Genomic DNA, 94,581 nt, shown 5'->3' on the forward strand with positions numbered 1-94,581 from the left:
CTAGGGCCTGTTTAGAAAGTGGTCTTGGCGACGGCTCGGAGCCAGATGTCGATCACGGCGACTTCGACGGTGGCTTGGTAGCGCACAGCGAGCTTGTCCTAGCGGGTCGCGACCGCCCGGTGCTGTTTCAGCAGGTTGATGCCGCATTCCACGGAGTGGCGGAGCCGGTAGGTGTCCGGGCAGAACGCCGGCGGGCGCCCTCCGGCCGAGCCCTTGGCCTTGCGGTTGGCCTGCTGATCGACCTTCACCGGGATGGTGGCCGTGATTCCGCGACGTCGCAGATAGGCCCGGTTGACCCTGGATGAGTAGGCCTTGTCGCCCAGAACCCGGTCCGGGCGGGTGCGCGGCCGCCCCCGCCCGGACCGGGCCACCCGGATGCGTTCCAGCACCGGCCGAAACTGCGGGCTGTCGCCGCGCTGACCTGCGGTGATCACCACCGACATCGGCTTGCGGCCCTGCTCGCACGCCAGATGGATCTTGGTGGTGCGGCCACCGCGTGAGCGCCCCAGGCCATGATCGGGCGGTTCGTCTCCCGGCGGCTCGACCTGCCCGCCGACGTCACGGCGGGCACCCGCGGCGTGCTGATGGGCCCGGTTGACGGTCGAGTCCACCGACACGCTCCAGGCGACCAGCCCGGCGGCGTCGGCGAAGGCCATCAGCTTCGCCCACACCAGCGGCCAGACCCCCGCGCGCTGGAAACGGCGGAACAGGTGGTAGACCGACTGCCAGTGCCCGTACCGCTCGGGCACGTCACGCCAGGGCGCACCAGCCCGGGTCCGCCACCGCACGCCGTCCACCAGCCTCCGCCGCGTCCATTTCGGTGGCCGGCCACGCCGCCCGGCACGCGGCAGCAGCGGCTCCAAAGTCCGCCACTGCCGGTCCGTCAGGTCTTTACGGGCTCCGATCGCTACGCTGGCCACGAGGTCTCCGGTGGTGATGGTCTTCTTGGTCGTTGATCCATCTACCGGAGACCTCACTCATCTCCGCTCACCGACACGCCCGCCGAGCAGACGAAGATCGACTTTCTAAACACCGCCTAGCGCGGGGTCAGGCCGCACGCGGAACCTGCTCGGACTCGGCGTCGCGGACGGTCATCAGGTAGAGGCGCCGGTCCAGCAGCCGGTCGACGTCCTGCCGCGCCGCCGCCTTGAGCCGCGGGGTGAGCCCGGAGCGGGGCCCGGCGTGGTCCCAGCGCTCGGCGATGTGCCGGTCGACGCTGGCGATGTCCGGGCACGGGAACCGGTAGCCGGGCAGCACGCTGGCGACGGTGTCGATGGGATCGGGGGCGTCGGATGCGTACAACATGGGCCACACCTGTGGGAGCGAGGAGGCAGGGGAGCGGCGCTGGTCCACTTGACAGAAAATGCTACGGCGCCGTTCCGGCTCGGAAATGCGCAGGTGAGGAGGGTCACCGTTCGATTCACGCCGCGGGGAGCGCGTCGTGACGGACGCGTGGCGCCGGTCCAGGAGCAGCTCGTGCGGCCCCGTCCGGCCACCCGATCGACACCTCGCGGGCACGAGCAGCTCGGGCGGGCACCGTCGTGCCGCGCAGCACGGGCACGAGCCCCGCGCCCCGCAGGCCGTGCCCTGCGGAGCCCGCTCGACCCCGGCGGAGTCGAAGCCGTGGCAGCCGATGAGGCGGGTCGCCTCGTCGCGGCGCGCACCGACACCGGGAGACCCTCGACGCGCTGGTCGAACTGCGGCGGACCCGCCGCGGCGAGCGCCTATCCCGTCACCGTGACGGGAACGCCCGCCGGCACGGCGCGCAGCCGGTGGACGCGCACCTCCCGCGCGCCGCGCGACGACCGGGCGCTCGATCCGGCCCTGCGGCAGCACCGGCCCGCCCGCCACCGGCGGAGGGGAGCTGCGGCTGGTGCCACGAGGCCACCCGGTCCGGTCCGCTGCCGATCGGGTGGATCCGCACGTGGCGGGAGACGTGGTTGTCGGCGACGCCCGCGCACGGCGGTGGGCCCGGTGCGGGTGGAGCAGGCGAACCTGGGCGTGGGGCGGGTCGGGTTCGCCGCCGTCGGCGTCCCACGGGTTCAGGTGGCCGCGGTCGTGCACGCGCACCGGGCCATCCACGGCCGGTGGTCTGCACCGGCCGGCCCACCGCGGGATGACGATCGTGCGGTCCGGCCCGGCCGGCGGCGGCGGTTCCTCGACCGCCGTTCACAGCGGCGCCGTCGCGGGCAGCAGCGGCCCGACGAAGCCCTTGCTCGCCCGGTACGGCGACGCGGGGCCGGAGTAGCTCTGCAGGGTCGCCCCGTGCGGCCCGTGCCAGCCGCGGGAGATCAGATCGTCGATGAGCGCGCCGCGGTCGAGGAGGCAGCGCAGGCCCGCCGACGGGATCCGCCGGGTCCGGCCGGGCCGCAGCGGCGTCCACCCGACGACCTGCCCAGCGCGACGGCCGACAGCGCCGCGGTCCGGTGGGCCGGCGAGCGGCCCTGGTAGAGCGGGGAGCCTTGCGTCGAACGTGGCGGCGAACGAGCCGAGGGACTCCTCCAGACGCGGTCGGAGCCGCGCCGGCGGTTCCTCGTCGCCGCGCAGGTGCGCCACCGGCACCGGGTAGGGGTGCGCGGCCCAGCCGACGTGGTGGTCGAAGGCGCGGCCGTCCTCCTCGAGGAGGGCGGCCACGGTCATCGGGAACGGGTACCGGTTGTCGGGCGCGGGCTCGTGGCGCAGGGCGCCCCGCCACCACGCCTCGAGGCGGTCCCGCTCGCCGTCGGCGAGCAGGCCCACGTCGGCGCCGCGCGGCGAGCAGCCCGAGCGCCACCGACGCCGACTCGACCATCGGCTGCCCGCCCGGCCCGTGCGCCGATGGGCGGCCACCGTCGGGCCCGGCGGCCCCGGCCCGCTCACCAGCTCGAAGTCGTCGGCGGGATCGGGGCCCGTTCCAGAATGGTCACGCGGTGATCGGCAGCAGCTCGCGGCGCACCGGGTGGGCGAACGGCTCCCCGGCCGCCCACCGCCGCACCTCGTCGGCGGCGGCGTCGGCGAGCCTGCGCAGCTCGTTGCCCGTGGACCCGGCGATGTGCGGGGTGAGCACCACCCCGTCGCAGTCCCACAGCGGGGAGTCGGGCGGGAGCGGCTCCGGCGTGGTCACGTCGAGCACGGCCCGCAGCCGCCCGGACAGCAGCTCGCGCTCCAGCGCGGCGTGGTCGACGAGGCCGCCCCGCGCGGTGTTGATCAGGGTCGCGCGGTCGGGCATCAGGCCGAGCAGCCGGGCGTCGACCATGCCCCGGGTGCTGTCCAGGAGCGGCGCGTGCAGCGACACCACGCGGGAGCGGGCGAACAGCTCGTCGAGCCCCACCGGCTCGGCGCCGAGCGCGCGCACCTCGTCGTCGGGCACGTACGGGTCGTGCAGGAGCACCTCGAGGTCGAACGGCCGCAGCAGGTCGGCCGTGCGCCGCCCGACGAGCGACGCGCCGAGCAGCCCGACCGTGGCGCCGTAGTTGCCCGCGTCGGGATGCAGGGCGTTCCAGTCGAGCTGCGCCCGCGCCGCGCGGAACTCCCGCGCGATGTCGGGCACCCGCTTGCCCGCGAGCAGGATCATCGCCACGGCGTATTCGGCGACCGGGACGGCGTTGGCCGCCGCCGCCGAGCTGACGGCGATGCCGCGGTCCCAGCAGGCCTCGGTGACGTGCTGGCGCACCGTGCCCGCGGTGTGGACGACCGCCCGCAGCCGGGGTGCCGCGGCCAGCACGTCCGCGGTGATCGGGGGACAGCCCCAGCCGGTGATCAGCAGCTCGACGTCGGCGAGGTCGGCGCCGGCGAAGTCGTCGAGCACCACCTCGGGGTCGATGTCGACGGCGGCGGCGATGCGGGCGACGGCGGCCGGGTGCAGCAGCTCGCGGGCGGTGGACACGGCCATGGCGAAGGCGGCGCGGACCATCACTCCACGGTCCCCGCCGTGAGGCCGCAACGCCAGTACCGCTGCAACAGCAGGAAGGCCACGACGGGCGGGACGAGGGCGAACAGCGAGCCGATCACGACGCGCGGGTGGTACTCGGGGAAGCCCTCGTCCACCCGGTCGGTGAAGGTCGAGCGCGACGTCGTCGAGGGCGATCGCGGGCCGGGCGTCGTACTCGGGCGTGGCGACGCGGACGACCTGCTCGGCCCGGGCGAGCGCCTCGACGTCGGGGCGCAGCAATCGGGGAGACGCCGAACTCCGGCGAGGTCCGCCACCGGCGCGGACCCGCGGGACCGCGAGGATCCGCTCCCGGCGGGCGGACGGCCTGCTCACGAGCGGGGACGCCACCTCCGCCGCGCGGGGGCCCGCGTCAGGCCACGAGCTCCAGCCGGCCCGCGGTCGTGATCACGGCCGGGACGCGCTCGCCCACGGCGCAGTCGACGGCCGGCGCGATCAGGCCCGCCCGCACCAGCCGGTGGACGGCGCTCTGGTCGCAGCAGAAGCGGCCGTCGAGGTAGAGGTCGGGCTCCGAGCCCCACACGAGCTCGGCGCGTCCGCGCTCCACGGCGCGGAGGATGGCCCGGTCACGAACGCTCAGCTCGACATCGGCGACGAGCTCCATCGCGATCCCCCCAATTCCAACAGGTGAGACCAGGGTGGGGGAATCGTGGATCGCGCGGCCACAGAATTGAGGAACATCTGAGGTTGGCGAACGGCGGGTCTCGGGGAGTTCACCCGGTCGGGTGTGGCCGGTGCACCAGCAGCGGCACGAGCTGCTCATCGGCGGTGAGCGAGCCGTGCTGGCCCGGCATCCGCGACAGCACCCGCTCCGCGCGGGAGCGGATCACGGCCGTTCCCCCGCGCGCGGCGACCACGACGTCGCCGATGCGGTCGCGGGCGTGCGGGGCCACCGGCAGCCCGAACCAGCCGTCGGCCACCGCCTGCTCCCCCGGCACCACCCAGGCGCCGTCGCCCAGCACCTCGGTCCACGTGGCGAGCACGTCGTCGAGCGCGCCGGGGTGGACGTGGAGGTGGCGGGCCCGCGGGTCACCGGCCGCCGCGTCCACGCCGGCGGAGAGCGCCTCGTCGGTGTCGACGTCGTGACGGCGGTCGACCGCGACCATGCCGTGGTCGCCGGTGATGGCGAGCAGCGCGTCCGCCGGCAGCCGGTCGGCGACGATCTGGGCGAGCCGGTCGACCTGGGCGAGCTGCAGCCGCCACGGCAGCGACCCCGGGCCGTGCACGTGGCCGAGCAGGTCGAGGTCGCGGTGGTAGGCGTAGCAGAGCTGCCGCCCCGGGCCCGCGGTCGCGGCGAGCACGCCCGCGGCCAGGTCGCCCATCGCGTACGTGCCCTGGTAGCGGCCGCCCCGCAGCGTGGCCCTGGTCAGCCCGGAGCCGTCGAACTCCGACAGGGAGACCACGGTGACGCCGACCCCGTCGGCGGCGGCGCGCTCCAGCGCCGTGGGGACCGGCTGGACCTCCTCGGGGACGAGGCGTTCGCGCAGGTCGTCGCGGCCACCCTGGGCGGTCCAGCGCAGGGTGTCGAGCAGCTGCCCGTCCGCGCGCAGCACGATGCCGAGCAGGCCGTGCGCGCCCGGCGGCACGCCGGTGCCCAGCGACGCGAGGCTGATCGACGTGCTGGACGGGAACCCCACCGTGAGCGGCCCGAGGTCGGGCAGGCTCGCGAGGAAGGGCGCGTCCGCGGCGTGGCGGCGCAGCAGCTCGCTGCCGAGCCCGTCGACGAGCAGCAGCGCTGCCGCCCGCGCCGGCGGTACGGCGAGCGCGGGCGCCGGCCCTGGCACGCCGAGCGCGGCGAGCAGCGCGGGCAGCACCTCCGCGAGCGAGCGACGTCCGTACTCGGGCAGCAGCGGCTCGACCACGCCCCCAGCTTCCCAGCCGGACGCCCCACGGTCTCCCCCTCCACGAGCCGCCCCCGCTGTCGGCGAGTCGCGCTCTGCGTGTCGGCGAGTCGCGGTCTGGGTGCGCGCGAGTCGGGCTCTGGGTACGGGCGGCCAGGCGGGTGATCGCCGCTTAGGCTCGCGACCGTGGACGACCGGCTGCCGGACGGAATGCGGATCGTGCTCGACCGGCACGCGATGGTGACCGACGACGGCACCGCCCTCTTCGGCGGCGCCCCACCGCGGATGCTGCGCCTGACCCCGGCCGCGGCGGCCCGCATCGAGGACGGCGCGCTCGAGGTCCGCGACGCCCTCTCGGCGAAGCTCGCCCGCAGGCTGCTCGACGCGGGCATCGCGCACCCGGTGGCCGAGCCCGCGTCCGCGATCCCGCCCGCGTCGGACGTCACCGTCGTCGTGCCGGTGAAGGACCGCGTCGACGGGCTCGCCCGGCTGCTCGCCGCGCTCCCCGCCGGCCTCGGCGCCACGATCGTCGTCGACGACGGTTCCGCGGACGCGGCCGCGATCCGCGCGGTCGCCGAGCGGGCGGGCGCGCGGCTGCTGCGCCACGAGGTGGCGAAGGGCCCGGCGGCGGCCCGCAACGCGGGGCTCGCGGCGGCCCGCACCCCGCTCGTCGCGTTCCTCGACTCCGACGTGGTGCCGCAGCCCGGCTGGCTGGAGCCGCTGCTCGCCCGGTTCGCCGACCCGGCGGTGGCGCTGGTGGCGCCGCGGGTCGTCGCGCTGGGCGGCGACGGCTGGCTGGGCGGGTACGAGTCGGTGCGCTCGTCGCTGGACCAGGGGCCCGACCCCGCGCTCGTGGTCCCGAAGAGCCGCGTGGCCTACGTGCCGAGCGCGGCGCTCGTGGTGCGCCGGGACGCCGTCGGGGCGGGCTTCGACGAGCGCATGCACGTCGCGGAGGACGTCGACCTGGTGCTGCGGCTGCACGAGGCCGGCCTGCGCCTGCGCTACGAGCCCGCCTCCCGCGTGGCGCACGAGCACCGCACGAACCCCCGCGACTGGTGGCTGCGCAAGGCGTTCTACGGCACCGGCGCGGCACCCCTGTCGCTGCGCCACCCCGGCCAGGTGCCGCCGATGGTGCTCAACACGTGGTCGGCGGCGGTGTCGCTGCTGCTGCTGCGCGGCCGTCCGTGGTCGGTGGTCGCGGCGCTGGCGGTGCTGGCGGGCGCCACCGAGCAGCTCGCGCGCAAGCTCCCGGTCCGCGAGCCGCGCCGCACCGCGGCCCGGCTCATCGGGCTCGGCGCCCTCGGCACCGTGCAGCAGACCGCGGACGCCGTCACCCGCCACTACTGGCCGATCGCGCTGGCCGCGGCGCTGGTCTCGCGCCGCGCCCGCCGCACCGTCGCGCTGATCGCACTGGCCGAGGGCGTGGTCGACTGGTGGCGCAAGCGCGACGCCCCCGGCCGGCCCGGCCTGCTCGGCTACCTGGTCGCCCGCAGGCTCGACGACCTCGCCTACGGCGGCGGCCTCTGGTGGGGCGCGATCCGGCACCGCACGGTGGCGCCGCTGCGCCCGGTCGGCACCGGGCCGGACCGTTCACCCGACGCCTGACCCCCGTCGGGTGATCTTCACCGCCGTCCGGACAGGTGAACCTCGCCACGAGCGACTTCCGCAGACGCGGAGCCCATCGTTTGATTTCTCCGAAGTTGCGGTCCTGTTGCTGATCCGAGTCGGGTGGGTCGTCCCAACACAGCGGAGCAAGGACCAACGGCCTTGCGTGGCCGGATGATCGGCGGTCTGATTGTGGGCGCCGCCACAACGACGTGTGCGGCACCCGGGCGTGGCTCGGCTGCGTCCGGTGCGTCCAGTGCCGCTCTGGGGGAGCGGCACCGCGCTCGTGGTGAGGAGAGGTCACATGGCACAGGTTCGGGTCACCGTCGACGGCGTGGAGTACGTCGACGACGTCGAACCCCGCATGCTGTTGGTGTACTACCTGAGGGAGCGCCTGGGGAAGACCGGAACGGTCATCGGCTGTGACACCAGCAACTGTGGTGCCTGCACGGTGCACCTGAACGGGCAGAGCGTGAAGTCCTGTTCCGTGCTCGCGGTGCAGGCGGACGGCGCCGAGATCACGACCATCGAGGGGCTCGCCAGGGACGGCGAGCTGCACCCGGTGCAGAAGGCGTTCAACGAGTGCCACGCGCTGCAGTGCGGCTACTGCACGCCGGGCATGATCATGCAGGCGGTCGACCTGCTGGCCGACAACCCGGACCCGGACGAGCAGGCCGTGCGCGAGGGTCTCGAGGGCAACCTGTGCCGCTGCACCGGCTACCAGAACATCGTCCGGGCCGTGCAGAGCGCGGCGCGCGCGATGAAGCCCGGCGCCACGGCGCCGGTCGACACGCCCACCCCGGTCGCTGGAGGCCAGTGACATGACGACGACCGCCGAACCCACCACGCACGGCGAGATCGGCCGCCCACGCGTCCGCAAGGAGGACGAGCGCCTGATCACCGGCCGCTCGCGCTACACCGACTCGATCACCCCGGCCGGCACGCTGTACATCTCCGTGGTCCGCTCGACGTTCGCGCACGCGCGGATCAACGGGATCGACACGTCGGCCGCGAAGCAGGCGCCCGGCGTCGTCGGCGTCTACACCGCCGCCGACCTGGGTGTGGAGAGCATCGGCCTGCCCTGCGCCTGGCCGATCACCCCCGATCAGAAGGCGCCCCAGCGGCCGCTCCTGGCCAGCAGCACCGTGCACTTCGCCGGTGAGGGCGTCGCCGTCGTGGTCGCCCGCTCCGCGGGCGAGGCCCGCGACGCCGCCGACCTGGTCGACGTCGACTACGAGCCGCTCGAGCCGGTGCTCGACATGGAGGCCGCGCTCGCCGAGGGCGCCACGCTCGTCCACCCCGACCTCGGCACCAACGCGAGCGCCACCTGGGTGTTCGACTCCGGCGAGGCCGGCACCGGCGGCAGCGTCGCCGATGCGATCGCCGCCGCGGAGTCCGACCCCGACTCCGTCGTCGTGCGCCGCAGGTTCCGCCAGCAGCGGCTCATCCCGGCGTTCATGGAGCCGCGCTCCGTGGTCGTGGATCCGACCGGTGAGCAGATCACCTTCTACTCGGCCACCCAGATCCCGCACATCCTGCGCACGATGACGTCGGTGGTCCTGGGCGTGCCCGAGAGCAAGCTGCGGGTCATCGCCCCCGACGTGGGCGGCGGCTTCGGCGGCAAGATCGGCGTGATCCCCGAGGAGATGCTCTGCGTCGTGCTGGCGCAGAAGCTCGGCAAGCCGATCAAGTGGACCGAGACGCGCTCGGAGTCGATGCTCGCCGCGCACCACGGGCGCGACCAGATCCAGGACATCACGATCACCGCCAAGAAGGACGGCACGATCACCGGCCTGGACGTCAAGCTGCTCGCCGACATGGGCGCCTACCTCGGCCTGGTCGGGCCGGGCGTGCCGATCCTCGGCGCGTTCATGTTCAACGCGATCTACAAGATCCCCGCCTACCGGTTCGCCTGCACCAACGTCTTCACCACGAAGACGCTCACCGACGCCTACCGCGGGGCGGGCCGGCCCGAGGCCACGTTCGCCATCGAGCGGATCATGGACGAGCTCGCCGTCGAGCTCGGGCGCGACCCGCTGGAGCTGCGCGAGCAGAACTGGATCAAGCACGACGAGTTCCCGTACACCACGGTCGCCGGGCTGACTTACGACTCCGGCAACTACGAGCAGGCCACGCAGCAGGCGATGGAGCTGTTCGACTACGCGGGCCTGCGCCGCGAGCAGGAGGAGCGTCGTCGCTCCGGCGACCCCGTGCAGCTGGGCATCGGCATCTCGACGTTCACCGAGATGTGCGGGCTCGCGCCGTCGCGGGTGCTCGGCTCGCTGTCCTACGGAGCGGGCGGCTGGGAGGCCGCGAGCATCCGGATGCTCGCCACCGGCAAGGTCGAGGTGATCACCGGCGCCTCGCCGCACGGACAGGGGCACGAGACGGCGTTCAGCCAGATCGTCGCCGACCAGCTGGGCGTCCCGTTCGAAGACGTCGAGATCCTGCACGGCGACACCCAGATCGCGCCCAAGGGCCTCGACACCTACGGGTCGCGCTCGCTCGCCGTGGGCGGCATCGCGATCGTCAACGCGGCGCAGAAGGTGATCGCCAAGGCCAAGAAGCTCGCGGCGCACATGTTGGAGGCCGACGAGAACGACATCGAGTTCTCCAACGGCACGTTCTCGGTGCGCGGCACCGACAAGGGCAAGTCCATCCAGGAGATCGCGTTCGCCGCCTTCATGGCGCACGACCTGCCGGAGGGGATGGAGCCCTCGCTCGACGCCGACGCCGTGTACGACCCGGAGAACTTCTCCTTCCCGCACGGCACCCACCTCGCCGCGATCGAGGTCGACACCGAGACCGGGCGCGTCCGGCTGCGCAAGTACGTGTGCGTCGACGACGTCGGCAACGTGATCAACCCGCTGATCGTCGAGGGCCAGGTGCACGGCGGGCTCGCGCAGGGCATCGCGCAGGCGCTGTTCGAGGAGGCCAACTACGACGAGCAGGGCACGCTGGTCAACGCCACGTTCGTCGACTACACGCTGCCCTCGCCCGCCGACCTGCCCAGCTTCGACACCCGCGTGGTGAGCACGCCGGCCACCTCCAACCCGCTCGGGGTGAAGGGCGTCGGGGAGGCGGGCACCATCGCCTCCACCCCGGCGATCGTCAACGGTGTGATCGACGCGGTGCGCCACCTCGGCGTCACCGACATCGAGATGCCGTGCACGCCGCAGCGCGTGTGGCGCGCCATCCAGGAGGCGAAGGGCCGCTCCACGCAGGAGACCCCCGTCGACACCCATTCGCCGGGCGCGGGCCTCGGCTCGATCGACCCGAACAACCCCCAGGGAGAGGTCCAGTGATCCCCGCCAAGTTCGACTACGTCAAGCCGTCGTCGGTCGAAGAGGCAGTCCAGGCCCTGCAGCAGGGCGGCGACGACGCCAAGATCATCGCAGGTGGGCAGAGCCTGCTGCCGGTGCTGCGGCTGCGGCTCGCCGCGCCGAGCCTGCTGGTGGACCTCGGCGGCATCGCCGAGCTGCGCGGGATCCGCGACGAGGGCGACCGCGTCGTGGTCGGCGCGATGACGACGTACTACGACATCATCCGCGACGAGGCCGTGCAGCAGCACGTCGCGCTGCTCGGGCAGGCCACCGAGACGGTCGCCGACAGCCAGGTGCGCCACCGCGGCACGCTGGGCGGGTCGCTCGCCCACGCCGACCCGGCCGGTGACCTGGGGGCCGTCGCGCTCGCCCTCGACGCGGAGATGGACATCGTCGGGCCGTCCGGGCGCCGCACGGTGCCCGCGTCGGAGTTCTTCGTCGACTACTTCACCACCGCGCTCGGCGAGGGCGACATCCTCACGGCGATCCGGTTCCCGAAATACACGGGCTGGGGCAGCCACTACGAGAAGTTCAACCGCACCGCGCAGGCCTGGTCGATGGTCGCGATCGCGGCCGCCGTCCGGGTCGAGGGCGGCACCATCGCCGAGGCGAGGGTCGGGCTCACGAACATGGGCGCGACGCCGATCCGCGCGCGAGGTGTGGAAGAGGCCCTCGTGGGGCAACCCGCAACCGCCGAGGCGGTGCGGGCGGCAGCCGAACGGGTCACCGAGGGCACCGCCGCGCCGAGTGACGCCGATGCCGCTGCGGACTACCGTGAACACCTGGCCAAGGTGCTCACGGGCCGCGCGGTGCTGGCGGCCGCAGGCTGACGCTCGTCCCGCAGGACGCCTGCTTCGGTCATCCGGGGCAGGCGTCCTGCGGCTTTGTGGAGGAGACTTACTGATGCAGCTGGAGAACAAGTTCACGATCGACGCGCCGATCGAGAAGGCGTGGGAGGCGCTGAACACACCGGAGACGGTGGCTCCCTGCTTCCCCGGCGCCACCCTGCAGGAGTACGAGGGCGACTCGTTCACCGGCACCGTCAAGGTGAAGCTCGGGCCGATCTCGCTCACGTACAAGGGGAAGGGCACCTACGTCGAGCGCGACGACGCGAACCACAGGGTCGTCATCGAGGCCAGCGGCCGCGACGCCCGCGGCAACGGCACCGCGAGCGCCACCGTGACCGGCACGATGGTGGCCGACGGGCCGAACCGGACGGCCGTCACGATGGTCACCGACATGACCATCACGGGCCGGCCCGCCCAGTTCGGCCGCGGCGTCATCTCCGACGTCGCCGACAAGATCATCGGCCAGTTCTCGGCGTGTGTGGCCAGCAAGCTCGCGCCGGAGGCCGAGGAGCCCGCGGCGAAGGAGGAGGCGCCCGCTCCGGCTGCGTCCACGCCCTCGTCGGCACCGAGCGGTACGGGGGACTCGGCGCCGTCGGCCGCGGCCGGCTCGGTCGTCGCGCCCGCCGCGACCGGCACCACGAGCGGCAGCACCAACGGCAGCGGGTCGGCGGAGGCGGCGAAGGGGCCCGTGCTCGCCTCGAAGCCCGCGACCAGCAGCGGCCCGCTGCGCAGCGAGGTCGACGCGATCGACCTGCTCGACACCGCCGGTGCGCCGGTGATGAAGCGCATCGCCCCGGTGGCGGCGGGCGCCCTGCTCCTGCTGATCATCTTCCTGATCCGCCGCAGCCGCCGCGGCTGACGACGACACCACGGCTCCCCCGTCGGCACCCGCCGGCGGGGGAGCCGATCTTTTGGTCAGGACAGGCCGGAGACGCGCAGCGTGATGTTCAGCCGGCCGGCCGAGAGGCCGGTGTCGGGCACGTCGACGTCGGGGAGCAGCTTCGGCACGCCGTGGTAGGCGAGGCGGCTCTCGTCGCCGAACACCACCAGGTCGCCGGAGCGCAGCTCCACGTCGGTCCACGGCCGCCCGCGGTCGCCGGTGTTGCCGAACCGGAACACGCACGCCGCCCCGATGCTGAACGACACCACCGGGTCGGGCGCCCGCTCGTCGCCGTCGCGGTGCATCCCCATCCGCGCGTCCGGCCCGTAGTGGTTGATCAACGCGATGTCCGGGCGGTAGCCGCGGGCGCGCTCGGGGTCGCCGTAGGCGTCGGCCAGCGCCTCCCGGCCGAGCTCGCCGAGCCACTCCGGGAACGGGAGCACCGGGGACCCGTCCTGGTCGTCGCGGGTGCGCGAATAGCGGTACGGGTACCAGTGCCAGCCGAGGCACACGCTGCGCACGGTCATCCGGCCGCCGGTCGGCAGCACGGCCGCGCGCATCCCCGGGCCCTCGCGCGCCCATTCCCGGCAGGCCCGCACGAGGGCCCGCTGGCGGTCGAGGTCGAGCCAGTCCGGGACGTGCACGGCGCCGGGGGCGAGGACGCGGCGCTCCCGGGGGACCAGCTCGAGCGGCATCACCCGGCCCCGATCCGACCGTTGTCGATGCAGGTGCGCGACCGCGGACGCCGCTCCTTCGACGTGCTCTCGGAGCGGTCCACGAGCATCAGCTCGATGCCGGCCTCCGGTACGGGGTCCGCCGGCCAGCGCGACCGCGTGCCGCGGCCCGTGGTGGGCACGGCGGCGTCGAACTCCTCCTCGGTGGAGTCGAGCACGAGCGGTGGGTCGCAGCGTTCACCGCGGTACTCGGCGAGCCGGAGGCGGCCGCGGGCGTCGGGGTCGGCGAACACGGCTCGGTCCTCCCGCTCGATCGCCTCGACCAACCGGTCGAGATGGGACTCGGGCACGGGTGCATCGTGCCCGATCGGCGCGTCACCGCGCGTTGTGGAAGATGATCCCCAGCACGTACCGGCTGCCGCTGCGCACGGTGCTCACGCCGTGCCGCACCTGCACGCGGTGGAACCCGCGGGAGCCGCGCCGGGGCCGGTGGTGCACCGGGAACACCACGGCCTCGCCCTGCCGCGGGCGCAGCACGGTCGGGCGCGACTGCCGGCGCGGCCGCTGCTCGACGAACACGCTCTCCCCGCCGGTGAAGTCCTCGTCGGGGCGGCTCAGCATCACGAGGAACTGCAGCGGGAACGCCAGCTCCCCGTAGACGTCCTGGTGCAGGCAGTTGTAGCCGCCCGGCCCGTAGCGGAGCAGGAGCGGGGTGGGGCGGTGCTGCCCCGCCGCGGCGCACTCGGCCAGCAGCGCGTCGAGCTCGGTCGGGAACGTGCGTTCGCCCAGCCTTTCGGCCCAGGTGTTCGCGATGCGCGCGAGCGGCGGGTACAGCTGCTCGCGCAGCTGCTGCACGAGTGGCGGGAGGGGGTCGGCGAAGTAGCGGTAGCTGCCCTCGCCGAACGCGTGGCGCGCCATCACCACGGTGCTGCGGAACCGCTCGTCCTCGTCGAACATCGCGATCACCTCCGCACACTGCTCGGGGGTGAGCAGCGGCCCGGTGCTCGCGACGCCGTCGGTGTCGAGGCGCTCCTGCAGTGCGGGGACGTCCAGTCGGTCCAGCACGGCGGTCATGGCTCCAGCCTCGCGCGCGTGGCGCCCTCCCGCTGGCGGGATTCGGCCGCGGGCCCGCGACCCGGAGTGCACCGATGGCGAACGGGACTGCACGCGGGGGCAATGCCCGTCGCCGTCACCGGCCATAGCGTGGTGGCCGACGAGCCGAGGGGGATGTGCGGTGAGCGTCGTCGCGAGGATTTCCACCGTCCTGGGCCTGGTGGCCGTGCTCGGCGTGGTCCCGATGACGCCTGCAGCCGTCCCACCGGGAGGCGGGACGGCTGCAGCGGCGACGGTCGAGGACGAGGGCTGGGCCAGGACCCGGGTCGTCGACCGCGGTCCGATCAGGAAGTGCTACCGGGAGTTCTGCGAGGCCCTGGTGTGGCTGCGTCCCGGCACCGGATTGGAGTGGAACAAGTTCGCCATCAACCCGGAGGGCAACCGCTGGTACTTCGTCCGCACGTCCTTCGGGGCGGACGGGTGGATGTACTGCGGGAACCTCAGCGCGAGCTGCTAGTCGGTCAGTGCGCGGCGGCGAACAGGCGCCTGCCGACCAGGGCGAGGATCGCCAGCAGCGCCACCGCGAACCCGATCAGCGCGGTCTGCACCGACACCAGCTGCACGGCCAGCCCGAGCCCCAGCACCGGCACGGTCAGCCCGACGTAGCCGGCCAGGAACAGCCCGGCGAGCGCCTCGCTGCGCGCCTCGGGCGTGCAGACCGACAGCACGATGCCCATGGCCGTCTTGAAGCCGGCGCCCGCGCCCGCACCCGCGACCACGCCGCCGACGAGGAACAGCGCGAGGCTCGGCAGCTGCACCGCGACCGCCACGAGCACGATCCCGGCCACCAGCGCCCCGAGGCCGAAGCGGAGCTGGTGGCGCAGCGGGGCGCGGGACACCACGATCTGGGCGATCGCCGCGGCGGCGAACACCGCGAACGACGCCACCCCGGCCAGCGCGTGCGAATCCTGGTGCAGCACACCGGCCAGGAACGCGGGCGCGAGCGAGGTGAACAGGCCGAACACCGCGAACTGCACCAGCGCCGCCGCGGCGGCCGCGAAGTAGCGGGCGCGGTCCGCGTGCGGCACCGAGACCCGCTGCGGCCGGTACGCCACGCGCCACGGCTCCACCGTCTCCGGCACCAGCGTCAACGCGAGCGCCGCGACCAGCATGAGGACCTCGAACACCAGGTACGGCAGGTGCAGCGGGGCGCCCGCGTACTGCGCCAGCAGGCCGGCGACGAGCGGGCCGAGCCCGATGCCGCCGAGGTTGGCCGCCGTGGCGACGACGTCCGCCCGCGTGCGGGCGGCGCCCGGCCGCGCGGCCATGTGCAGCTCCGCGAGGTGCGCCGTCGCCGTCGCCGTGAGCATCCCGATGCTGATGCCCGACACGAACCGCGCGACGAGCAGCGCGGGCAGCGACGTCCACTCGAGGAAGATCGTCGCCGCGAGGACGTTGACCAGCACCGCGGGAACCAGCATCCGGCGGCGCCCGACCCAGTCGGAGACGTGCCCCGCGAGGAACAGGCTCGCGAGCACACCGACCGCGTACGTGGCGAAGACGACCGTGACGGTGAACGGGCCGAAGCCTTGCTCGGCCTGGTAGAGGACGTAGAGCGGGGCGGGCGCGGCCGAGAACGCCATCGTCACCGCGAACGTGAACGCGACGATCCAGAAGCCGCGGTCGTGCGAGCGCGAGCCGTCGGTCGCGACGGCCGGTGGGCTCATCGTGGCGGAGGTGGTCACCGGGGTTCCTCTCGATCTCGTTGGTGTCCGGCATCCACTCTCCGTGCTGCGATCAATCACGTCCAACGAATGTTTATGCACGTTGCTATCTCTGATGTAGATTGATTGAGTGGAGCTGCGCCAACTCGCCTACTTCGTCGCCGTCGCCGAGGAGCTGAGCTTCACGAAGGCCGCCCGGCGCCTGCGCGTCGTGCAGTCCGGGGTCTCCACCGCGATCCGCGCGCTGGAGCGGGAGGTGGGCGCGCCGCTGTTCGTCCGCGACAGCAGGCACGTCCGCCTGTCCGACGCGGGCGCGGCGATGCTGCCCAACGCCCGCGCCGCCCTCGAGGCCGCCCGCGCCGCGCACGACGCGGTGCAGGCGCACCACGGCGAACTGCACGGCTCGGTCGTGGTGGGGAGCATGCTGAGCACGCCGGGGGTCGACGTGGCCGGCGTGCTCGGGCGGTTCCACCGCGCCCACCCGGCCGTGCGGGTCCGCGTCCAGCACTCGACGATGGGTTCGCGCGGACACGTCCACGCGCTGCTCGACGGCACCGTGGACCTGGCTCTCGTCGCGTTCGCCCGTCGCCCGCCGGCCGGGCTCGTCACGGAGACGTTGGCGACGGAGCCGCTGCGGCTCGTGTGCGGCCCGGACCACCGGCTCGCGGGGGCCGACGGGGTGCGCCTCGAGGACCTCACCGACGAGCACTTCGCCGAGTTCCCCGAGGGCTGGGGCACGCGCGACATCGTCGACCTCGCCTTCGACCGGAGGGGGCTCAGCAGGCGGGTGTCGCTGGAGGTCACCGACTACGCCACCGCGGCGGCGCTGATCCGGCAGGGCCATGTGCTCGCGTTCCTCCCCGAGAGCGCCTTCGACGAGGACTCCGGCCTGGTCGTGGTGCCGGTCGAGGGGGACCAACCGACGTGGAGCGTCACGCTCGCCACGTCGGCGACCCGCCCGCTGCCGCGGCCCGCGCTGGTGCTGATGTCGGAGCTGCGGCGGGCGGTGCATGATCGCGAAGCGGCCCCTTGACCAGCGCGCGGACGGGCGGGCGCGATGATGGCTCCATGCTCCCCGGACCCCGCAACTGCTTGACCGACGTCCCCGGCCTGCGGGTCGGCCACGCCTCGATCGAGGGGCCCGGCGCCCTCAGCGGCACGACGGTGGTGCTCGCCCCCGACGGCGGCGCGGTGGCGGGCGCGGACGTGCGGGGCGCGGCGCCCGGGACGCGCGAGACCGACCTCCTGCACCCGGGCGCGACCGTCCAGCGCGTGCACGCCGTCGTCCTCTCCGGCGGCAGCGCCTACGGGCTCGCGGCCGCGGGCGGCGTGATGGCCCGGCTGGAGGAGGCGGGGGTCGGGTTCCCCGTGCCGGGCGGCGTCGTGCCGATCGTGCCGGGCGCCGTCGTGTTCGACCTCGGCCGCGGCGGCGCGTTCACCGCCCGGCCGGACGCGGCCACCGGCGCCGCGGCCTACGACGCGGCGAGCGACGGGCCGGTCCCGCAGGGCGTGGTCGGCGCCGGCACGGGCGCCGTGGCCGGCGGGCTCAAGGGCGGCGTGGGCACGGCCAGCGCGGTGCTCGACGACGGTGCCACCGTGGCCGCGCTCGCGGTCGCGAACGCGGCCGGCTCCCCGGTCGACCCGGCCACGGGCGAGCTGCTCGGGGCGCGGGCCGGCCTGCCCGGCGAGTTCCCGCGCTTCGAGGTCGGGCCCGCCGCGCTGGAGGAGCTGCGCTCCGCACCGCTCGCGCCCGCGCTCGGCGTCGCGACCACGCTCGCGGTCGTCGCCACCGACGTCACGCTCGACAAGGCCGGGTGCGGCCGGCTCGCGACGATGGGCCACGACGGGCTGGCCCGCGCGATCTCGCCCGCCCACACCGCGACCGACGGCGACGCGGTCTTCGCGCTGTCCACCACGGCCCGGCCCGCCCCGGACCTGCGCGGGCTCGTCGCGCTGCACGCCGCGGCCGCCGACGTCGTCAGCCGGGCGATCGCGCACGCGCTCCTCGCGGCCGAGACGGTGCGGACGCCCGCCCGCACGTGGCGCAGCTACCGCGACGTGGTCGGGGCCGCGGGCTGACCCGTCAGGCGACTCGGCTCAGGTACCGGTCCAGGCTGCGCATCACGTGGCTGCGCCAGCCACCGCCCATGATCGAGCGGGACAGCTGCTGGATCGGGTCGTCCGGGTCGAACCCGCTGTGCTCGAGGAACAGCCGCGTCCCGCGGCCCTCGGGCTCGAGCGTCCACGTCACCGTCGAGTTCAGCCCGTCGGGCCGCTCGGCGTCGGTCCAGGTGTAGCGCAGCAGCCGCTCCGGCTCCACGGCCAGCACCTCCCCCGCGACCACGCCGCTGAAGCGGGTGGCCTCCAGCGGTTTCGCGCGGAAGGTGAAGCGGTGGCCGACGACGGGCGCGAAGTCGGTGGGCATGAACCACACGGCGAGCAGCTCGGGGTCGACGAGCGCCCGCCAGACCCGGGGCGGTGGGTGGGCGAGGAACTGGTCGACGTGGATGGTGGTGAGGTCGGTGCCGGTCATGGGTGGGCATCCCGGTCGGCGTCGAGGAGCTCGCCGAGCGCGCGGATCTTGTCCCGCCAGAACCGCTCGTAGGGCAGCAGCCACTCCTGCAGGTCGCGCAGCGGGCCGGGCTCGACGGCGTAGAGGCGCTGCCTGCCCTGCCGCGTCTCGCTGACCAGGCCGGCCTCCCGGAGCACCTTGAGGTGTTCCGACACGCTCGGGCGGGTCATGTCGAACCGGTCGGCGATGTCCTGGACCGGGCGCGGCCCCTCCAGCAGCAGGTCGAGCACGTCGCGCCGGGTGGGGTTGGCCAGCGCGGAGAACACCCGGTCGGCGGGCGAGGACTTGGGACGCTGCGGCATCGCCGCACACTTCATCATCACGGCCGCGGCGGGGGCAACCGGGTCACCGGGCCGCGGTCAGCACGAAGCCGTTGCCGTCCGGGTCGGCGAACGTCGCCTGCCTGCCCCACGGCATCTCCGTCGGGCCGTCCACGGCCACCCCGGCCGCGACGAGCGCCGCGCAGTCGGCGTCGAGGTCGTCGGACTCGAGGATGATCCCGTCCCCCGCACCCGGACTCGTCCCGGGGAACGGCCGGTGCAGCACGACCGCGGTGCCGCCCTTCGGCGGGACGACCTCGAGCCACCGGTTCTCACCGACGGCCTGGTCGGTGCGCACGTCGAAGCCGAGCCGGTCGACGTAGAAGGCCTTGGCCCGCTCCTGGTCGGACACGAACAGGGTCATCGTCCGGATCTGGGTGATCGCCATGTGGCGACAATAGGTAGGAAATCTCCTACTAGTCAAGGGTAGGAAGTTTCCTACCTGTCATCCGCCTGCGAACGGGGGCAGGACGTCGAGCGTGGCGCCCGCCGGGACGGTCGCGGAGTGGTCGCGCACGGCGACCTCGTCGAGCAGGTAGCTGCAGCGGTCGAGCACCCTGGACAGCTCGGCGCCGTGCCGCTCCCTGATGGCCGCGATCGCGTCGGCCACCGTGGCGCCCTCCGGCAGCTCGAGCGGCTCGGTCTCGACGCCGGCCGCCGCGCGCGCGGCGGCGAAGTAGCGGATCGTGACGGTTGCGGTGGTCGTGCCCATCTCACCCGCCGATCGCGCTCATCGGGCGATCGGGTTGCAGGAAGCCCGGGTCGTCGATCCCGTGCCCGGCCGCCTTGCCCCACATCGCGTACCGCCAGGTGTCGGCGATCTCCTCGTCCGAGGCGCCGCCGCGCACCAGCGCGCGCAGGTCGGTCTCGGTGCGGGCGAACAGGCACGACCGGACCTGGCCGTCGGCGGTGAGCCGGGTGCGGTCGCAGCTGCCGCAGAACGGGCGGGTGACCGAGGCGATCACGCCGACCACGGCGGGCCCGCCGTCCACCAGCCAGCGCTCGGCGGGCGCCCCGCCGCGTTCGGCGGGGTCAGGGGTGAGCGTGAAGGCCTCCTGCAGCCGCTCCATCACCTCGCCCGCGGTGATCATCTCCGACCGCTGCCAGCCGTGCTGGGCGTCGAGCGGCATCTGCTCGATGAAGCGCAGCTCGTAGCCGTGTTCGAGGGCGAACCGCAGGAGCGGGACGGCCTCGTCGTCGTTCACGCCGCGCAGCAGCACGGTGTTGATCTTGATGGGGTCGAGACCGGCCGCGCGCGCGGCGGCGAGGCCGTCCAGCACGTCGTCGAGCCGGTCGCGGCGCGTGATCGTGGCGAACCGGTCCGGCCGCAGCGTGTCCAGCGAGACGTTGAGCCGGTTCACGCCCGCCGCGGCGAGCGCCTCGGCCCGGCGGGCGAGGCCGATGCCGTTGGTGGTGAGCGAGATGTCCGGGCGCGGCTCCAGCTCGGCCGACGCGGCGATGATGTTCTCCAGCCCGCGCCGCAGCAGCGGCTCGCCGCCGGTGAACCGCAGCTCGTGGACGCCGAGGTCGCGCACCGCGATCGTGATGAGGCGGACCAGCTCCTCGTCGGTGAGCTGCTCGTCGCGCGGCATCCAGTCCAGCCCCTCGGCCGGCATGCAGTAGGTGCAGCGCAGGTTGCAGCGGTCGGTGAGGGAGATCCGCAGGTCGGTGGCGACGCGACCGAACGTGTCGATGAGCCGCGGGTCGGCGGGGCGCGCCGGATCGCGGGGGGTCGAACCCCGCACCGCCGGGAATCCGAGCTCGGTTGCCGTCACACCACGAGCGTAATAGCCCGGAACGGGGCGTGTCGGCACCGTTGATCACGGGGCGGTTCGGCTTCCGCATCTGCGCGGGGAAGTGTCGAAGGGCGCCGCAGATGCTGATCGTCGGGCTGTCCGAAAAGATGGGTGGATCACACCCGGAGCGCGCGACTCGCCCGCACCGAGAGCGCGACTCGCCGGGCCCCCGCGAGTCGCGCTCTGGATGCCCGCGAGTCGCGGTCTCGCTGTGCGCGAGTCGCGCTCCGGGTGTGGGCCTCACTCGTGGCGGGCCAGCTCCTGGCGGGCGACCGTGCGCAGGTGGACCTCGTCGGGCCCGTCGGCGAAGCGCAGGGCGCGGGCCCAGACGTAGAACGAGGCCAGCGGGAAGTCGTCGCTCATCGCCGCGCCGCCGTGCACCTGCATGGCCCGGTCGATCACCGTGCAGGCCATGCGGGGGCAGAGCGCCTTGATCGCGGCGATCTCGGTGGCGGCGCCCTTGGAGCCGTACCGGTCGATGAGCCACGCCGTCTTGAGCACGAGCAGCCGGGCCTGCTCGACCTCGATCCGCGAGAGCGCGATCTGCTCGCGCACCACGCCCTGGTCGGCGAGCGGGCGCCCGAACGCGGTGCGGGAGCGGGCGCGGCGGACCATGAGGTCGATCGCGCGCTCGGCCATCCCGATCAGCCGCATGCAGTGGTGGATGCGCCCCGGACCGAGGCGGGCCTGGGCGATCGCGAACCCGCCGCCCTCCTCGCCGAGCAGGTTCTCCACCGGCACGCGCACGTCGTGGAACTCCAGCTCGGAGTGCCCGTGCTGGTCCTGGTAGCCGAACGTGGGCAGGTGCCGCTTGATCTCCAAGCCCGGGGTGTCGCGCGGCACCAGCACCATCGACTGCTGGCGGTGCCTGGGCGCGTCCGGGTCGGTCTTGCCCATGACGATGAAGATCTTGCAGCGCGGGTCGGCGCTGCCGGAGATCCACCACTTGCGCCCGGTGATCACGTACTCGTCGCCCTCACGGCGGATGCGGGTCTGGATGTTCGTCGCGTCCGACGAGGCGACGTCGGGCTCGGTCATGGCGAACGCCGAGCGGATCTCACCCTCGAGCAGGGGCTCCAGCCACCGCTGCTTCTGCTCGGGCGTGCCGAACAGCTGCAGGGTCTCCATGTTGCCGGTGTCCGGGGCCTGGCAGTTGATGGCCTCCGGCGCGATCGTCGGCGACCAGCCGGAGACCTCGGCGATGGGGGCGTACTCGACGTTGGACAGCCCGGAGACGCTCGGCAGGAACAGGTTCCACAACCCGCGGGCGCGGGCCTCCTTCTTCAGCTCCTCGACCACCGGCGGCAGGTCCCACTCCTGCGGGGTGCCCCGGCGCTCGGCGCGGAACGCCTCGTACTCGGCCTCGGCGGGGATGATCCTCTCGTCGAGGAACTCGCGCATCCGCCTCGTGTAGTCGGCAGCCACGGTGCTGGGTTCGAAGTCCACGACCAGAACCCAACCACAGACGACCCGTCCTGGCTGAAGTCGCATCCGCGGACCTATTGTCGGGTTCGTGCCGCAATTCAGGATCGCCGAGGCCGCCCGGCTGCTCGGCGTCAGTGATGACACCGTGCGCCGCTGGGTCGACGCGGGGGCGCTGCCCGTGCAGGTCGACGCGTCGAACCGCAAGGTGATCGACGGTGCCGCGCTCGCCGCGTTCGCCCGCGACCACGCGGCCGCGCCGCCCGACCCGTCCGACGTGCGCAGCTCGGCGCGCAACCGGCTGGTCGGCCTGGTCACGTCGGTGGTGGCGGACCGGGTGATGGCGCAGGTCGAGATGCAGTGCGGGCCGCACCGGATCGTCTCGCTGATGTCGAGCGAGGCGGTCAGGGAGATGGGCCTCGAGCCCGGCGCGCTCGCGGTCGCGGTGATCAAGTCGACCACGGTGGTCGTCGAGACCCCGGGGGCGAGCTCGTGAGGTGGGCGGCCGCGGCGGTGGCAGCGCTGCTGCTCGCGGCCTGCTCCGGCGCGGGCGGCGGTGGTGCCGCCGCGGGGCAACCCGAGCCGCGGACGCTCACGGTCTTCGCCGCCGCGTCGCTCACGGAGGCGTTCGGCGAGCTCGAGACCCGGTTCGAGGAGGTCCACCCGGGCGTCGACGTCGTGTTCGGCTTCGGCGCGTCCTCCGACCTCGCCCAGCAGGTCGTCCACGGCGCCCCGGCCGAGGTGCTCGCCACCGCCGACCCCGCCACGATGCGGACCGTCGCGGACGCCGGGCTCGTCGACGGGGAGCCGGTGGTGTTCGCCACGAACGTCCTGCAGATCGCCACCCCGTCCGGCAACCCCGCCGGCATCGCGTCCTTCGCCGACCTCGCCCGTCCCGGCCTGCAGGTCGTCGTCTGCGCCCCCCAGGTGCCGTGCGGGGCGGCCGCCGAGCGGGTGGAACGGGCCACCGGCGTGGCGCTGGACCCGGTGAGCGAGGAGCCGGACGTCGAGTCGGTGCTCGGCAAGGTCGTCACCCGCGACGCCGACGCCGGCCTGGTCTACGCCAGCGACGTGCGCGCCGCCGGGGACGACGTGGCGGGCATCGCGTTCTGCGAGGCGGACCTGGCCCGCACCGAGTACCCGATCGCGGTGATCGCCGACGTGCCCGACGCCGACCTCGCCCGCGCGTTCCGGTCGCTCGTCACCGGGCCCTCGGGGCGGGCGGTGCTCGGTTCGGCGGGCTTCGGGCGCCCGTGACCCGGCAGGCGGCCCCCCGCACCGACGACCACGACACGGGCGTCGGCCTGCCGCGGCTGCTCTGGGTGCCGGCGGCGCTCGCGTTCGCGCTGATCGCGCTGCCGGTCGTCGGCCTCGCGGTGCGCGCGGACTGGCCGCGCCTGCCCGAGCTGCTGCTCAGCGAGTCGGCGCTCGACGCGCTGCGCCTGTCGCTGCTCACGGCCGCGATCTCGACGACGCTGTGCGTCCTGTTCGGGGGCCCGCTCGCGGTGGTGCTCGCGCGGGGCCGGGTGCGCGGCCTGCGGGTGCTGCGCTCGGTGGTGCTGCTGCCGCTGGTGCTGCCGCCGGTGGTCGGCGGCCTCGCGCTGCTGTTCCTGCTGGGACGCACCGGGTTCGTCGGGCGTTCGCTCTACCTCGCGTTCGGGATCACCGTGCCGTTCACGACGGCGGCCGTGGTGCTGGCGCAGACGTTCGTGGCGATGCCGTTCCTGGTGGTCAGCCTCGAGGGGACGCTGCGCACCGCGGGGCGGCGCTACGAGGCGGTCGCGGCCACGCTCGGCGCCGCGCCCTGGCTCGCCTTCCGCCGCGTCACGGTGCCGCTGGTGCTGCCGGGCCTGGCGTCGGGGGCGGTGCTGGCGTTCGCCCGGTGCCTCGGCGAGTTCGGCGCCACGATCGCGTTCGCGGGCAGCCTGCAGGGCACCACCCGCACGCTTCCACTGCTGGTCTACCTGGAGCGCGAGAGCGACGTGGACGCGGCGGTGGCGCTGTCGCTGCTGCTCGTCGTGGTCGCGGTCGTGGTGATCGCGGTCGCCCGCCCCCGCACCGTGGAGGGCCTGCGGTGACCGCGCTCGACGCGCACGTCGTCGTCCGGCGCCCGGCGTTCACCCTCGACGTGGAACTCCAGGCGGCGTCGGGCGAGGTGCTCGCCGTGCTCGGGCCGAACGGGGCGGGCAAATCGACGCTGCTCGGGGTGCTGGCCGGGCTGGTGCGCCCGGACGAGGGCCACGTCCGGCTCGGGGACACCACCGTCGCCGACCCGGCCGCCGGGCTGCACGTGCCCCCGCACCGGCGCGGGGTCGGGCTGCTCGCGCAGGAGCCGCTGCTGTTCCCGCACCTTTCCGCGCTGGGCAACGTCGCGTTCGGCCCGCGGGCCGCGGGCGTGCCCCGGCGGGAGGCCGAGCGGCGGGCGCGGGAGCTGCTCGCCGCCGTGGACGCCGCCGAGCTCGCCGACCGCCGCCCGGCCCGGATGTCGGGCGGGCAGCAGCAGCGGGTCGCCCTCGCCCGCGCGCTCGCACCCGGACCGGACCTGCTGCTGCTCGACGAGCCGCTCGCCGCGCTGGACGTCGACGCCGCCCCCGCCATGCGCTCGCTGCTGCGCCGCGTGGTGCGCGCGGCCGGCCAGACCGCGGTGCTGGTCACCCACTCCGCCCTCGACGCGCTCGTGCTGTCGGATCGGGTCGTCGTGCTCACCGCGGGCCGGGTCGTCGAGGAGGGACCCACCCGGGAGGTGCTCGCCCGCCCGCGCAGCCCGTTCACCGCGCGGATCGCGGGTCTCGACCTCGTGCCCGGCACCGCGTGCCCCGAGGGCCTGCTGGCCCCCGACGGCACCGTCGTCGCGGGCCGGGACGGCGGCCTCGCCGAGGGTGAGCCCGCGGTCGCGGTGTTCCCGCCCTCGGCCGTCGCGGTGTTCGCGGAGCGGCCGCACGGCAGCCCGCGCAACGTGGTGCCGGTGCGGGTGGCCGCGGTCGAGCCGCACGGGGACGTCGTGCGGCTGCGGGCCGCCGCGGTGCCCGACGGGCCGCCGTGGGCGGAGGGCCTCGCCGCCGACGTCACCCCGGCCGCCGTGGCCGAGCTGGGCGCCGAGCCCGGTGCGCGGGTGTGGTTCGCGGTGAAGGCGACCGAGGTGGCCATCCACGCGGCCGGGGTCGGGGCACCGGAGGCGGACTCCACCCGCTCGTGAGCGGGGACGGGCACCGCCTGCACCCGTACCCCACACCGGGGGCGCCGGAACGCTCCGTCACCCCATCGGTGCTCATCCGTCACACCAGCCACGATCGTGTCTCTGTTCCCACCCGTACCAGGACCGTAGCGTCGCTGATCGTGACGCGGTCCCTCCTGCGCATCGGCGCCCCCGTGGCGCTCGTGCTGCAGCTGGCTGTCGCGGTCGTCCTGCCCGGCACCGCGCACGCCGGCGAGGACCTCGGCGAGCCCGTGCCGTACGTGGTGCACGCCCGTTCGGCCGCCGACGCGAACGCCGCCGCGGCCGCGGTCGGGGTGCGGCCGACCCGGGCGTTCGGGCACGCCTTCGCCGGCTTCGCGGCGCCGATGAACCGCGCCCAGGTCGCCCGGCTGAAGGCGCGGGACGGGGTGCTGGGGGTGGAGGAGGACCGGCGCGTGGTCCCGCTCGACCCCGGCCGCAGGCGGGAGATGGCCGAGGGCCTGCAGCCCGACCCGCCGAACTGGGGCCTCGACCGCATCGACCAGCGCACGCTGCCGCTCGACCACCGGTACACGACGAACGCGACGGGCGAGGGCGTCACGATCTACGTGCTGGACACCGGCGTCGACGTGACCCACCCGCAGTTCGAGGGGCGGGCCGCCTGGGCGCTGAACACCGTGGACACCGACGACCGCGACTGCGACGGGCACGGCACCGTCGTCGCGGGCATCGCCGCGTCCCGCGACTTCGGCGTGGCGAAGAAGGCGCAGGTCCGGGCGGTCAAGGTGCTCGACTGCAACGGCGCGGGGACGCTGTCGTCGCTGCTGGCGGGCGTCGACCACGTCGCCACCACCGCGCAGGGGCCCTCGGTCGCGGTCATGTCGTGGAGCTACGGGCCGTCGGAGGTGCTGCTCTCCGCGGTGGCGGGGCTCGTCGACAAGGGGGTGTTCGTCGCGTCGTCGGCGGGCAACTCCGGCGCCGACGACTGCACGGTGGCGCCCCGCGCGTTCCCCGGCGTGCTCGTCGTCGCCAACTCCACGATCGACGACCAGCGCGCCACCAGCTCGTCCACCGGCCCCTGCGTGGACCTCTACGCGCCCGGCACGCACATCCGCTCGACGGTGCCGGGCGGCGGGGTCGCCTCCTACACGGGCACGTCGATGGCCGCGCCGCACGCGGCCGGCGTGGCGGCGCTCTACAAGCAGACCTTCGGCGACGCGCCGAGCGCCGCGGTCGAGAAGTGGATCATCGACAACGCGACGCCCGGCGTCGTCCGCGGCGGCGGGATCGGCGGCACGCCCAACCGGCTGCTCAACACCGGCGGGTTGTGAGCGGCGCCCGCGATCAGGCCGGCTCGAGCACCTCGAAGCCCGCGTACGGGACGAGCGCCTCCGGCAGGCGTACCGAGCCGTCGGCCTGCTGGCCCTGCTCGAGCACCGCGACGAGCGTGCGCCCGATCGGCAGCCCGGAGCCGTTCAGGGTGGCGGCGAAGCCCCGCTTGCCGTCCTTCGACTTCGTGCGGATGCCGGCGCGGCGGGCCTGGAACGTGCCGAAGTCCGACACCGAGCTGATCTCCCGGTAGGCGTTCTGGCCCGGCAGCCACACCTCGATGTCGTAGGTGAACTCCGCCGAGAACCCGATGTCGCCCGCGGCGAGCTTCACCACGCGGTAGGCCAGGCCGAGGCCCTGCATCGCCGCCTCGGCGTGCCCGAGCAGCACCTCCAGCTCCTCGCGGGAGCGCTCGGCGTCGACGATGCGCACGAGCTCGACCTTGGAGAACTCGTGCAGCCGGATCAGCCCGCGCGTGTCCTTGCCGTACGAGCCCGCCTCGGAGCGGAAGCAGGGCGTGTGGGCGGTGTAGGCCAGCGGCAGCTGCTCGAGGTCGAGCGTCTCCTTCGCGTGCAGGTTGGTGAGCGGCACCTCGGCGGTGGGGATGAGGAAGAGCTCGCGGTCGCCGACGCCGGTCTTGAACAGATCCTGCTCGAACTTCGGCAGCTGGCCGGTTCCCGTCATCGTGACGCGGTTGACGAGCGTGGGCACCGAGAACTCGGTGTAGCCGTGCTGTGCGGTGTGCAGGTCGAGCAGGTAGCGGGCGATCGCCCGCTCCAGGGCGGCGCCCTTGCCGCGCAGCACCGCGAACCGGGGCCCGGACAGCTTCGTGGCCCGCGGCAGGTCGAGGATGCCGAGCCGCTCGCCGAGGTCGACGTGGTCGAGCGGGGTGAAGTCGAACTCCGGGCGCTCGCCCCAGCGGCGCACCTCCTCGGCGTCCTCGTCGCTCGCGCCGTCGGGCAGCTCGTCGGCGGGCAGGTTGGGGATGCCGAGCAGGAGCTCCTGCAGCTCGGCCTCCGCCGCCCGGTGCTCCTCCTCGGCGGCCGACACGACCGCCTTGAGCTCCCGGGCCCGGGCGACCAGCGCCTCGCGCTCCTCGGGCGCGGCGCCCTTCACGGCGTTCGCGACCCGCTTCGACTCGGCCCGCGCCTCGTCGCCGCGCTGGATGGCGGAGTTGCGGGCGGCCAGCAGCTTCTCCAGGGACGCCGTGTCCAGCGTGTAGCCCCGCCGGGCGAGCTTGCGGACGGCGTCGGTGGCAGGGTCGAGAAGCACCCGCGGATCGTGCATCTTCCGAGGGTATCGGCACCCCGCGACGGGGTTTCCTCCCCATCCGGAGGTGGCGGTCGTCCGCTGGGCGTCGCAGGATGAGCGCGCGATACCTGCCGCCGATGATGTCGAAAGGACCGATCGCCGTGTCAGCTGCCGCTGCGCCCGCCCTTCCGTCGTACGCCTCCGGGACGTCCGACGTCCCGCTGCTCGGCGACACCATCGGGGACAACTTCGACCGCATGGCGGCCGCCCAGCCGGACGCCGAGGCCATGGTCGACGTGCCGAGCGGGAGGCGCTGGACCTACGGGCGGATGCGCGAGGACGTCGACACGCTCGCGCTCGGCCTGCACGCGGCCGGGGTGGCGAAGGGCGACCGGATCGGCATCTGGGCGCCGAACCTCCCCGAGTGGACCCTCGTGCAGTACGCCACGGCCAAGCTCGGGGCGATCCTGGTCAACATCAACCCGGCCTACCGCACCCACGAGCTCGAGTACGTGCTCAACCAGGCCGGGATCTCGATGCTCATCGCCACGCCGAGCTTCAAGACCTCCGACTACGAGGCGATGATCAAACAGGTCCGGCCGAACTGCCCCGCGCTGCGGCAGGTGATCCTCATCGGCCGCCCCAACTGGGACGAGCTCGTGGAGGACGGCCGCCGCGGCGACCGGGCCGAGCTCGCGCGGCTGCAGGCGGCGCTCTCGCCCGACGACCCGATCAACATCCAGTACACGTCCGGGACCACGGGGTTCCCGAAGGGCGCCACGCTGTCCCACCACAACATCCTCAACAACGGCTACTTCGTGGGACGGCTGTGCGGCTACACGCCGCAGGACCGGGTGTGCATCCCGGTGCCCTTCTACCACTGCTTCGGCATGGTGATGGGCAACCTCGGCGCCACCACCAACGGCTCGACCATGGTGATCCCCGGCCCCGGCTTCGACCCGAAGGCCACGCTGAAGGCCGTCGCCCAGGAGCGCTGCACCTCGCTCTACGGGGTGCCGACGATGTTCATCGCGGAGCTGAACGACCCCGACTTCGACTCCTTCGACCTCTCGTCGCTGCGCACCGGCATCATGGCCGGCTCGCCCTGCCCGGTGGAGGTGATGAAGCAGGTCGTGGACCGGATGGGGATGACCGAGGTGACGATCTGCTACGGCATGACCGAGACGTCACCGGTCTCCACCCAGACCCGGGCCGACGACTCGCTCGAGCGGCGCGTGTCCACGGTCGGGCGGGTGCACCCGCACGTCGAGGTGAAGATCATCGACCCGGAGACCGGCCTGACCGTGCCCCGCGGGACGCCCGGGGAGCTGTGCACCCGCGGCTACTCGGTGATGCTCGGCTACTGGGAGCAGCCGGACAAGACGGCCGAGGTGATCGACAAGGCCCGCTGGATGCACACCGGCGACCTGGGCGTGATGGACGACGAGGGCTACGTCAACATCACCGGCCGGATCAAGGACATGGTGATCCGGGGCGGGGAGAACATCTACCCGCGCGAGATCGAGGAGTTCCTCTACACGCACCCGGACATCGTCGACGCGCAGGTCGTCGGGGTGCCCGACGAGCGCTACGGCGAGGAGCTGTGCGCGTGGGTGACGCTGCGCGAGGGCGCGCCGGAGCTCACGGCCGAGGCGCTGCGCGAGTTCGCCACCGGCAAGCTCGCCCACTACAAGATCCCGAAGTACGTGCTGGTGGTCGACTCGTTCCCGATGACGGTCACCGGCAAGGTGCGGAAGGTGGAGATGCGCCAGAAGAGCATCGAGATGCTCGACCTGCAGGAGGCGGCGAGGATCCGCAACGCCTGAGCGGGGGCTGGACCAGCGCCTTCCGGTGTACCGCGCCGACGGAGGGCGGGGTGCGGGCAGCGTGCCGGTGGTGCGGATGCGACTGGTGAGAATTGGACGGGTGCGCGCGCCCCGTCGCTCGGACTAGTGTGGTGGTACGCGTCCCGGTGTCGCTCGATGGGCCGACCAAGTGGCGGTCACGGCATCTCGGGGCGCGTTCGTCATGCGGTCCCGGCTGGGGGCCGCATGACGTCGGGTTCGATCGAGGAACGGGTGAGCAGGGGTGCCGACCGGCAGGGTCAAGTGGTACGACGCCGAAAAGGGCTTCGGGTTCCTCGCTCAGGACGGCGGCGAGGACGTCTACGTTCGCAAGGCCGCGCTGCCGGCCGGGGTGCAGGCGCTCAAGGCGGGCCAGCGCGTCGAGTTCGGGATGGCCGAGGGCAGGCGCGGACCGCAGGCGCTGTCGGTGCGGATCGTGGACAAGCCGCCGTCCGTGGTCGAGGCCACCCGACGACCGGCCGAGGACCTGCACAGCCTGATCGAGGACATGATCCGGCTGCTCGAGACGAAGGTCCAGCCCGACCTGCGCCGCGGCCGCTACCCGGACCGCCGCACGTGCAAGCTCGCCGCCGACGTGGTGCGCGCGGTCGCGCGCGACCTCGACGGCTAGCGGGGCGGCCCCTCACTCCGCGTTCAGCACCCAGCTCGCCCGGATGGGGAACTCCAGTTCCCCGGTGTCCGGATTCGGCTGCGGTGGTGGGCCGTACTGCTGCACCTCGGCGGTGATCAACCGTGCCTCCGGCGCGCTCAGCTGCAACGTCCAGTCGCTGCGCGCGCCGGGGGCGAACACCGGGCTGCGCTCGTCGATCGGGGTGCCCTCGGCATCCGTGTAGCTGAAGACGACCTGCCAGGGCGTCTGCGCGATCTCCGGTGGCACCGCGACCTGCAGGGGGGTGCCCGGCGGCACGGGGAGGCGCACCGGCGCGGCGACGTCGGTGACGCACTCGGTGAGCTCGAGGTCGCAGTACTGCGCCGGGCGGGCGACGGTGCCGGCCGCGCCGGCCGTGAACGTCACCTCGGGCGGCGGTGGCGGTTCCTGCGCCCCGCAGCCGGCCAGGAGCAGCGCGGCGACGGGGGCGGCGAGCAGGCGGCGCGGCACGCGACCACCGTACGCAAGGCGGGCTACCCGGCCTGCGGTGCCCGGTGCCCGAGGAACGGCAGCAGGCTGCGCCCGCGGGCGACGAGCGCCGACTGCACCCCGGCGAGCGCGATGACGGTCGCGATCACGGCGAAGCCGAGCCAGAACGTGTCGTGCGGCAGCAGCACGCCGATGGCGCCGCCGAGCACCCACGCCAGGGCGAGCACGGTCTCCGACCGCCCGAACGCCGAGGCCCGCGACTCCTCGGGGAGGTCGCGCTGGATCACCGCGTCGAGGCAGACCTTCGCGAGCGCGCTGGCCGCGGCGCCGATGAGGCCGACCAGCGCCGCGGTGGCGATGCCCGGCAGCAGGGCCGCCACGGTGCTCACCACCACGGCGGCGGTGACGCACGACATGATCACAGCGTCGGAGCGGAGGAACTGCCGCCGGGAGCCGACCGCGTTGCCGGTGAACGAGCCGAGGCCGGCCGCGGCCCCGACGAGGCCGATGAGGAAGACCTGCCACGCCGGGTCGGTCTCCGACTGCTCGCGCACCACGAACGCCACGTAGAGGGTGAGGAACCCGGTGAGCACCCGCACCGCGCCGTTGCCCCACAGCGCGACGGTGACGCGGCGGCCCATCGGGGTGCGCCTGCCCCGCGCCGTGGTGCGCAGCGTGGCCGCGACCTCGCCGGCCGTGGACTCGACCCAGCGCGGGATCCGCAGGCACAGCACGGTGCCCGCCACGCCGAGCACGGCCGTGAAGAACAGCGCGCCCGGCGAGTCCCACAGCCAGGCCACCCCGGCCGCCACCGCGCCGGCGACCCCGCCCGCGACCAGCCCGAACGTGGTGAGGCGGGAGTTGGTGGTGACGAGCGTGATGGCGCTGGGCAGCACGCGCGGCGTGACGGCCGCCTTGAGCACCGCGAACGACTTGCTCAGCACCATCGCGCCCAGCGCGGCCGGGTAGAGCAGCCAGTTCTCGTAGTTGAAGGCCATCACGACCGCGAGCGCCGCCCGCCCGAAGCACGAGACGGCGAGCGCGGCGCGCCGCCCGCGCTGCAGCCGGTCGAGCATCGGCCCGATCACCGGCGCCACCACCGCGAACGGGGCGACCGTGATGATCAGGTAGAGCGCGACGTTGGTCTTGCTCTCCGCCGTGGCGGCGGCGAAGAACAGCGTGTTGGCCAGCGCGACCGCCACCGCGGCGTCGATCGCGTAGCTCATCATCGTGGCGTAGGTGAGCGCCGCGAGGCCGGAGCGGTCCGCCCCGTCGGCCGTGGTGGCGCGGCGGAACGCCCGGATGCCGCCCTCGGTCAGCTCGCGGCTGCGCAGCGCGGCGACGCGGGTGACGGTGAGCTTGCGCGGCATCCGCCGGGTGGTCGGCGGCTCCGGTGGCTCCGGTGGCTGCCGTGGGGGCGGCGCCGGTTCGGGCTCCGCGGCGGCCGCCGCAGGCGGGGGCGTCCAGGTGCGCGGCGGGGGCGTGCGGCGGTGGGCGGCCGGGTCGTAGTCCGGGTCGTCGTGCCACGGATAGCGCCTGCGCGGCACGTAGCGCCCGGTGTCGGATCGCCCGGCGTCGGATCGCACGGTGTCGGAGGGCACCTCGTCCGAGGGCACGGTGCCGGACCGCACGGTGTCGGGGCGCTCGGTGCCGGGCCGCTCGTGCGCCGCCTGCGGGCGCCCCTCGTCCACGGTGACCCACGTGCGGCGGCCGCGCAGGCCGCGACGAGGGCGGGGCGACTCGGGACGGGCCACCGCCCCATTCTGTCCCATCCGGTCGTGGGGACGGGCGCGTTCGGCGATCTATCCCGCGGGCGTGAAGCGGACCCGGAACGACGCGGGCCAGAACTTGCCGGTGAGCAGGTATTCGCCGTCCCCGACCGCGGCGATGCCGTTGAGCACGTCGGCGCCCGCGCGGCGCGTGTCGTCGAGCAGCCCGGCGGCGTCCACGACCGCCGTGACGCGGCCGTCGGCCGGGTCGATCCGCACGATCCGGTCGGTCTGCCAGATGTTCGCCCACACCTGGCCGTCGACGCACTCGAGCTCGTTGATCTCGGTGACCGGCTCGCCGTCGAGGGTGACGGCCACCGAGCCGGTCTCGGCGAACGAGACGGGGTCGTGGAAGCGCAGCCGGTCGGTGCCGTCGCTGCGCACGAGCCGGCCGCCGTCGCGGCACAGGCCCCAGCCCTCGCCGTCGATCGGCACCTGGCGCAGCAGCTCGAGGTCGGCCCGGTCCCACTCGAGCGCGATCCCGTCCTGCCAGGTCAGCTGCCAGATCCGGTCGTCGACCACGGTGATGCCCTCGCCGAAGAGCGACCCGGGCAGCGCCACCTCGCGGCGGACCTCGCCGGTCTGCGGGTCCAGCTCGCGCAGCCGGGACCGGCCGGCGAGGCCCGTGCCCTCGTACAGCCGGCCGTCCGGGGCGAGCTCGAGGCCCTGGGTGAACGCGTCGGTGTCGTGCGGGAGCTCGGCGAGCACCGTCGGCCGGAGCCGTTCGACGCCGCCGGGCCCCGCGGGTGGAGCCGCGGGCGCGGCCGCGGCGCACCCGGCGAGCGCGATGGCCAGCGCACCGAGCAGTGCACGGCCGAAGGTCATGGCGGAGAGGGTGGCACAATCCGTCCGGTGAACGCCGTACCGACCCTCGATCCGCCCGCCCGGCTCGTGGACGCGGTGGAGCAGGCTCGGGCCGCGGCGGTCGAGGAGGCCGCGGCGGACCTCGGCCCGCGCGCCGCCGAAGACGCCGTCGGCGAACACCTGGAGGTCGTCCCGGAGGGCCCGAACGCGGTCAGCCACCACTTCGAGGCGAAGCAGGGCGGCTACCGCGGCTGGCGCTGGTCGGTCACGCTCGCCACCGCGGGCGACGACGCGCCGGTCACCGTCAGCGAGGTCGTGCTCGTCCCCGGCCCCGACGCGCTCGTGGCGCCCGCCTGGGTGCCGTGGGAGGAGCGCGTCCGCCCCGGCGACCTCGGCGTCGGCGACCTGCTGCCCGCCCGGGCGGACGACCCGCGGCTCGCGCCCGGCTACCTCGCCTCCGACGACCCGGCCGTCGAGGAGGTCGCCCTCGAGGTGGGGCTGGGGCGCCGCCTCGTGCCCTCGAAGTACGGGCGCGACGAGGCCGCCCGCCGGTGGCACGAGGGCCCGTTCGGTCCCGGCTCCGACATGGCCCGCGCCGCCCCCGCACAGTGCGGCACCTGCGGCTTCTTCTTCCCGCTCGCCGGGTCGCTGCGCGCGGCGTTCGGGGTGTGCGGCAACGAGTACTCGCCCGCCGACGGCAGGGTGGTCGACGTCGCCTTCGGCTGCGGCGCCCACTCCGACGTGCAGCCCGACACCGGCTCGTCGGTGGCGGTCGCCGAGCTGGTGTACGACGACGGCGTGGACCTGGAGCCGGTCGGCGACTAGTGGACGATCCCTTCGGCACGGCGGAGCTGCGGTCCGCCGTGCTCTCGGCGTGGGCGGACTCGCCCACGCGCTTCCGCGAGGACGCCAACGCCGAGGAGGACCTGCGCCTCGGCGGCTACGCCGACGCGTGGTTCGTCGAGCTCGCGCAGAACGCCGCCGACGCGGCGCGGGCGGCGGGCGTGCCGGGCCGCGTGCGGGTGGACGTGTGCGGCGGCGAGCTGCGGTTCGCCAACACCGGGGCGCCGCTGGACGCCGCCGGGGTCGCCGCGCTGGCGTCCCTGCGCGCGTCCGCCAAGCGCGACGACCCGGGCTCGGTCGGCCGCTTCGGCGTCGGCTTCGCCGCCGTGCTCGCGCTCACCGACGCGCCGCGGGTGCTGAGCACGAGCGGCGGCGTGGCGTTCTCGGCGGAGCGCACGGCCGCCGAGGTCGCCGCCCTCCCCGGGCCCGCCGCCGAGCTGTCCCGCCGGGACGCGCCACCCGTCCTGCGGTTGGTCTGGCCCACCGACGAGCCCCCGACCCCCGGCTACGACACCGAGGTCCGGCTGCCGCTGCGGCCGGGGGTGGACCCGGACGCGCTGCTCGCCGAGGCCCGTGCCGGCGCGGCCGACCTGCTGCTCGCGCTGCCCGACCTCGTCGAGATCGCCGTCGCGGGTCAGGTCGTGACCCGGGCCGAGGGCGTCGGCCCCGGCGAGGTGGCGATCGGCGGGCGGCGCTGGCTGCTCGTCCGCGCGAGCGGCCGCATCGACGACGCCGCCGCCCAGGCCGAGGCCGTCGAGCAGCGGACGCGGCGGGACTGGTCGGTGTGCTGGGCGCTGCCGCTGTCCGCCGACGGCGCCCCGGACCCGGTCGGCGCCGACGTGCTGCACGCCCCGACCGCCACCGAGGAGCGGCTCTCGCTGCCCGCGCGGCTGATCGCCACCGTGCCGCTCGAGCCGGACCGCAGGCGCGTGCGTCACGGGCCGGCCACCGCGGCGGTGCTGGAAGGGGCCGCGGCCGCCTACGTCGACCTCGTGCGCGCCGTCGCCCCCGAGGTCCGGCTCGCGCTCGCGCCCCAGCCCGGCTTCCCGCGTTCCGAGCTGGACGGGCGGTTGCGCGAGCTGCTGTCGGAGGCCCTGCGCGCCGCGGAGTGGCTGCCCGCCGTCGGCGGCGCGGAGCTCGCCCCCGGCCGGGCGGAGTGGCTCGACCTCCCGCCGCTCGACGGGCCCGGCGCGGCCCTGCCCGGTCTGCTCGCCGAGGCGGGGTTCGACCGGCTGCTGGCGCCGTTCCCGCGGGGCACCGACCCGACCGTGCCCGCGGGGCTCGGCGTGCACCGGGTGTCGCTCCCCGAGCTGGTGCAGCGGCTGCTCGGCGTGCAGCGGGCGCCGGCGTGGTGGCGGGCGCTCTACGCGGCGCTGGAGGCGGTCGCCGACACGGTGCCCGGCGCGCCGGACGAGCTGCGCGCGCTCCCGGTCCCGCTGGCCGACGGGCGGACGGCGGCCGGCCCGGCGACCGTCCTGCTGCCGCCGGACGCCGGGTACGACGGTGGCGAAGGTGGCGTGGCCCGGGTGGCCGAGCTCGGGCTGCCGGGGCTGCACATCGCGCACCGCGAGGCCGCGCACCCGCTGCTCGAGCGGCTCGGCGCGTGCCGGGCCGACGCGGCGACGCTGCTGGACCACCCGGCGCTCGCCGAGGCCGTCGAGCGGTCGGTGGAGGACGCGGAGGCGGGGCTCGACGTCCGGCCCCTCGCCGAGGCGGTGCTGGCGCTCGTCGGCGAGGCGGGCAGCGCGCCCGAGGCCTTCGCGGCGCTGGCCCTCCCGGACGCCGACGGCCTCCCGGCGCGGGCCGACGAGCTCATGGTCCCTGACGCGGCGATCCGGCCCCTGCTCGCGCCGGACGTCCCGCTCGCCGTGCTCGACCCGGACTTCGCCGCCCGCGTGCCCCGGGCGGCGCTGCTCGCCGTCGGCGTCGTCGACGGGTTCTCGGTGCTGGTGGACGAGGACCCGATCGGGCCCGACCACGACCTCGACGACGAGGAGGCCTGGTGGGACGGGCTGGACGCCCCGCCTGCGCGCCTGGTGGCGGTCCGCGACCTCGATCTCGTCGCCGACGACGCGTGGCCCGCCGCGCTCGCCCTGCTCGCGCGCGAGCGGGAGACCAGGGCGGCGCTCACCGCGCCCGGCTCGTACACGGCGTGGTGGCTGGGCAGGCACGCCCGCATCGGCGGCCACCGCCCGGCGCACTGGCGGCTGCCCAGCGCCACCGACCTCGCCGCGCTCTACGACCCGCCGCCCGGCGACGGCCTGCCGGACGAGGCCGTGCTCGCCGCGATCGGGGTGCGCGCCGACCTGAGCGTCCCCGACACCGCAACGGCGGCCGACCTGCTGGCGCGGCTGGCCGACCCGGCCCGCACGCCGGACGCCGCGCTCGCCGCGGAGGCGTACGCCGAGCTCGCCGAGGCCGTCGCCGGCGGCCGGGTCGACCCGGCCGAGCTGGAGCTGCCGGAACGGGTCAGGGCGCTCGACGGGAGCGTCGCGGACGTCGAGGTGGCGGTGGTGCTCGACCGGCCGTGGCTGGCTGCGGTGCTGCCCCCCGGCGAGCTGGCCGCGGGCGGCGACCCGGCCGCGCTCGCCGAGCTGCTCGACCTCCCGCTCGCCTCCGAGGTGGTCGAGGCCGAGGTGGAGGGCGAGGGCCGGGCCGCGCGGTGGGCCGAGCTCGCCGCGGTCGTGGTGGCCTGCCAGGCGCTGGACGTCCCGGTGCCCGACGGCGAGCTGCGCGTCCACGACGAGCTGCGGGTGCGGGTGCACCGGCCCGTCTCCGGGCGGTTCCGGGTGCCCGCGTGGCGGGACGCGGCGGGGCGCTGGCACGCGAGCGACCCGGTGCACGCGCTGCTCGGGCTGCTCGCCGAGGATGTGATCGGCGCCGATTCGACCGGTTGAACCGGCCCTCGGCGTGCTACACAAAGTCGTGACCTCCGCCCGCCCCGGCGCACCGCGGCGACCCGACCGGGTGTGCCTGTTGTCCGTCCACACGTCGCCGTTGGAGCAACCCGGCACCGGTGATGCGGGCGGCATGAACGTCTACATCGTCGAGACCGCCACCCGGATGGCCCGCCGCGGCGTCGCCGTCGAGGTCTTCACCCGCGCCACCTCGTCGGACCTCCCGCCGGTGGCGGAGCTGGCGCCCGGGGTGCTCGTGCGCCACGTCGTCGCCGGGCCGTTCGAGGGCCTCGGCAAGAACGACCTGCCGAGCCAGCTCTGCGCGTTCACCGCGGGCGTGCTGCGCACCGAGGCGCGCCAGGAGCCGGGCTACTACGACGTCGTGCACTCCCACTACTGGCTTTCCGGTCAGGTCGGATGGTTGGCCAGGGACCGCTGGGGAGTGCCGCTCGTGCACAGCGCCCACACCCTCGCCAAGGTCAAGAACGCGGCGCTCGCCGCGGGAGACCAGCCGGAGCCGATGGTGCGGGTGATCGGCGAGGAGCAGGTCGTCGCGGAGGCGGACCGGCTGATCGGCAACACCGACGAGGAGACGGCCCAGCTCGTCTCGCTCTACGGCGCCGACCCGCGCCGCACCGTCGCGATCCCGCCCGGCGTCGACCTGGCCCGCTTCACCCCCGGCGACCGGGTCGCGGCGCGGCGCGCGCTCGAGCTGCCGCCGGACGCGGTCGTGCTCGCGTTCGCCGGGCGGATCCAGCCGCTCAAGGCGCCCCACGTGCTGCTGCGGGCCGCCGCCGAGCTGGTCCGGCGCGACCCGTCGCTGCGGTCCCGGCTGGTCGTGCTCGTGGCGGGCGGCCCGTCGGGCAGCGGCCTCGCCGAGCCGCGGGGCCTGCACGGGCTCGGTGCCGCCCTCGGCATCAGCGAGTTGCTGCGCTTCCTGCCCCCGCAGTCCCGCGACGGCCTGGTGGAGCTCTACCGGGCCGCGGACGTGGTCGCCGTGCCGAGCTACAACGAGTCGTTCGGCCTGGTGGCGCTCGAGGCGCAGGCCTGCGGCACCCCGGTGGTCGCGGCGCGGGTGGGCGGGCTTCCGGTCGCGGTGGCCGACGGCGTGTCCGGCCTGCTCGTGGACGGCCACGGCGACTCCGAGTGGGCCGACGCGCTCGCCGCCGTCGCGCTCGTGCCGGGCAGGCGCGCCGAGCTCGCGGCGAACGCCGTGGGCCACGCGCACCGGTTCTCGTGGGACCGCACCGTCGACGCGCTCCTCGACACCTACGCCGACGCCGCCGCCGAGTTCGCCGAGCGGCAGCGCGGCGCCATGCGCGCCGGGCTGGCGGCCGGGATGATCGAAGGATGACCGCAGCGGATCGACGAGACGTCGACGCCACCGTCGAGGCCGCGCTGGCCGAGCTCGGCGTCGACCACCGCCGCCACGCGCCGGGCGAGTTCCTCGTGACCCTGCCCGGGACGAACCGCCTGCAGACCCATTGCTGGCTGCTCGTGCGCGAGCACGCGCTGTTCGTCCAGGCGTTCGTCTGCCGCCGGCCGGACGAGGGGCACGAGGCGGTCTACCGGTTCCTGCTGCAGCGCAACGCCCGGCTCTACGGCGTGCACTACGCGCTCGACCGCATCGGCGACATCCACCTCATCGGCCGGATCGCGCTGCACGCCGTCACTGCCGATGAGCTCGACCGCGTCCTCGGCCAGGTCCTCGAGGCCGCCGACGGCGACTTCAACACCCTGCTCGAGCTCGGCTTCGCCGGCTCGATCCGCCGCGAGTACGCCTGGCGCCAGGACCGCGGGGAGAGCATCGCCAACCTCCGCGCCTTCGAGCACCTGTTCACCTGACCCACCCCGCGAGTCGCGCTCTCGCTGTCGGCGAGTCGCGCTCCGGGTGTCGGCGAGTCGCGGCCTGGGTGCGGGCGAGTTGCGCCCGGAGCGCGGCGTCGTGACGCGATCGTGACCGACGCCGCCCAACCCGCCCCGCAGCCCCGCCCGTCCTCACGGCGGACCACGGACGAGGAGGCGGTGGCGGTGCAGGCGAGGCTCAGACGGCGGGCGGTGCTGGTCGGGGCGGGCGTGGTGCTCGCGGTGCTGGTGGGGGCCATCGGGCTCGTGCAGGGCGGCGGGAACCAGGAGGGCGGGGGCGACGCCGTCGTGAGCGCGGCGCCCGCCTTCCCGCGCCCGTCGATGGGCAGGGGATCCGGCGCGGTGGAGAAGGACGCCGTGGCCCCGGAGCCGGGCGGGCGGGACCAGGCGCCGCCGGGCGTCCCGGTCGGGAGCGTGCAGCGGCAGCTGGTGCGCACCGCGCAGCTCACCGTCGAGGTGGGCGACCCGGCGGGGGCGGTTCGCCAGGTCCGCGCCGCCGCAGCGGGCGCCGGCGGGTTCATCACCGAGGAGCAGACGAGCGACACCGGCAGCTGGCTGGTGCTGCGGGTCCCCGCCGACGCCCTCGACCGCGTCGTCGACGAGATCGCCGGGTTCGGCCGCGTGACGAGCCGCACCAGCCAGGTGCAGGACGCGACCGAGGAGGTCGTCGACCTCGACGCCCGGGTCGCGAGCCAGGCGGCGAGCGTGGCCCGGGTGCGAGGCCTGCTCGCCGAGGCGAGGTCGATCGGCGACGTGGTGGCGATCGAGTCGGAGCTCGCCCGGCGGGAGGCCGAGCTGGACTCGCTCACGCGGCGGCTCGAAGCGCTGCGCGACCAGGTGGCCATGTCCACGCTGACCGTGGACCTGCGCAGCCCGTTCCCCGTGCCCGCGCCGGACGTCCGGGAGACCCCCGGCTTCCTCGACGGCCTGGCCGCGGGCTGGGCAGGGCTGCGCACCGTGGGGACGGCCGCCGCGGCCGTGGTGGGGTTCGTGCTGCCGTTCCTGCCGGTGCTCGCGCTGCTGGGCGGGCTCGGGCTGCTCGGGCGGCGGGTCGTGCGATCGAGGCGGGCGACCGCCCCGGCGGTCGCCTCGGGCGGACAGGGGCCCGACGCGACGTCCTGAGCTGCGGACGGGGGGCGGGTGGGGCGGAGCGGCCCGGGATCTGAGGGGGAGTCATGAACTCGGGCCACTCCGCTGGAACCGCCACATCGGCAGCGCGATCGGGGGCATCGCGCGCCGGCGGCAACCGGCACGGCGAGGGGACGCCGTTCCGGGCCGGCCGGGCGAGTGGGGCCCGCCAGGGCCGGCGCGCTCACATTGGCAGGCGGTGACGATCAAGACAACCCTTCCGAGTTAGGCCATTCGGGTGAAAGCCGCCGGTCGGGGCGCCTGCGCGGTCTGGACCATTGCGCCCTACTGGCGGGTAGAGTCCCGCTGTCGTCACCCGCAAAGGAGCGCCCGCATGCCCGTCCGCAGCCCGTATCCGGACGTCGAGATCCCCGACGTGTCGCTCTACGACTTCCTCTTCACCGGCTTCGGTGAGAAGGCCGGGGACCCAGCGCTGATCGACGGATCAACCGGCGCGTCGATCACGTTCGGCGAGCTGGAAGGCATGGTCAACAAGATCGCCGCGGCCCTTGCGGAACGCGGCATCGGCGCGGGCGACGTCGTGGGCCTGTTCGCGCCCAACAGCCCGCACTACGTGGCGGTGTTCCACGGCATCCTGCGCGCCAACGCCGTCGTCACGAGCATCAATTCGCTCTACACCCCCGGCGAGCTCGCCCACCAGCTCTCCGACTCCGGGGCGAGGCTGCTGTTCACCATCTCGCCGTTCCTCGACCGCGCGCTGGCGGCGGCCGCCGAGGTGGGGCTGCCGGCGGAGAAGATCGTCGTCCTGGACGGCGCGGAGGGACACGAGAGCCTGGCCGACCTGCTCTCGACCACCGCGCAGCCGCCCGCCCAGACCGTGACGTCGGGTGACACCGCCGTGCTGCCCTACTCGTCCGGTACCACCGGACGGGCGAAGGGCGTGATGCTCACCCACCGCAACCTCGTGGCGAACCTGCAGCAGATCGCGGCCATGGGCGAGGTCGACGACGGCACGAGGATCCTCGCGGTGCTGCCGTTCTTCCACATCTACGGCATGACCGTGATGATGAACCAGGGCCTGCACCGGCGGGCCACGGTCGTCACCATGCCGCGCTTCGACCTGCAGGAGTTCCTGCGGGTCATCTCCGAGTACAGGGTCAGCCGGATCTACATCGCGCCGCCGGTGGCGGTGGCGCTCGCCAAGCACCCGATCGTCGACCAGTACGACCTGTCGTGCATCGACGTGATCTTCTCCGGCGCCGCCCCGCTCGACGCCGAGCTCGGGCACGCCGTCGCGAAGCGCCTCGGCTGCACCGTGCTGCAGGGCTACGGGATGACCGAGCTGTCCCCGGTGAGCCACAGCATGCCCGACGACCGGCCCGACCTGGACCTCAACAGCTGCGGCTTCGCGATCCCCAACATCACCTGCAAGATCGTGGACCCGGAGACCGGCGAGGAGGTCGGCCCCGGCGTGCCCGGCGAGCTGTGGGTCAAGGGCCCGAACGTGATGGCGGGCTACCTCAACAACCCCGAGGCCACCGCGGCCACGCTCGACGACGAGGGTTACCTGCACACCGGCGACGTCGCGACGGTCACCGAGGACGGCGTGTTCACGATCGTCGACCGGGTCAAGGAGCTGATCAAGTACAAGGGCTACCAGGTCCCGCCCGCCGAGCTCGAGGCGCTGCTGCTGACGCACGAGAAGATCGCCGACGCCGCGGTCATCGGGGTGCGCGACGCCGAGGGCGAGGAGGTGCCGAAGGCGTTCGTCGTACGGCAGGAGGGCGCGTCCGACCTCACCGAGGAGGACGTGATGACCTTCGTCGCGGAGCGGATCGCGCCGCACAAGAAGGTGCGGGTGGTCGAGTTCATCGACCAGATCCCCAAGTCCGCCTCCGGCAAGATCCTGCGCAAGGACCTGCGGGCCCGCGAGCAGGCGCGCGCGTAAGGCGGTGCACCCACCGCACCGCGGCCCCGTCCTCGGAAACGGGCGGGGTCGCGGTTGTGGTCGGCGCCATGGCCGGAGGATGATCCCCCGGTGTCCGTGGCGGCGATCACCTTCGTGCTGGTCTTCCTCACGGAGGTGGCCGACACCAGCGGCCTGGTGACGCTCGTGCTCGCCGCCCGCTTCCCCCCGCGCTGGGTGCTGCTCGGCGTCTGCCTCGGCATGGTGGTGAACGTCGCGGTCGCGCTCGTCGCGGGCGGGCTGCTCTCGCTCCTGCCCCGGTGGCTCCTCGCCGCCGTCCTCGCCCTGGTCTTCCTCGTCGGCGCCTACCTGATCTGGCGCGAGGGTGAGGAGGACGACGACGATGACGACGAAGCGGGGGACGTCGCCGCGGCGAGGACGCGGTGGGGTGTGGTGGCAACCGCCTTCGGCGTCGCCGTCCTCTCGGAGTTCGCCGACCCGTCCCAGATCGTGACCGCCTCGCTGGCGGCCCGCTACGCCGCCGACCTGCTCGCGGTCGGGGTCGGTGCGACGCTCGGGTTCTGGGCCTGCGCCGCGCTCGCGGTGTGGGGCGGGGACCGGCTCCGCCGCGTGATCCCGGTGGTGTGGGTGACCCGGGTCGCCGCGGCCGTCATGGTGGGCCTCGCCGTCTGGACCGCCGTGGACGCGCTCCGCGCTTGAGGCCCGTAACGGTCCGCCTTTCGGGGCCGAGCCGTACCGGACCGGAGGAGCGTGACGCCGATGTCCGCCGAGCAGAACCGAGCGGGGCTCGCCGCCGCCGTCATGGCGTGGAACGACGGCGACGGCGAGGCCTACCTGCGGCTGTACGACCCGTCGGTCCGCCACCACGGCCTCGGGCCGGAACCGCTCGACCACGCGGGCAACCGGGCCTTCTACGAGGGCGTGTGGGCGGCGTTCCCGGGCATCCGGCTCACCCTCGACGACCTGGTGGCCGAGGGCGACCGGGTGGCGGTACGGTTCCACCTCAGCGGGCGGCACTGCGGCGACTTCATGGGCGTCCCCCCGACGGGGCGGGACGTCGTGATCACCGGCCAGACGGTGCTGCGGTTCCGCGGCGGCCGGGTGATCGAGCGCTGGACGACCACGGACCAGCTCGGCCTGATGGTGCAGCTCGGCGCCGTCCCCGCGCCGGGCGGGTGACGGGGCGCCCGCGGTCAGGGCCGGTGCGCGGCGACCGCGTCGGCGCCCGGGGCGTCGCCCACCGCGCGCAGGCCCGCGACCACGCCGTCGACGTCGGCGGCGGGGCGGTTCTGGCTGAGCTTGAACTTCGCCTCGATGCGCTCGATGCGGACCTCGACCCCGACGATCGCGCGCAGCTGGCCCGCGATGAACCGCTCGGGCGCCTCGTCGACGCGCCACGGCGCGGGCCGGCCGGCCTCGTGGGCGTCGGTGAGCCGCCGCACGAGCGAGGCCAGCCAGTCGACGTCGTCGTGGATCCGCACGTGCCCGTGGACGTGCGCGGTGACGTAGTTCCAGGTGGGGACGACGCGGCCGTGTTCGGCCTTCGAGGCGTACCAGCCCGGGCTGATGTAGGAGTCGGGGCCGCGGACGATCACCAGGCACGGCTGCCCGTCGGCGCGGCGCCAGTGGTCGTTGTTGCGGGCGAAATGGCCCAGCAACGTGCCCTGCTCGCGGTCGTACAGCAGCGGCAGCATCGTCGCCTCGAGCCCCTCCGGCCCGACGGTGATCAGGTCGGCGGCGCGGTGCCGGGCGAGGAGCTCCTGCACGTCGGCGTCATCGGGGGCGAAGTGGGCCGGCACGTACACGCCCGCGATCCTCCACCCGCCGGTGGACTTCCGCGATGGCCAGTCCGGGCCGGATTCGAGGTGCCACTTCAGCGAGGGCGGTGCTTCTCCATCCACTCGACGGCGAACGCGCACATCGCAGGCGCGTCCACGAGGACGCTCTCGGCCGCGCCGACCCGCCCGCGCCTGCCCTGCCCGGTGGCGAGGAAGTCGCGCACGATGTCGGCGAAATAGTCCTCGGCGAACCCGTCGACGACCGGGTCGCAGGTGTCGAACTCCTCCACCGTGCGCCACTCGACGCCGGCGTCGGTCGCGAACGGCACCTCGTAGCGGATCACCCGCTTGCCGGGCAGGTCGGCGAGGTGCTCGGCGTGGTGGAGCAGGGTCATGGTGTCCAGGGGCGCACCGATCATCACGACCCTGCCGCCCGCCTCGACGAGTTTGGCGAGCGGCGAGCCGGGACCGTAGCCGTAGTCGAGCGGGTGGTCGGCGGTGAACCACTCGGCGCGCGCCCCCAGCGCGGCGACGGACGCGCCCGGGTTGCCGCTGCGCAGCGCCCCCGGCGTGGTGCGCAGGAACTCCGGCAGCACCCCGTTGTCGCGCGCCGCCCGCGAGGCGCGCGGGTCGAACGGCGGCACGTGCGGGCGCCACCGCTCCGGCACCCGGCCGTCGGCGTCGAGCAGCTGGTCGTAGCCGGCGTCCCAGTCGGTGTAGGCGAGGACGGTGCCGCCGGGGGACACCGCGTCGAGCAGCGCGCCGATGACGGCGTCGGGCCCGTTCAACATCGGCCCGACCTTGCTCAGGGCGCCGTGCGCGAGGACCGCGTCGCCCGGGCGCAGGCCCAGCTCCTGCAGGTCGGCCCGGAGGTCGGCACGGGTGAGGAAGGGCTCCGCCACGGCGGTGACCCTAGCCGCGCCCGGGTCCGGTGGTGGTGGGATTTCGCGTCGGGCGGACGTGGAGAGCCCGTACGGTGCCGGGGTGCGCATCCGCCTGCAGCAGATCGTGATCGACAGCCGGGAGCCCGCGCGCCTGGTGCGGTTCTGGGCCGCGCTGCTCGGCGGCGAGCCGGTGGTCCGGCCCGACGGGTGGGCCCGCGTCTCCCCGCCCGGGACGCCGACGCTGACGTTCCAGCTGGTGCCGGAGGACAAGGCGGGCAAGAACCGGCTGCACCTCGACCTCGAGGTCGAGCCGGGCGGGATCCCGGCGGCCGTCGCGCGGGCCGCCGAGCTGGGTGCGACGCCGGTCGGCGGGCTCGTCGCCGACGCGAACGGGCGGTTCCACGTGCTCGCCGACCCCGAGGGCAACGAGTTCTGCTTCGTCTCCGACTGACCTCACGGCCGATCCGCCAGAGCGCGACCGTCTCCCGGCGGCGCAACGGGGTGAGCGGGTCGTCGTCGGGGAGGTCGCGGGCCGCGGACGGCGCCGTGAGCCGGTCATGAGGATCGGGAACCCAGGGCGCAGTCGACGGCTGTGCAGAGGGTGTCGGCCTCGGTCTGCAGGATCGAGGCCTCGGCGGGCAACGCCCGCTCCAGGCTGAGCCCGTTGACGACCGTGAGCAGGAACCCCGGGTGATCGGGTTCGTCTCGGTGGTCGTGCTCATCGTCGGCGTGGGCCTCAACCTCCTGCAGGCCCTCGAGCCGATCTCCCGGATACCGCTGGTCGCCGAGGGCCTCGGCGTCTTCGAGTCGCCGATCCACCTGCCGCTCTGGCTCAACGTCGCGCTCACCGTCGCGGCCGGCCTGGCCAGCACGGAACGGGCGCTGCGGCTGCGCTTCCACCGGCTGCTCGACGGGGGTGGGAACTGAGCCGCGCCCTCGACCGCCGACACGGCGAGACCCACGGAGACCGAGGACCCGCCATGGCAGACCGCACCCACCCCGCCGGACCCGCGCCCCCCGACCACCGGCGGGGTCGGTCCCGCGCCGGTCGTCACCCGACGCCACGGGGCGGCGGCGTGGCGCTCCCGACCCCCTTGTCGGAGCGGTCTCCCGCGCCCGACCTGGCGCGGGGCATGATGCTGCTGCTGATCGCGCTGGCGCACGTGCCCTACTTCCTCCACGCCGCCCCCACCGGCGCGATCGGGCTCCACCCCGTCACGGGGAACGCGGCCGACCGGATCGCGCAGGTGGTCACGCTGACCGTGGTCGACGGCCGGGTGCACACCATGTTCGGATTCCTGTTCGCCTACGGGATGGGGCAGATGCACGCCCGCCAGACCGGGAAGGGCGTCAGCCCCACCGCTGTGCGGCGCCTGCTGCGCAGGCGCCACCTGTGGATGATCGTCGTCGGCGCGGTGCACGCGGCACTGCTGTGGCAGGGCGACATCATCGGCGTCTACGGGCTGATCGGTCTGATCGTGGTGCCGCTGTTCCTCGGCCGGACCGATCGCACCCTGAAGGTCTGGATCGGCGTCCTGCTCGGGCTGGCCGTCGCGTTCGCCGTGCTCAACGGCCTGAGCTCGGCCCTCGCTGCGGCGCAGGCGGAATCGGTCCTCGTCGAGCAGCAGCGGCTCAGCATCGCCGAGCCGGACTACCTCGTCTCGATCGCCGAGCGCCTGCCGGTGTGGATCTCCACGATGATCGGCGGCCTCGTATCGACGGCGCTTCCGGTGGCGTTCCTGATGGGGGTGCTGGCGGCGCGGTACCGGATCCTCGACGAACCCGGCCGCCACCTGGTGCTGCTGCGTCGGTTGGCGCTGTGGGGCATCGCCGCCGGGTGGGCGACCGGCGCAGTGCTGGCGTTGCAGCACATCGGCGTGGTCGACCTCGGTGCGGTGACCGCGCTCTCGAGCCTGCACTTCTTCGCCGGGATCTTCACAGGGGTCGGCTACGCGGCGCTGTTCGGGCTGATCGCCCACCGGCTGTCCGGGCGCGGCGCGGCCTCCGGCCGGCCGGCGCGCTGGATCGGGGCGCTGGGCCGGCGCGTCGCTGGCGTGGGGGCCGGTGCTGGCGGCCTGGGGGGTCGGCCTGGGCGCTCACCTGTCGAGCTGGTCGGTGGCGCTGTTCGCCGTCGCGGTCTGGGGCGCGACGGTGGCCGTCGCCACCGCGATGGAACGCCGCGGTCTGCGCGGGCCCGCCGAGGTGGCGTTGCGTCGGCTGGCCTACCGAGCCGTCCGCCCCGCGGCGGCCGGGAGGACCGCGGGAAGCTGAGCGGGAGCGGGCGTCCGGTGGCGGCACCCGTCAGCCGCGCGATCACCTCGGCGTGCGCGGGAGCGGCCCCCGGGGCGCGGTACCGCTTGTCCGAGCGTGTGACTCGGAGCACAGTGAGGCATGGCCCGGTTCAGCCTGGCGTCGCGCGCATCGTTCGTCTCGGACCGGATGCGCGTGTCGGCGCGGATCTCGATCTCGGTGACGGTGCGGTCGCTCGGCCGCGGGCGCGATGACCGGCTCGTGGCCGAGCTCGCCGGGTACTCCAGCCACGCCGACCTGCTCGACCTCGCCGCCGTGCTGGACCGGTACGCCGACGAGGACACCGCGGAGATCCGGGAGATCGTCGCGGGCCGGGCGGCGCTCGTGCCCGGCCACGGCCGCGCCGGCTGAACGCAGAACTCGTCGCCTTCCGGGTCGGCGAGCCCGACCCGGTCGTCGAGCTCGGCGAGGATCCGGGCGCCGAGCCCGACGAGCCGCACGACCTCCGCGGCGACGTCGGCGGCGCACAGGCCGAGGTGCACGCGGTTCTTGCCCGCCTTCGGCTCCGGAACCCGGGTGAACCACAGCCGCGGCTCGCCGCCCGCGGCGGGCTCGACCAGCACCGACGGGTCGTCCTCGGGGTGGTCGACGCCCAGCGACCGCAGCCGCGCCAGCTCCGCCTCGTCGTACGGGGCGACCCGGTGGCCGTCCAGTGCCGCCGCCCAGAACCGGGCGAGCGAGGCCGGATGGCTGCAGTCGAACACCACGCGCCGAGCGTGCTCACCCGGTCAGCATCGTGGCGGACGGCGCCGGGGGCGCACCGGGTTTTCACCGGCGGCCCGCCCGGGTGCCCGCCCGGAGGGCGACGGCCGCCGCGGCGACCGCGACGAGCCGGACCCGGTTGACCCGGTGCCAGTGCCGGACCAGCCGCTGCCGCTCGTCGGGGTCTGCGGGCCGCTTCGCGTCGTCGAGCAGGCGGAGGTTCACCGCGGTGACGAGGTGGCCGGTGAGCGCGGCGCCGGTCGCGGTGAGCAGGGCCGCCGCGCCCAGCGCCGGCCGGGCGGTGCGCCTGCGCCAGCCGGCCGCGATGCATGCGAACGTCGTCGCGAGCGTGACCGGGGCCGCCGGGACGTAGTAGCGGACGGGGCTGCCCGGGGCGAACGGGCCGCCGGTGGTGGGCTGCTCGGCGACCCGCGCGGGCATCCGCACCACCTCCTCGTAGAGGTTGCCGAAGAACCAGTGCGCGAGGCCGATCTCGGCCGCGGTCGTCAGGCCGGAGCGCCGAGGCGAGTCCATGCGGTGATCCTGCCGCCTGGAGCGAGTGGCGCGGTGGACCTACGGTGTGCGGATGGCGAAGGCCCCACCGGCGCGGTCGACCCCGCTCGACGAGCAGCTGTGCTTCGCCCTCTACGCGGCGTCGCGGGCGATGACGAGCTGCTACCGCCCCCTGCTCGACGCCATCGGCATCACCTACCCGCAGTACCTCGTGCTGCTCGTGCTGTGGGAGCGGGGCGAGTCCACCGTCACCGGGATCGGCAAGGCGCTGCAGCTGGAGACGGGCACGCTCTCGCCGCTGCTGAAGCGGCTGGAGGCGGCCGGCCTGATCACGCGCACCCGCCGGGCGGGGGACGAGCGCTCCGTGCTCGTCTCGCTCACCGCGGCCGGGCGCGAGCTGGAGGCGCGGGTCGTAGGGGCACAGATCGACGTGGGCGCCGCCACCGGCCTCACCGCGTCCGAGATCGCCGACCTGCGCGAGACGCTGCACCGGATGTCGGCGCGGCTGCGGGCGGCGGCCTCCCGCCACGCCCCGTAGGCGTACGCCACAGCCCTGTTGCCCCTGCTCGATCGCTCTGGTGCACTGGAGAGCGTGGTCGGCGATCTCCTCCCGCAGCGGCGCACGTTCTGCGTGTGCCTGATCGGGGCCGACCAGCTCTCGGTCGACGACCGGCGGTGTCGCCCCCGGCCGGCCTGCTGACGCCGCGTCACGGCGGTTCGCGGCAGGCCGTTCGTGCCCACCGCCGCACGACCGATCGGGAGCAGACCACCGATGACCGCCGCCACCCTCGACCGGCTCGCGGGCGAGCCGCTCTGGGCGCAGTTGCTCGCCGACCTGCGCCGACGACTCGACCAGGACGAGTTCGCCTCGAGTTTCCCCGGTGAACTGGCCCTCGTGGCCGAGTACGGCGTGAGCCGCCACACCGTCCGCGAGGCGGTGCGCAGGCTCCGCGAGGAGGGCCTCGTCATCGCCGGGCGCGGCCGCACGCCGCGCCGCGCGGCTCCCGCCGAGATCGAGCAGCAGCTCGGGGAGATCTTCAGCCTGTTCTCCGCGGTCGAGGCGGCCGGGCAGGTCCAGCGCAGCGTGGTGCGCACCCTCGACGTGCGCGCCGACGGGGTGGTCGCCGCGCGGCTGGGGCTGGAGGAGTCCACGCCGCTGGTGCACCTCGAGCGGTTGCGCCTCGCCGACTCCGAACCGCTCGCGGTCGACCGGGTGTGGCTCCCGGAGCGGCTGGCCGCCCCGCTGCTCGACGTGGACTTCGGGCGCACCGCCCTCTACACCGTCTACGCCTCCCGCTGCGGCGTGCACGTCACCGGCGGGAACGAGCGGGTGCGGGCGGTCGTGCCCGGCCCGGCCGAGCGCGAGCTGCTCGCCATCCCCGACGGCGTCGCCGCGTTCTCGATCGACCGGCTCGGCTGCGCGGGCGACCGGCCCGTCGAGTGGCGCCAGACGTTGGTCCGGGCCGACCGGTTCAGCATCTCCGCCCGCTTCTCCGCGCGGGAGGGCTACCAGATGGACATCTCCGCCTGACCCGTCGAGTCGGAAAGCCGCCTGCGGCGAGACGCCCCGGTCAGGCCGGGACCGAGACGCCGACGCCGCCGCGGGTGTGGGCGCCGTACTCGGCGATGGCCGCGTCGAGGTCGAGCGGAGCGGTCTTCATCGTGACGTCGGGCCCCAGCCGGTCGGCCGGCACGAGCCAGGACACCTCGAACTCGAGCCCGTCCGGGTCGTGGGCGTAGAGCGCCTTCGTGGTCCCGTGGTCGGAGGCGCCGACGAGCGAGCCCCGCTCCCGCAGGACGTCGGCGATCCGCTTCAGCTCGGCGAGCGTGTCGACCTCCCACGCCAGGTGGTAGAGCCCCACGGTCGAACGGCCTGCGGCGGACGGGCCCGCCTCGGCGCCGATCGCGAACAGGCCGAGGTCGTGGTCGTTCGTGGACCCCTCCGCCTGCAGGAACGCCGCGCGACCCGAGATCTCGTTGACGACCCGGAACCCGAGCGCCTCCGTGTAGAACGCGACGCTGCGGTCGAGGTCGCGCACGTAGAGCACGGCGTGGTTGAGCCGCTGGACCGGCATCGTTCCTCCAGGATGTTGAATGTTCAATCGCATGGTAGACGTGAACTCATGAATGTTCAACTTTCGGGAGGTATCCTGATCCGGTGAGCGGAGACGAGACCCGGTGGCTTGATCCCGAGGAGCGGGAAGCCTGGCTGTCCTACGTCGCGGCCACCACCCTCCTCGACGGCGCGCTGGACCGCCAGCTGCAGCGCGACGCGGGGATGCCGCTCGCCTACTACCAGATCCTGGCGATGCTGTCGGAGGTCCCGAACCGCACGCTGCGCATGAGCGAGCTCGCGGCCATCACGCAGAGCTCGCAGAGCCGCCTCTCCCACGCCGTCGCCCGGCTCGAGCGCAGGGGCTGGGTGCGGCGCAAGCCGTGCTCCGAGGACCGGCGCAGCACGTTCGCCCAGCTCACCGAGGAGGGCTACGCGGCGCTCGCGGCCGCGGCGCCCGGCCACGTGGGCACCGTGCGCCGCCACCTGTTCGACCGGCTCACCCCGGAGCAGGTCGGGCAGCTGCGCGACATCAGCCGGGCGGTGCTCTCCGGGCTGGGCGTCCCCGGCGGCGACGCGCGCGACGTCCTGCCAGGCTGACGCTCTCGGCCTCGCGGAGGGGGCGGCGTGGGCATCCGGACGATCGGCATCGCGGTCGCGCTGGCGGGCGCGGTCGGCGTGGCCGGCTGCGCGGTGGCCGTGCCCGGCTCCCCGGCGGCCGACCCGGCGGCGCTGCCCCGTCCCGCGCCCGCGCCGCGCCCGCCCGGCCCGGCGTTCCACGACGCCCTCGACCGCTTCGACCTCGTCCCGCCGCCGGGCTGGACCGTGGACACCAGCGGCCGGCAGGGCACCGCGGTCGTCTTCGCCGACCCGAGCGCGACGGGGGCCCCGCAGGCGCGGTTCCGCGCCAACATCAACGTGATCGTCGTGCCCGCGCGCACCGACCTGCCCGGCATCGTCACCGGCGCGCGGCGGGAGGTGCGGGAGCTCGCGGGCTACGTGCCGACCGCCGACGAGCCGGTCACGCTGCCCGACGGCTCCGCCGCGCACCTGCTCGGCGGCACCTACCGGGACCCCGGGAGCGGCCTGGTGCTGCGCAACCTGCAGCTGGTGGCGGTGCACGGCGGGGTGGAGACGGTGGTCGTCACCGGCACGGCGCTCGCCGACACCTGGGACGGCTACGGGCCGGTGTTCGACACATCACTGCGCAGCCTGACGGTGACCACGTGACGGACGCGCGCGGCCTGGCAGAGTTGCGCGCATGGGAACACTGGTGCTGCTGCGGCACGGGCAGAGCGTGTGGAACGCGGAGAACCTGTTCACCGGGTGGGTGGACGTGCCGCTGTCGGAGACCGGGGAGCAGGAGGCGCGCCGCGGCGGCGAGCTGATGCGCGAGGCGGGCCTGCTGCCGGACGTCGTGCACACCTCGCTGCTGAGGCGCGCGATCTCCACCGCGAACATCGCGCTCGACGCGTGCGACCGGCACTGGATCCCGGTGCGCCGGGACTGGCGGCTCAACGAGCGCCACTACGGGGCGCTGCAGGGCAAGGACAAGAAGCAGACGCTCGAGGAGTTCGGCGAAGAGCAGTTCATGAAGTGGCGCCGCTCCTACGACGTCCCGCCGCCGCCCATCGAGCGCGGGTCCGAGTACGACCAGGAGGGCGACCCCCGCTACGCGCCCGGTGAGGTGCCGCGCACCGAGTGCCTCGCCGACGTCGTCGCGCGGTTCCTGCCGTACTGGGAGTCCGCGGTCGTGCCCGACCTGCGCGCCGGCAAGGTCGTGCTGCTCGCCGCGCACGGCAACTCCCTGCGCGCGCTGGTGAAGCACCTCGACCGGATCTCGGACGAGGAGATCGTCGGGCTCAACATCCCGACCGGCATCCCGCTGCGCTACGAGCTCGACGACGACCTGCGCCCGAAGGTGCCGGGCGGCGAGTACCTCGACCCGGAGGCCGCGGCCGAGGCCGCCGCCGCGGTGGCGGCGCAGGGGCGCTAGCCGACGGCGCGCCCCCGCCGCGGCGCCAACCCGCGGCGGCGGCGCGGTGAACAGTCCGTGAACGGCGGGCGAATTCACCCGTTCTGCGACGTCAGCCGCGTCACGACCGGCCTTTCGCGCTGGCCTCGCGGGCGGTCGGCCTGCCTACCATGCGCTCGTGGACGCGCTGCTCTGCGTGGCGATCGCAGCCGGTGCGCTCGTGCTCGGCGTCCTGGTCGGGCTCCGCAGGGGGCGTCGACCGGAAGAGGCCACCCCGGAGCCGGCGCCTGCCGCGCCCGACCCGACGGTCGCCGACCTGCTGGAGCGGGTGTTCCGCGAGACCGACGAGGGCCTCGCCGTGCTGAACCGCAGCGGCGACGTCGTGCTGCACAACCCGCGCGCCGCCGAGCTGGGCGTGGTGCGCGGCGGGCAGGCCGACGCCCGAGCGGCCACCGCCAGCCAGCAGGTGCTGCTGTCGGGCAGCCCCGTCGACGTCGACCTCTCCCCGCTCGACCACCGGGGCCGCCAGCCCGCGGCCGTGATGGCGCACGTGCGCCCGCTGGGCGAGGGCTACAGCATGATCGAGGCGGCCGACACCTCGGAGGCGGTGCGGCTGGAGGCCACCCGGCGCGACTTCGTGGCGAACGTCAGCCACGAGCTCAAGACCCCGGTCGGGGCGATCGGCCTGCTCGCCGAGGCCGTGCTGGACGCCGCCGACGACCCGGCCGAGGTGCGCCGCTTCGGTACCAAGATCCTCAACGAGGCCAACCGGCTGGGCAACCTCGTCACCGAGCTGATCGCGCTCTCCCGGCTCACCGGCGCCGAGCGGCTGCCCGAGCTGCAGGTCGTCGACGTCGACGAGGTCGTGCAGGAGGCCCTCTCCCGCTGCCGGCTGTCGGCCGAGTCCGCGGGCATCGAGATCATCGTCGACCGGCCGAGCGGCCTGCAGGTCGACGGCGACCTGACGCTGCTGGTCACGGCCCTGTCCAACCTCGTGGAGAACGCCATCAACTACTCGCCCGCCGACTCCGCGGTGTCGGTCTCGCGCAGGCGCTGCGGGAAGTGGGTCGAGATCGCCGTCACCGACCGCGGGATCGGCATCGCGCCCGAGCACCAGCAGCGCGTGTTCGAACGCTTCTTCCGCGTCGACCCGGCGCGCTCCCGCGCCACCGGCGGCACCGGGCTCGGCCTGGCGATCGTCAAGCACGTGTGCGCCAACCACGGCGGCGAGGTGCGGCTGTGGAGCAGCCCCGGCACCGGTTCGACGTTCACGATGCGCCTCCCCGCGCACGCCGCGCAGGACCCGGCGCCCGCCGCTGCGTCCGACCCCGGGACGGCCGCCCCGACGAGCCGCCCCGCCGATGTGCCCGATCGCGTCGGGTGAGCCAGAGGAGATCCATGACAAGGGTGCTGATCGTCGAGGACGAGGAGTCGTTCGCCGACCCGCTCGCGTTCCTGCTGCGCAAGGAGGGCTTCACCACGGCCATCGCCGGCACCGGACAGGACGCGCTCGACGAGTTCGACCGCAACGGCGCCGACATCGTGCTGCTCGACCTCATGCTCCCGGGCATGAGCGGCACCGACGTCTGCAAGGCGCTGCGCACCCGCTCCGCCGTCCCGGTGATCATGGTGACGGCGCGGGACAGCGAGATCGACAAGGTCGTCGGCCTCGAGCTGGGCGCCGACGACTACGTGACGAAGCCCTACTCCGCCCGCGAGCTCATCGCGCGCGTCCGCGCGGTGCTGCGCCGCGGCGGCGAGGCGGGCGACCACGACGGGCAGCCCGGCGTGCTGGAGGCCGGCCCCGTGCGCATGGACGTCGAGCGGCACGTCGTGACGGTGAACGGCACGGAGGTCGCGCTGCCGCTGAAGGAGTTCGACCTGCTCGAGTACCTCCTGCGCAACGTCGGCCGGGTGCTCACCCGCGGACAGCTGATCGACCGCGTGTGGGGCGCCGACTACGTGGGCGACACCAAGACGCTCGACGTCCACGTCAAGCGGCTGCGGTCGAAGATCGAGGCCGACCCGTCGGCCCCGCGGCACCTCGTGACGGTGCGCGGGCTCGGCTACAAGTTCGAGGCCTGAGCGGCGAGCCCGGGGCGATCTCCACAAGCTGTGGACAACCGTGTGGGGAATGTGGACAACTCGCCCGTCTTCGCAGGTCGCGGCGGCGGCGCCCGGGGTTGCCACCGGCTAGGTCACAAGAGCGTCACGTCCGGGCAGTAGCCTGGGGCCCGTGCGCCTCGGTGTGCTCGACCTCGGTTCCCGCGCCGCCCACCCGCTCGCGGTGGGCGCGCACCGGGGTATCCACCCCGCGGCGGAAGTCGCCGTGGGCACCTCGGAGGCCTCCCGGTCGCCCGCCCGGCCCCTGCCGGGAGCGCCGTCCGGGGCGGGGCCGCTGGTGCAGCGCACGCCCACCGACGTCGGGCTCAGGCAGGTCGACACGCTCGATGGGACGGCCCAGATCGACCGCTCGGCGCAGGACGCGTCCGAACGGCTTGGACGCTTGACGACGTACGAGGCACGGTGTACTGGATGAGCTCCGAGACCGACCACCCACGCCAGCGCACAGTCGCCGAGCTGCTCGCCGCGCACGGCGACAGCACGCTGTCCGGCGGTCGTCGACGGCGCCGCCGGGAGCCCGACGAGCCGGACGAGGACGGCTACGGCGCCCCCGTCGCCGATCCTCCGGACTGGCGCTCGGCGGCCCCGCGGGAGCCGCGCCGCGCCGCGCCGGACCCCGCGCCCCCGCCGCCGGTCGGCCGGGAGCCGGGTGGCAGGCGCCGGGCGGCGGGCGCAGAGCCGGACTGGGCGGGCGAGCCGCGGGCGCCGGAGCGCAGGACTCCCGAGCGGCGGGCGCCCGAGCCGCCGCCGCGGCCGGTCGAGCCGCGGGCCGCCGACCCGTGGGGCGCCGACGAGCTCGGCTCCGACGACTGGGCGTCCGAGCGGTGGGACGCCGGGCAGTGGGGCGACCAGGACGGCTGGGACGCCGGGCGGCGCGACGGGCGGGACGCCCGCGCCCCGCAGGACCAGTGGGGCGCCGGCCCGGCCCGCGAGCCCCGCTACGCCGACCCGGAGCCGCCGGAGGCACCACCGCGCCGGTCCCGGCGAGCGGCCGAGGAGCCGCCGTGGGAGTCGCGCGACCAGGCCCCGGCGTGGGAGCCCCAGGCCGAGCCGCCGCGCCGGCCGCGGGAACCGGACGCCCCCGCGTGGGAGCCGCGTGCCGCCGAGCCGGAGCCGGGCGGGCGCGATCGGGAGCGCAGGCTCCGCGACCTGCGCAACCTCGGCCGGACGTCCTGGGACGCGGCGCCGGAGCGCGAGGCGGCACCCGGCCGGCCGGCCGGTGCCCCCGCCGCCCCGTCCGCGGCCCCGGCCGCCGCGCCGGCCGACGAGCACCTGCCCACCGAGCAGATGCCGCAGGTCCGCCGCGGCGGGCCCGCTGGTCCCGTCGACCCGGCGGCCACCAGCCGGATCCAGCAGCCGCGCAGGCGCGCGGAACCGGAGCTCGACGAGCCCGACGACGACGGCGGGCCGGCCACGATGATCGGCGCGCCCCCGGCGGGTGCGGAGGCGTGGCACCGCAACCGCACCCAGGGCAGGCGCCGTTCCGCGGAGCCGGACGACGAGTTCGAGCAGGACGGCGGGCCCGCCACGATGATCGGGGCTCCGCCCGCAGGCGCCGAGGCGTGGCACCGCGACCGCACCGACGGCAGGCGCCGCGCCGACGACGGCGGGCCGCCCACGCAGGCGGCGGCGCCGATGTCGTTCGACGACGACGGCGACGAGGACGACGACTACTACCGCGTCGACTACCCGGCGGGGCTCGATCGCAAGGGCGTCGGTGAGGAACCCACCGGCGTCTTCGCCGGTGGGGAAGCCGGCGAAGACGCACCCGCTCGGCGCCGCTCCGCCCAGACCGAGGAGAAGGAGGAGGCCGGCGGCGGTCCGGCGTGGGCCGCGGTCATCGCGCAGTGGATCGCCGGGGCCATCGGCGGCGCCGCGCTGTGGGTCGGGTTCCGCTTCCTGTGGCGCGACCTCCCCGTGGTGGCGCTGGCAGCGGCGGTGCTCGTCACCGTGGGTCTCGTCGTGGTCGTCCGGGCCCTGTTGCGCAGCAGCGACCTGCGCACCACCCTGTTCGCCGTGCTCGTCGGCCTGCTGCTGACCGTGTCACCAGCCATCCTCGTGCTGCTCGGGAGATGACCCGCCATGCCGCCCGGGACGTCGCCGGCCCCGCCGGTTGCGCTCTCCACCGCCTCGGTCTACCCCGAGTCGACCCGGGCGGCGTTCGAGCTCGCGGCCGAGCTCGGCTACGACGGCGTCGAGCTGATGGTCTGGACCGACCCGGTCAGCCAGGACATCCCCGCGGTGGCGCGGCTGGCCGAGCGGTTCGGGGTGCCCGTGCTCGCGGTCCACGCGCCCTGCCTCGCCGTCACGCAGCGGGTGTGGAGCGCCGACCCGGTCGAGCGCATCCGGCGCTCGGTGGCGGCCGCGGCCACCCTCGGCTGCCGCACCGTCGTGGTGCACCCGCCGTTCCGCTGGCAGCGGCGCTACGCCGCGCGGTTCGCCGACGAGGTCGCGCGGGCGGGTGAGCGCGACGGGGTCGTGCTGGCGGTCGAGAACATGTACCCGATCGTCCGGTCCGGGGTGCGCACGGTGACCTACACGCCGGGCTACGACCCCACAGAGGTCGGCCACCCGCACTACACGCTCGACCTGTCCCACACCGCCGCGGCCGGGGACGACGCGCTCGCGCTCCTCGGGAGGATGGGCTCCGCGCTCGCCCACGTCCACCTCGCCGACGGCAGCGGGGCGCCCCGCGACGAGCACCTCGTGCCCGGGCGGGGCAGCCAGCCGTGCGCCGAGGTCTGCGAGCGGCTCGCCACGGGGTTCACCGGCGCGGTGGCCGTCGAGGTCAACACGCGGCGGTGCCGCACCCGGCCGGAACGCTCGGCGATGCTCGCCGAGTCGCTGCTGTTCGCCCGTATGCACCTGCAGCCGACGGCCCGGCCGGCGCTGCCCGTTCAGTAGCGCCGATCACATCGGCGCGCGCGCTGCGCCGCCGCGGTGATACGCACTGTGTCGTGCGACCCGCCACGACCGAGACCGGCCGGCCGTTCCGCGACGCCATCGAGGTGACCCCGCTCGGCGACGGCTGCTACGGGGCCGAGCTGGGCACCCTCTTCACCGTCGGGCCGAAGGCGCACGGCGGCCTGCTCATGGTGCTGCTCGCCCGCGCGGGCCTGGCCCGTGTCCACGCCGAGACGAACGGCGCCGCCCCCGACCCGCTCGCCGTCGCCGCCGACTACCTGCGGGCGCCCGACCCCGGGCCGGTGGAGCTGGAGACCGAGGTGCTCAAGCTCGGTCGCACCGCGTCGGTCGTGGCGGTCCGGATGCGCCAGGACGGCCGCCTCGTGCTCGCCTCCACGGTGACCGCGGGCAGGCTGCCGACCGACGGCGACCGGTGGGCGGACCTGCCCGAGCTCCCCGCCGAGCCGACGCCGGAGGCGATCGACCCGCGGGAGCACGGCATCGCCCACGGCGTCGCGAGCGCCTGCGAGCTGCGCTACGACACCCCCACGTTCGCCTTCGCCCGGGGCGAGCAGGGGCCGCCCGTGCTGCGCGGGTGGGCCCGCCCGCTCGGCGAGCCGACCGACGTGCTGTTCGCCCTGCTCTCCGGCGACATCATGGCGCCCACCGTGTTCAACCTGGGCGGCCGCATCGGCTGGGCGCCCACCGTCCAGCTCACCGCGCTGCTGCGCGGGCACCCCGCGCCGGGCTGGCTGCGGATCGAGGCTCGGACCGTCGCGGTGGCGGGCGACTGGTTCGACGAGGACGTCACGGTGATCGACTCGACGGGACGGCTCGTCTGCCAGGCCCGTCAGCTGGCCCTCTCCCCGCTCGAGCCCTGACGGTCTGCGACTACCGTTCCCGCACATGACACGGATCGCTGTGCTCGGGGCGGGGAAGATCGGTGAGGCGCTGCTGTCGGGGCTGCTCTCCGGCGGTCGGTCCGCCGACGACCTCGTGTTCACCGAGCGGCACCCGGAACGCGCCGCCGAGCTGACCGCCCGGCTCGGGGTCGAGGCGGTCGATGTGGCCACCGCGGCGAAGCGGGCGGACATCATCGTGGTGGCGGTGAAGCCGCAGGACATCACGCCGGTCCTCACCGAGCTCGCCCCGGTGCTGCGTCCCGGCACGCTCGTGGTGTCGCTCTGCGCGGGGCTGCCGACCTCGCTGTTCGAGGAGGCCCTCCCGGAGGGGACGCCGGTCGTGCGGGTCATGCCGAACACGCCGATGCTGGTCGGCGAGGCGATGAGCGCCATCTCGCCGGGCACGCACGCCACCGACGAGCAGCTCACCGAGGTCGAGAAGATGCTCGCCTCCGTCGGGCGGGTGGTGCGGGTCCCCGAGTCGCAGCAGGACGCCGTGACCGCGCTGTCCGGCTCCGGGCCCGCGTACTTCTTCTACCTGGTCGAGGCGATGATCGACGCGGGGATCCTGCTCGGGCTGCCGCGCGCCGTCGCGGCCGACCTCATCGTGCAGTCGGCGTTCGGGGCCGCGCGGATGCTGCGCGAGTCCTCCGACCACCCGGTGATCCTGCGCGAGGCGGTCACCTCGCCCGCGGGCACGACGATCGCGGCGATCCGCGAGCTCGAGCGGCACGGGGTGCGCGCGGCCCTCATCGACGCGATCGAGGCGGCGCGGGACCGTTCGGTGGAGCTGGGGAAGGGAGGCCGCTGAGGCGGCCCCGGGGCGTCCGGGCCCCGAACGGGGCAGGTGAATCACCCGTACGCGCCGGGCGCGGCCACCCTCCTGCGCACCACTCCCCTCGAAGACGTCACATCCGCACCGCTAAGCTCATCCGGAACATCGGCGCCGTCTCGGCCGCAGGAGACCGGGCGGCCGGTGCGACCACGAAAGCGGTGATCGGATGCCGTCCGAGCCTTCGGAGATCCACCTCTCGCAGGTGCAGTTCCTGACGGTCGCCGAGGTCGCGGCCATGATGCGGGTGTCGAAGATGACCGTGTACCGCCTCGTGCACAGCGGGGAGCTGCCCGCCGCGCGCGTCGGGCGCTCGTTCCGCGTCCCGAAGAACGCCGTGGAGGAGTACCTGCGCAGTGCCTACTTCGATGCGGGCTGAGGGGAGGCCGCCCGTCAGGTGCCCCGGAAACCCCCGGTAGAGTAGGTCACCGGTCATCGTGCTCGGCCGCGCACGCCCCGCGCTGCGCCTGGCCGGAGCGCGCCTCCACCGCACGACCAGTGGCCCGCCAGCGGGCCGCGACCCGACAGGAAGGGCCGCCTCGTATGGGGTCAGTCATCAAGAAGCGCCGCAAGCGGATGTCGAAGAAGAAGCACCGCAAGCTGCTCCGCCGCACCCGCGTCCAGCGGCGCAAGCTCGGCAAGTGACCGATCCCGGACGTGGCCGGTGGCCGCGTCCGGGATTGCGTTCACCTGCGGTGCGTCCGCTCACCACCGCGAACTCGGGACCACGTCTTAGCCGCGGGCGGTCTACCATCGGTCACTCGCCGCATCTGTTCGCGTTCCTGGGGTAGGGCCGTGCCGCCATCCGTCGTGCTCGTCACCGGGGTCAGCCGGTTCCTCGGTGGTCACCTCGCTGCGCGACTCGCGCAGAACCCGGACATCGAGCGGGTCCTCGGCGTGGACACGGTGCCACCGCCGCGCGACCTGCTGCGCCGGATGGGCCGCGCGGAGTTCGTGCGCGCCGACATCCGCAACCCGCTGATCTCGAAGGTCATCTCCACCGCGAACGTCGACACCGTCGTCCACGCGTCGCTCTCGGCCAACCCGGGCTCGTCCGGCGGCCGGGTGGCGATGAAGGAGATGAACGTCATCGGCACGATGCAGCTGCTCGCGGCGTGCCAGAAGGCGCCGTCGGTGCGGCGCATGGTGCTCAAGTCCACCACCGCCGTCTACGGGTCGAGCCCGCGCGACCCCGCGCTGTTCGACGAGACGATGACGCCGAAGGACCTGCCGTCGGGCGGGTACGCCAAGGACGCGGTGGAGATCGAGGGCTACCTGCGCGGGTTCGCCCGCAGGCGCCCGGACGTGTCGGTCACGACGCTGCGGTTCGCGAACTTCATCGGCCCGCGCATCGACACCGTCTTCACCCGCTACTTCGCGCTGCCCGCCGTGCCGGTCGTGCTCGGCTACGACGCGCGCGTGCAGCTGCTGCACGAGGAGGACGGCCTCGCCGTCCTCGAGCGGGCCGCGAGCGAGGACATCCCGGGCGTCTTCAACGTCGCCGCCGACGGGGTGCTGCTGCTCTCCCAGGCCATCCGGCGGGCCGGCCGGGTGCCGATCCCGGTCCCCAGCCCGATCGTCGGGCCGGTGGGCAGGCTGTTCCGCAGCGCCCGGCTCGTCGACTTCTCCCCGGAGCAGATGCGGCTGCTCAACTTCGGGCGCGTGGTGGACAACACCAAGCTGCGCACGCAGTTCGGCTTCACGCCGCGCTGGACCACCGTACAGGCGTTCGACGACTTCGTCCGCGGGCGCGGGCTGCGCCCCGTGGTGGACCCCGAACGGTTCGCCGTGCTGGAACGGGGCCTGCTCACCGCCGCGCGGGCCCTGCGCTGATGGCCGACGACCCGTTCACGAGGACAACCCGAGGATGCTGCGATGACGCCCCGCCGCCGCGCCACGCACAGCCCTGACGGCCCCCGGGCCGGGGAGGAGCGATCCACCGTGCCCGAAGCCCAGGTGATCCCGTTCCGCACCGACGACCGCCGCGGGTCGTGGAACGGTGCGGACGACGAGCCGCGCGACGCCGAGCGGGAGGACACCGCCCCGCCGCAGTGGGAGGAGGCGCTCGCCGACCTGCTGGCGTTCCTGCGCAGGCGCCTGGAGGGCGACTACGCCGTCGACGAGTTCGGGTTCGACCCCGACCTCACCGAGCACGTCATCCTGCCCGCGCTGCGGCCGCTGTACCGCAACTGGTTCCGGGTGGAGACCATCGGCATGGACAACGTGCCCGCCGAAGGCGGCGCGCTCGTCGTCGCCAACCACTCGGGCACGCTGCCGCTGGACGCCTTGATGACCATGGTGGCGCTGCACGACGACCACCCCGCGCAGCGGCACCTGCGGATGCTGGGTGCCGACCTGATGTTCCGGCTGCCCGTGGTGGGCACGCTCGCCCGCAAGCAGGGCAGCACGCTCGCGTGCTCGCCGGACGCGGAGCGCCTCCTGTCCTCCGGTGAGCTCGTCGGCGTGTGGCCGGAGGGGTTCAAGGGGATCGGCAAGCCGTTCCGCGACCGGTACAAGCTGCAGCGGTTCGGGCGCGGTGGCTTCGTCTCGGCCGCGCTGCGCTGCGGCGTCCCGATCATCCCGTGCGCGATCGTCGGCGCCGAGGAGATCTACCCCAAGATCGGCGACATCAAGCCGCTCGCCCGGCTGTTCAACGCCCCGTACTTCCCGATCACCCCGCTGTTCCCGCTGTTCGGGCCGCTGGGGCTCATGCCGCTGCCGTCGAAGTGGTACATCGAGTTCGGCGAGCCGATCCGCACCGACGCGGTCGATCCCGCGGACGCGGACGACCCGATGGCCGTCTTCAACCTCACCGACCAGGTGCGCGAGACGATCCAGCACACCCTGTACCGGCTGCTCGGCCAGCGGCGCAGCACGTTCCTCGGCTGACCCGGCCGGGATCAGCGCTTCCGGGCGGCGAGGCCCGCGGCGACCGCGCCCGCGATGGCGCCCGCGCCCAGCACCGAGGGCACGCCGATCTTGGCCGCCTTCCGGCCGGTGCGGAAGTCGCGGATCTGCCAGCCGCGCTCCTTCGCGATGTCGCGCAGCTCGGAGTCGGGGTTGACGGCGACGGCGGTGCCGACCGCCGAGAGCATCGGGACGTCGTTGACGGAGTCGGAGTAGGCGGTGCAGCGGCGCAGGTCGAGGCCCTCGGTAGCGGCCAGCGCCCGCACGGCGTGGGCCTTCGCCGGGCCGTGCAGGATCTCGCCGACCAGCCGCCCCGTGTAGTAACCGTCGACGCTCTCGGCGACCGTGCCCAGCGCTCCGGTGAGCCCCAGCCTGCGCGCGATGATGAGCGCCAGCTCGACGGGCGTGGCCGTGACCAGCCAGACGCGCTGGCCCGCGTCGAGGTGCATCTGGGCGAGGGCGCGGGTGCCCGCCCAGATCCGGTCGGCCATCAGCTCGTCGTAGATCTCCTCGCCGAGCGCGGTGATCTCGGCGACCGAACGGCCCGCGACGAACGAGAGCGCGGTGTCCCGGCCGGTGGTGGTGGAGTACTCGGTCTCCTTGCCCCCGATGCGGAACTTCAGCTGCTGCCACGCGAACCCGATGAGGTCGGCCGTGGTGAAGAACTTCCGCGCCGCGAGCCCGCGCGCGAAGTGGAAGATCGACGCGCCGATCATCATCGTGTTGTCGACGTCGAAGAACGCGGCAGCGGTGAGGTCGGTGGGCGGCACGTCGGCCGGCCCGCTGTCGCCGGCGGCGACCGCGGCTGCCGCCGCTGCCTCGCCCGCGCGGACCGACGGGTCGGCGGCAGTGGCGGAGTCGACAACGCCCGGCGTCTCGGTGGCCCCGCTCAGCTCGCCCGAGCCGGTGGGGGACAGCGGTTCGCGAGGTTCTTGATCAACCACCTACTGGCCTCCGTGGGTCTTCGTCGTCCCAGCCTACTGTCGCCCGGCAGACGCAGGAGCCCGGTTCGGTGACCGACGGGTTGCGAACCGTCACGCCCCCGGCGACGAGAAAAGGCCGCCGCGGGAAGCGCCCCGCGGCGGCCTTCACGGCGGTGCGGATCAGCCGATGGTGATCCCCGGCAGGCCCGGCAGCAGCGGCGGCAGCGTGACCGGGGGCAGCAGCGGCAGCGGGACGGACACGTTGCCGTCCCCGCCATCGGAGTCGTCGGAGTCGGACTCCGACTTCTTCTCGTCGCCGTCCTCGTCCTTCGTCGCCGTGCCGCTCGGCTTCTCGTCCTCGTCGTCGTCCTTGTTCGGCGAGAGGTCGGGCAGCAGCCGCGGGTTCTCGCGGTCCGTGGTGCGCTCGGAGCTGCGCGACGGCTCGCTGGTCCGGCTCGAGTCCTTCGGCGACGACTCCTCCTCGTCGTCGTCCGGCTCGCGCGTGGTGTCGCTCCCACCCGAGTCCTCGGAGTCGGACTCGTCCTCGCTCTCGCCCGCGGTGCGCCGGGAGTTGTCCTCCTCGGTGTCCAGGCTCGTGGTCCGGCCGAGCAGCCGCTCGAGCAGCTGCCTCGAGGTGTCCGCGTCGGCGGACGGGGGCAGCTCCGGCTCGAGCTTCTCGAGCTTGTCGGACTGCTCGGCCGCCCACCGGCGCAGGTCCTCGGCCGCGGCCTGGTCCTGCTCGGCGGCCGACAGCAGCAGCTGCGAGCCCTCGTTCGTGGCCTCGTCGAAGTCGTCCATGGCCGAGGTGAACACCTCGGGCGCAGGCGGTCGCTCCGCGTTGCGGGCGAGCTGCTCCACCTCGGACAGCCGGGTCGCGGCGATCTGCAGGTGGCGGCGGGCGCGGCTCTCCTCATCGAAGGTGAGGGCGACCCCTGCGGACTCGGCGACCCGCTTGACCGGGTAGAGGGTGTCGCCCGGCAGCGCGTTGCTGCTGGCGAGGACCCCGCCGCTGGCGATCGCCAGCATCGCGGCGGCGGCAGCGGCCCCCACGAACACGACCCGCCCGCGCAGCCCGGCGGGCGCCGACCGCTTGGTCCGGCCGCCGAGCGTGTGCCGGGCGCGCCGCGCGCGCCTGCCGTGCAGCGGGATCGGCTCGACCAGGGTCTCCTGGTCCGGCTCGCCCCCGCCCGGTGCGTCCGCGGCGACCGGCTCCATCAGCGCCGTCTCCGCCGACGGGTCCACGTCCTCGCGCTCGTCCAGCCGGCCGAGCGGCGCGGTGAGCTCCGCATCCGCCTGCGGCGCGGGACGGGGAGCCGGTCGGGTTCCCTCCTGCTCCGCCGCGAGCATCGCCATGAGGCGTTGCTTGGCCCTGGCCTTCGCCTCCGGGTCCGGCGCGTAAGCCGCACCCCGGGACCGCAGCATGGCCACGATCTCGAGATCCCGCGCGAGATCGGGGTCGTCCGCGGCGCCGAGGGGTGTCCCCGACTCCACGGCTGCGGCGAACCGCTCTGCGTCCTTGCCCTGTCCGGCGGGCATGTTGGCCGTCCTCACTGCATCCCTGCGCTGTCAGTACCCGTGCCGCGGGCGTGCGCGGCGCGGCGTTCAGCCCTACAACGAGCCGGGCGGGCAGTGGTTACGGTGCCAAGACCGTTCACCGCATCGAGTCGTTCATTCGCCGCACCTGTAACGCGGTGGGCGGCCGGTTCGATATCGCCGCGGATCATCGGAGGCCCTCCGGGAGCAGCTGGGCGAGCCGTCGGACCGCTCGGTGCTGAAGGGCCTTGACGGCGCCCTCGTTGCGGTCCATGATCTCGGCCGTTTCGGCCACGGACAGGCCCTGCAAGAAGCGGAGCTGGATGCATTCCTGCTGGTCGGGGTTCAGCTTCCGGACGCAGCGGAGCAGCTCGTCGTTCGTGGCGAGGTCCAGCACCTCCTGCTCGGGGCCACCCGTGCTCGGGGAGAGCTCGACGATCTCGCTCGTGGTCTGCTCCAGCCGGTACCGGCTGGACTTCACGTGGTCGAAGATCAGGTTGCGCGCGATGGTGACGAACCACGCACCGATGTCCCTGCCCTGGTAGCTGACCGACGAGATGCGGCGCAGGGCCCGGACGAAGGTCTCCTGGGTGAGGTCCTCGGCCAGGGTGCGGTCGCCGGTGCGGAAGAGCACGTACCGGAAGACGACGTCGTAGTAGCGGTCGAACAGTTCGCCGAAGGCGACCATGTCGCCTTCCTGCGCCGCCTTCACCAGCGCCCAGGCACCGGCGCTCTCGTCGGGCTGCGCCGCCCCGCGCCCGCGCGCGGCCGGGTCCTCCGGGGCGGGCTCGCCGGGGCTGTGCCTGCGGGGGAGCGGGAGCGGCGGGCGGGTGGCGCCCGTGCGCGGTGGCGGCCCGGGCGGACCGACGCGGGGAGCTGTGGTCGGGGGCATCTGTACCTCTTCACCCGCCGGGGTACGGGTGGTCTCGGTGGGGAGCAGCCGAGGCTGTCGCGCGGGACGGGTCATGGCTCCCGGCGGGCCCTGGGACCGGGTCGGTGGTCGGTACGTCCGTCTTCGGGACGCCGTGCCGAGCGTCTGCGCAACGCACAGGCGTCCGTCGGGTCGGCCCGCGGTGCGCCGGCGGCGACAGGCAGCATGCCACTCCCTCGGGTGAGCTTCGCGACGATCTCGTGGGTCGGCCGTTGAGTTGGCTGTAGCGGCGGAGCATACGGGCGGCCAGGTGTGGCGGAGCACGCACCACCGCTCGCCGCGCCCGCGTTCCGGTGAGCGGCCGACTACGCGCGGTCAGTGTCACCGCTCCCGCGTGTCGTCGCGGAAGACCGGAGCGCCGAGCGTCGGGGCCGCCGCGCCACCCGGTTCGTGCCAGACTCGCGGGCGAGGCCATCCAGCTCGGCGGAAGACCCTTGGGAGAACCGTGGACAGCCACAGCGGCAGCCCGCAGGACGGGACCCCGCACCACCTGGCCGATCTGGTCGCCCGGGCGGCGCGGGCCACGCCCGACCAGGCCGCGATCGTCGACGTTACCGGCGGGACCACGCTGACCTGGGCGGAGTTCGACGCCGCGGTCAGCGCGGAGGCCGCCCGCCTGCGCGAGGCCGGTGCCCGGCCGGGCGAGCGCGTGCTCGTGCGGCTCGGCAACGGCGCCGCGTTCTGCGTCTCGGTGCTGGGCGCGGTGCGCGCGGGGGCGGTGTGCGTCCCGTTCGGCCCGGTGGCGGTCGCGCGGGAGCTGGAGATCGTGCTCGACGACTGCACCCCGGCGGTCGTCGTCGCTGCGGAGGGTGACGAGGCGGCGCACCGCTGCGGGCCGCCGCGCGGGGCCGCCCTGCTGCCGCCGCCGCAGCTCCACCCCGGCCCGGACCGGCCCGCCGAGGCGGCGGTCGGCGGCGGCGAGGACATCGCCCTCCTCGTCTACACGTCCGGCACCACGGGGCACCCGCGGGGCGTGCGGCTGTCGCACCGGGCCGTGCTCGCCAACCGCGAGCAGGCCGCGGCCCTGCGTCCGGCGCCGGTGATCCCCGTCGACCGGGTGCTGCTGTCCATCCCGCTGTTCCACGTCTTCGGCCTCTGCGCGGGGCTCCTGCAGGCCTGCTGGGCGGGGGCCACCGTCGTGCTCACCGAGCGCTTCGACCCCGCCCACGTCGCCGAGGTGCTCGTGCGGCACCGGGTGAGCGGCGTGGCCGGGGTGCCGTCGATGTTCCGGGCGCTGCTGGAGCTGCCGCCCGACCAGCTGCGCGCAGCCACCGCGGGCCTGCGGCTGTGCACGTCGGGCGGGGCGCCCCTGCCGCCGGAGTGGCTGGAGCAGTTCCGCGAGGTCACCGGGCTGCCGATCTACGAGGGGTACGGCCTCACCGAGGCGGGGCCGGTGCTCACGATGAACCCGCTCGGCAGCCCGCCGAAGCCCGGGTCGGTCGGGCGCGCGCTGCCCGGCGTCGAGCTGCGGCTGGTGGACGCCGAGGGCCGCCCGCTCGACGTGGTCTCCGAGCCCGACCCGGAGGACATCGACGAGGACGTCTCCGACCCGGCGCAGGACACGGGCCTCGTGGCCGTTCGAGGGCCCAACCTGTTCTCCGGTTACTGGCCCGACGGTTCGGGCGGGCCGGACGCCGACGGCTGGTTCCGCACCGCCGACGTCGGCTTCCTCGACCACGACGGCGACCTGCACCTGGTCGACCGCTCGTCCGACCTCGTGATCGTCAACGGGTTCAACGTCTACCCGCGCGAGGTGGAGGCGGTGCTCGCGGAGCTGCCCGCGGTGGCCGAGGCCGCGGTCGTCGGCGTGCCCGACGACGAGACCGGCGAGGCGGTGAAGGCGGTGCTGGTGCGCCGCGAGGGCGAGCAGCTGTCCGAGGAGCAGGTGCGCGTGCACTGCGCGGAGCGGCTGGCCCGGTTCAAGGTGCCTTCGCTGATCGAGTTCACCGACGCGCTGCCGCGCACCCCCACCGGCAAGGTGGCGCGGCGCCTGCTGGCGGTGCGGTCGTGAGCGCGCCGCGGGTCACGGTCTACACGCGGGAGGGTTGCGGGCTGTGCGCCGAGGCCGAGGCCGAGGTCGCGCGGATCTGCGCCGACGTCGGGGTGGGCTGGACCAGCGTCGACGTCGACTCGGACCCCGACCTGCGCGCGGAGTACGGCGACCGGGTGCCGGTGATCGAGGTCGACGGGCGGGAGCACGGCTTCTGGCGGGTGGAGGAGGACCGGCTCCGCGCGGCGCTGGCCTGACCCACGGGCGAGCCGAGCCGAGCCGTCCTCGGATCGTCACATCCGCCCGCGCCGTGCGGGGCGAGACTGGTCCGGTGAGCACCACCACGGAGGCCCCGACCCGCGCCGAGCCGATCCCACGGGGCTGGGCCGCGCTGGGCGGAGTGCTGGCCGTCGGCGCGGCCGTCGCGGCCGGGCAGCTGGTGGCGGGCGTCGTCGGGCCCGCCTCGTCGCCGTTCGTCGCCGTCGGGGACGCGGTGGTGCGGCTGGCGCCGCAGTGGCTCGTCGAGTTCGCGAAGGCGGCGTTCGGCACGGCCGACAAGCCGGTGCTGCTGGCGGGGATCGCGGTGGTGCTCGCCGGCGTCGCGGCGGTCGCGGGCCTCGCGTCGCGCAGGCAGCCCGGCGCCCTCGTCGGGACGGTGGTCGTCCTCGGCGCGCTCGGGCTGGGGGCGGTGATGTTCGCGCCGTCCTTCTCGCCGCTGGACGTCCTCGCGCCGACGGCCGCGCTGGTGGTCGGGGTGGCGGTGGCCCGGTGGCTGCACGGGCTCGCCGCCGGGGCCGTCCGGGGCGACGGTCCCGCCGACCCCGGCCGGCGGGCGGTCGTGGTGCGGGCGGCGACGGCGGTGGGCGTCGCCTCGCTCGCGGGCGGGGCCGCCGGGGCGTGGCTCGCCCGCGGACCCGCGGATCTGCGGGGGCGGGTCACGGCACGGCTCGCGGCCGCCCGGCCCGTCGAGCGGGCACCGGCGATCCCGGCGTCGGCCGCCTTCCCGGAGTCGGGCACGCCGACCTTCCTCACGCCGAACCGCGACTTCTACCGCATCGACACCGCGCTGCGCGTCCCCGTGGTGGCGCCGCAGGACTGGTCGCTGCGCATCCACGGGATGGTCCGCAGCGAGCGCACGCTGACCTTCGACGACCTGATGGCCCGGCCGCTCGTCGAGCGCCCGGTCACGCTCACCTGCGTGTCCAACCCCGTGGGCGGCGACCTGATCTCCACCGCGGTGTTCACGGGGGTCGACCTGCGCGACCTGCTGCTCGAGGTGGGCGTGCTGCCCGGCGCCGACCAGGCCTTCGCCACGAGCGTCGACGGCTGGTACACCGGCACGCCCGTCGACGTGCTGCTGGAGCCGGACCGCGGGGCGATGCTCGCCGTGGGCATGAACGGCGAGGCGCTGCCGCTCGAGCACGGCTTCCCGGTGCGGATGGTCGTGCCCGGCCTGTACGGCTACGTCTCCGCCACGAAGTGGATCACCGACCTGGAGCTCACCACGTTCGCCGCGAAGGACGGCTACTGGCTGCGGCGCGGGTGGGCGCAGCGGGCGCCGATCAAGACCCAGTCGCGCATCGACCACCCGCGCGGCTTCGCCCAGGTGCCCGCGGGCCGGGTGGTCGTCGCGGGGATCGCGTGGTCGCAGCCCGCCGGGATCGCCCGGGTCGAGGTGAGCCTGGACGGCGGGCCATGGCAGGACGCCGAGCTCGCCACGGAGGTGAGCGGCGACACCTGGCGGATGTGGCGCACCGAGCTCGACGTCGCCCCCGGCGGCCACTCGGTGCGGTGCCGCGCGACGTCGGCCGACGGCGTGGTGCAGACCGAGCTGGAGGCCGACCCCGTGCCGGACGGCGCCACCGGCTATCCGGACGTCTCCTTCTCCGCCTTCTGACCCCTCGGCGGCCGTTCGACGGCGAGGAACGGCCGATCGTCGATCGATCACCGCACCGGCCCCGCGGCGGGCCCGCGCGCCGGGTCCCCCGCGGCGGGGATGGCGCCCGTGACCTCGGGTTCCGCCCCCTCCGAAACGGCGTGACCGAGATCTCCGAGGTCTTCGCCGTGGGGTCGACGACGGCGCCCGCCCGTGCCGGGAACGGGCCTCGAGCACGCGACGAGCGGCAGGCGTGGGACGACCATCGGTCGAGGCGGGCCGCGCGGGCCGTGCGGGGGCCTCCGGGTTCAAGATCGCGACTTTGTGCGTGCCTTCACAAGCGACTACCGTGTTATCCCGTCGCAGTCAACACCCGTACCCGGGTTATTCGACTCGAATCCACCTGGCGAGGCGGCCGCGCCGTCCGCGCAGGCAGTACCGGGCACAGCAGCATCGAGGAGACGTGAGCGTGACGAAGCCGCCGCATGCCGGCTCCGAGGAATCGCCCGCCCGGCTGCGGTCGATCCCCGAGGCCAGCGTCGCCCGGCTCGCGGTCTACCTCCGCAAGCTGGGCGAGCTCGCGGAGGAGGGCGCCGAGACGGTGTCCAGCGACGAGCTCGCCGCCGCCACCGGCGTCAACCCGGCGAAGCTGCGCAAGGACCTGTCCTACATCGGCTCCTACGGCATCCGCGGCGTCGGCTACGAGGTCGCGGCGCTGGTGCAGCAGCTGGAGCGCACGCTCGGGCTCAACCACCGCCAGGCCGTCGCGCTCGTCGGCATCGGCAACCTCGGCCACGCGCTGGCGGGCTACAGCGGCTTCAGCGGCCGCGGCTTCCCGGTCACCGCGCTGTTCGACGTCGACCCCGACCTGGTCGGCATCCACATCAACGGCATCCTCGTCGAACACGTCAGGGCGATCCCCGAGGTCTGCCCGGCGCGCGGCGTCACGATCGGGATGATCGCCACGCCCGCGTCGGCCGCCCAGAGCGTGTGCGACCTGTTCGTCGAGGCCGGCGTGCGCTGCATCCTCAACTTCGCCCCGGTCGTGCTGCAGGTGCCCGAGGAGGTGGAGGTCCGCAAGGTCGACCTCGCGGTCGAGCTGCAGATCCTCGCCTTCCACGTGGCCCGCAAGAACGTGGCCGCCGCCGAGCAGCAGGCCACCGCCGCGAACGCCTCCGTGAACGGGCATCCCGTCAACGGGGCGGGGAGGTTCACCGAATGACCGTGCTCGTCGTGGGTCTGTCGCACCGCAGCGCGCCGGTGCACGTGCTCGAGCGCGCCGCCGTCGGCGCGGACGAGGTCCCGAAGCTGCTCGAGGAGCTGCTGCGCGGCCAGCACGTGTCCGAGGCCATGCTGCTGTCGACGTGCAACCGCATCGAGGTCGTCGCCGTGGTCGACGCGTTCCACGGCGGCCTGGCCGACGTCTCCGCGGTGCTCGCGCGGCACTCGGGGATGTCGCTCACCGAGCTCACCGAGCACGTGTTCGTGCACTACGCGGGCTCGGCCGTGCAGCACCTGTTCGCGGTGGCCGCCGGGCTCGACTCGATGGTGGTCGGCGAGGCCCAGATCCTCGGGCAGCTGCGCACCGCGTACGCGGCGGCCGACGAGGCCGGCACGGTGGGGCGGGCCCTGCACGAGCTCGCCCAGCAGGCGCTGCGCGTCGGCAAGCGGGTGCACGCGAGCACCGGCATCGACGCCGCGGGCGCCTCCGTCGTCTCCGAGGCCCTCGCCGACGCCACCACCCAGCTCGACGGGCTCGCCGGCAGGCGCGCCGTCGTGGTCGGGGCGGGCGCCATGGGCGCGCTCGCGGCCGCCCACCTGCGGCGGGCGGGGGTCGCCGAGATCGTGGTGCTCAACCGGTCGGCCGATCGCGCCGAGCGGCTGGCCGAGAACACCGCCGCGCAGGGCACCGCCGCGCGCGCCGGGGCGTTGGACGCGCTGGCCGACGAGCTGGTCGCCGCCGACCTGATGGTCGCGTGCACCGGCGCCGTCGGCACCGTCGTCGAGCTCGACCCGGTGGCCGGCGCCGTCGCGCGGCGGGACGGGCGGCCGCTCGCGATCGTCGACCTGGGCCTGCCCCGCGACGTCGACCCGCGCGTCGGCGCGCTGCCGGGCGTCTCGGTGGTCGACCTGGCCACCCTGCAGCGCAGGCTCGCCGACGGCGATCGGGGCGCCGCCGTCGCGGCGGCGCAGGAGCTCGTGGCCGAGGAGGCGCAGGCCTACCTGGCGGCCCAGCGCTCCGCCGAGGTCACCCCCACCGTCACCGCGCTGCGCAGGCGCGCGTCCGAGGTGATCGACGCCGAGCTGCTGCGGCTCGACTCCCGGCTGCCCGGCCTCGAGCCGAAGGTGCGCGAGGAGTTCAACCGCAGCATCCGCCGGGTGGTCGACAAGCTCCTGCACACCCCCACCGTGCAGATCAAGAAGCTGGCCGAGGGGCCGGACGGCGACAGCTACGCGGCCGCGCTGCGGGCGCTGTTCGAGCTCGACCCGCAGACGCCGAACGCGGTGGCCGTCCAGCGCAGCGGCGACGTGCTCGCCTCGCTGGAGTCCCGCACCGAATCCCACGAGGGGCAGGACGCATGAAGCTGCGTATCGGCACCCGGCCGAGCGCGCTCGCGATGGCCCAGACCGGAATCGTCGCCGACCGGCTGCGAGCGGCGGGCCACGAGTGCGAGCTGGTGGGGATCAGCACATCCGGCGACCGATCGTCGGCACCCGTCGCGCAGCTCGGCGTCGGGGTGTTCGTGTCGGCGCTGCGGGATGCGCTGGCGCGCGGCGACGTCGACGTCGCCGTGCACTCCTACAAGGACCTGCCCACCGCCCCCGACCCGCGGCTGCGCATCGCGGCCGTCCCGGCCCGGGAGGACCCGCGCGACGCGCTGGTGGCCCGCGACGGCCTCGTGCTCGGGGAGCTCCCGCCCGGGGCCCGGATCGGCACCGGTTCGCCGCGGCGCATCGCGCAGCTCGATGCGCTGGGCCTCGGGCTCGAGGTCGTCGCGATCCGCGGCAACGTCGACACGCGGGTGGGCAAGGTCCGCTCGGGCGAGCTGGACGGCGTGGTGCTCGCGGCCGCCGGGCTGTCACGGCTCGGCCGGCTCGGCGAGGCCACCGAGCTGCTCGACCCGCTGCAGATGCTGCCCGCGCCCGCCCAGGGTGCGCTGGCGGTGGAGTGCCGCTCGGACGACACCGGGATCGGCGAGGTGCTGGCCGCGGTCCTCGAGGACGCGCCCACCCGGGCCGCGGTGGTCGCCGAGCGCGCGGTGCTGGCCACCCTCGAGGCGGGCTGCAGCGCCCCGGTCGGGGCGCTGGCCGACGTCGTCTCCGACCTGGACGACGACGGCAAGGTCGTGGACCGCCTCTCCCTGCGAGCGGTGGTGGGCACGATCGACGGGGCGTTGCTGCGCGCCTCCGTCACCGGAGACATGGACGACGCCGAGAAGCTCGGCGCGGCGCTGGCCGCGGAGCTGCTCGACATGGGGGGCCTCGACGCCCTTCCGAGAAACGCTGGATCGGGAGTTCCGAGATGACACCTACGCCCAACCCGGGACGGGTCGCCTTCGTGGGCAGCGGCCCCGGCGATCCCGGCCTGCTGACCGTTCGCGCGCGGGAGGCCCTCGCGAGCGCACCGCTCGTCATCACGGACTCGGACGTCCCGGACCAGGTGCTCGCGCTCGTCGCCGACGGCGCCGAGGTGCGCCCGGCCGTCGGCGCGCCGAACGACGTCGCGAAGGAACTCGTCAACGAGGTGCAGTCCGGCCGCAGCGTCACGCGTCTGGTCAGCGGCGACCCGTTCACCACCGACTCGGTCGTGCAGGAGGCCATCGCGGTGGCCGCGGCCAAGGTGCCGTTCGACGTCGTGCCGGGCGTGCCCGCGGGCACCGCGGTCCCCACCTACGCCGGGGTGCCGCTGGGCGCGGCGCACGTGGAGGCCGACGTGCGCGCGGGCGTCGACTGGCCGCGGCTCGCCGCCGCGCCGGGCACCTTCGTGCTGCACGCCACCGCGGCGAACCTGGCCGAGATGTCCTCCTCGCTCACCGAGCACGGGGTACCTGCGCAGACGCCCGTCGCCGTCACCGTGAACGGCACCCGCACCACGCAGAAGACCGTCCAGAGCACGCTCGCCACCGTGGCCACCGACGCCGCCGAGCTCGAGGGCCCGCTCGTGGTCACCGTGGGCGCCGAGGTCGGCCTGCGCGCCGAGCTGTCGTGGTGGGAGTCGCGGGCGCTCTACGGCTGGCGCGTTCTCGTGCCGCGCACCAAGGACCAGGCGGGCGCCATGACGGAGCGCCTCGCGATCCACGGCGCCACCGCCGAGGAGGTGCCCACCATCGCCGTCGAGCCGCCGCGCTCGCCCACGCAGATGGAGCGGGCGGTGAAGGGCCTCGTCGACGGCCGCTACCAGTGGGTGGTGTTCACCTCCACGAACGCCGTGCGCGCGGTGTGGGAGAAGTTCGGCGAGTTCGGGCTCGACGCCAGGGCGTTCTCCGGGGTCAAGATCGCTTGCGTCGGCCAGGCCACCGCGGAGAAGGTGCGCAGCTTCGGCATCAACCCCGAGCTCGTGCCGTCGATCGACGAGGGCCAGGAGTCCTCGTCCGAGGGCCTTCTGAAGATCTTCCCGCCCTACGACGACGTGCTCGACCCGGTCGACCGCGTGCTGCTGCCGCGCGCCGACATCGCCACCGAGACCCTCGCCGCCGGCCTGCGCGAGCGCGGCTGGGAGATCGACGACGTCACCGCGTACCGCACGGTGCGCGCCGCGCCGCCGCCCGCCCCGATCCGCGAGGCCATCAAGACCGGCGGGTTCGACGCTGTGTGCTTCACCTCGTCGTCCACGGTGCGCAACCTCGTGGGCATCGCGGGCAAGCCGCACGCCCGCACGATCGTGGCGTGCATCGGTCCGCAGACCGCCGAGACGGCGCGCGAGTTCGGCCTGCGGGTCGACGTGCAGCCGCCGGAGCCGCGGGTCCCGCTGCTGGTCGACGCGCTCGCGGCGCACGCGGCGAAGCTGCGCGCCGAGGGTGCCCTCCCGCCGCCGCGGAAGGTGAAGGCCCGCCGCCGCTGAGGCGGATGTGCAGCAGAGCCACCTTCCGGCAAGCGCGTTGCGGGAAGGTGGCTCTGCTGCGAGCGGGGGCGGCGAGGGCCGGTCGTAGGCTGGGCCCATGGCGTTCCCCACCCACCGGCCCCGGCGGTTGCGCAGCACCCCGGCGGTGCGCAGGCTCGTCGCCGAGACGGACCTGCGGCCGCGGCACCTGGTGCTGCCGATGTTCGTCAAGGAGGGCGCCACCGAGCCGGTGCCCATCCCGTCCATGCCGGGCGTCGTGCAGCACACCCGTGACTCGCTGCGCAAGGCCGCGGTCGAGGCGGTCGAGGCGGGCGTCGGCGGGCTGATGCTGTTCGGCGTGCCGGAGCGGCACGACGCCACCGGCTCGGGGGCCGTCGACCCGGACGGCGTGCTCAACGTCGCGCTGCGCGACGTGCGTGCCGAGGTGGGCGACGCCACGGTCGTGATGGCCGACACCTGCCTGGACGAGTTCACCGACCACGGCCACTGCGGCGTGCTCGACGACCGGGGCCGGGTGGACAACGACGCCACGCTCGCCGTCTACGCCCGGATGGCCGTGGCGCAGGTCGAGGCGGGCGCCCACGTGGTCGGTCCCAGCGGGATGATGGACGGCCAGGTCGGGGCGATCCGGGAGGCGCTCGACGCCGCCGGCCACACCGACGCCGGCATCCTCGCCTACACCGCGAAGTACACCTCCGCGTTCTACGGACCGTTCCGGGAGGCCGTCGAGTCGCAGCTCACCGGCGACCGCAAGACCTACCAGCAGGACGGCGCCAACGTGCGCGAGGCGCTGCGCGAGCTCGCCCTCGACCTCGAGGAGGGCGCCGACGTCGTCATGGTCAAGCCGGCCATGGCCTACCTCGACGTGGTGCGCGCCGTCGCGGAGGCGTCCGACGTCCCGGTGGCCGCGTACCAGGTCTCCGGCGAGTACGCGATGATCGAGGCGGCCGCCGCGAACGGCTGGATCGAGCGCGACCGCGCGATCCTCGAGACCCTCACGGGTATCCGCAGGGCGGGCGCCGACATCGTCCTCACGTACTGGGCCACGGAGGTCGCGACCCGGCTGTGACCGGTTCGAAACCGCTCATCCCAGCGGGGTGGGTTCGCGGTGCGACGGCAAGGGTTACGATCACGGCCCCATTGATCAGGGTGGAGGACCGCGATGAGCAACGACCCGGGCGCACCCGGTGAGTACCAGCCCGGCCAGCAAGGTTGGCAGGGCGGGCAGCAGCCGCCTCCCTACCCGAGCGGCTTCGGGCAGCAGCAGCCTCCGCCCGCGTGGGGCGGCTACCCGCCGGCCCAGCCCGGTCAGCCGGGTCAGCCCGGTGGGTTCGGCCCGCCCCCGCCGCCCGGGCAGCCCATCGGTGGCCCGCAGGGGCAGAGCAACAGCCCGTTCGCGGCGCTGTTCGACTTCGACTTCAACACCTTCGCCACCCCGGCCGTCGTCAAGATCCTCTACATCGTGGGGATGATCCTGATCGGCCTGTTCTACATCGGCGCCCTCATCGGCGGGTTCGCCCAGGGGGTGGGCCCGGGGCTGCTGGCGCTGGTGGTCGGCGGGGTCTTCGCGCTGTTCGCCCTGATCATGTTCAGGGTGACGCTCGAGTTCTACTACGCGCTGGTCCGGATGAGCGAGGACATCCACCACCGCAAGGACTGAGGGCACGTGGACAGCCTTGGACGGACGGACCTACGGTGACGCCGTGAGCACACCCTCCGACCCCCGCAACGGGGGCAACCAGCCCGATGACCAGTCGGGTGCCGCTCCGCCGAGCGAAGGGTCGGGGCAGCAGCCCGCTGCGGGGCAGCAGCAGTACGGCCAGCCCGGCCAGTACGCGCAGCAGCCGCCGTACCCCCAGCAGGGGCAGTACGGCGGGCCCCAGTACGGGCAGCAACCCCAGTACGGTCAGCCCGGCCAGTACGGCCAGCAGCCCTACGCGCAGCAGGGCCAGCAACCCACGCCGGGCTACGGCCAGGCGCCGCAGTACAACCCCTACGCCCAACCGACGCAGCAGTACGGGCAGTACGGCGCACAGCCGGGCCAGTACGGCGGGCCCCAGTACAACCCCTACGGCCAGCAGCCCGGCCAGTACCCGGGCGCCCCGTACGGCGGCGACGTCGCCGGCCTCCGCTCCGAGGACCGCGGCCCGGTCTCCCGCCCGGGCCTGATGGTCGTGTCGCTGGTCCTGCTGATCCTGAGCGCGCTGCCGTTCGTCCTCGCCGGGGCGGCGCTGCTGCTGTTGCCGCTGGACGCGAACGCGATCCCCCCGGAGTACGAGCAGCAGTTCGAGCAGGCGGGCATCACGGCGGAGGCGGCCCTGTCGGCCATGCGCGGCTTCGCGGCCGTCATGCTCGTGCTCGCGTTGCTCTACGTGCTGTTCGCGGTGCTGATGTTCATGGGCCGCAACTGGGCGCGGATCGTCCTGACGATCATGACGGCCGGGTTCACGCTGCTGTTGCTGCTGGGCATGTTCGCCGGGGCGGGCAGCGACGGCGCAACCCTGTTGTTCGTCCTGCTCGTCGTGGCGGCGTCGGTCGGCGGCACGGTCATCGCCTTCCTCCCCGAGCCCAGCCGCTGGTTCTCCCAGCGGTAGGGCGTCCCGGGGCGCACGCCCGCGCGCGGAGATGTGAGACTGGCTCTCGTGGCTAGCTCGCCGATCCCGTCCGGCCAGGAGGCCGCTGCCCGCACCGAGACCTCGCGCCGCCTGTTCGATCGGGCGTGCGCCGCCATCCCCGGCGGGGTGAACTCCCCGGTCCGGGCGTTCGCCGCGGTCGGGGGCACGCCGCGGTTCTTCGTGTCCGCGTCCGGCCCGTGGCTCACCGACGCCGACGGCAACCGCTACGTCGACCTCGTCAGCTCGTGGGGCCCGATGATCCTCGGGCACGCGCACCCCGCCGTCGTCGAGGCGGTGCGGGAGGCCGCCACCCACGGCCTGTCGTTCGGGGCGCCGACGCCGACCGAGGTCGAGCTCGCCGAGGAGATCATCGGGCGCGTCGAGCCCGTCGAGCAGGTGCGGCTGGTCAACTCCGGCACCGAGGCCACGATGAGCGCGATCCGGCTCGCCCGCGGCATCACCGGGCGCCGCGTCGTGGTCAAGTTCGCAGGCTGCTACCACGGGCACGTGGACGCCCTGCTCGCCCAGGCCGGCTCCGGGGTGGCCACGTTCGGCCTGCCGACCAGCCCCGGCGTCACCGGCGCCCAGGCGGCCGACACGATCGTGCTCCCCTACAACGACCTCGACGCGGTGCGCGCGGTGTTCGCCGAGCGCGGCAGCGAGATCGCCTGCGTGATCACCGAGGCGGCCGCGGGCAACATGGGCGCGATCCCCCCGCGCCCCGGCTTCAACGAGGGCCTGCGCGACATCTGCCACGAGGCGGGCGCTCTGCTCGTGATCGACGAGGTGATGACCGGGTTCCGGGTGTCGCCGTCCGGGTGGTACGGGCTGGACGGCGTCGCCGGCGACCTCTACACGTTCGGCAAGGTCATGTCCGGGGGCCTGCCCGCGGCGGCGTTCGGCGGTCCCGCCGCCCACATGAGCCACCTCGCCCCGGCCGGGCCGGTCTACCAGGCGGGCACGCTGTCGGGGAACCCCGTCGCCGTCGCGGCCGGGCTCGCCACCCTGCGTCACGCGGACGCCGACGTGTACGCCGCGCTCGACGCCAACGCGGCCCGGCTGGGCGGGCTGATCGACGAGGCCCTGAGCGCGGAGGGCGTGCCGCACCGCGTCCAGTACGCGGGCAACCTGCTGTCGGTGTTCTTCACCGAGGACGAGGTGCACGACTACGCGGGCGCCCAGGCCGCGCAGACCTGGCGGTTCCCGGCGTTCTTCCACGCCCTGCTCGACCGGGGCGTCTACCCGCCGCCGAGCGCGTTCGAGGCCTGGTTCGTCTCCGCCGCGCTCGACGACGACACCTGGCAGGTGATCGCCGACGCGCTGCCGGCGGCCGCGCGGGCCGCGGCCGCCGCGACCCCGCCCGCCGAGGCCGGGCGATGACGGCTCCGCGCACGATCGTCCACCTGCTGCGCCACGGCGAGGTGCTCAACCCGAGGGGGATCCTCTACGGCCGGCTCCCCGGCTACCACCTGTCGGAGCGCGGCCGCGACCAGGCGGAGATCGTCGCCAAGTTCCTCGCCGACGCCGACGTGACCGCGGTGCTGGCCTCGCCGCTGGAGCGGGCGCAGGAGACCGCGGCCCCGGTCGCGGCCGAGCACGGGCTCGAGGTGCTCGTGGACGACCGCCTGATCGAGGCGGACAACCGGTTCGAGGGGCTCACCGTCTCGGTCGGGGGCGGTGCGCTGCGCAGCCCCCGCCACTGGCTGCTGCTGCGCGACCCGTTCACCCCGTCCTGGGGCGAGCCGTACCTGCAGATCGCGCACCGCATGTACGCCGCCGTCCAGCGGGCGCGCGAGCTCGCCGAGGGGCACGAGGCGGTGTGCGTGTCGCACCAGCTGCCGATCTGGACGCTGCGCCGCTACCTCACGCGGCAGCGGCTGTGGCACGACCCGCGGCGCAGGCAGTGCGCCCTGGCCTCGCTCACCTCGCTCGTGTTCACCGGCACCGAGCTCACGCAGCTCCGCTACACCGAGCCCGCCGGGTCCAGCGACCCGAGGCAGACGGGCGCATGATCCGGCTGCTCGCCGCGGTGCTCGCCGCGCTGCTGCTGGCGGGCTGCTCGGCCACGCAGGAGGCGGTGGCCACCGGAGGGGAGTTCCAGTTCGTCGCGCCGGGCGGGCAGACCACGATCTTCTACGACCCGCCGGAGAGCCGCGGCACCGTCGGCGGCATCTCGGGGGAGAGCCTGCTGCGCGAGGCCGCCACGGTCGGCTTGGACGACTACCCCGGCCAGGTCGTCGTGCTCAACATCTGGGGGTCGTGGTGCGGGCCGTGCCGGGAGGAGATGCCCGGCCTGCAGTACGTGCACGACAACTCCGAGGCCGTGGTGCTCGGGCTGGACGTCCGGGACTCCCGCGCCGACGCGCTCGACTTCGTCCGCAACCGGGGCATCACGTTCGAGTCGATCTTCGACCCGCCCGGCCGCGCGCTCGCCGCGTTGAGCGGCTACCCGCGCAACGTGGTCCCCTCCACGATCGTCTTCGACAAGCAGCACCGGGTGGCGGCGGTCTTCCTGACGGCGGTCCGCGTGCCGGAGCTGATGCCGCTGGTCCAGCGCCTGCAGGCCGAACCCTGACCCCGGCGAGCCGCGCTGCGAGTGCGCGCGAGTCGCGCTCTCGCTGTGGGCGAGTCGCGCTCTGGGTGTCGGCGAGTCGCGGCCTGGGTGTTGGCGAGTCGTGCCCTCGGTGCGCCCGTGGCTCTGACCGGCGCGGCGATCCACTACAACGTGTAGAACCCGGTGTGGGCGCCCAATAGCACGCGGCCTACCCTCATGGGCGATGGACCCCTCGACGACGCTCGCGGTCTCCGGACCGCTGCTCCTCGCTGCCGCCGTGGCCGTGCTGGCCGGCGCGGTGAGCTTCGCGTCGCCGTGCGTGGTCCCGCTCGTCCCCGGCTACCTCGCCTACCTGGCCGGCCTGGTCGGCGCCGACGCCCCACCGGCCACGGCCGCCGAAGCGGGCGAGCCGCGGTCGGGCCGGTTCCGCGTCGCCGGGGCCGCGGCGCTGTTCGTCGCCGGGTTCACGGTCGTGTTCGGCGCCATCCTCACCGGCGTCGTCTGGCTCGCCGACGCGCTCGTGGCCAACGAGGCGGTGCTGCAGCGCGCGGGCGGCGTCCTCATGATCGTGATGGGGCTGGCGTTCGTCGGGCTGGTGCCCGCGCTGCAGCGGGAGAAGCGCATGCACTGGGTCCCGCGCGCCGGGGTGTGGGGCGCGCCGCTGCTCGGCGCGGTGTTCGGCCTCGGCTGGGTGCCCTGCATCGGGCCGACGCTCGCGGGCGTCGTCGCGGTGGCCGCGGGCACCGGCGGCGGCTCGCTGCGCGGGGTCGTGCTCACCGTCGCCTACTGCGCCGGGCTCGGCCTGCCGTTCGTGATCATCGCGCTCGGGGCGTCGCGGGCGGTGCGGGCGCTCGGCTGGCTGCGCCGCCACACCCGCGCGATCCAGCTCGCCGGCGGGGCGCTGATGGTGGCGGTCGGGGTCCTGCTCGTCACCGGCGTGTGGGGCGCGCTGCTCGCCAAGCTCCAGGTGTCCATCGCGGGCTTCGTCCCGGTGCTGTAGATGGCCCCCACCGAGACCCCGACTCGCGCGCACCCGCAGCGCGACTCGCCGACACCCAGGCCGCGACTCGCCGGGGTGTGGGCGGTGCTGCGCAACGGCTGGCGGGGACTGACCTCCATGCGCACGGCCCTCGTGCTGCTGTTCCTGCTGGCGGTCGCCGCGCTGCCGGGGGCCCTGCTGCCGCAGCGGTCGCTGAACCAGCGCCTGGTCGAGGAGTACTTCGCCGACTACCCGTGGCTCGCGCCGACGCTGGACCGCCTCGGCTTCTTCGACGTGTTCGCCGCCCCGTGGTTCGCGGCGATCTACCTCCTGCTGATGATCTCGCTCGTCGGCTGCGTGCTGCCGCGCACCCTGGAGCACGCCGCGGCCCTGCGGGCGGAGCCGGTGGCCACGCCGCGGAACCTGTCCCGGATGCCGCACCACGCGAGCGGCACCCTCGACGTCGGCCTGGACGAGGCCGTCGAGCGCGTGCGGTCCCGGCTGCGCGGCTGGCGCAGCGTCGAACGGCCGGACGGGGCGGGCCGCACGATCTCGGCCGAGAAGGGGTACCTGCGCGAGGCGGGCAACCTGCTGTTCCACCTGAGCCTCGTCGGCCTGCTCATCGGGGTGGCCGCGGGCAAGCTCTTCGGCTACGAGGGCCAGGTCATCGTCATGTCCGGCGGCGGCCAGTTCTGCAACACCGGCATCCTCGGCTACGACACGTTCCGCGCGGGGCTGCGCGTCGACGGCACTGACCTCACCCCGTTCTGCATCCGCCTCGACGACTTCCGGGCCGAGTACCGGCCGAACGGGCAGGCCGAGAGCTTCCGCGGGCAGCTGGCCTACCAGAGCGCCGAGGAGGTCGCGTCCGGTTCCGACGAGTGGCGCACCCACCAGCTGGAGGTCAACCACCCGCTGCGGGTCGACGGCAACCGCGTCTACCTGCTCGGCCACGGCTACGCGCCGCGGTTCACCGTCACGTGGCCGAACGGGGAGCAGCGCACCGGCGCGATCCAGTGGCGGCCGGTCGACCAGGCGACCCTGCTGTCGGAGGGCGCCACGAAGTTCGAACCGCCCGGCATCACCGACTCCGAGCAGCGGCGCACGTCCCAGCTCGCCATCACCGGCCTGTTCGCGCCGACGTCGTCGGGCGGGGACGTGGTCACGTCGGTGTTCCCGGCGCTGCTCGCCCCCGAGGTCGCGGTGGACGTCCTGCGCGGCGACCTCGGCCTCGACGACGGCCGCGGCCAGTCGATCTTCCAGGTCGACCAGCGCATGGTCGAGTCCGGCGCACTGGTGCGCGTCGCGCGCGCCAACCTGGTGCCGGGCGAGTCGCTGACCCTCGACGACGGCACCGAGATCCGCTTCGACGGCGTCCAGGACTGGGCGTACCTGCAGATCAGCCACGACCCCGGCCAGGAGGCGGTGCTCGTGTTCGCCGTGCTGCTGCTCGGCGGGCTCGCGCTCTCGCTGACGATCCGCAGGCGCAGGTTCTGGGCCCGCCTCACGCCCACCGACGACGGCGCTCGCACGGTCGTCGAGCTCGGTGGGCTCGCCCGCACCGACCGGGCGGGCTACGGCGAGGAGTTCGCCCGGCTGCGGGCGGACCTGCTCGACCCACCCGAGGAGAGTTGATGCTCACCGAACTCGCCACCTTCAGCGACCGCCTCTTCGTGGCGGCCGCCGGGATCTACGCGCTCGCGATGATCTTCCACGCGGTGGAGTTCGCCGCGGCGCGGGCGAAGTCGCCCGCACTGGTGGGCGCCGGCGCCCCCGCCGAGGAGTCGACGCGCACCCGGCCCGAGCGGTTCGGCCGCATGGCCGTGGCGGTCACCGTGCTCGGCGCGGCCCTGCACCTCGTCTCCCTCGCCACCCGCGGGCTGGCCGCCGAGCGGTGGCCGATGGGCAACATGTACGAGTTCATCTCCGCGATCTGCCTCGCCGCGGTGGTGACGTGGCTCGTGGTGCTGCGCCGCTCGCCGTCGGCGCGCCCGGCGGGCCCGTTCGTGCTGTTCCCGGTGCTCGTGCTGATGGCGCTCGCCGGGTCCGTGCTCTACGTCCCGACCGGGCCCGTGGTGCCGCCGCTGCGCTCGTACTGGATGAGCATCCACGTGAGCACGATCAGCGTCTCGTCCGGGCTGCTGGTCGTCGCGGGCGTGGCGAGCCTGTTGTTCCTGCTCCGCCGATCGGGGTCCCTCGCCGGGGTGGCGGAGAAGCTGCCGGCGGCCGACGCGCTGGACCGGCTCGCCTACCGCATCACGATCATCGCGTTCCCGCTCTTCACGTTCGCGATCATCACGGGGGCGATCTGGGCTGAGGCCGCATGGGGCCGGTTCTGGGGGTGGGACCCCAAGGAGACCGTCGCGTTCGTCTCGTGGGTGATCTACGCGGCGTACCTGCACGCGAGGGCGACCGCGGGCTGGCGGACGGGCCGGGCGGCGTGGGTCAACGTCGCGGGCTTCGCTACGATCGTCTTCAACCTCTTCTTCATCAACATGGTCGTCGCCGGTCTGCACTCGTACGCCGGGGTGGGCTGACGCCGAGTGATACGGCGCCACCCGACCGCGCCTCGACCCCGGGCAGTCGGCCGACTACCGTCGGCGTCCGTGTGGGGGTTCGACGGTCGACTCGATGCGCTCGGCGGGATGTACGGATGACAGAGCGTCAAACCGGTGACGACGGGGACTACCCGGACGGTTCGGTGGGCCGGTACGTCCGCGAGCGCTGGGGGGCCGCCGGGGCCCGGTCCGCGCCCGTCGCACCGCCGGAGCCGCCCGCACCGCGCTCCGATCCCGACACCGCGGACGGCGACGCGACCGCGCCGAACCAGCTGCGGGTCGAGCGGGACACCGCCGAGAAGGCCTCCGACGCGCCCGCCGCACCCCGCACCCCGCCGCGCGGCACCGCCCGCTGGACCGACCCCGGCGCGGTGGCCGCCCAGGAGGCGCAGCGCGCCCGCAGCGGCCGCGGGCCCCGGCCCGACCTGTCCACCGCGCGGGTCCTGACGCCCACGCGCAGGCCCCCGCAGTCGGGGTGGCGGCGGCTGGTCTACCTGATGTCCGGCAAGCGCATCAACCCCGGCGAAAGCCCCGCGGACATCCGCAAGCGGGAGCTCACGGAGCGGGTCAACCGGCCCCTCATGGGCTGCTACAAGATCGCGATCCTGAGCCTCAAGGGCGGCGTCGGCAAGACCACGGTCACCGCCACCCTCGGGGCCACGTTCGCCTCGCTGCGCGGTGACCGGGTGGTGGCCGTCGACGCCAACCCCGACCGGGGCACGCTCAGCCAGAAGATCCCGCTCGAGACCAGCGCGACCGTGCGCAACCTGCTGCGCGACGCGCAGCGCGTGCGCCGCTACAGCGATGTGCGCGCCTACACCTCACAGGGCCCGTCCCGGCTCGAGGTGCTGGCGAGCGAGCAGGACCCCGCGGTCTCGGAGGCGTTCAGCGAGGACGACTACCGCCGCACCGTCACGCTGCTGGAGCACTTCTACAACATCGTGCTCACCGACTGCGGCACCGGCCTGATGCACTCGGCGATGTACGGGGTGCTGGGGCTCGCCGATCAGCTGATCATCGTGTCGTCGGGTTCGATCGACGGCGCGCGCAGCGCGTCGGCCACGATGGACTGGCTCGACGCGCACGGGCACGGCGACCTGGTGAAGAACTCGGTGGCGGTGATCAACTGCGTGCACCGCTCATCCGGTGGTGTGGATCTCGGGAAGGTGGCCGAACACTTCGCGGCGCGCTGTCGCACGGTGGCGCGGATCCCGTTCGACGCCCACCTCGAGGAGGGCGCCGAGGTGGACCTCGACCGGCTGCAGCCGGCTACCCGGATGGCGTTGCTGGAGCTCGCAGCGGCGGTGGCCGACGCGTTCGAGGGCCCGCCCGCCTGATCACCCGGGCCGGCGCTCAGACGCTCGGCGGGTCCTCCCGCCTGCGCACCTTCTCGTCGAGCTGACGAAGGAAGTCGGGGTCGTCGTCCGGGCCGCTCACGCGCGGCCGGCTCGCTCCGGCCACCGGGCTGCGCCGCTGGGGCTGCGGGAAGTCGACGGCACCGGAGTTCATCGCCTTCCACAGCACCAGAGCGATGATCGCGGCGCCGACGAATGCGATGAGGAACAGCATTGTCGAACCACCTCCGCCGCCGAGGTTAGCCGAGGACGTGCGGGGGCGGGGTGAAGTGCTGTGAACGGGGCCCGGTCAGGGACGGGCGGGCGGCTGCGTGGCCTCGCTCGTGAGTTCGGCCAGCATGCTGCGCACTTCGGACTCCCGGAACCGCCGGTGACCGCCGGGCGTGCGGATCGAGCCGATCCGCCCCGCGGAGGCCCAGCGGGTGACCGTCTTGGGGTCGACGCGGAAGAGGGCCGCGACCTCGCCCGGGGTGAGCAGGCGCTCGTTGCTGCCGCTGTGCGCCGCGATCGACATCCATGACCTCCCAGAACGTGGTGCTTTCCGGGCCATCGTGACACCTCGGACCCCAGGTACTCGAACGGTTGTCCGCAGGTAAAGGGCTCTTAAAGGACGAACCGGACAGGGTGCGTCCGGGCGGGGACCTGCCCCCTCCCGAACCGGTCGTACGCTGGGCGTATGACGTCCCCGACCCCCACCGATCGGCAGCCGGGGCTGGCCGCCGCAGTGGCGCTCTACACGGCCGCCCGCGTCGGGCTCGTCGCCGTCGTCACCGCGCTGCTGGTGGTGGCGGGCGTCCCGTTCCTGCTCGCGCTGCTGATCGCGCTGATCGTGGCGCTGCCGCTGTCGATGGTCCTGTTCCGCGGGCTGCGGTCGCAGCTGGAGAACGCGCTCGGCGCGGCGCGGGAGCGCAGGGCGAGGGAGCGGGAGGCCCTGCGGGCGAAGCTGCGCGGCGACGAGCCGCCCACCGCGTCAGACGAACCGGCCGACCGCGAGTCCGATCGCGGTCAGGACTGACCAGGCCAGCAGCAGCACCCCCGTCTGGGCGAGCACCCGGATGAGCTTGGCGCCCTCCGCGCCGCCGAGGACGTCCCGGATCGGGAGGACGGCGAACGGCAGGGCCAGCAGGGCCAGCAGCATCGGCCAGCTGAGCACGGCCGCGCCGGCGGACAGCAGGAACGGCAGCAGCGTCAGCGCGGCGTAGAGGCGGCGGGTGTCCCGGTCGCCGAGCCGCACCGCGAGGGTGTACTTGCCCACCGCCGCGTCGGTCGGGATGTCGCGCAGGTTGTTGGCCACCAGCACCGCGCTGGTGAGCATGCCCACGCCGATCGCGGTGACGATGTCGAGCGCGCCGGGCCAGCCGCTCTGGGTGAGCACGGTGCCGAGCACGCCGACGAGGCCGTAGAAGACGAATACCGCGAGCTCACCGAAGCCGAGATAGCCGTACGGGCGGGAACCGCCGGTGTAGAACCATGCGGCGACGATGCAGAGCGCGCCGACGGCGATCAGCCACCACTGCTGGCTCAGCGAGATCAGCGTCAACCCGGCGACGCCCGCGACCCCGAACGCGAAGAACGCCGCCGTCCGGACCGACGACGGGGCGGCGAGCTGCGACCCGACCAGCCGCAGCGGACCGACGCGCTCGTCGTCGGTGCCGCGGATGCCGTCGGAGTAGTCGTTCGCGTAGTTCACGCCGACCATCAGCGAGATCGCGACGACCAGGGCCAGCAGCGCGCGTCCCGGTGCGACGACGCCGTGCCCGATCGCTGCTCCGGTGCCGGCGATGACGGGGGACAGGGCGGTCGGCAGGGTGCGTGGACGGGCACCCTCCACCCACTGAGCGAGCGTGGCCACACCTGAACGTTATCCGCAGGCGCCGGCGGCACCCACACCGCGACTCACCCGCACCCAGACCGCGACTCGCGGACACCCAGACCGCGACTCGCCGAAGGCTCGGCGAGTCGCGGGCTCAGTGCGGGTGAGTCGCGGGCCGGGTGCACGGGGTGACGCGGGGCGGGGCGCGGACCGCGGCCGCCTCGACGTACTCGTTCGGGCCGATCCGCAGCCAGCGGTCGTGCGCGCACTGCACGGGCACGGCGGCGCGTCCCGCCGCGAACCCGACGACCTCCGCTCCGGCGTCCGGGCCCGCGCGGACGTCCGTGCCCGCCTCCACCCGTGCCAGGCTCTCCTTGCCGGTCCACAGGTACTCGACCTGCACCCACGCGTTGTCGCGCAGGCCGAGCGCGTCCCAGAAGACGCCGTCGCCGAGGTCGATGCCCGCCGGGTTGGAGACCTTGCGGCCGTACTGGTCCTTCCCGCCGTTGTAGCCGCGCTGGTGGGCGGCCTGGGCCTGCGGCGTCCCCTGCGGCAGGTCGCGCCACTCCTGGCGGCGGTGGCCGGGGTTCCAGTAGTCGTCGCGGGTGTTCCACGGCCCGACGTCCCAGACGGGCGCGAACGCGCAGCGCCCGGTCGGCGCGCACACCTTGACCGAGTAGTCGCTGCTGCCCCGCGGCGAGAGGGCCCGCCGGGACGGGAGCGCCACGAAGTGGTCCCGCTCGCCGATCTTGTGCCCGTTCGCCGTGGTGCGCCCGACGAGACCCTCGCGGGTGGCGAACACGCGGTAGGAGAGGGCCTCGTCCCGCTCGTCGGACTCGGCCCGGCCGGGCGGCGCCGTCCGGGCGGTGAGGGCCACCCTCCGGACGGTCGGTCCGGCCTCCGGGTCGCCGGCGAGGACCAGCCGCGCCTGCACCTCGGCCGACGCGATCGGGAGCGTCACGGCGGGCCCGCCGGGCCCGGGCGCGGCCGGGATCCACTCGGTCCACCCCCCGCCCTCCCGGCGCGCCCTGACGTCGACGGTCGCGGTCGCGCCCGCCGGCACCTCACCCGTCACGGAGACGACGACGCGGTCGGTTGCCGCGGCCAACCGGCGGGCGGGGAAGGTCAGCAGGCCCGTCGGGCGGCCGCCGCCGGAGGCGCCTTCGGCGACGGCGACGAACGCCGTCCGGGGGTCGATCCGCGCCGCGCCGCCCGCGACGGCGACGCCGACGGCATCCCCGTCGCGCAGGTCGGCCGTCCACGAGGTCCCCGGCGGGCCCGCGGGCGTGGTGGGGCCGATCAGGAGGCTGCTCGCGATGGCGAGCAGCGCGCTCGCCGTGCCCCAGCCCATCGCGCCCCCTTGATGCTCGTGTGACCGGTGTGTCGCTCGGTGCAGGAGACGAGAAGGGTGACGCGTTCGTCAATGAACGCAGCGTGACAGGCCCGATGGGGTGTACGGCGGGTTCAGCCGATCCGGGGGTGTGCGGACGCGTCGGTGTGGGCAGGGGGCGCTTCTCCCGCGACCAGGCGGGCCGTCGCCGCCCGATCGGGTTTGCCGATCCCCCGCAGCGGGATGCGGGGCACCGCGCGCAGGATCCGGGGCACCGCCGCTCGCCCGAGCGCATCGCGCACCGCGGCGCGCAGCCGCTCGGCCCGTGCGGCGTCGAGCGGGCCGTCGGGCACCTCGACGGCGGCCGCGACGAGCTGGCCCCACTCCGCGTCGGGGACGCCCACCACGCACGCGGCGGCCACGCCCTCCTGCGCGGTGAGCACCTCCTCGACGGCCGCGGGCGCGACCTTCTCGCCGCCGGTGACGATCACGTCGTCGGCCCGGCCAAGCACCTCGAGCCGCCCGGCGCGCCACCGGCCGAGGTCGCCCGTGCGGAACCACCCGGCCACGAACGCCTCCGCCGTGCGCGCGGGATCGCCGAGGTAGCCGTCGGCGAGGGTCGGGCCGCCGATCCGGATGCGGCCATCGGCCTCCAGGTCGACGCGGACGCCGTCGAGCGGGACCCCGTCGTAGACGCAGCCGCCCGCGGTCTCGCTCATCCCGTAGGTCGTGACCACCGCGACGCCCGCGGCGACGGCCCGCTCGCGCAGCTGCGGTGCGAGCGCCGCCCCGCCGACGAGGACCGCTGCGTAGCCCCGCAGCGCGTCGAGGGCGGCGCCGCCCGCGTCCAGCAACCGGTGCAGCTGGGTGGGCACGAGGCTCGTGCAGCGGCGGCCGGGCCCGAGCTCGCGGGTAGCTGCGGCGAAGGCGTCGGGGCGGAAGCCCGCGCGCAGGTCCTGCACCACGGGCGGGGTGCCGGCGAGCAGGGACCGGACCAGCACCTGCACGCCCGCGACGTGGTGGGCGGGCAGCGCGAGCAGCCACCGGGCGGGCCCGCCGAGCCGTTCGGCCGTGGCGGTCGCCGACGCCCGCAGCGCCCGTGCCGAGAGCACCACGTGCTTCGCCGCACCGGTCGAGCCCGAGGTGGCGATCACGACCGCGGCGCCGTCGCCCGGCTCGGCCTCGACCGCGGACCCGCCGGGACCGACCGGCAGCACCGCGGGCCCGCCCGCGAGGGCGTCCTCCAGCGCCGCGACGAGCCGCCCGACGGCCTCGGGGGAACCGTCGAGCGGCACCGGCCTCAGTAGTGCCACGGGAACGGGGACCAGTCCGGCTCGCGCTTCTGCAGGAACGCGTCGCGGCCCTCGACCGCCTCGTCGGTCATGTACGCCAGCCGCGTGGCCTCACCGGCGAACAGCTGCTGGCCGACCAGCCCGTCGTCGATGAGGTTGAACGCGTACTTGAGCATCCGCTGCGCGGTCGGTGACTTGCCGTTGACCTCGCGCGCCCACTCCAGCGCCACCTTCTCCAGCTCGGCGTGCGGCACGACGGCGTTGACCATGCCCATCCGGTGGGCCTCCTCGGCGGTGTAGGTGCGGCCGAGGAAGAAGATCTCGCGCGCGAACTTCTGGCCCACCTGCCGGGCCAGGTACGCCGAGCCGTAGCCGCCGTCGAACGAGCCGACGTCGGCGTCGGTCTGCTTGAACCGGGCGTGCTCGGCGCTCGCGAGCGTCAGGTCGCACGTGACGTGCAGCGAGTGACCGCCGCCCGCGGCCCAGCCGGGCACGACCGCGATCACGATCTTCGGCATGAACCGGATGAGGCGCTGGCACTCGAGGATGTGCAGCCGGCCGGCCCGGGCGGGGTCGATCGTGTCGGCGGTCTCGCCGGAGGCGTACTGGTAGCCGGTGCGCCCGCGGATGCGCTGGTCGCCGCCCGAGCAGAACGCCCATCCGCCGTCCTTCGGGGACGGTCCGTTGCCGGTGAGCAGCACGCACCCGACGTCGGGGGTCTGCCGGGCGTGGTCGAGCGCGCGGTAGAGCTCGTCCACGGTGCCGGGGCGGAACGCGTTGCGGACCTCGGGCCGGTTGAACGCGATCCGCACCGCGCCGGTGTCGACGGCCCGGTGGTAGGTGATGTCGGCGAAGTCGAAGCCCTCGACCGGCCGCCACGCGGCCGGGTCGAACAGCTCGGACGGGGAGTCAGCAGCCACGCCCCGACCCTATGTCGCCGACATCGGCGCCTTCGGCGGCCGCTTCCGCCGCAGGCCGGCCGGCCCACTCGACGAGCACGAACGTGGCGTCGTCCTCCAGCGTCCGGCCGCGGTACCGGCGCACGGCGTGGGTGAGCCTGCGCAGCGTCTCGGGTGCGGGCAGCCCGTCGGCGGCCGTGCGCTCGGCCAGCTCGATCAGGCGGGCGCTGCCGAACTCCGTGCCGCGACCGTCCCGCGCCTCGATCACGCCGTCGCTGTGCAGCAGCAGCCGGTCGCCCGGTTCGAGCAGCTCCTCGGCGGGCTCGGCGGTCTGGGGCGCCAGCGATGCGATCCGCCCGAACGGCATCCGCCGCGCGCCGTCGAGGCTGCCCACGGCGCGGCCGCCGCGCAGCAGCACGGGGGCGGGGTGCCCGGCGACGAGGTAGCGCAGCCGCCCCGTGTCCAGGTCGAGCCGGGCGAGCACGCCGGTGACGAACCGGAAGTCGTCGAACTGCTCGACGAGCTCGGCGTCGATGCGTTCGGCCACGCCGAGCAGGTCCACGCCCTCCCGGCGGGCGGTGCGGGCCGCGGCGAGCGCGACGGAGGTCGTGAGGCCCGCGCTCAGGTCGTGGCCCGAGGAGTCGAAGATCGCGAACTGGGCCTCCCGGCTGTCGACCGAGTAGTCGAAGGCGTCCCCGCCCATGTCGTAGGCGGGCTCCAGCACGGCCGCGATGGTGACCGAGGCGGTGCCGACGGTCAGCGGGGGCAGCAGCCGCCACAGCAGCTCGCCGGCCACGGACATCGGCTGCGAGCGCTGCGCGGTGGCGAGCAGGTCGCTGTGCGGGAGCTTGGACGACAGCACGCGGGCGAGCGTGCCGCAGAGGAGGGCGCAGCGCGGGCGGAGCAGCGGGTCGCGGGCCACCGGGGCGTCGGCGGGCAGGCGGATGCGGACCACGCCGAGGCGCTCGATCCCGTCGATGAGCGGGACCCACAGGACCGGGTCGCCGCCGTCGGCGCCCTCGAGGACCTGTCCCAGCTGGTAGGCCCGGCCGGCCAGGGTGCCGTCCGCCTTCAGCGCCGGGAGCCCGTCGCGCAGCGGCCGCAGCTGGTCCTGGTCGCGGTCGATCACGTAGACCTCGGGGTCGAGCCGCAGCGGCGCGAGGACGTCGGCGAGCGCGGGCGCGATCGCGTCGCCCGGCAGCAGGTGGGACCGGGTGAGCAGGTCGAGCAGCGCCCGCTGCCACGGCTCGTCGAGGTCGATCACGGGCCCCTCCGTCTCGGGGCTGCTGATGTTCCAGCCGCGGGATCCGGGCGTCAACCGCCGGTCGCACCGGCGTCGAGCCGCCGTGTCCCCTCGGGGCCAGGCTCGCCCGGATCGGTTTCCCCACCCGCGTCCGGGTGACCCACCCCACGTCGAAGCCCGAGGACCACGAGGAGTGTGGGGATGTTCTTCCACCGCCAGGAGTTGCAGTTCAAGGCCACTCCCGACAAGCCGGACGCCGTGTACGCGCGCAAGCTCCAGGAGGTGCTGGGCGGCCAGTACGGCGAGATCACCGTAGCGATGCAGTACGCCTTCCAGGGCTGGAACATGCACCTGCCCGGCAAGTACCGCGACCTGGTGTTCGGCATCGCCGCCGAGGAGTTCGGGCACGTCGAGATGCTGGCGACGATGATCGCGCAGCTGCTCGGCGACGCGCCGATCGGCGTCACGAGCGACGCCGTGCAGGACGACCCCACGGTGGCGGCCGTCGTCGGGGGGATGGACGTCCAGCACGCGATCGTCGCGGGCGCCGGCGCCCGTCCGGTCGACGCGATGGGCAACCCGTGGCAGGGGTCCTACATCACCGCGAGCGGCAACCTGCTGGCCGACTTCACGGCCAACGCGAACGCCGAGATGCAGGGCCGCGTCGCGGTGGCCCGGCTATACCACATGACCGACGACTCCGGCGTGCGCGACCTGCTCGCGTTCCTGCTGGCCCGCGACACCATGCACCAGAACATGTGGGCCGCGGCGGCGAAGGAGCTGCAGGAGGAGGGCTACGAGCAGATGCCCACGCCGAGCAACTTCCCGCTGTCGAAGGAGCACCGCGAGGTGTCCTACCAGTACCTGAACTTCAGCGACGGGGACGCGGCGTCGAAGGGCAGCTGGGCGTCCGGGCCGACCCCCGACGGGCACGGCGAGTTCAGCTACCACGACGGGCCGACGACCACCGCCCCGATGCCGCCGCCCACCCGACCGGACGCGCGGATGTACGGGACGACCGACGTGCCCAACCCGGTCGAGAAGGCCGCGGGCACCGCACAGGACAAGCTGAAGAAGGAGTAGCCCGATCCTCCGTCGGGCGGGGCCGCCGCTGGGCCACGGCCTCGCCCGACCGCGCGACCTCATCCATCGATCAGTGCGCATTGATTGACGGCCCGCGGTGGTAGTGCCAACGTCGATGGCAACAGTCCCTCAGCGTCGAGAGGATCATGATGGCGACCGCGAACAAGGTGAGCGTGATCCCCTGCGGTGCGATGACCGCCGACCTGACCTGGCTGCTCCTGAAGCCCGGTCGGTCGATCACCGACCGCAAGCACAAGGACTCCCCGGCGCCGTGGGTGGACGTGCCCACCCACTGCGTCCTGGTGGAGACCGACGAGGGCAAGCTGCTGTGGGACACCAGCTGCCCGCGCGACTGGGAGGAGCGCTGGGGGCCGACGGGCCTCCAGGAGTTCTTCCCGTACGACAAGGTGAGCGAGGAGGAGTACCTCGACTCCCGGCTCAACCAGATGGGCGTCGGCCTCGACGAGATCGACTACGTCGTGCTGTCGCACCTGCACTTCGACCACGCGGGCAACGCGCAGATGTTCAAGAACACCGGCGCCAAGCTCGTGTGCCACCAGCGCGAGAAGGAGTTCGCCTTCGGCTTCGACGGGCTGTTCACCGGTGCGCACCTGAAGACCGACTACGAGGGCCTCGAGTTCGAGACGGTCTCCGGTGACACCGAGCTCCTGCCCGGCGTCACGCTCATCGAGACGCCGGGGCACACGGTCGGGTGCATGTCGATGCGGGTGGACCTGCCCGACACCGGCACCATGATCTTCACGTCCGACGCGGTGTACATGGGCGAGAGCTACGGGCCGCCCACCGTGCCCGCCGCGATCGTCAACAACCTCGAGGACTTCTACGCCTCGGTCGAGAAGCTGCGCGGCATCGAGCAGCAGACCGGGGCGACGATGGTGTTCGGCCACGACGCCGAGCAGATCCACCAGCTGCGCACCGCGCCGGAGGGCTACTACACATGACAGGGGTCGACCTCTCCGAGGAGACGATCTTCACTTGGGGCGCGCCCCCGCTGAAGTTCGGCGCGGGCGCCGCCGACGAAGTCGGCTTCGAGATGTCCGGCTACGGCGTCAAACGGGTGCTGATCGTCACCGACCCGGGGGTCCACGCGCTGGGCGTTCCCGAGCGGATCGCCGACAACCTGCGCAAGTACGACATCCAGGCGGAGATCTTCGACGGCGTGCACATCGAGCCGACCGACGACTCGATGAACAAGGCCACCGAGTACGCCCGCGCGCAGGGGCCGTGGGACGGGTTCGTCGCCGTCGGCGGCGGGTCGGCGATCGACACGGCCAAGGCGATCAACCTGCTCACGACCTACCCCGGCGAGTTGATGGACTACGTCAACAAGCCGATCGGGGCGGCGAAGGCGCCGCCGGGCCAGCTCAAGCCGCTCGTCGCGATCCCGACGACGGCGGGCACCGGCTCGGAGTCCACCGCGATGTGCGTGCTGGACATCCTGTCGATGAAGGTCAAGACGGGGATCAGCCACTGGCGGCTGCGCCCCACCCTGGCCGTCGTCGACCCGTTGCTGACGATGACCCTGCCGCCCGAGGTCACGGCCTCGTCCGGGATGGACATCGTCTGCCACGCGCTGGAGTCCTACACCGCGCGCTGGTACGCCACGTTCGACCGCAAGAAGCCCGAGGAGCGGGTGACCTACTGCGGCTCGAACCCGGTGTCCGACCTGTGGTGCGAGAAGGCGTTGACCCTGCTCGCGCGGTCGTTCCGGAAGGCGGTGCGGAACGGCGCCGAGGACGTCGAGGCGCGCTCGGACATGATGATGGCCGCGACGTTCGCCGGCATGGGCTTCGGCAACTCGGGGGTGCACATCCCCCACGCCAACGCCTACCCGATCGCGGGCATGGTGAAGGACTACCGCCCTGCGGGCTACCCGCAGGAGGAGCCGATGGTGCCGCACGGCCAATCCGTGTCGCTGACGGCGCCGGAGGCCTTCCGGTTCTCCTTCGAGAGCGCCCCCGAGCGGCACCTGCGGGCCGCCGAGCTGCTCGACCCGCGGGCGGACAAGGTCAACGACCCGCGCGAGCAGCTGCCGTCCGTGCTGATCTCGCTGATGCGCGACATCGGCATCCCGAACGGCATCGGCGGGGTCGGCTACACGGAGGCGGACGTGCCCGAGCTGGTGCCGGGCACGATGAAGCAGCAGCGCCTGCTCGCCACCTGCCCGAGGACGCCCACCGAGGACGACATCGCCGCCATCTTCACCAAGTCCATCGAGAACTGGTAGCGATGCCGATCTACGTCTACCGGTGCGACTGCGGGGAGCGCTTCGAGCGGATCCAGGGCATCGACGCGCCTGCACCGGGCTGCCCGGCGTGCGGCGGCACCCCGCACAAGATCCCGGCCGGGCCGAGCCTGCTCGGCCAGGCCGGGGCGGGGCTGGCGAAGGAGCAGATGCCCCAGACCTGGCGCGGCACCTACCACGGCAACCCGGAGTACGTCACGAAGCTGCGCCGGCAGTGGGAGAAGCGCCAGAAGCTGGAGGCGAAGTACCCCGAGCTGGCCGGCGACCAGCGGCCGATCATCGCGCACGAGGGGAAGTACCACGGCGCCCCGCTGCGCGCGGGTGACCCGGTGCCCGGTCATGGCCACGGACACGGCCACGGACACGGCCACGGCCACGGCCATGGGCACGGCCACGGCGGCGGCCAGGGTGGTGCGCCGAAGAAGCCCTCCGACGGAGGTTCAGGAAAGCCACATTGAGGTGTTCTCAGTGACTTGATCATGGGGGTGTAGACGGGCGGAGGGCCCTTGGTAGGAC

Annotated in this window: 99 protein-coding genes and 2 pseudogenes; 65 read left to right on the forward strand and 36 right to left on the reverse strand. The window is 74.4% G+C overall.

The window, feature by feature from the left end; all coding sequences use genetic code 11:
• Positions 1–11 precede the first annotated feature (11 nt).
• The 7 genes and pseudogenes from VKZ81_RS08555 to VKZ81_RS08585 form a co-directional block, all read right to left on the reverse strand.
• Positions 12–920 (reverse strand): annotated as a pseudogene (locus tag VKZ81_RS08555) (IS5 family transposase).
• A 127-nt stretch (positions 921–1,047) separates the two neighbouring features.
• Positions 1,048–1,305 carry a hypothetical protein gene (locus tag VKZ81_RS08560; protein ID WP_324240910.1) on the reverse strand — a complete coding sequence of 86 codons (258 nt, stop codon included), beginning with the start codon at positions 1,303–1,305 and terminating at the stop codon, positions 1,048–1,050.
• Between the two features lie 864 nt (positions 1,306–2,169).
• Positions 2,170–2,739 carry a DUF2264 domain-containing protein gene (locus VKZ81_RS08565; protein ID WP_324240911.1) on the reverse strand — a complete coding sequence of 190 codons (570 nt, stop codon included), beginning with the start codon at positions 2,737–2,739 and terminating at the stop codon, positions 2,170–2,172.
• Between the two features lie 163 nt (positions 2,740–2,902).
• Positions 2,903–3,892, reverse strand: coding sequence for a hydroxyacid dehydrogenase (locus VKZ81_RS08570; RefSeq protein WP_324240912.1), 990 nt, complete (start codon positions 3,890–3,892; stop codon positions 2,903–2,905).
• The gene (locus VKZ81_RS08575; protein WP_324240913.1) at positions 3,892–4,026 is read right to left on the reverse strand and encodes a hypothetical protein; all 135 of its coding nucleotides are present in this window, start codon (positions 4,024–4,026) and stop codon (positions 3,892–3,894) included. The genes VKZ81_RS08570 and VKZ81_RS08575 overlap by 1 nt, the downstream gene beginning before the upstream one ends.
• Before the next feature lie 254 nt (positions 4,027–4,280).
• Positions 4,281–4,475 (reverse strand): hypothetical protein, encoded by a 195-nt coding sequence (locus tag VKZ81_RS08580; protein ID WP_324240914.1) that lies wholly within the window; start codon positions 4,473–4,475, stop codon positions 4,281–4,283.
• Between the two features lie 166 nt (positions 4,476–4,641).
• Positions 4,642–5,790 (reverse strand): alkaline phosphatase family protein, encoded by a 1,149-nt coding sequence (locus VKZ81_RS08585; protein ID WP_324240915.1) that lies wholly within the window; start codon positions 5,788–5,790, stop codon positions 4,642–4,644.
• Between the two features lie 165 nt (positions 5,791–5,955).
• On the opposite strand from VKZ81_RS08585, the gene mftF reads away from it, so the two are divergent.
• The 5 genes from mftF to VKZ81_RS08610 all read left to right on the forward strand — a co-directional run bounded on the left by mftF (position 5,956) and on the right by VKZ81_RS08610 (position 12,404).
• Positions 5,956–7,374, forward strand: a complete 1,419-nt coding sequence (gene mftF / locus VKZ81_RS08590) for a mycofactocin biosynthesis glycosyltransferase MftF (RefSeq protein WP_324240916.1) — start codon at positions 5,956–5,958, stop codon at positions 7,372–7,374.
• 304 nt (positions 7,375–7,678) lie between these two features.
• Positions 7,679–8,194, forward strand: coding sequence for a (2Fe-2S)-binding protein (locus VKZ81_RS08595; protein ID WP_324240917.1), 516 nt, complete (start codon positions 7,679–7,681; stop codon positions 8,192–8,194).
• Between the two features lies 1 nt (position 8,195).
• Positions 8,196–10,679: a xanthine dehydrogenase family protein molybdopterin-binding subunit gene (locus tag VKZ81_RS08600; protein ID WP_324240918.1), complete on the forward strand. Its 2,484-nt coding sequence runs from the start codon at positions 8,196–8,198 to the stop codon at positions 10,677–10,679.
• Entirely contained in the window at positions 10,676–11,527 is an 852-nt protein-coding gene (locus VKZ81_RS08605) for an FAD binding domain-containing protein (RefSeq protein WP_324240919.1), read from the forward strand. The genes VKZ81_RS08600 and VKZ81_RS08605 overlap by 4 nt, the downstream gene beginning before the upstream one ends.
• Before the next feature lie 73 nt (positions 11,528–11,600).
• Entirely contained in the window at positions 11,601–12,404 is an 804-nt protein-coding gene (locus VKZ81_RS08610; RefSeq protein ID WP_324240920.1) for an SRPBCC family protein, read from the forward strand.
• 56 nt (positions 12,405–12,460) lie between these two features.
• On the opposite strand, the gene VKZ81_RS08615 is transcribed toward VKZ81_RS08610, so the two are convergent.
• Genes VKZ81_RS08615 through VKZ81_RS08625 form a run of 3 tightly spaced genes read right to left on the reverse strand, consistent with a single transcriptional unit; the run spans position 12,461 to position 14,173 of the window.
• On the reverse strand, positions 12,461–13,120 hold the full coding sequence (locus tag VKZ81_RS08615) for an alpha-ketoglutarate-dependent dioxygenase AlkB family protein (RefSeq protein ID WP_324240921.1): 660 nt from the start codon (positions 13,118–13,120) through the stop codon (positions 12,461–12,463).
• Positions 13,120–13,449, reverse strand: coding sequence for a hypothetical protein (locus VKZ81_RS08620; protein WP_324240922.1), 330 nt, complete (start codon positions 13,447–13,449; stop codon positions 13,120–13,122). The genes VKZ81_RS08615 and VKZ81_RS08620 overlap by 1 nt, the downstream gene beginning before the upstream one ends.
• A gap of 25 nt (positions 13,450–13,474) precedes the next feature.
• A complete protein-coding gene (locus tag VKZ81_RS08625; RefSeq protein WP_324240923.1) occupies positions 13,475–14,173 on the reverse strand; it encodes a 2OG-Fe(II) oxygenase in 699 nt (232 codons plus the stop codon).
• Between the two features lie 160 nt (positions 14,174–14,333).
• On the opposite strand from VKZ81_RS08625, the gene VKZ81_RS08630 reads away from it, so the two are divergent.
• Positions 14,334–14,669: a hypothetical protein gene (locus tag VKZ81_RS08630; RefSeq protein ID WP_324240924.1), complete on the forward strand. Its 336-nt coding sequence runs from the start codon at positions 14,334–14,336 to the stop codon at positions 14,667–14,669.
• A 4-nt stretch (positions 14,670–14,673) separates the two neighbouring features.
• Here VKZ81_RS08630 and VKZ81_RS08635 read toward each other — a convergent pair whose 3' ends face one another.
• Positions 14,674–15,897, reverse strand: a complete 1,224-nt coding sequence (locus tag VKZ81_RS08635; protein ID WP_324240925.1) for an MFS transporter — start codon at positions 15,895–15,897, stop codon at positions 14,674–14,676.
• 109 nt (positions 15,898–16,006) lie between these two features.
• Between VKZ81_RS08635 and VKZ81_RS08640 the strand changes: the two genes are divergently transcribed.
• Together VKZ81_RS08640 and VKZ81_RS08645 are read left to right on the forward strand one after the other, a co-directional pair.
• Positions 16,007–16,909 carry a LysR family transcriptional regulator gene (locus VKZ81_RS08640; protein WP_324240926.1) on the forward strand — a complete coding sequence of 301 codons (903 nt, stop codon included), beginning with the start codon at positions 16,007–16,009 and terminating at the stop codon, positions 16,907–16,909.
• Positions 16,910–16,944: 35 nt separating this feature from the next.
• Positions 16,945–17,955: a P1 family peptidase gene (locus VKZ81_RS08645; RefSeq protein WP_324240927.1), complete on the forward strand. Its 1,011-nt coding sequence runs from the start codon at positions 16,945–16,947 to the stop codon at positions 17,953–17,955.
• Between the two features lie 4 nt (positions 17,956–17,959).
• Here VKZ81_RS08645 and VKZ81_RS08650 read toward each other — a convergent pair whose 3' ends face one another.
• The 6 genes from VKZ81_RS08650 to VKZ81_RS08675 all read right to left on the reverse strand — a co-directional run bounded on the left by VKZ81_RS08650 (position 17,960) and on the right by VKZ81_RS08675 (position 22,010).
• Positions 17,960–18,409 carry an SRPBCC family protein gene (locus VKZ81_RS08650; RefSeq protein ID WP_324240928.1) on the reverse strand — a complete coding sequence of 150 codons (450 nt, stop codon included), beginning with the start codon at positions 18,407–18,409 and terminating at the stop codon, positions 17,960–17,962.
• Complete coding sequence (locus VKZ81_RS08655) at positions 18,406–18,750, reverse strand: ArsR/SmtB family transcription factor (protein WP_324240929.1); 345 nt, start codon at positions 18,748–18,750, stop codon at positions 18,406–18,408. The genes VKZ81_RS08650 and VKZ81_RS08655 overlap by 4 nt, the downstream gene beginning before the upstream one ends.
• 43 nt (positions 18,751–18,793) lie before the next feature.
• Entirely contained in the window at positions 18,794–19,156 is a 363-nt protein-coding gene (locus tag VKZ81_RS08660) for a VOC family protein (RefSeq protein ID WP_324240930.1), read from the reverse strand.
• A 57-nt stretch (positions 19,157–19,213) separates the two neighbouring features.
• Positions 19,214–19,480: a MoaD/ThiS family protein gene (locus VKZ81_RS08665; RefSeq protein ID WP_324240931.1), complete on the reverse strand. Its 267-nt coding sequence runs from the start codon at positions 19,478–19,480 to the stop codon at positions 19,214–19,216.
• A gap of 1 nt (position 19,481) precedes the next feature.
• On the reverse strand, positions 19,482–20,543 hold the full coding sequence (moaA, locus tag VKZ81_RS08670; RefSeq protein ID WP_324240932.1) for a GTP 3',8-cyclase MoaA: 1,062 nt from the start codon (positions 20,541–20,543) through the stop codon (positions 19,482–19,484).
• Between the two features lie 261 nt (positions 20,544–20,804).
• Positions 20,805–22,010 carry an acyl-CoA dehydrogenase family protein gene (locus tag VKZ81_RS08675; RefSeq protein ID WP_414709342.1) on the reverse strand — a complete coding sequence of 402 codons (1,206 nt, stop codon included), beginning with the start codon at positions 22,008–22,010 and terminating at the stop codon, positions 20,805–20,807.
• Positions 22,011–22,077: 67 nt separating this feature from the next.
• Between VKZ81_RS08675 and VKZ81_RS08680 the strand changes: the two genes are divergently transcribed.
• From VKZ81_RS08680 to VKZ81_RS08700, 5 genes are all read left to right on the forward strand, one after another.
• Positions 22,078–22,482 carry a TOBE domain-containing protein gene (locus VKZ81_RS08680; protein ID WP_324240933.1) on the forward strand — a complete coding sequence of 135 codons (405 nt, stop codon included), beginning with the start codon at positions 22,078–22,080 and terminating at the stop codon, positions 22,480–22,482.
• A gap of 17 nt (positions 22,483–22,499) precedes the next feature.
• Positions 22,500–23,243, forward strand: coding sequence for a molybdate ABC transporter substrate-binding protein (gene modA, locus VKZ81_RS08685; RefSeq protein WP_324240934.1), 744 nt, complete (start codon positions 22,500–22,502; stop codon positions 23,241–23,243).
• A 47-nt stretch (positions 23,244–23,290) separates the two neighbouring features.
• The gene (locus tag VKZ81_RS08690; RefSeq protein ID WP_324241002.1) at positions 23,291–24,064 is read left to right on the forward strand and encodes an ABC transporter permease; all 774 of its coding nucleotides are present in this window, start codon (positions 23,291–23,293) and stop codon (positions 24,062–24,064) included.
• Positions 24,061–25,182 carry a sulfate/molybdate ABC transporter ATP-binding protein gene (locus VKZ81_RS08695; RefSeq protein ID WP_324240935.1) on the forward strand — a complete coding sequence of 374 codons (1,122 nt, stop codon included), beginning with the start codon at positions 24,061–24,063 and terminating at the stop codon, positions 25,180–25,182. Before VKZ81_RS08690 ends, VKZ81_RS08695 begins: the two co-directional genes overlap by 4 nt.
• A gap of 140 nt (positions 25,183–25,322) precedes the next feature.
• On the forward strand, positions 25,323–26,492 hold the full coding sequence (locus tag VKZ81_RS08700; protein WP_324240936.1) for a S8 family peptidase: 1,170 nt from the start codon (positions 25,323–25,325) through the stop codon (positions 26,490–26,492).
• Positions 26,493–26,505: 13 nt separating this feature from the next.
• Here VKZ81_RS08700 and serS read toward each other — a convergent pair whose 3' ends face one another.
• Positions 26,506–27,777 carry a serine--tRNA ligase gene (gene serS / locus VKZ81_RS08705; protein ID WP_324240937.1) on the reverse strand — a complete coding sequence of 424 codons (1,272 nt, stop codon included), beginning with the start codon at positions 27,775–27,777 and terminating at the stop codon, positions 26,506–26,508.
• A 104-nt stretch (positions 27,778–27,881) separates the two neighbouring features.
• Between serS and VKZ81_RS08710 the strand changes: the two genes are divergently transcribed.
• Both VKZ81_RS08710 and VKZ81_RS08715 read left to right on the forward strand, forming a co-directional pair.
• Positions 27,882–29,567, forward strand: a complete 1,686-nt coding sequence (locus VKZ81_RS08710; protein WP_324241003.1) for an AMP-binding protein — start codon at positions 27,882–27,884, stop codon at positions 29,565–29,567.
• A gap of 262 nt (positions 29,568–29,829) precedes the next feature.
• Positions 29,830–30,216, forward strand: coding sequence for a cold-shock protein (locus tag VKZ81_RS08715; protein ID WP_324240938.1), 387 nt, complete (start codon positions 29,830–29,832; stop codon positions 30,214–30,216).
• Between the two features lie 12 nt (positions 30,217–30,228).
• Here VKZ81_RS08715 and VKZ81_RS08720 read toward each other — a convergent pair whose 3' ends face one another.
• From VKZ81_RS08720 to VKZ81_RS08730, 3 genes are read right to left on the reverse strand one after another with little or no spacing between them, the layout of a single operon-like run.
• Positions 30,229–30,705, reverse strand: a complete 477-nt coding sequence (locus tag VKZ81_RS08720; RefSeq protein WP_324240939.1) for a DUF2771 family protein — start codon at positions 30,703–30,705, stop codon at positions 30,229–30,231.
• 23 nt (positions 30,706–30,728) lie between these two features.
• Complete coding sequence (locus VKZ81_RS08725) at positions 30,729–32,438, reverse strand: MFS transporter (RefSeq protein WP_414709343.1); 1,710 nt, start codon at positions 32,436–32,438, stop codon at positions 30,729–30,731.
• Between the two features lie 48 nt (positions 32,439–32,486).
• Positions 32,487–33,278, reverse strand: a complete 792-nt coding sequence (locus VKZ81_RS08730; protein ID WP_324240941.1) for a glutaminyl-peptide cyclotransferase — start codon at positions 33,276–33,278, stop codon at positions 32,487–32,489.
• Between the two features lie 27 nt (positions 33,279–33,305).
• On the opposite strand from VKZ81_RS08730, the gene VKZ81_RS08735 reads away from it, so the two are divergent.
• The 8 genes from VKZ81_RS08735 (at position 33,306) to VKZ81_RS08770 (ending at position 43,058) form a co-directional block, all read left to right on the forward strand.
• Positions 33,306–34,082 (forward strand): DUF3027 domain-containing protein, encoded by a 777-nt coding sequence (locus VKZ81_RS08735; RefSeq protein ID WP_324240942.1) that lies wholly within the window; start codon positions 33,306–33,308, stop codon positions 34,080–34,082.
• On the forward strand, positions 34,082–36,997 hold the full coding sequence (locus VKZ81_RS08740; RefSeq protein WP_324240943.1) for a sacsin N-terminal ATP-binding-like domain-containing protein: 2,916 nt from the start codon (positions 34,082–34,084) through the stop codon (positions 36,995–36,997). The genes VKZ81_RS08735 and VKZ81_RS08740 overlap by 1 nt, the downstream gene beginning before the upstream one ends.
• Before the next feature lie 28 nt (positions 36,998–37,025).
• A complete protein-coding gene (mshA, locus tag VKZ81_RS08745; protein WP_324240944.1) occupies positions 37,026–38,351 on the forward strand; it encodes a D-inositol-3-phosphate glycosyltransferase in 1,326 nt (441 codons plus the stop codon).
• On the forward strand, positions 38,348–38,842 hold the full coding sequence (locus VKZ81_RS08750; RefSeq protein WP_324240945.1) for a type III secretion system chaperone family protein: 495 nt from the start codon (positions 38,348–38,350) through the stop codon (positions 38,840–38,842). Before mshA ends, VKZ81_RS08750 begins: the two co-directional genes overlap by 4 nt.
• Positions 38,843–39,028: 186 nt before the next feature.
• Positions 39,029–39,985 carry a DUF4349 domain-containing protein gene (locus VKZ81_RS08755; RefSeq protein ID WP_324240946.1) on the forward strand — a complete coding sequence of 319 codons (957 nt, stop codon included), beginning with the start codon at positions 39,029–39,031 and terminating at the stop codon, positions 39,983–39,985.
• A 340-nt stretch (positions 39,986–40,325) separates the two neighbouring features.
• Complete coding sequence (locus tag VKZ81_RS08760) at positions 40,326–41,900, forward strand: 4-coumarate--CoA ligase family protein (protein WP_324240947.1); 1,575 nt, start codon at positions 40,326–40,328, stop codon at positions 41,898–41,900.
• Positions 41,901–41,990: 90 nt separating this feature from the next.
• Positions 41,991–42,578 carry a TMEM165/GDT1 family protein gene (locus VKZ81_RS08765; RefSeq protein WP_324240948.1) on the forward strand — a complete coding sequence of 196 codons (588 nt, stop codon included), beginning with the start codon at positions 41,991–41,993 and terminating at the stop codon, positions 42,576–42,578.
• Between the two features lie 60 nt (positions 42,579–42,638).
• Positions 42,639–43,058: an ester cyclase gene (locus tag VKZ81_RS08770; protein WP_324240949.1), complete on the forward strand. Its 420-nt coding sequence runs from the start codon at positions 42,639–42,641 to the stop codon at positions 43,056–43,058.
• A 14-nt stretch (positions 43,059–43,072) separates the two neighbouring features.
• Here the strand turns inward: VKZ81_RS08770 and VKZ81_RS08775 are convergent, their stop codons facing one another.
• The gene (locus tag VKZ81_RS08775; protein WP_324240950.1) at positions 43,073–43,684 is read right to left on the reverse strand and encodes an FMN-binding negative transcriptional regulator; all 612 of its coding nucleotides are present in this window, start codon (positions 43,682–43,684) and stop codon (positions 43,073–43,075) included.
• 68 nt (positions 43,685–43,752) lie between these two features.
• Complete coding sequence (gene aac(3), locus VKZ81_RS08780; protein WP_324240951.1) at positions 43,753–44,559, reverse strand: aminoglycoside 3-N-acetyltransferase; 807 nt, start codon at positions 44,557–44,559, stop codon at positions 43,753–43,755.
• A gap of 82 nt (positions 44,560–44,641) precedes the next feature.
• On the opposite strand from aac(3), the gene VKZ81_RS08785 reads away from it, so the two are divergent.
• From VKZ81_RS08785 to VKZ81_RS08800, 4 genes are all read left to right on the forward strand, one after another.
• Positions 44,642–44,992, forward strand: a complete 351-nt coding sequence (locus VKZ81_RS08785; protein WP_324240952.1) for a VOC family protein — start codon at positions 44,642–44,644, stop codon at positions 44,990–44,992.
• Between the two features lie 239 nt (positions 44,993–45,231).
• Positions 45,232–45,468, forward strand: coding sequence for a hypothetical protein (locus VKZ81_RS08790; protein ID WP_324240953.1), 237 nt, complete (start codon positions 45,232–45,234; stop codon positions 45,466–45,468).
• Between the two features lie 206 nt (positions 45,469–45,674).
• Positions 45,675–47,045 (forward strand): DUF418 domain-containing protein, encoded by a 1,371-nt coding sequence (locus VKZ81_RS35305; protein WP_324240954.1) that lies wholly within the window; start codon positions 45,675–45,677, stop codon positions 47,043–47,045.
• Between the two features lie 7 nt (positions 47,046–47,052).
• The gene (locus VKZ81_RS08800) at positions 47,053–47,202 is read left to right on the forward strand and encodes a hypothetical protein (protein WP_324241006.1); all 150 of its coding nucleotides are present in this window, start codon (positions 47,053–47,055) and stop codon (positions 47,200–47,202) included.
• A gap of 11 nt (positions 47,203–47,213) precedes the next feature.
• Here the strand turns inward: VKZ81_RS08800 and VKZ81_RS08805 are convergent.
• A pseudogene (locus VKZ81_RS08805) lies at positions 47,214–47,558 on the reverse strand (VOC family protein); the annotation flags it as partial.
• A 61-nt stretch (positions 47,559–47,619) separates the two neighbouring features.
• Entirely contained in the window at positions 47,620–48,087 is a 468-nt protein-coding gene (locus VKZ81_RS08810; RefSeq protein ID WP_324240955.1) for an anthrone oxygenase family protein, read from the reverse strand.
• Positions 48,088–48,139: 52 nt separating this feature from the next.
• On the opposite strand from VKZ81_RS08810, the gene VKZ81_RS08815 reads away from it, so the two are divergent.
• Positions 48,140–48,604: a MarR family winged helix-turn-helix transcriptional regulator gene (locus VKZ81_RS08815; protein ID WP_324240956.1), complete on the forward strand. Its 465-nt coding sequence runs from the start codon at positions 48,140–48,142 to the stop codon at positions 48,602–48,604.
• 234 nt (positions 48,605–48,838) lie between these two features.
• Positions 48,839–49,597, forward strand: a complete 759-nt coding sequence (locus tag VKZ81_RS08820) for a GntR family transcriptional regulator (RefSeq protein WP_324240957.1) — start codon at positions 48,839–48,841, stop codon at positions 49,595–49,597.
• 40 nt (positions 49,598–49,637) lie between these two features.
• Here the strand turns inward: VKZ81_RS08820 and VKZ81_RS08825 are convergent, their stop codons facing one another.
• The gene (locus VKZ81_RS08825; RefSeq protein ID WP_324240958.1) at positions 49,638–50,141 is read right to left on the reverse strand and encodes a VOC family protein; all 504 of its coding nucleotides are present in this window, start codon (positions 50,139–50,141) and stop codon (positions 49,638–49,640) included.
• A gap of 83 nt (positions 50,142–50,224) precedes the next feature.
• Between VKZ81_RS08825 and VKZ81_RS08830 the strand changes: the two genes are divergently transcribed.
• The 14 genes from VKZ81_RS08830 to VKZ81_RS08895 all read left to right on the forward strand — a co-directional run bounded on the left by VKZ81_RS08830 (position 50,225) and on the right by VKZ81_RS08895 (position 61,745).
• Positions 50,225–50,719, forward strand: coding sequence for a MarR family winged helix-turn-helix transcriptional regulator (locus tag VKZ81_RS08830; RefSeq protein WP_324240959.1), 495 nt, complete (start codon positions 50,225–50,227; stop codon positions 50,717–50,719).
• A 27-nt stretch (positions 50,720–50,746) separates the two neighbouring features.
• Positions 50,747–51,349 carry a hypothetical protein gene (locus VKZ81_RS08835; RefSeq protein WP_324240960.1) on the forward strand — a complete coding sequence of 201 codons (603 nt, stop codon included), beginning with the start codon at positions 50,747–50,749 and terminating at the stop codon, positions 51,347–51,349.
• A gap of 31 nt (positions 51,350–51,380) precedes the next feature.
• On the forward strand, positions 51,381–52,115 hold the full coding sequence (locus tag VKZ81_RS08840) for a phosphoglyceromutase (protein WP_324240961.1): 735 nt from the start codon (positions 51,381–51,383) through the stop codon (positions 52,113–52,115).
• A 157-nt stretch (positions 52,116–52,272) separates the two neighbouring features.
• Positions 52,273–53,478 (forward strand): sensor histidine kinase, encoded by a 1,206-nt coding sequence (locus tag VKZ81_RS08845; RefSeq protein WP_324240962.1) that lies wholly within the window; start codon positions 52,273–52,275, stop codon positions 53,476–53,478.
• 14 nt (positions 53,479–53,492) lie between these two features.
• A complete protein-coding gene (locus tag VKZ81_RS08850) occupies positions 53,493–54,179 on the forward strand; it encodes a response regulator transcription factor (protein ID WP_324240963.1) in 687 nt (228 codons plus the stop codon).
• Positions 54,180–54,330: 151 nt separating this feature from the next.
• Entirely contained in the window at positions 54,331–54,633 is a 303-nt protein-coding gene (locus VKZ81_RS08855) for a hypothetical protein (protein WP_324240964.1), read from the forward strand.
• The gene (locus VKZ81_RS08860) at positions 54,630–56,294 is read left to right on the forward strand and encodes an Rv0497 family membrane protein (protein ID WP_324240965.1); all 1,665 of its coding nucleotides are present in this window, start codon (positions 54,630–54,632) and stop codon (positions 56,292–56,294) included. The genes VKZ81_RS08855 and VKZ81_RS08860 overlap by 4 nt, the downstream gene beginning before the upstream one ends.
• Positions 56,295–56,300: 6 nt before the next feature.
• Positions 56,301–57,122 carry a sugar phosphate isomerase/epimerase family protein gene (locus VKZ81_RS08865; RefSeq protein ID WP_324240966.1) on the forward strand — a complete coding sequence of 274 codons (822 nt, stop codon included), beginning with the start codon at positions 56,301–56,303 and terminating at the stop codon, positions 57,120–57,122.
• A gap of 53 nt (positions 57,123–57,175) precedes the next feature.
• Positions 57,176–58,003: a thioesterase family protein gene (locus tag VKZ81_RS08870; protein ID WP_324240967.1), complete on the forward strand. Its 828-nt coding sequence runs from the start codon at positions 57,176–57,178 to the stop codon at positions 58,001–58,003.
• Positions 58,004–58,028: 25 nt separating this feature from the next.
• Entirely contained in the window at positions 58,029–58,835 is an 807-nt protein-coding gene (proC, locus tag VKZ81_RS08875) for a pyrroline-5-carboxylate reductase (RefSeq protein WP_324240968.1), read from the forward strand.
• A 190-nt stretch (positions 58,836–59,025) separates the two neighbouring features.
• Positions 59,026–59,235 carry a helix-turn-helix domain-containing protein gene (locus tag VKZ81_RS08880; protein WP_324240969.1) on the forward strand — a complete coding sequence of 70 codons (210 nt, stop codon included), beginning with the start codon at positions 59,026–59,028 and terminating at the stop codon, positions 59,233–59,235.
• Positions 59,236–59,399: 164 nt separating this feature from the next.
• Positions 59,400–59,501 carry a 30S ribosomal protein bS22 gene (locus tag VKZ81_RS08885; RefSeq protein WP_003402602.1) on the forward strand — a complete coding sequence of 34 codons (102 nt, stop codon included), beginning with the start codon at positions 59,400–59,402 and terminating at the stop codon, positions 59,499–59,501.
• 150 nt (positions 59,502–59,651) lie between these two features.
• Positions 59,652–60,689 carry an NAD-dependent epimerase/dehydratase family protein gene (locus VKZ81_RS08890; RefSeq protein ID WP_324240970.1) on the forward strand — a complete coding sequence of 346 codons (1,038 nt, stop codon included), beginning with the start codon at positions 59,652–59,654 and terminating at the stop codon, positions 60,687–60,689.
• A gap of 108 nt (positions 60,690–60,797) precedes the next feature.
• Complete coding sequence (locus tag VKZ81_RS08895; protein WP_324240971.1) at positions 60,798–61,745, forward strand: lysophospholipid acyltransferase family protein; 948 nt, start codon at positions 60,798–60,800, stop codon at positions 61,743–61,745.
• 11 nt (positions 61,746–61,756) lie between these two features.
• Here VKZ81_RS08895 and VKZ81_RS08900 read toward each other — a convergent pair whose 3' ends face one another.
• From VKZ81_RS08900 to VKZ81_RS08910, 3 genes are all read right to left on the reverse strand, one after another.
• Positions 61,757–62,707 carry an HAD family hydrolase gene (locus VKZ81_RS08900; protein ID WP_324240972.1) on the reverse strand — a complete coding sequence of 317 codons (951 nt, stop codon included), beginning with the start codon at positions 62,705–62,707 and terminating at the stop codon, positions 61,757–61,759.
• Positions 62,708–62,866: 159 nt separating this feature from the next.
• On the reverse strand, positions 62,867–64,222 hold the full coding sequence (locus VKZ81_RS08905; protein WP_324240973.1) for a DUF5667 domain-containing protein: 1,356 nt from the start codon (positions 64,220–64,222) through the stop codon (positions 62,867–62,869).
• 184 nt (positions 64,223–64,406) lie between these two features.
• Complete coding sequence (locus VKZ81_RS08910; protein WP_324240974.1) at positions 64,407–65,111, reverse strand: sigma-70 family RNA polymerase sigma factor; 705 nt, start codon at positions 65,109–65,111, stop codon at positions 64,407–64,409.
• A 484-nt stretch (positions 65,112–65,595) separates the two neighbouring features.
• On the opposite strand from VKZ81_RS08910, the gene VKZ81_RS08915 reads away from it, so the two are divergent.
• From VKZ81_RS08915 to VKZ81_RS08995, 17 genes are all read left to right on the forward strand, one after another.
• Positions 65,596–67,161 (forward strand): AMP-binding protein, encoded by a 1,566-nt coding sequence (locus VKZ81_RS08915; protein WP_324240975.1) that lies wholly within the window; start codon positions 65,596–65,598, stop codon positions 67,159–67,161.
• Positions 67,158–67,397, forward strand: coding sequence for a glutaredoxin family protein (locus tag VKZ81_RS08920; protein WP_324240976.1), 240 nt, complete (start codon positions 67,158–67,160; stop codon positions 67,395–67,397). The genes VKZ81_RS08915 and VKZ81_RS08920 overlap by 4 nt, the downstream gene beginning before the upstream one ends.
• A gap of 74 nt (positions 67,398–67,471) precedes the next feature.
• Complete coding sequence (locus VKZ81_RS08925) at positions 67,472–69,037, forward strand: molybdopterin-dependent oxidoreductase (RefSeq protein WP_324240977.1); 1,566 nt, start codon at positions 67,472–67,474, stop codon at positions 69,035–69,037.
• Positions 69,038–69,479: 442 nt separating this feature from the next.
• Positions 69,480–70,238 carry a redox-sensing transcriptional repressor Rex gene (locus tag VKZ81_RS08930; protein WP_414709344.1) on the forward strand — a complete coding sequence of 253 codons (759 nt, stop codon included), beginning with the start codon at positions 69,480–69,482 and terminating at the stop codon, positions 70,236–70,238.
• The gene (locus VKZ81_RS08935; RefSeq protein ID WP_324240978.1) at positions 70,235–71,599 is read left to right on the forward strand and encodes a glutamyl-tRNA reductase; all 1,365 of its coding nucleotides are present in this window, start codon (positions 70,235–70,237) and stop codon (positions 71,597–71,599) included. Before VKZ81_RS08930 ends, VKZ81_RS08935 begins: the two co-directional genes overlap by 4 nt.
• Positions 71,596–72,543 carry a hydroxymethylbilane synthase gene (hemC, locus tag VKZ81_RS08940; RefSeq protein WP_324240979.1) on the forward strand — a complete coding sequence of 316 codons (948 nt, stop codon included), beginning with the start codon at positions 71,596–71,598 and terminating at the stop codon, positions 72,541–72,543. Before VKZ81_RS08935 ends, hemC begins: the two co-directional genes overlap by 4 nt.
• The gene (locus VKZ81_RS08945; RefSeq protein WP_324240980.1) at positions 72,540–74,078 is read left to right on the forward strand and encodes a bifunctional uroporphyrinogen-III C-methyltransferase/uroporphyrinogen-III synthase; all 1,539 of its coding nucleotides are present in this window, start codon (positions 72,540–72,542) and stop codon (positions 74,076–74,078) included. Before hemC ends, VKZ81_RS08945 begins: the two co-directional genes overlap by 4 nt.
• A 97-nt stretch (positions 74,079–74,175) precedes the next feature.
• Entirely contained in the window at positions 74,176–75,147 is a 972-nt protein-coding gene (gene hemB, locus VKZ81_RS08950) for a porphobilinogen synthase (protein ID WP_324240981.1), read from the forward strand.
• Positions 75,148–75,240: 93 nt separating this feature from the next.
• On the forward strand, positions 75,241–75,738 hold the full coding sequence (locus tag VKZ81_RS08955; protein ID WP_324240982.1) for a DUF4282 domain-containing protein: 498 nt from the start codon (positions 75,241–75,243) through the stop codon (positions 75,736–75,738).
• Between the two features lie 43 nt (positions 75,739–75,781).
• Entirely contained in the window at positions 75,782–76,672 is an 891-nt protein-coding gene (locus VKZ81_RS08960) for a hypothetical protein (protein ID WP_324240983.1), read from the forward strand.
• A 63-nt stretch (positions 76,673–76,735) separates the two neighbouring features.
• Complete coding sequence (gene hemL, locus VKZ81_RS08965) at positions 76,736–78,073, forward strand: glutamate-1-semialdehyde 2,1-aminomutase (protein WP_414709348.1); 1,338 nt, start codon at positions 76,736–76,738, stop codon at positions 78,071–78,073.
• Complete coding sequence (locus VKZ81_RS08970; RefSeq protein ID WP_324240985.1) at positions 78,070–78,705, forward strand: histidine phosphatase family protein; 636 nt, start codon at positions 78,070–78,072, stop codon at positions 78,703–78,705. The genes hemL and VKZ81_RS08970 overlap by 4 nt, the downstream gene beginning before the upstream one ends.
• Positions 78,702–79,268 (forward strand): TlpA family protein disulfide reductase, encoded by a 567-nt coding sequence (locus tag VKZ81_RS08975; protein ID WP_324240986.1) that lies wholly within the window; start codon positions 78,702–78,704, stop codon positions 79,266–79,268. Before VKZ81_RS08970 ends, VKZ81_RS08975 begins: the two co-directional genes overlap by 4 nt.
• Positions 79,269–79,470: 202 nt before the next feature.
• Positions 79,471–80,247 carry a cytochrome c biogenesis CcdA family protein gene (locus VKZ81_RS08980; protein WP_324240987.1) on the forward strand — a complete coding sequence of 259 codons (777 nt, stop codon included), beginning with the start codon at positions 79,471–79,473 and terminating at the stop codon, positions 80,245–80,247.
• Complete coding sequence (gene resB, locus VKZ81_RS08985; protein ID WP_414709345.1) at positions 80,248–81,861, forward strand: cytochrome c biogenesis protein ResB; 1,614 nt, start codon at positions 80,248–80,250, stop codon at positions 81,859–81,861.
• Complete coding sequence (ccsB, locus tag VKZ81_RS08990; protein WP_414709346.1) at positions 81,861–82,763, forward strand: c-type cytochrome biogenesis protein CcsB; 903 nt, start codon at positions 81,861–81,863, stop codon at positions 82,761–82,763. Before resB ends, ccsB begins: the two co-directional genes overlap by 1 nt.
• A gap of 116 nt (positions 82,764–82,879) precedes the next feature.
• Positions 82,880–84,121 carry a nucleotide-binding protein gene (locus tag VKZ81_RS08995; RefSeq protein WP_324240989.1) on the forward strand — a complete coding sequence of 414 codons (1,242 nt, stop codon included), beginning with the start codon at positions 82,880–82,882 and terminating at the stop codon, positions 84,119–84,121.
• 16 nt (positions 84,122–84,137) lie between these two features.
• Here VKZ81_RS08995 and VKZ81_RS09000 read toward each other — a convergent pair whose 3' ends face one another.
• Together VKZ81_RS09000 and VKZ81_RS09005 are read right to left on the reverse strand one after the other, a co-directional pair.
• A complete protein-coding gene (locus VKZ81_RS09000; protein ID WP_324240990.1) occupies positions 84,138–84,353 on the reverse strand; it encodes a hypothetical protein in 216 nt (71 codons plus the stop codon).
• Between the two features lie 75 nt (positions 84,354–84,428).
• The gene (locus tag VKZ81_RS09005) at positions 84,429–84,653 is read right to left on the reverse strand and encodes a BldC family transcriptional regulator (protein WP_324240991.1); all 225 of its coding nucleotides are present in this window, start codon (positions 84,651–84,653) and stop codon (positions 84,429–84,431) included.
• A 162-nt stretch (positions 84,654–84,815) separates the two neighbouring features.
• Between VKZ81_RS09005 and VKZ81_RS09010 the strand changes: the two genes are divergently transcribed.
• Complete coding sequence (locus VKZ81_RS09010; RefSeq protein ID WP_324240992.1) at positions 84,816–85,154, forward strand: DUF4229 domain-containing protein; 339 nt, start codon at positions 84,816–84,818, stop codon at positions 85,152–85,154.
• Here the strand turns inward: VKZ81_RS09010 and VKZ81_RS09015 are convergent.
• From VKZ81_RS09015 to VKZ81_RS09035, 5 genes are all read right to left on the reverse strand, one after another.
• The gene (locus tag VKZ81_RS09015; RefSeq protein ID WP_324240993.1) at positions 85,110–85,991 is read right to left on the reverse strand and encodes a 1,4-dihydroxy-2-naphthoate polyprenyltransferase; all 882 of its coding nucleotides are present in this window, start codon (positions 85,989–85,991) and stop codon (positions 85,110–85,112) included. The genes VKZ81_RS09010 and VKZ81_RS09015 overlap by 45 nt on opposite strands.
• Positions 85,992–86,106: 115 nt before the next feature.
• Positions 86,107–87,303 carry a DUF8814 domain-containing protein gene (locus VKZ81_RS09020; protein WP_324240994.1) on the reverse strand — a complete coding sequence of 399 codons (1,197 nt, stop codon included), beginning with the start codon at positions 87,301–87,303 and terminating at the stop codon, positions 86,107–86,109.
• Positions 87,304–87,416: 113 nt separating this feature from the next.
• Positions 87,417–88,586: an o-succinylbenzoate--CoA ligase gene (menE, locus tag VKZ81_RS09025; RefSeq protein ID WP_324241005.1), complete on the reverse strand. Its 1,170-nt coding sequence runs from the start codon at positions 88,584–88,586 to the stop codon at positions 87,417–87,419.
• Positions 88,583–89,494: a 1,4-dihydroxy-2-naphthoyl-CoA synthase gene (locus VKZ81_RS09030; RefSeq protein ID WP_324240995.1), complete on the reverse strand. Its 912-nt coding sequence runs from the start codon at positions 89,492–89,494 to the stop codon at positions 88,583–88,585. The genes menE and VKZ81_RS09030 overlap by 4 nt, the downstream gene beginning before the upstream one ends.
• Positions 89,484–90,737, reverse strand: a complete 1,254-nt coding sequence (locus VKZ81_RS09035) for a PP2C family protein-serine/threonine phosphatase (protein WP_324240996.1) — start codon at positions 90,735–90,737, stop codon at positions 89,484–89,486. Before VKZ81_RS09035 ends, VKZ81_RS09030 begins: the two co-directional genes overlap by 11 nt.
• 180 nt (positions 90,738–90,917) lie before the next feature.
• On the opposite strand from VKZ81_RS09035, the gene VKZ81_RS09040 reads away from it, so the two are divergent.
• The 4 genes from VKZ81_RS09040 (at position 90,918) to VKZ81_RS09055 (ending at position 94,523) form a co-directional block, all read left to right on the forward strand.
• Positions 90,918–91,799, forward strand: a complete 882-nt coding sequence (locus tag VKZ81_RS09040) for a manganese catalase (RefSeq protein ID WP_324240997.1) — start codon at positions 90,918–90,920, stop codon at positions 91,797–91,799.
• A 149-nt stretch (positions 91,800–91,948) separates the two neighbouring features.
• Entirely contained in the window at positions 91,949–92,761 is an 813-nt protein-coding gene (locus VKZ81_RS09045) for an N-acyl homoserine lactonase family protein (protein ID WP_324240998.1), read from the forward strand.
• Positions 92,758–94,047, forward strand: coding sequence for a hydroxyacid-oxoacid transhydrogenase (locus VKZ81_RS09050; RefSeq protein ID WP_324240999.1), 1,290 nt, complete (start codon positions 92,758–92,760; stop codon positions 94,045–94,047). The genes VKZ81_RS09045 and VKZ81_RS09050 overlap by 4 nt, the downstream gene beginning before the upstream one ends.
• A 2-nt stretch (positions 94,048–94,049) precedes the next feature.
• Entirely contained in the window at positions 94,050–94,523 is a 474-nt protein-coding gene (locus VKZ81_RS09055; RefSeq protein ID WP_324241000.1) for an FmdB family zinc ribbon protein, read from the forward strand.
• The last annotated feature ends 58 nt before the right edge of the window (positions 94,524–94,581 follow it).

The sequence above is a fragment of the Pseudonocardia sp. genome, assembly GCF_035305885.1.
Lineage (GTDB): Bacteria > Actinomycetota > Actinomycetes > Mycobacteriales > Pseudonocardiaceae > Pseudonocardia.

What these genes read in the sequence shown, in the direction of transcription:
- VKZ81_RS08825 (WP_324240958.1), bottom strand. Translation starts at nt 50,141, where the DNA reads ATGCCGGTCCAGCGGCTCAACCACGCCGTGCTCTACGTGCGCGACCTC.
- VKZ81_RS08860 (WP_324240965.1), top strand. Translation starts at nt 54,630, where the DNA reads ATGAGCTCCGAGACCGACCACCCACGCCAGCGCACAGTCGCCGAGCTG.
- resB (WP_414709345.1), top strand. Translation starts at nt 80,248, where the DNA reads ATGGCCCCCACCGAGACCCCGACTCGCGCGCACCCGCAGCGCGACTCG.
- VKZ81_RS09055 (WP_324241000.1), top strand. Translation starts at nt 94,050, where the DNA reads ATGCCGATCTACGTCTACCGGTGCGACTGCGGGGAGCGCTTCGAGCGG.
- VKZ81_RS08610 (WP_324240920.1), top strand. Translation starts at nt 11,601, where the DNA reads ATGCAGCTGGAGAACAAGTTCACGATCGACGCGCCGATCGAGAAGGCG.
- VKZ81_RS08750 (WP_324240945.1), top strand. Translation starts at nt 38,348, where the DNA reads ATGACCGCAGCGGATCGACGAGACGTCGACGCCACCGTCGAGGCCGCG.
- VKZ81_RS08770 (WP_324240949.1), top strand. Translation starts at nt 42,639, where the DNA reads ATGTCCGCCGAGCAGAACCGAGCGGGGCTCGCCGCCGCCGTCATGGCG.
- VKZ81_RS08615 (WP_324240921.1), bottom strand. Translation starts at nt 13,120, where the DNA reads ATGCCGCTCGAGCTGGTCCCCCGGGAGCGCCGCGTCCTCGCCCCCGGC.
- VKZ81_RS08955 (WP_324240982.1), top strand. Translation starts at nt 75,241, where the DNA reads ATGAGCAACGACCCGGGCGCACCCGGTGAGTACCAGCCCGGCCAGCAA.
- hemC (WP_324240979.1), top strand. Translation starts at nt 71,596, where the DNA reads ATGAAGCTGCGTATCGGCACCCGGCCGAGCGCGCTCGCGATGGCCCAG.
- VKZ81_RS08865 (WP_324240966.1), top strand. Translation starts at nt 56,301, where the DNA reads ATGCCGCCCGGGACGTCGCCGGCCCCGCCGGTTGCGCTCTCCACCGCC.
- VKZ81_RS09005 (WP_324240991.1), bottom strand. Translation starts at nt 84,653, where the DNA reads ATGTCGATCGCGGCGCACAGCGGCAGCAACGAGCGCCTGCTCACCCCG.
- VKZ81_RS08660 (WP_324240930.1), bottom strand. Translation starts at nt 19,156, where the DNA reads ATGGCGATCACCCAGATCCGGACGATGACCCTGTTCGTGTCCGACCAG.
- VKZ81_RS08710 (WP_324241003.1), top strand. Translation starts at nt 27,882, where the DNA reads ATGTCGAAAGGACCGATCGCCGTGTCAGCTGCCGCTGCGCCCGCCCTT.
- VKZ81_RS09000 (WP_324240990.1), bottom strand. Translation starts at nt 84,353, where the DNA reads ATGCTGTTCCTCATCGCATTCGTCGGCGCCGCGATCATCGCTCTGGTG.
- VKZ81_RS08815 (WP_324240956.1), top strand. Translation starts at nt 48,140, where the DNA reads ATGGCGAAGGCCCCACCGGCGCGGTCGACCCCGCTCGACGAGCAGCTG.
- VKZ81_RS09050 (WP_324240999.1), top strand. Translation starts at nt 92,758, where the DNA reads ATGACAGGGGTCGACCTCTCCGAGGAGACGATCTTCACTTGGGGCGCG.
- VKZ81_RS08970 (WP_324240985.1), top strand. Translation starts at nt 78,070, where the DNA reads ATGACGGCTCCGCGCACGATCGTCCACCTGCTGCGCCACGGCGAGGTG.
- serS (WP_324240937.1), bottom strand. Translation starts at nt 27,777, where the DNA reads ATGCACGATCCGCGGGTGCTTCTCGACCCTGCCACCGACGCCGTCCGC.
- ccsB (WP_414709346.1), top strand. Translation starts at nt 81,861, where the DNA reads ATGCTCACCGAACTCGCCACCTTCAGCGACCGCCTCTTCGTGGCGGCC.
- VKZ81_RS08910 (WP_324240974.1), bottom strand. Translation starts at nt 65,111, where the DNA reads ATGCCCCCGACCACAGCTCCCCGCGTCGGTCCGCCCGGGCCGCCACCG.
- VKZ81_RS08820 (WP_324240957.1), top strand. Translation starts at nt 48,839, where the DNA reads ATGACCGCCGCCACCCTCGACCGGCTCGCGGGCGAGCCGCTCTGGGCG.
- VKZ81_RS08885 (WP_003402602.1), top strand. Translation starts at nt 59,400, where the DNA reads ATGGGGTCAGTCATCAAGAAGCGCCGCAAGCGGATGTCGAAGAAGAAG.
- VKZ81_RS08570 (WP_324240912.1), bottom strand. Translation starts at nt 3,892, where the DNA reads ATGGTCCGCGCCGCCTTCGCCATGGCCGTGTCCACCGCCCGCGAGCTG.
- VKZ81_RS09020 (WP_324240994.1), bottom strand. Translation starts at nt 87,303, where the DNA reads ATGGGCTGGGGCACGGCGAGCGCGCTGCTCGCCATCGCGAGCAGCCTC.
- VKZ81_RS08945 (WP_324240980.1), top strand. Translation starts at nt 72,540, where the DNA reads ATGACACCTACGCCCAACCCGGGACGGGTCGCCTTCGTGGGCAGCGGC.
- VKZ81_RS08810 (WP_324240955.1), bottom strand. Translation starts at nt 48,087, where the DNA reads ATGGACTCGCCTCGGCGCTCCGGCCTGACGACCGCGGCCGAGATCGGC.
- VKZ81_RS08665 (WP_324240931.1), bottom strand. Translation starts at nt 19,480, where the DNA reads ATGGGCACGACCACCGCAACCGTCACGATCCGCTACTTCGCCGCCGCG.
- proC (WP_324240968.1), top strand. Translation starts at nt 58,029, where the DNA reads ATGACACGGATCGCTGTGCTCGGGGCGGGGAAGATCGGTGAGGCGCTG.
- VKZ81_RS35305 (WP_324240954.1), top strand. Translation starts at nt 45,675, where the DNA reads ATGATGCTGCTGCTGATCGCGCTGGCGCACGTGCCCTACTTCCTCCAC.
- VKZ81_RS09040 (WP_324240997.1), top strand. Translation starts at nt 90,918, where the DNA reads ATGTTCTTCCACCGCCAGGAGTTGCAGTTCAAGGCCACTCCCGACAAG.
- VKZ81_RS08625 (WP_324240923.1), bottom strand. Translation starts at nt 14,173, where the DNA reads ATGACCGCCGTGCTGGACCGACTGGACGTCCCCGCACTGCAGGAGCGC.
- hemB (WP_324240981.1), top strand. Translation starts at nt 74,176, where the DNA reads ATGGCGTTCCCCACCCACCGGCCCCGGCGGTTGCGCAGCACCCCGGCG.
- VKZ81_RS08935 (WP_324240978.1), top strand. Translation starts at nt 70,235, where the DNA reads ATGACCGTGCTCGTCGTGGGTCTGTCGCACCGCAGCGCGCCGGTGCAC.
- VKZ81_RS08840 (WP_324240961.1), top strand. Translation starts at nt 51,381, where the DNA reads ATGGGAACACTGGTGCTGCTGCGGCACGGGCAGAGCGTGTGGAACGCG.
- VKZ81_RS08650 (WP_324240928.1), bottom strand. Translation starts at nt 18,409, where the DNA reads ATGACCGGCACCGACCTCACCACCATCCACGTCGACCAGTTCCTCGCC.
- VKZ81_RS08850 (WP_324240963.1), top strand. Translation starts at nt 53,493, where the DNA reads ATGACAAGGGTGCTGATCGTCGAGGACGAGGAGTCGTTCGCCGACCCG.
- VKZ81_RS08880 (WP_324240969.1), top strand. Translation starts at nt 59,026, where the DNA reads ATGCCGTCCGAGCCTTCGGAGATCCACCTCTCGCAGGTGCAGTTCCTG.
- VKZ81_RS08655 (WP_324240929.1), bottom strand. Translation starts at nt 18,750, where the DNA reads ATGCCGCAGCGTCCCAAGTCCTCGCCCGCCGACCGGGTGTTCTCCGCG.
- VKZ81_RS09045 (WP_324240998.1), top strand. Translation starts at nt 91,949, where the DNA reads ATGGCGACCGCGAACAAGGTGAGCGTGATCCCCTGCGGTGCGATGACC.
- VKZ81_RS08980 (WP_324240987.1), top strand. Translation starts at nt 79,471, where the DNA reads ATGGACCCCTCGACGACGCTCGCGGTCTCCGGACCGCTGCTCCTCGCT.
- VKZ81_RS08975 (WP_324240986.1), top strand. Translation starts at nt 78,702, where the DNA reads ATGATCCGGCTGCTCGCCGCGGTGCTCGCCGCGCTGCTGCTGGCGGGC.
- VKZ81_RS09010 (WP_324240992.1), top strand. Translation starts at nt 84,816, where the DNA reads ATGACGTCCCCGACCCCCACCGATCGGCAGCCGGGGCTGGCCGCCGCA.
- VKZ81_RS08645 (WP_324240927.1), top strand. Translation starts at nt 16,945, where the DNA reads ATGCTCCCCGGACCCCGCAACTGCTTGACCGACGTCCCCGGCCTGCGG.
- VKZ81_RS08905 (WP_324240973.1), bottom strand. Translation starts at nt 64,222, where the DNA reads ATGCCCGCCGGACAGGGCAAGGACGCAGAGCGGTTCGCCGCAGCCGTG.
- VKZ81_RS08730 (WP_324240941.1), bottom strand. Translation starts at nt 33,278, where the DNA reads ATGACCTTCGGCCGTGCACTGCTCGGTGCGCTGGCCATCGCGCTCGCC.
- VKZ81_RS08600 (WP_324240918.1), top strand. Translation starts at nt 8,196, where the DNA reads ATGACGACGACCGCCGAACCCACCACGCACGGCGAGATCGGCCGCCCA.
- VKZ81_RS08560 (WP_324240910.1), bottom strand. Translation starts at nt 1,305, where the DNA reads ATGTTGTACGCATCCGACGCCCCCGATCCCATCGACACCGTCGCCAGC.
- VKZ81_RS08760 (WP_324240947.1), top strand. Translation starts at nt 40,326, where the DNA reads ATGCCCGTCCGCAGCCCGTATCCGGACGTCGAGATCCCCGACGTGTCG.
- VKZ81_RS08595 (WP_324240917.1), top strand. Translation starts at nt 7,679, where the DNA reads ATGGCACAGGTTCGGGTCACCGTCGACGGCGTGGAGTACGTCGACGAC.
- VKZ81_RS08995 (WP_324240989.1), top strand. Translation starts at nt 82,880, where the DNA reads ATGACAGAGCGTCAAACCGGTGACGACGGGGACTACCCGGACGGTTCG.